At 70.6% G+C, this 114177-nt stretch carries 104 protein-coding genes and 5 pseudogenes (2 of these 109 cut by a window edge); 58 read left to right on the top strand and 51 right to left on the bottom strand.

Going from position 1 to position 114177, the window contains the following annotated elements:
- A protein-coding gene (locus AB0J12_RS05865; RefSeq protein ID WP_363263219.1) for an SDR family oxidoreductase crosses the window boundary here: on the bottom strand, window positions 1–644 show its 5' portion. 187 nt of this gene lie to the left of the window's left edge; the window shows 644 of its 831 coding nt (coding positions 1–644); it begins with the start codon at window positions 642–644; its stop codon lies off the left edge, out of view.
- A gap of 393 nt (window positions 645–1037) precedes the next feature.
- Here AB0J12_RS05865 and katG point away from each other — a divergent pair, with 393 nt between their 5' ends.
- Together katG and AB0J12_RS05875 are read left to right on the top strand one after the other, a co-directional pair.
- Window positions 1038–3230: a catalase/peroxidase HPI gene (gene katG / locus AB0J12_RS05870; RefSeq protein ID WP_363262955.1), complete on the top strand. Its 2193-nt coding sequence runs from the start codon at window positions 1038–1040 to the stop codon at window positions 3228–3230.
- A 156-nt stretch (window positions 3231–3386) separates the two neighbouring features.
- Window positions 3387–4094 carry a hypothetical protein gene (locus tag AB0J12_RS05875; protein ID WP_363262956.1) on the top strand — a complete coding sequence of 236 codons (708 nt, stop codon included), beginning with the start codon at window positions 3387–3389 and terminating at the stop codon, window positions 4092–4094.
- Between the two features lie 11 nt (window positions 4095–4105).
- Here the strand turns inward: AB0J12_RS05875 and AB0J12_RS05880 are convergent, their stop codons facing one another.
- The 3 genes from AB0J12_RS05880 to AB0J12_RS05890 form a co-directional block, all read right to left on the bottom strand.
- Window positions 4106–4621 (bottom strand): DinB family protein, encoded by a 516-nt coding sequence (locus AB0J12_RS05880; RefSeq protein WP_363262957.1) that lies wholly within the window; start codon window positions 4619–4621, stop codon window positions 4106–4108.
- Between the two features lie 108 nt (window positions 4622–4729).
- Window positions 4730–4903 (bottom strand): hypothetical protein, encoded by a 174-nt coding sequence (locus AB0J12_RS05885; protein WP_363262958.1) that lies wholly within the window; start codon window positions 4901–4903, stop codon window positions 4730–4732.
- Between the two features lie 171 nt (window positions 4904–5074).
- Window positions 5075–5815 (bottom strand): VOC family protein, encoded by a 741-nt coding sequence (locus AB0J12_RS05890; RefSeq protein WP_363262959.1) that lies wholly within the window; start codon window positions 5813–5815, stop codon window positions 5075–5077.
- Between the two features lie 105 nt (window positions 5816–5920).
- Here AB0J12_RS05890 and AB0J12_RS05895 point away from each other — a divergent pair, with 105 nt between their 5' ends.
- Entirely contained in the window at window positions 5921–6469 is a 549-nt protein-coding gene (locus AB0J12_RS05895) for a GNAT family N-acetyltransferase (protein ID WP_363262960.1), read from the top strand.
- A gap of 31 nt (window positions 6470–6500) precedes the next feature.
- Here the strand turns inward: AB0J12_RS05895 and AB0J12_RS05900 are convergent, their stop codons facing one another.
- On the bottom strand, window positions 6501–7214 hold the full coding sequence (locus tag AB0J12_RS05900) for a hypothetical protein (protein WP_363262961.1): 714 nt from the start codon (window positions 7212–7214) through the stop codon (window positions 6501–6503).
- 113 nt (window positions 7215–7327) lie between these two features.
- Window positions 7328–7906 carry a TetR family transcriptional regulator gene (locus AB0J12_RS05905; protein WP_363262962.1) on the bottom strand — a complete coding sequence of 193 codons (579 nt, stop codon included), beginning with the start codon at window positions 7904–7906 and terminating at the stop codon, window positions 7328–7330.
- A 76-nt stretch (window positions 7907–7982) separates the two neighbouring features.
- Between AB0J12_RS05905 and AB0J12_RS05910 the strand changes: the two genes are divergently transcribed.
- The 4 genes from AB0J12_RS05910 (at window position 7983) to AB0J12_RS05925 (ending at window position 10111) form a co-directional block, all read left to right on the top strand.
- Window positions 7983–8513: a GNAT family N-acetyltransferase gene (locus tag AB0J12_RS05910; RefSeq protein WP_363262963.1), complete on the top strand. Its 531-nt coding sequence runs from the start codon at window positions 7983–7985 to the stop codon at window positions 8511–8513.
- Window positions 8514–8601: 88 nt separating this feature from the next.
- Window positions 8602–9270 carry an HAD-IA family hydrolase gene (locus tag AB0J12_RS05915; RefSeq protein ID WP_363262964.1) on the top strand — a complete coding sequence of 223 codons (669 nt, stop codon included), beginning with the start codon at window positions 8602–8604 and terminating at the stop codon, window positions 9268–9270.
- Between the two features lie 307 nt (window positions 9271–9577).
- A complete protein-coding gene (locus AB0J12_RS05920; protein WP_361623846.1) occupies window positions 9578–9781 on the top strand; it encodes a cold-shock protein in 204 nt (67 codons plus the stop codon).
- A gap of 129 nt (window positions 9782–9910) precedes the next feature.
- Window positions 9911–10111, top strand: a complete 201-nt coding sequence (locus tag AB0J12_RS05925) for an SCO3870 family protein (RefSeq protein ID WP_363262965.1) — start codon at window positions 9911–9913, stop codon at window positions 10109–10111.
- A 124-nt stretch (window positions 10112–10235) separates the two neighbouring features.
- On the opposite strand, the gene AB0J12_RS05930 is transcribed toward AB0J12_RS05925, so the two are convergent.
- Window positions 10236–11615 carry a helix-turn-helix transcriptional regulator gene (locus tag AB0J12_RS05930; RefSeq protein ID WP_363262966.1) on the bottom strand — a complete coding sequence of 460 codons (1380 nt, stop codon included), beginning with the start codon at window positions 11613–11615 and terminating at the stop codon, window positions 10236–10238.
- 263 nt (window positions 11616–11878) lie between these two features.
- On the opposite strand from AB0J12_RS05930, the gene AB0J12_RS05935 reads away from it, so the two are divergent.
- Complete coding sequence (locus AB0J12_RS05935) at window positions 11879–12490, top strand: hypothetical protein (RefSeq protein WP_363262967.1); 612 nt, start codon at window positions 11879–11881, stop codon at window positions 12488–12490.
- A gap of 126 nt (window positions 12491–12616) precedes the next feature.
- Window positions 12617–13075 (top strand): hypothetical protein, encoded by a 459-nt coding sequence (locus AB0J12_RS05940; RefSeq protein ID WP_363262968.1) that lies wholly within the window; start codon window positions 12617–12619, stop codon window positions 13073–13075.
- Window positions 13076–13253: 178 nt separating this feature from the next.
- Here AB0J12_RS05940 and AB0J12_RS05945 read toward each other — a convergent pair whose 3' ends face one another.
- Both AB0J12_RS05945 and AB0J12_RS05950 read right to left on the bottom strand, forming a co-directional pair.
- Window positions 13254–14027, bottom strand: a complete 774-nt coding sequence (locus AB0J12_RS05945) for a hypothetical protein (RefSeq protein WP_363262969.1) — start codon at window positions 14025–14027, stop codon at window positions 13254–13256.
- A 125-nt stretch (window positions 14028–14152) separates the two neighbouring features.
- Complete coding sequence (locus tag AB0J12_RS05950; RefSeq protein WP_363262970.1) at window positions 14153–14581, bottom strand: hypothetical protein; 429 nt, start codon at window positions 14579–14581, stop codon at window positions 14153–14155.
- Window positions 14582–14782: 201 nt separating this feature from the next.
- Here AB0J12_RS05950 and AB0J12_RS05955 point away from each other — a divergent pair, with 201 nt between their 5' ends.
- Window positions 14783–15277 carry a hypothetical protein gene (locus AB0J12_RS05955; protein ID WP_363262971.1) on the top strand — a complete coding sequence of 165 codons (495 nt, stop codon included), beginning with the start codon at window positions 14783–14785 and terminating at the stop codon, window positions 15275–15277.
- A gap of 171 nt (window positions 15278–15448) precedes the next feature.
- On the opposite strand, the gene AB0J12_RS05960 is transcribed toward AB0J12_RS05955, so the two are convergent.
- From AB0J12_RS05960 to AB0J12_RS05995, 8 genes are all read right to left on the bottom strand, one after another.
- Window positions 15449–16057, bottom strand: a complete 609-nt coding sequence (locus AB0J12_RS05960) for a hypothetical protein (RefSeq protein ID WP_363262972.1) — start codon at window positions 16055–16057, stop codon at window positions 15449–15451.
- A gap of 156 nt (window positions 16058–16213) precedes the next feature.
- Entirely contained in the window at window positions 16214–16420 is a 207-nt protein-coding gene (locus tag AB0J12_RS05965; protein ID WP_363262973.1) for a DUF5133 domain-containing protein, read from the bottom strand.
- Window positions 16421–16889: 469 nt separating this feature from the next.
- Window positions 16890–17156, bottom strand: coding sequence for a LysR substrate-binding domain-containing protein (locus tag AB0J12_RS05970; RefSeq protein WP_363263220.1), 267 nt, complete (start codon window positions 17154–17156; stop codon window positions 16890–16892).
- A 33-nt stretch (window positions 17157–17189) separates the two neighbouring features.
- A complete protein-coding gene (locus AB0J12_RS05975; protein ID WP_363262974.1) occupies window positions 17190–18560 on the bottom strand; it encodes a diacylglycerol kinase family protein in 1371 nt (456 codons plus the stop codon).
- Between the two features lie 162 nt (window positions 18561–18722).
- Entirely contained in the window at window positions 18723–19175 is a 453-nt protein-coding gene (locus AB0J12_RS05980) for a hypothetical protein (RefSeq protein ID WP_363262975.1), read from the bottom strand.
- 28 nt (window positions 19176–19203) lie between these two features.
- Window positions 19204–19659, bottom strand: coding sequence for an SHOCT domain-containing protein (locus tag AB0J12_RS05985; protein WP_363262976.1), 456 nt, complete (start codon window positions 19657–19659; stop codon window positions 19204–19206).
- Window positions 19660–19781: 122 nt separating this feature from the next.
- Window positions 19782–21134 (bottom strand): hypothetical protein, encoded by a 1353-nt coding sequence (locus AB0J12_RS05990; protein WP_363262977.1) that lies wholly within the window; start codon window positions 21132–21134, stop codon window positions 19782–19784.
- 31 nt (window positions 21135–21165) lie between these two features.
- Complete coding sequence (locus AB0J12_RS05995) at window positions 21166–21858, bottom strand: DUF308 domain-containing protein (RefSeq protein ID WP_363262978.1); 693 nt, start codon at window positions 21856–21858, stop codon at window positions 21166–21168.
- 204 nt (window positions 21859–22062) lie between these two features.
- Between AB0J12_RS05995 and AB0J12_RS06000 the strand changes: the two genes are divergently transcribed.
- Window positions 22063–22689 (top strand): ion channel, encoded by a 627-nt coding sequence (locus tag AB0J12_RS06000; RefSeq protein WP_363262979.1) that lies wholly within the window; start codon window positions 22063–22065, stop codon window positions 22687–22689.
- Window positions 22686–24092: a DUF2252 domain-containing protein gene (locus AB0J12_RS06005; RefSeq protein ID WP_363262980.1), complete on the top strand. Its 1407-nt coding sequence runs from the start codon at window positions 22686–22688 to the stop codon at window positions 24090–24092. Before AB0J12_RS06000 ends, AB0J12_RS06005 begins: the two co-directional genes overlap by 4 nt.
- 39 nt (window positions 24093–24131) lie before the next feature.
- Here AB0J12_RS06005 and AB0J12_RS06010 read toward each other — a convergent pair whose 3' ends face one another.
- Window positions 24132–24329, bottom strand: a complete 198-nt coding sequence (locus tag AB0J12_RS06010; RefSeq protein ID WP_363262981.1) for a hypothetical protein — start codon at window positions 24327–24329, stop codon at window positions 24132–24134.
- Between the two features lie 269 nt (window positions 24330–24598).
- Between AB0J12_RS06010 and AB0J12_RS06015 the strand changes: the two genes are divergently transcribed.
- Complete coding sequence (locus tag AB0J12_RS06015) at window positions 24599–25561, top strand: hypothetical protein (protein WP_363262982.1); 963 nt, start codon at window positions 24599–24601, stop codon at window positions 25559–25561.
- A 35-nt stretch (window positions 25562–25596) separates the two neighbouring features.
- On the opposite strand, the gene AB0J12_RS06020 is transcribed toward AB0J12_RS06015, so the two are convergent.
- Together AB0J12_RS06020 and AB0J12_RS06025 are read right to left on the bottom strand one after the other, a co-directional pair.
- The gene (locus AB0J12_RS06020; protein WP_363262983.1) at window positions 25597–27024 is read right to left on the bottom strand and encodes an MFS transporter; all 1428 of its coding nucleotides are present in this window, start codon (window positions 27022–27024) and stop codon (window positions 25597–25599) included.
- On the bottom strand, window positions 27017–28930 hold the full coding sequence (locus tag AB0J12_RS06025) for a glycoside hydrolase family 15 protein (RefSeq protein ID WP_363262984.1): 1914 nt from the start codon (window positions 28928–28930) through the stop codon (window positions 27017–27019). The genes AB0J12_RS06020 and AB0J12_RS06025 overlap by 8 nt, the downstream gene beginning before the upstream one ends.
- A gap of 238 nt (window positions 28931–29168) precedes the next feature.
- Between AB0J12_RS06025 and AB0J12_RS06030 the strand changes: the two genes are divergently transcribed.
- The 5 genes from AB0J12_RS06030 to AB0J12_RS06050 all read left to right on the top strand — a co-directional run bounded on the left by AB0J12_RS06030 (window position 29169) and on the right by AB0J12_RS06050 (window position 35854).
- On the top strand, window positions 29169–31832 hold the full coding sequence (locus AB0J12_RS06030) for a LuxR C-terminal-related transcriptional regulator (RefSeq protein ID WP_363263221.1): 2664 nt from the start codon (window positions 29169–29171) through the stop codon (window positions 31830–31832).
- Between the two features lie 370 nt (window positions 31833–32202).
- Window positions 32203–32721 carry a hypothetical protein gene (locus AB0J12_RS06035; RefSeq protein ID WP_363262985.1) on the top strand — a complete coding sequence of 173 codons (519 nt, stop codon included), beginning with the start codon at window positions 32203–32205 and terminating at the stop codon, window positions 32719–32721.
- A 23-nt stretch (window positions 32722–32744) separates the two neighbouring features.
- The gene (locus AB0J12_RS06040) at window positions 32745–33584 is read left to right on the top strand and encodes a class II glutamine amidotransferase (protein ID WP_363262986.1); all 840 of its coding nucleotides are present in this window, start codon (window positions 32745–32747) and stop codon (window positions 33582–33584) included.
- A gap of 204 nt (window positions 33585–33788) precedes the next feature.
- A complete protein-coding gene (locus AB0J12_RS06045; protein WP_363262987.1) occupies window positions 33789–34421 on the top strand; it encodes a LysE family transporter in 633 nt (210 codons plus the stop codon).
- A gap of 791 nt (window positions 34422–35212) precedes the next feature.
- Window positions 35213–35854: a hypothetical protein gene (locus AB0J12_RS06050; RefSeq protein WP_363262988.1), complete on the top strand. Its 642-nt coding sequence runs from the start codon at window positions 35213–35215 to the stop codon at window positions 35852–35854.
- A gap of 189 nt (window positions 35855–36043) precedes the next feature.
- Here AB0J12_RS06050 and AB0J12_RS06055 read toward each other — a convergent pair whose 3' ends face one another.
- The 5 genes from AB0J12_RS06055 to AB0J12_RS06075 form a co-directional block, all read right to left on the bottom strand.
- A complete protein-coding gene (locus tag AB0J12_RS06055) occupies window positions 36044–36649 on the bottom strand; it encodes a dihydrofolate reductase family protein (RefSeq protein ID WP_363262989.1) in 606 nt (201 codons plus the stop codon).
- Between the two features lie 132 nt (window positions 36650–36781).
- Window positions 36782–37804, bottom strand: coding sequence for a LacI family DNA-binding transcriptional regulator (locus AB0J12_RS06060; protein ID WP_363262990.1), 1023 nt, complete (start codon window positions 37802–37804; stop codon window positions 36782–36784).
- 75 nt (window positions 37805–37879) lie between these two features.
- On the bottom strand, window positions 37880–38716 hold the full coding sequence (locus AB0J12_RS06065; RefSeq protein WP_363262992.1) for an ATP-binding cassette domain-containing protein: 837 nt from the start codon (window positions 38714–38716) through the stop codon (window positions 37880–37882).
- Window positions 38713–39726 carry an ABC transporter permease gene (locus AB0J12_RS06070; protein WP_363262993.1) on the bottom strand — a complete coding sequence of 338 codons (1014 nt, stop codon included), beginning with the start codon at window positions 39724–39726 and terminating at the stop codon, window positions 38713–38715. The genes AB0J12_RS06065 and AB0J12_RS06070 overlap by 4 nt, the downstream gene beginning before the upstream one ends.
- Window positions 39727–39903: 177 nt before the next feature.
- A complete protein-coding gene (locus tag AB0J12_RS06075) occupies window positions 39904–40920 on the bottom strand; it encodes a sugar ABC transporter substrate-binding protein (RefSeq protein WP_363262994.1) in 1017 nt (338 codons plus the stop codon).
- Between the two features lie 222 nt (window positions 40921–41142).
- Between AB0J12_RS06075 and AB0J12_RS06080 the strand changes: the two genes are divergently transcribed.
- From AB0J12_RS06080 to AB0J12_RS06095, 4 genes are all read left to right on the top strand, one after another.
- A complete protein-coding gene (locus AB0J12_RS06080) occupies window positions 41143–42105 on the top strand; it encodes a carbohydrate kinase (protein WP_363262995.1) in 963 nt (320 codons plus the stop codon).
- Window positions 42106–42327: 222 nt separating this feature from the next.
- Window positions 42328–44889, top strand: a complete 2562-nt coding sequence (locus AB0J12_RS06085; RefSeq protein ID WP_363262996.1) for a GH32 C-terminal domain-containing protein — start codon at window positions 42328–42330, stop codon at window positions 44887–44889.
- Window positions 44890–44926: 37 nt separating this feature from the next.
- Complete coding sequence (locus tag AB0J12_RS06090; RefSeq protein WP_363262997.1) at window positions 44927–45220, top strand: putative quinol monooxygenase; 294 nt, start codon at window positions 44927–44929, stop codon at window positions 45218–45220.
- Between the two features lie 844 nt (window positions 45221–46064).
- Entirely contained in the window at window positions 46065–46358 is a 294-nt protein-coding gene (locus tag AB0J12_RS06095; protein ID WP_363262998.1) for a hypothetical protein, read from the top strand.
- 311 nt (window positions 46359–46669) lie between these two features.
- Here the strand turns inward: AB0J12_RS06095 and AB0J12_RS06100 are convergent.
- Both AB0J12_RS06100 and AB0J12_RS06105 read right to left on the bottom strand, forming a co-directional pair.
- Window positions 46670–46840, bottom strand: a pseudogene (locus AB0J12_RS06100) (IS5/IS1182 family transposase); the annotation flags it as partial.
- Between the two features lie 90 nt (window positions 46841–46930).
- Window positions 46931–47956 (bottom strand): LacI family DNA-binding transcriptional regulator, encoded by a 1026-nt coding sequence (locus AB0J12_RS06105; RefSeq protein ID WP_363263222.1) that lies wholly within the window; start codon window positions 47954–47956, stop codon window positions 46931–46933.
- Between the two features lie 618 nt (window positions 47957–48574).
- On the opposite strand from AB0J12_RS06105, the gene AB0J12_RS06110 reads away from it, so the two are divergent.
- From AB0J12_RS06110 to AB0J12_RS06140, 7 genes are all read left to right on the top strand, one after another.
- Entirely contained in the window at window positions 48575–49501 is a 927-nt protein-coding gene (locus AB0J12_RS06110) for a sugar ABC transporter permease (protein WP_363262999.1), read from the top strand.
- 7 nt (window positions 49502–49508) lie between these two features.
- Entirely contained in the window at window positions 49509–50459 is a 951-nt protein-coding gene (locus tag AB0J12_RS06115; protein WP_363263000.1) for a carbohydrate ABC transporter permease, read from the top strand.
- 235 nt (window positions 50460–50694) lie between these two features.
- Window positions 50695–52041, top strand: coding sequence for a sugar ABC transporter substrate-binding protein (locus AB0J12_RS06120; protein WP_363263001.1), 1347 nt, complete (start codon window positions 50695–50697; stop codon window positions 52039–52041).
- Window positions 52042–52102: 61 nt separating this feature from the next.
- Window positions 52103–54145, top strand: a complete 2043-nt coding sequence (locus AB0J12_RS06125) for a beta-galactosidase (protein WP_363263002.1) — start codon at window positions 52103–52105, stop codon at window positions 54143–54145.
- 126 nt (window positions 54146–54271) lie between these two features.
- Entirely contained in the window at window positions 54272–56314 is a 2043-nt protein-coding gene (locus tag AB0J12_RS06130) for a glycoside hydrolase (RefSeq protein WP_363263003.1), read from the top strand.
- 109 nt (window positions 56315–56423) lie between these two features.
- Window positions 56424–57479: a cellulase family glycosylhydrolase gene (locus AB0J12_RS06135; protein WP_363263004.1), complete on the top strand. Its 1056-nt coding sequence runs from the start codon at window positions 56424–56426 to the stop codon at window positions 57477–57479.
- A gap of 100 nt (window positions 57480–57579) precedes the next feature.
- Window positions 57580–60750 carry a family 43 glycosylhydrolase gene (locus tag AB0J12_RS06140; RefSeq protein WP_363263005.1) on the top strand — a complete coding sequence of 1057 codons (3171 nt, stop codon included), beginning with the start codon at window positions 57580–57582 and terminating at the stop codon, window positions 60748–60750.
- 268 nt (window positions 60751–61018) lie between these two features.
- On the opposite strand, the gene AB0J12_RS06145 is transcribed toward AB0J12_RS06140, so the two are convergent.
- The gene (locus tag AB0J12_RS06145) at window positions 61019–61417 is read right to left on the bottom strand and encodes an STAS domain-containing protein (protein WP_363263007.1); all 399 of its coding nucleotides are present in this window, start codon (window positions 61415–61417) and stop codon (window positions 61019–61021) included.
- A 204-nt stretch (window positions 61418–61621) separates the two neighbouring features.
- Here AB0J12_RS06145 and AB0J12_RS06150 point away from each other — a divergent pair.
- Window positions 61622–62693: pseudogene (locus AB0J12_RS06150) on the top strand (zinc-dependent alcohol dehydrogenase family protein).
- 304 nt (window positions 62694–62997) lie between these two features.
- Here AB0J12_RS06150 and AB0J12_RS06155 read toward each other — a convergent pair.
- Window positions 62998–63666 carry a CBS domain-containing protein gene (locus AB0J12_RS06155; protein WP_363263008.1) on the bottom strand — a complete coding sequence of 223 codons (669 nt, stop codon included), beginning with the start codon at window positions 63664–63666 and terminating at the stop codon, window positions 62998–63000.
- A complete protein-coding gene (locus AB0J12_RS06160; protein WP_363263009.1) occupies window positions 63663–64127 on the bottom strand; it encodes a cyclic nucleotide-binding domain-containing protein in 465 nt (154 codons plus the stop codon). The genes AB0J12_RS06155 and AB0J12_RS06160 overlap by 4 nt, the downstream gene beginning before the upstream one ends.
- Before the next feature lie 472 nt (window positions 64128–64599).
- Here AB0J12_RS06160 and AB0J12_RS06165 point away from each other — a divergent pair, with 472 nt between their 5' ends.
- The 9 genes and pseudogenes from AB0J12_RS06165 to AB0J12_RS06205 all read left to right on the top strand — a co-directional run bounded on the left by AB0J12_RS06165 (window position 64600) and on the right by AB0J12_RS06205 (window position 75289).
- Window positions 64600–65505, top strand: coding sequence for a universal stress protein (locus tag AB0J12_RS06165; RefSeq protein WP_363263010.1), 906 nt, complete (start codon window positions 64600–64602; stop codon window positions 65503–65505).
- Window positions 65506–65530: 25 nt separating this feature from the next.
- A pseudogene (locus tag AB0J12_RS06170) lies at window positions 65531–66554 on the top strand (zinc-dependent alcohol dehydrogenase).
- A 5-nt stretch (window positions 66555–66559) separates the two neighbouring features.
- Window positions 66560–67429 carry a universal stress protein gene (locus AB0J12_RS06175; RefSeq protein ID WP_363263011.1) on the top strand — a complete coding sequence of 290 codons (870 nt, stop codon included), beginning with the start codon at window positions 66560–66562 and terminating at the stop codon, window positions 67427–67429.
- A gap of 319 nt (window positions 67430–67748) precedes the next feature.
- Window positions 67749–68255, top strand: coding sequence for a flavodoxin domain-containing protein (locus AB0J12_RS06180; RefSeq protein ID WP_363263012.1), 507 nt, complete (start codon window positions 67749–67751; stop codon window positions 68253–68255).
- 526 nt (window positions 68256–68781) lie between these two features.
- The gene (locus AB0J12_RS06185; protein WP_363263013.1) at window positions 68782–68994 is read left to right on the top strand and encodes a pyruvate formate lyase family protein; all 213 of its coding nucleotides are present in this window, start codon (window positions 68782–68784) and stop codon (window positions 68992–68994) included.
- A 161-nt stretch (window positions 68995–69155) separates the two neighbouring features.
- Complete coding sequence (locus AB0J12_RS06190) at window positions 69156–71522, top strand: glycosyl hydrolase family 65 protein (RefSeq protein ID WP_363263014.1); 2367 nt, start codon at window positions 69156–69158, stop codon at window positions 71520–71522.
- Window positions 71523–72029: 507 nt separating this feature from the next.
- Entirely contained in the window at window positions 72030–72470 is a 441-nt protein-coding gene (locus tag AB0J12_RS06195; RefSeq protein WP_363263223.1) for a pyridoxamine 5'-phosphate oxidase family protein, read from the top strand.
- Between the two features lie 87 nt (window positions 72471–72557).
- Entirely contained in the window at window positions 72558–73247 is a 690-nt protein-coding gene (locus tag AB0J12_RS06200) for a response regulator transcription factor (RefSeq protein ID WP_363263015.1), read from the top strand.
- A gap of 296 nt (window positions 73248–73543) precedes the next feature.
- Complete coding sequence (locus AB0J12_RS06205) at window positions 73544–75289, top strand: GAF domain-containing sensor histidine kinase (RefSeq protein WP_363263016.1); 1746 nt, start codon at window positions 73544–73546, stop codon at window positions 75287–75289.
- A 269-nt stretch (window positions 75290–75558) separates the two neighbouring features.
- Here the strand turns inward: AB0J12_RS06205 and AB0J12_RS06210 are convergent, their stop codons facing one another.
- The 5 genes from AB0J12_RS06210 to AB0J12_RS06230 form a co-directional block, all read right to left on the bottom strand.
- Window positions 75559–76461 (bottom strand): aldehyde dehydrogenase family protein, encoded by a 903-nt coding sequence (locus tag AB0J12_RS06210; protein ID WP_363263224.1) that lies wholly within the window; start codon window positions 76459–76461, stop codon window positions 75559–75561.
- A 450-nt stretch (window positions 76462–76911) separates the two neighbouring features.
- Window positions 76912–80784 carry a hypothetical protein gene (locus AB0J12_RS06215; RefSeq protein WP_363263017.1) on the bottom strand — a complete coding sequence of 1291 codons (3873 nt, stop codon included), beginning with the start codon at window positions 80782–80784 and terminating at the stop codon, window positions 76912–76914.
- Window positions 80781–81212, bottom strand: coding sequence for a hypothetical protein (locus AB0J12_RS06220; RefSeq protein WP_363263018.1), 432 nt, complete (start codon window positions 81210–81212; stop codon window positions 80781–80783). Before AB0J12_RS06220 ends, AB0J12_RS06215 begins: the two co-directional genes overlap by 4 nt.
- 9 nt (window positions 81213–81221) lie before the next feature.
- Complete coding sequence (locus AB0J12_RS06225) at window positions 81222–83444, bottom strand: PQQ-binding-like beta-propeller repeat protein (protein WP_363263019.1); 2223 nt, start codon at window positions 83442–83444, stop codon at window positions 81222–81224.
- 10 nt (window positions 83445–83454) lie between these two features.
- Entirely contained in the window at window positions 83455–84057 is a 603-nt protein-coding gene (locus tag AB0J12_RS06230) for a toll/interleukin-1 receptor domain-containing protein (protein WP_363263020.1), read from the bottom strand.
- A gap of 100 nt (window positions 84058–84157) precedes the next feature.
- Here AB0J12_RS06230 and AB0J12_RS06235 point away from each other — a divergent pair, with 100 nt between their 5' ends.
- On the top strand, window positions 84158–85378 hold the full coding sequence (locus AB0J12_RS06235; RefSeq protein WP_363263021.1) for a helix-turn-helix transcriptional regulator: 1221 nt from the start codon (window positions 84158–84160) through the stop codon (window positions 85376–85378).
- A gap of 351 nt (window positions 85379–85729) precedes the next feature.
- Window positions 85730–85892, top strand: a pseudogene (locus AB0J12_RS06240) (transcriptional regulator); the annotation flags it as partial.
- A 72-nt stretch (window positions 85893–85964) separates the two neighbouring features.
- On the opposite strand, the gene AB0J12_RS06245 reads toward AB0J12_RS06240, so the two are convergent.
- The gene (locus tag AB0J12_RS06245; RefSeq protein WP_363263022.1) at window positions 85965–86525 is read right to left on the bottom strand and encodes a TetR/AcrR family transcriptional regulator; all 561 of its coding nucleotides are present in this window, start codon (window positions 86523–86525) and stop codon (window positions 85965–85967) included.
- Window positions 86526–86646: 121 nt separating this feature from the next.
- Between AB0J12_RS06245 and AB0J12_RS06250 the strand changes: the two genes are divergently transcribed.
- The 11 genes from AB0J12_RS06250 (at window position 86647) to hypE (ending at window position 97644) form a co-directional block, all read left to right on the top strand.
- Entirely contained in the window at window positions 86647–87333 is a 687-nt protein-coding gene (locus AB0J12_RS06250; protein ID WP_363263024.1) for an SDR family oxidoreductase, read from the top strand.
- 165 nt (window positions 87334–87498) lie between these two features.
- The gene (locus AB0J12_RS06255) at window positions 87499–88503 is read left to right on the top strand and encodes an NADP-dependent oxidoreductase (protein WP_363263025.1); all 1005 of its coding nucleotides are present in this window, start codon (window positions 87499–87501) and stop codon (window positions 88501–88503) included.
- Window positions 88504–88595: 92 nt separating this feature from the next.
- Window positions 88596–89072, top strand: coding sequence for a hypothetical protein (locus AB0J12_RS06260; RefSeq protein ID WP_363263026.1), 477 nt, complete (start codon window positions 88596–88598; stop codon window positions 89070–89072).
- A 196-nt stretch (window positions 89073–89268) separates the two neighbouring features.
- A complete protein-coding gene (locus AB0J12_RS06265) occupies window positions 89269–89637 on the top strand; it encodes a hypothetical protein (protein ID WP_363263027.1) in 369 nt (122 codons plus the stop codon).
- Between the two features lie 66 nt (window positions 89638–89703).
- The gene (locus tag AB0J12_RS06270) at window positions 89704–91413 is read left to right on the top strand and encodes a hydrogenase maturation protein (RefSeq protein WP_363263028.1); all 1710 of its coding nucleotides are present in this window, start codon (window positions 89704–89706) and stop codon (window positions 91411–91413) included.
- Window positions 91410–91988, top strand: a complete 579-nt coding sequence (locus tag AB0J12_RS06275) for a hydrogenase maturation protease (protein ID WP_363263030.1) — start codon at window positions 91410–91412, stop codon at window positions 91986–91988. The genes AB0J12_RS06270 and AB0J12_RS06275 overlap by 4 nt, the downstream gene beginning before the upstream one ends.
- A 59-nt stretch (window positions 91989–92047) precedes the next feature.
- On the top strand, window positions 92048–92773 hold the full coding sequence (hypB, locus tag AB0J12_RS06280; RefSeq protein WP_363263031.1) for a hydrogenase nickel incorporation protein HypB: 726 nt from the start codon (window positions 92048–92050) through the stop codon (window positions 92771–92773).
- Window positions 92770–95124 carry a carbamoyltransferase HypF gene (hypF, locus tag AB0J12_RS06285; RefSeq protein WP_363263032.1) on the top strand — a complete coding sequence of 785 codons (2355 nt, stop codon included), beginning with the start codon at window positions 92770–92772 and terminating at the stop codon, window positions 95122–95124. The genes hypB and hypF overlap by 4 nt, the downstream gene beginning before the upstream one ends.
- 3 nt (window positions 95125–95127) lie before the next feature.
- Window positions 95128–95418, top strand: a complete 291-nt coding sequence (locus AB0J12_RS06290; protein ID WP_161291923.1) for a HypC/HybG/HupF family hydrogenase formation chaperone — start codon at window positions 95128–95130, stop codon at window positions 95416–95418.
- Window positions 95415–96560 carry a hydrogenase formation protein HypD gene (gene hypD, locus AB0J12_RS06295; protein WP_363263033.1) on the top strand — a complete coding sequence of 382 codons (1146 nt, stop codon included), beginning with the start codon at window positions 95415–95417 and terminating at the stop codon, window positions 96558–96560. Before AB0J12_RS06290 ends, hypD begins: the two co-directional genes overlap by 4 nt.
- Window positions 96553–97644 (top strand): hydrogenase expression/formation protein HypE, encoded by a 1092-nt coding sequence (gene hypE, locus AB0J12_RS06300; protein ID WP_363263034.1) that lies wholly within the window; start codon window positions 96553–96555, stop codon window positions 97642–97644. The genes hypD and hypE overlap by 8 nt, the downstream gene beginning before the upstream one ends.
- Window positions 97645–97703: 59 nt before the next feature.
- On the opposite strand, the gene hypA is transcribed toward hypE, so the two are convergent.
- The 8 genes from hypA to AB0J12_RS06340 all read right to left on the bottom strand — a co-directional run bounded on the left by hypA (window position 97704) and on the right by AB0J12_RS06340 (window position 104260).
- Window positions 97704–98045 (bottom strand): hydrogenase maturation nickel metallochaperone HypA, encoded by a 342-nt coding sequence (gene hypA, locus AB0J12_RS06305; protein ID WP_363263035.1) that lies wholly within the window; start codon window positions 98043–98045, stop codon window positions 97704–97706.
- 7 nt (window positions 98046–98052) lie between these two features.
- Window positions 98053–98271, bottom strand: a complete 219-nt coding sequence (locus tag AB0J12_RS06310; protein ID WP_363263036.1) for a hypothetical protein — start codon at window positions 98269–98271, stop codon at window positions 98053–98055.
- Between the two features lie 18 nt (window positions 98272–98289).
- A complete protein-coding gene (locus AB0J12_RS06315) occupies window positions 98290–98496 on the bottom strand; it encodes a hypothetical protein (protein ID WP_103781080.1) in 207 nt (68 codons plus the stop codon).
- Window positions 98497–98516: 20 nt separating this feature from the next.
- The gene (locus AB0J12_RS06320; RefSeq protein ID WP_363263037.1) at window positions 98517–99113 is read right to left on the bottom strand and encodes a DUF5947 family protein; all 597 of its coding nucleotides are present in this window, start codon (window positions 99111–99113) and stop codon (window positions 98517–98519) included.
- Window positions 99110–99670, bottom strand: a complete 561-nt coding sequence (locus tag AB0J12_RS06325; RefSeq protein WP_363263038.1) for a NifU family protein — start codon at window positions 99668–99670, stop codon at window positions 99110–99112. The genes AB0J12_RS06320 and AB0J12_RS06325 overlap by 4 nt, the downstream gene beginning before the upstream one ends.
- Window positions 99663–101456 (bottom strand): nickel-dependent hydrogenase large subunit, encoded by a 1794-nt coding sequence (locus AB0J12_RS06330; protein ID WP_363263039.1) that lies wholly within the window; start codon window positions 101454–101456, stop codon window positions 99663–99665. The genes AB0J12_RS06325 and AB0J12_RS06330 overlap by 8 nt, the downstream gene beginning before the upstream one ends.
- An 82-nt stretch (window positions 101457–101538) precedes the next feature.
- Window positions 101539–102627, bottom strand: a complete 1089-nt coding sequence (locus AB0J12_RS06335; protein ID WP_363263040.1) for a hydrogenase expression protein HypE — start codon at window positions 102625–102627, stop codon at window positions 101539–101541.
- Between the two features lie 124 nt (window positions 102628–102751).
- The gene (locus AB0J12_RS06340) at window positions 102752–104260 is read right to left on the bottom strand and encodes a hypothetical protein (protein WP_363263041.1); all 1509 of its coding nucleotides are present in this window, start codon (window positions 104258–104260) and stop codon (window positions 102752–102754) included.
- A gap of 843 nt (window positions 104261–105103) precedes the next feature.
- Here AB0J12_RS06340 and AB0J12_RS06345 point away from each other — a divergent pair.
- Window positions 105104–105970, top strand: a complete 867-nt coding sequence (locus AB0J12_RS06345; protein WP_363263042.1) for a hypothetical protein — start codon at window positions 105104–105106, stop codon at window positions 105968–105970.
- 57 nt (window positions 105971–106027) lie between these two features.
- Here AB0J12_RS06345 and AB0J12_RS06350 read toward each other — a convergent pair.
- From AB0J12_RS06350 to AB0J12_RS06365, 4 genes and pseudogenes are all read right to left on the bottom strand, one after another.
- Window positions 106028–106306 (bottom strand): annotated as a pseudogene (locus tag AB0J12_RS06350) (IS5/IS1182 family transposase); the annotation flags it as partial.
- Between the two features lie 141 nt (window positions 106307–106447).
- Window positions 106448–107479: an NAD(P)/FAD-dependent oxidoreductase gene (locus tag AB0J12_RS06355; protein ID WP_363263043.1), complete on the bottom strand. Its 1032-nt coding sequence runs from the start codon at window positions 107477–107479 to the stop codon at window positions 106448–106450.
- Complete coding sequence (locus tag AB0J12_RS06360) at window positions 107476–107991, bottom strand: isoprenylcysteine carboxylmethyltransferase family protein (protein ID WP_363263225.1); 516 nt, start codon at window positions 107989–107991, stop codon at window positions 107476–107478. The genes AB0J12_RS06355 and AB0J12_RS06360 overlap by 4 nt, the downstream gene beginning before the upstream one ends.
- Before the next feature lie 8 nt (window positions 107992–107999).
- Window positions 108000–109136, bottom strand: coding sequence for a 3-oxoacyl-[acyl-carrier-protein] synthase III C-terminal domain-containing protein (locus AB0J12_RS06365; RefSeq protein ID WP_363263045.1), 1137 nt, complete (start codon window positions 109134–109136; stop codon window positions 108000–108002).
- A 135-nt stretch (window positions 109137–109271) separates the two neighbouring features.
- Between AB0J12_RS06365 and AB0J12_RS06370 the strand changes: the two genes are divergently transcribed.
- Together AB0J12_RS06370 and AB0J12_RS06375 are read left to right on the top strand one after the other, a co-directional pair.
- Window positions 109272–110042, top strand: a complete 771-nt coding sequence (locus AB0J12_RS06370; RefSeq protein ID WP_363263046.1) for a UbiA family prenyltransferase — start codon at window positions 109272–109274, stop codon at window positions 110040–110042.
- Window positions 110043–110445: 403 nt separating this feature from the next.
- Window positions 110446–110754 carry a hypothetical protein gene (locus tag AB0J12_RS06375; RefSeq protein ID WP_363263047.1) on the top strand — a complete coding sequence of 103 codons (309 nt, stop codon included), beginning with the start codon at window positions 110446–110448 and terminating at the stop codon, window positions 110752–110754.
- A 67-nt stretch (window positions 110755–110821) separates the two neighbouring features.
- Here AB0J12_RS06375 and AB0J12_RS06380 read toward each other — a convergent pair whose 3' ends face one another.
- Complete coding sequence (locus tag AB0J12_RS06380; RefSeq protein ID WP_363263048.1) at window positions 110822–110998, bottom strand: hypothetical protein; 177 nt, start codon at window positions 110996–110998, stop codon at window positions 110822–110824.
- A gap of 245 nt (window positions 110999–111243) precedes the next feature.
- Here AB0J12_RS06380 and AB0J12_RS06385 point away from each other — a divergent pair, with 245 nt between their 5' ends.
- Both AB0J12_RS06385 and AB0J12_RS06390 read left to right on the top strand, forming a co-directional pair.
- Complete coding sequence (locus AB0J12_RS06385) at window positions 111244–112080, top strand: DUF2182 domain-containing protein (RefSeq protein WP_363263049.1); 837 nt, start codon at window positions 111244–111246, stop codon at window positions 112078–112080.
- Between the two features lie 111 nt (window positions 112081–112191).
- Window positions 112192–112848 (top strand): DUF1326 domain-containing protein, encoded by a 657-nt coding sequence (locus tag AB0J12_RS06390; RefSeq protein WP_363263050.1) that lies wholly within the window; start codon window positions 112192–112194, stop codon window positions 112846–112848.
- 164 nt (window positions 112849–113012) lie between these two features.
- On the opposite strand, the gene AB0J12_RS06395 is transcribed toward AB0J12_RS06390, so the two are convergent.
- Complete coding sequence (locus AB0J12_RS06395) at window positions 113013–113309, bottom strand: ATP-binding protein (protein WP_363263226.1); 297 nt, start codon at window positions 113307–113309, stop codon at window positions 113013–113015.
- A 148-nt stretch (window positions 113310–113457) separates the two neighbouring features.
- On the opposite strand from AB0J12_RS06395, the gene AB0J12_RS06400 reads away from it, so the two are divergent.
- Complete coding sequence (locus AB0J12_RS06400; protein ID WP_363263227.1) at window positions 113458–113739, top strand: STAS domain-containing protein; 282 nt, start codon at window positions 113458–113460, stop codon at window positions 113737–113739.
- 268 nt (window positions 113740–114007) lie between these two features.
- Here AB0J12_RS06400 and AB0J12_RS06405 read toward each other — a convergent pair whose 3' ends face one another.
- On the bottom strand, window positions 114008–114177 hold the 3' end of the coding sequence (locus AB0J12_RS06405; protein WP_363263229.1) for a GAF and ANTAR domain-containing protein. It continues 526 nt past the right edge of the window; 170 of the gene's 696 nt are visible here — the last part of the coding sequence; its start codon lies off the right edge, out of view; the stop codon is at window positions 114008–114010.

The raw sequence follows: 114177 nt of genomic DNA on the forward strand, positions 1-114177 counted from the left end.
ATCGGCAGGAACCCGGTCGCTTCCCGGTAGCCCTCTTCGACGCCGCCGGACAGACAGGCCTCCTCGGCGAACCGCGCCATGCGCCGGTCGGCCATCTCGGTGCGCACCCATCCCGGGCACACGACGTTGGCACGCACCCCGCGGCGCCCGTAGTCGACGGCGACCGAGCGGCACAGCTGGAGCAGCGCCGCCTTGGAGGTGGCGTAGGGAGCGTTGCTGGTGCCGTTGCGCAGCGCGGACACCGAGGCGACGGCGACCACTGCCCCGCTGGACTCCAGCAGCCGCGGAAGCGCCGCGCGCAGCAGCAGGAGCGGCCCGGTGACGTTGGTGCGCATCACCGCGTCCCAGTCGCGCAGGGTCAGGTCCCCGACGGCTCCGCCGCGTCCGATGCCGGCGTTCAGCACGACCCCGTCGAGCCGTCCGTAGGCAGTGACGGCCGCCCGTACGACTCCCTCGGCCGCCTCGGACTCGCCGACGTCGGACGGGTACGCCAGCGCACCCGTCTCCCGTGCGAGCCGCTGCAGGGGTTCGGGCCGGCGCCCGGAGACGACGACGTGATGGCCTTGCTCTCGCAGCAACCGGGCCGTGGCCTCACCGATGCCCGAGCCGCCGCCGGTCACCACGACCACCCGCTCGTCCGCCACCGCAGCCACACCCCTCACCCTGATCACGAAGCATCCGGTCCGACTCTAGATCCGGCACCTGCGACGCCGACGAGTTTTGGCCAGTGCCCCGCTGTGCTGAGTGCAAGCGCCGGATCGGTGCCACAGCCGCCTCCTCGACCCAGTGGAAGTCGGCGCGGAAGCGGAAAAGGCCGTCCGTTCTCTCCCGTCTTTCATAGGGGTGTGCTCTGCGTGTTCCATAGCGGTGCGGTCTGCGGTGCGCGACCATACGGACGCGGCACAACACAATCTTTCGGCCGGTGGGCGCCATGGCGCGCTGAGCGTGTGGGTCGACATGCTCGCAACCGGTAAAGGCGAATGACGTCAAGAACAGCGGCCAGCAGAAGGAACACCGAGACAGGAAGAAGGACGGGCATGTCCGGCAGCGAAAGCGAGAACCCAGCAATCCCTTCCCCGACGCCCACGCCGACTCGGCGGCCGAGGACGAACCGGGACTGGTGGCCGAATCAACTGGACCTTCAGGTTCTCCACCAGCACTCGCCCCGCTCCAATCCGATGGACGAGGACTTCGACTACGCGAAAGAGTTCGCGACCCTCGACGTCGACGCGCTGAAGCGTGACGTCTTCGCGGTGATGACGACCTCCCAGGACTGGTGGCCCGCCGACTACGGTCACTACGGGCCGCTCTTCATCCGGATGAGCTGGCATGCCGCCGGAACGTACCGCATCGCGGACGGCCGCGGCGGGGGCGGCAGCGGCGCGCAGCGCTTCGCCCCCCTCAACAGCTGGCCGGACAACGCGAGCCTGGACAAGGCGCGCCGTCTGCTCTGGCCCGTGAAACAGAAGTACGGCCGGAAAATCTCCTGGGCCGATCTTCTGGTCTTCGCCGGAAACTGTGCCATGGAATCCATGGGATTCAAGACGTTCGGGTTCGGTTTCGGGCGGCAGGACATCTGGGAACCCGAGGAGATCTTCTGGGGCCCCGAGGACACCTGGCTCGGAGACGAGCGCTACAGCGGCGACCGGGAACTCACCGGTCCTTTCGCCGCCGTGCAGATGGGCCTCATCTACGTCAATCCCGAGGGGCCCAACGGAAACCCCGATCCGATGGCTGCCGCCCGGGACATCCGGGAGACGTTCAGGCGCATGGCGATGAATGACGAGGAGACCGCCGCGCTCATCATCGGCGGCCACACCTTCGGCAAGTGCCATGGCGCGGTCGACCCCAGCTACATCGGCCCCGAGCCCGAGGCCGCACCCCTGGAGCAGCAGGGCATCGGCTGGCGGAACACGTACGGCAGCGGCAAGGGCCCCGACGCGCTCACCAGTGGTCTGGAGGGCGCCTGGACCAACGAGCCGACCAGGTGGGACACCGGATACCTGGACAACCTGTACGGGTACGAGTGGGAACTGACGAGCAGCCCCGCCGGCGCCCACCAGTGGACTCCGAAGGATCCCGCGGCCAGGGACACCGTGCCCGACGCCCATGATCCGTCGAAGCGGCACGCCCCCATGATGCTGACGACGGACATCGCGCTGAGGGTCGACCCGATCTACGGGCCGATCACGAAGAGGTTCCACGAGAACCCGGACGAGCTCGCGTTGGCGTTCGCCAAGGCGTGGTACAAACTGCTGCACCGCGACATGGGGCCCCTCTCGCGTTACCTCGGCCCGTGGATCCCCGAACCCCAGCTGTGGCAGGACCCCGTCCCCGATGTCGATCACGAGCTCGTCGGGGACGAGGACATCGCCGCCCTCAAGAGCAGGATCCTCGCCTCGGGCCTGTCCACCTCCCAGCTGGTCACCACGGCCTGGGCTTCGGCGGCCAGCTTCCGCGGCACCGACAAGCGCGGCGGGGCGAACGGTGCGCGGATCCGTCTCGCGCCGCAGAAGGACTGGGAGCTCAACGACCTCCCCGAGGTGACCGAGGTGCTGCGGACGCTGGAGCGGATCCAGCAGGACTTCAACGACTCCCAGACCGGCGCGACGAGGGTCTCCCTCGCCGACCTGATCGTCCTCGGTGGGTGCGCGGCAGTCGAGCAGGCCGCGAGGAACGCCGGGTACGACATCACGGTCCCGTTCACGCCGGGGCGTACGGACGCCTCGCAGGAGCAGACGGACGTGGAGTCGTTCGCCGTGCTGGAGCCCAAGGCGGACGGATTCCGCAACTACCTTCCGGCGGGGGAGAAGCTCTCGCCGGAGACCCTCCTGCTGGACCGCGCCAACATGCTGACCCTGACCGCTCCCGAGATGACGGTGCTGGTCGGCGGCATGCGGGCCCTGGACACCGGCTTCAAGGAGTCTGCCCACGGGGTCTTCACCCAGCGGCCGGGAGCCTTGACCAACGACTTCTTCGTCAACCTGCTCGACATGGGCACGGAGTGGAAGGCTTCCGCTACGGACGAGAACGTCTTCGAAGGCCGGGATCGCATCACGGGCGAGGTCAAGTGGACCGCCACCGCCGTCGACCTCGTCTTCGGCGCGCACGCCCAGCTCCGGGCCGTATCGGAGGTCTACGCGGCCCAGGACGGGGGAGAGAAGTTCGTGCGCGACTTCGTGGCCGCGTGGAACAAGGTGATGAACCTCGACCGGTTCGATCTCGTCTGAGCCCGGCGTCCCGGTCGGCCCTCATCGGCCGACCGGGACGCGGTGAGACGGCGGCAACCGTGCGTGGCCGGATGTCCGAGTGAGTGCTCTGCTCCACGCCGTAGGCTGTGGGGCATGCCTGTGGAGCGGCACGTACTCCTGGACAGGGACGGTCTGTTGCTGGCCGACATGTGCTGCGGCCGTCCTCCGCGCGGGTGGACCGAGCCGCGGCCGGCCACCGTGTTCGGACTGGTGCTGGTGCGCCGGGGCCTGGTGCGAGGCCGCGTCGACGGCCGGGAGCGGCTACTCGATCCATCGAGCGTGTATGTCGAACGACCGGGGTGCGAGCAGCAGTTCAGCCATCCGCGCGGCGGCGACGCCTACGCCGAGATCGTGGTGAGCGAGACGGCTCTCGCCGATCTGCTGGGCGGTGACCCGTCCGTGCCCGAGGGGTTGGTCTTCAGCACGCCTGATCTGTCCGTCGCACACCGGCAGTTGTTCGGACACGGCCGCGCCGAAGGAATGGACGGGTTCGAGATCGCCGAACGGATCACCGCTCTGGCCGCACAGTTGCTCGGCCGACTCGCCCCCGAGCGTGTGGAGTCCGGCCGTCCCGGCACGGCCGCGGCCCGCCGGCGACTGGTGGACCAGGCGCGCAGAGCGCTCAACGACGACCCGTTGCTGAGCCTCGCTGCAGCTGGTCGACCCGTCGGTCGCCTACCGCTACGAAGGGGACAAGCCGACGGCGCGCGCCACCCGCACCGGCCTGCTCGACCGGGCTCGCGGGGAGCGCGCCCTGCTGGCCACGGCACACCTCAACAACCCCTTCATGCCAGCGTGTTGACCAGCACCCACCCCTGCTGCGACGAGCAGCGCGGCCGCTGACCAGGACCGGTCTAGACGCCGGTCCGTCCGTCGACGAGCTCACGCACGATGTCGAGGTGGCCGTTGTGGCGGGACGTCTCTTCGATGAGATGGAGGATCACCCAGCGGAGGTCCACGTGGCGGCCGTCGCTGATGGCTCGCTCGGCCGTTGCGTCCAGGTCGTGGCCGGACAGCAGGTGACGGTAGCGGTCGCTCTGGTCCTGATATTCGGCGAGAAGCCGGGGCAACGGGATGTCGATCGCTGTCCGCATCTCCGGATCGGGGTCGTCGTCGCTCGCCTCCGTGAGCGGTCCCGCGAGTTCTTCCCCGAGGAACATCACCTGGATCCAGTAGTGCTCGACCCAGCGCAGATGGCTGATCAGCCCGCACATCGTCATCAGCGGCGAGTCCGGGAGGGGGGCCTTGCGAGCGTCTTCCGCGGACACCCCCTCGCACTTCGCTCGCGCCGTCTCACGGGCGTAGTCCAGGAAGGTGATCAGCTGCGTGCGTTCGTCCCAGGCGGGAGGCGTATCGGTTCGTTGCGTCATCGGGCGGAGTCTCCCGCAGCCCGCCGGGGACGTCGAGTGATTAACTAACCGTCGCGGACAGGACAAGGGCCCCGCCCGCACACGGACGGTGCCCTTGCGTGGACATCGTCAGTGCCCGAAGGCGCCCTTGGCCCTCTCCTTGGCGGAGCGGGCCTTGCCGCGGGCCTCAAGCGCAGCGCCCTTGGCTTCGGTGGTCCTGTCACCGGCCACGTGGGCCACCTTCCGCACGGCCTTCCCGACAACCTGCTCGGCCTTGGCCTTGGCTCTCTCTCCGGCACTCATGTCGGTCCCTTCCTGAGCTCTCCTCCATCCACCTGCCCTTGACGGACGGCCGGAAACCGGTGCACCGCGCGGATCGGCATCAGACCGAGGTCTCCGCAGGTCAGCAGGCGCATCAGGTGCATCCCGCCAGGCCGAGGGCGTGACCGCGAGCGAGCTGATGCCGGCTGCGCCTCAGGACGGGGCGAGGACGCAGAACTCGTGGCCCTCCGGGTCGGCCAGACACGTCCACGGGACGTCGCCCTGGCCGAGGTCGAGATCGGTGGCGCCGAGGGCCCGCAGCCGGGCCACCTCCGCGTCCTGGTCGTCACCGGGATGCGGCAGCAGGTCGAGATGGACGCGGTCCGGCACCGTCTTCCGGTCGGGCGTACGCAGGAACTCCAGATACGGGCCGACACCCTTCGCGGAACGCAGCACCGCGCGATCCTCGGTCACCTCGTGCAGGGTCCAGTCCAACGCCTCACCCCAGAACCGGGCCATGGCCCCCAGATCCGCGCAGTCGACCACCACCGCGGCGACCGGCCCGGTGTCCCGGTGGATCTCCCGAGGTTCCCGTACGCAGAACTCGTTGCCCTCGGGGTCGGCGAGGACCGTCCACGGCACGTTGCCCTGGCCCACGTGGGCGGCCGTCGCACCGAGAGCCTGGAGGCGTGCCACCAACTGCGCCTGATGCGCCGCAGAGGTGGTGGCGAGATCAAGGTGCACGCGGTTCTTCGTTGTTGTCTTCGGTTCCGGTACGGGAACGACGTCGACACCCAGGACGACCGGATCCGGCCAGACGAGGCCGCCGACGGGGCCGACATAGGTGGTCACGCCCGGGCTGTAAGCGCTCCAGCCGAGCGCCTCCGCCCAGAACCGGCCGACCGCCGAGGCGTCAAGTGCCTTGATGTTCACATGAACAGGTCGCAGCGCCATACCGGCGATCCTATGCACCCGCGCTGCGACGACATCCGCCTGTCGCCGATCAGAGACCTGATCCTTTCGGAGTACTCCCGCGTGGCGTGCGATAGGTTGCCCGCCATGACCGGACTCGGACCCGTCGCCTGGCCACCTGCCCCGATAAGGACCGAACGGCTCCTGCTCCGCGAGTCCAAGGCCCGGGACCGTGTGGCGTTCATCGAGCTCTTCGCCTCGCCGGAGGTGCACACCTACCTCGGCGGTCCCCGACCGCGGGACGAGCTCGAGCGCGCTGTGCCCGAGGTGCCCGGGCGGCGTCCCGGAGTCTTCGTGATCGATCTCGACGGAGCGATGATCGGCACGGTCTCACTCGACCGGCGCGACGCAGAGCGGCCCGGGCACGTCCGTCCCGAGGCCGGGGAGCCCGAGCTCGGCTACATGTTCCTGCCGGAGGCATGGGGATGCGGATACGCCGCCGAGGCCTGCGCGGCCGCACTCGACTGGTGCGCCGGCGCACTCCCCAGCGAGCCGGTGGTCCTCTGCACCCAGACCGCCAACGACCGTTCGATGCGCCTCGCGGCGAAGCTCGGCTTCACCGAGGTGGAACGGTTCGAGGAGTACGGCGCCGAGCAGTGGTTCGGCGTGCGGTCCTCGGCCACGCCGCCCGGCTGAGGCCAGCCGTCCGCAGGAACTGACCTGCGGATCAACCACCGTGCAGCCAGACCCGCAGCGGACCGATCGCCTCGAAGCCGTGGTGGAGAGCGGCATCGAGGTCGGCACCGTGCTCATAGCCCACCACCGGCAGGTCCGGGAACAGCCGGTGCACTACGTTCAGCACCCCCGGCCAGGCCCGGTCGGCGCCGCCCTCCAACGCGAAGACGTTGGAGATTCCCACCACTTGCTCGCTGCGGCTCGCCACCGCCCCGGCGGCCACCAGGCCGTCCGCGGAGTGTCCGACGAGCACGGACGTGGCCGGGTCATCGAGCAGTGCGGGCCGGAAGAGGTCCGCGTTGCCGCCGCCGTCGTCCCAGGCGAGGGCCCAGGCCCGCAATACGTCCCGGTCGCTGACCACGCCCCAGGTGAGATCCGGTGAGGTGGTCGGCGTGCTCGCGGGGCGGTGGATCCACTGCGCGTCGAACAGGACCTCGAAGCCGGCCCCCGTCAGGTCGAGGTCGGCGAAGCTGTCCTTGACGCAGGCGCCGGCAGCGGCGGTATCGATCCGGTCCACCAGCGCGGCGGCATCGGCCCGCGGCACCAGCGTGACCGCGTCGGGGTAGTACAGCGGTGGCCGGGCCGGGACGGCCCAGGCCTGCGCTCCGAACTCGCCCGTCAAGCCGTGGGACCGGCTCATCGACGCGCACCACTCGGCGTTGTTGCGGGCGGCGGCCTGGATCACGAACTGCTTCGTCGTCGTCACGAGCGCGCATCATGGTCCGTACAGGCCGGGTCCGTCGAACGGGTTTCATGGCTTTCTTCGCGCGGTCGTACGCCGCTCCAGCCACATAACGCTCGCCGGGATGACCCACATGGTCAGTCCCGCAGCAGGGCGAGCTGGTGCTCGACGGCCGCGGTAAGCCGCTGCTCGTCGTCCGTCGCGAGCAGGTCGAGCAGGGCGCCGCGCAACACGGCCAGTGCCAGGGTGCGGCGGACGGCACCGTCCTCGCCGTCGCGTTCGAACGGCGGCTGGCAGTCGGCCAGGACGCCGAGCCAATCCTGCACCGTGGCACGGGCGAACCCGGCCCAGGCCCCGTCGGGCTGGACGAGGGAGCGCGCGTACGCCTCGGCCCACAGCCGCAGCAGTGGCCGGTGCTCCTTCGCGGCGAGCCACGCCCAGACCCGCTCGACGGCCGGGACCAGCCCGGCCGGACGATCGGGCTGCCTGACCCGGGCCAGCAGCGCCAGCTCGTCGTCGCGGGCCCGCGCGAGCAGCGCCTGCACCAGGCCGTCCTTGCTGCCGAAGAGGAAGAGCAGGACTCGCGGACTGGAGCCGATGGCCTCGGCCAGCGGGCGCAGCGACAGATCGGTCAGGCCGTGGGCGAGGGCGTACCGGTACGCCGCCTCCAGCAGCTCGCGCTGCCGGGCGGACGGGGTTGGCGTTTCCTGGGGCACATGGCTACCCTAACGTAACTGAAACGACTGTTTCAGTTGCCGGTGAGGGTGATCGCGGAGGCCGGGAGAACAGCTCATGTCGCAGCAAGATCACAGGCAGGCCGTCGTGCGCCGCGCCGACCGTCCCGGCGACCTGGGATGGGTGGTGATGGCACACGGCGAGGTCTACGACCAGCAGTTCGGCTGGAACACCGACTTCGAGGCCCTGGTGGCCAAGATCGTCGCCGACTACGGCGTGAAGCACGATCCCGCCCGCGAGGCGGGCTGGATCGCCGAGGTCGACGGTCGGCGCGTGGGCTGCGTCTTCCTGGTCGCCGGGGATCAGCCGAAGGTCGCCAAGCTGCGGATCCTGCTCGTCACTCCGGAGGGAAGGGGTCTTGGTCTCGGGACGCGTCTGGTCGGGGAATGCCTGGCCTTCGCCCGTGATGCGGGCTACGAGCAGGTGACGCTGTGGACCAACGACGTACTGGCGGCGGCGCGCAAGATCTACCAGAACTTCGGTTTCATCCTCGCCGACGAGGAACGCCACCACAGCTTCGGCCACGATCTCATCGGCCAGAACTGGACCCTCGACCTGCACACCGACGCGGCGGACAGCGACAACTGACGATGTGGAGAGGCGACGGCGAGTGACCGACCGACGGTGACGCATACGGCGATCCCGAACGTACGTTGCTGCCTGGCATGATCGGCCGGTGATCAGCCAACCTGCGCGGCCGGGCCGTAAGAAATATGTCCTTTTCGATGTCGATGGCACGTTGATCGACGCGGTGAGCAACCAGCGCGAGGTCTGGGGAACATGGGCGAGCCGGTACGGGCTGGATGCGGACGAGGTCTACCAGGTGGCTCTGCGGACGCGACCGATGGAGACGTTCGCCCAGGTCGCCGCTGACCTGGACCCGCATGCGTGCCTGGCCGCGCTGCACGAGCTGGAGGACGAAGACGTCCGGTCCGGCGTCTATACGGCCTTCGATGGCGCGTCGGAGCTGCTGCGGGGCCTGCCCCCCGAGTCCTGGGCGCTGGTGACATCGAACTACGAGCACCGGGTGCGCGGCCGTTTCCTGCGGACGGGCTTGCCGGTACCCCACGTGATCGTGGACGCGGCCGCTGTCGAGGAGGGCAAGCCCTCTCGCGTCCCGTACCTGCTGGCCGCTGAGCAGCTCGGAGCCGAGCCGGAAGACTGTCTGGTCATCGAGGACGCCCCGTCCGGGGTGCGGTCCGGACTGGGTGCCGGGATGACGGTGTGGGGGGTGAACGCCGCCACCGCGGTGGAGGGCGTACATCGCCACTTCGTCAGTCTGCGCGAGGCAGTTCCGCACATTCGGGCCTTCACGGCGGACGCTCACACGAATGCCGCAGCCTGAGCGTGCCCGCGGGCACCGAGCCATCACTGGGGTGTGCCGACGTGTCGGTCCCTGGCACACGCCTTCTTCCCCGGGTTGATGCGTCGCGAGCCCACCGCCAGGAGCGGTGGCCGATACGCTCGAGTGGCGGCTGGAAGTCGTTGCTCCCTGGTGATGGGCAGTTCCACCGTGTAGTTTCACTACCAGCTGTCGTGGTTCGCAGTTCCTGCCCGCGCTTTGGCGTGGGCGTTTTGCTGTGCAATACCGGACCAGGACGACCACCTCCGGGCCGCACGGTGCGGCCCGACATCGACTGAGAGGTATGAGCATGGCCAGCGGAACCGTGAAGTGGTTCAACTCCGAAAAGGGCTTCGGCTTCATCGCGCAGGACGGCGGCGGGCCGGACGTCTTCGCGCACTACTCCAACATCAACTCTTCCGGGTTCCGTGAGCTCGTCGAAGGTCAGGCCGTGACCTTCGACATCACCCAGGGCCAGAAGGGCCCGCAGGCGGAGAACATCACCGCCGTCTGATCGCGCACCACGGATTCACCTGCCCCGGAGCATGCGCTCCGGGGCAGTCGCGTTCGCTTGCGGTGGTGACACCGCGTTGCATGTAATCTCGGTCGTGATCAATCGTCTCGCGGCTTGGAGGAACTACCAATGACCAAGGGTCCGTTCGTCGCCATGTCCGCCGCTACCGCGGCCCTGGGGACCGTGCTCGGTTCCCTTGCGCTCCAGCTGCGCGCAGACGGCTACGAGCAGTACGTCGAATCCGTATCCACCTTCAGTGTCCTCATGTACGTCACCGCAGCTCTTGTCCTGGTGACCTGGGTCCGAGACGGTCGGCCGAACTCGAACTGAGCTCTTCTTCCGGCCCGCTACGGTGATATGAGCAAGGCCGGGGTCGTCGGCCACCCTCCGCGGTGAGAGTGCGCCGCCCCGTGCGCCTCGTGCTCGACACCCACAGTCCGGGGGCCGAGCGCTCCTAGCTGTTGTAGGGGATCCAGGCACGTCCGCCTGTGTCAGTCGTGCCGTACCAGTAGCGGGGCATCTGCTTGATGCTGGTTGTGCGGAACGGGCGGCCGTGGTCATCGACGCGGATCGTGCCGGTGCGGCCCTGGCAGGACCAGTCGAGCTCCAGGTACCAGCGAGTGTCGTGGGCCAGCGTGGTCGCGTCGACCAGCAGTACTTCCGGGTCTTCCGCTGAGACGCGGTAGGGGAAGTGCACGGCCGGCAGGCTGTGTTCGCTGTCGGCACCGTCCTTCGGGCGGGCAATGGGGCGGTCGGCGTCGAGATTCACGGCGAGGCGGCGGGGCGTCAGGTCGCCACCGCAGCCTTGGTCCATCGCGTACGCACTCCCGGCGGCCGGGTTGCCGCGGCTGACGATGCGGACGCGCAACGCCTCCAGGACCACGGCCGTGGACGACCGGCCCTGCACCGAGACCTGCACCATGGTCTGCCGCCCATGCACCGCGCCCTGCGACGCCGCCCACGCCCTCGCGTCCTGCTGCACCGGCGGCGGGGGCACTTGGGCGGGCGGCTTGTCGATGACGTAGTCGTGGCCGCAGCCCATGTCCCAGATCTGGGAGTCGGCGCTCCAGGTGAGGGGCAGGCCGGTGGTCTGCTTCGCCGCCGCGGTGGGGTTGCCCCCGGCGGCGGACGGGTCGGGCGCCTTGGACCCAAGGCCGGGCGACGTATGCCCAGGGCGGGGCGACGCGGAACTGCGGGAAGGGCTGGGGGACGGGGCGGCGAGGGCCGACGGTTTCGCCGAGTGGTGCGGTGTGCCGGGGGCGGTCGTCGGTGGGCGTACGGGGTTGGGGGCGTCCGCCTGGGAGGAGCGGTCGTGCGACAGGGCGGACATGGTGCCCACCGTGGCGAGCAGCGCGCAGGCGACGGCGGCGGATGCCAGGACCTGTCGTCGCCGGTACCAACGGCGGGGAGCGGGGGAGGAGACGGGCGCGTCAGTGCCGGGATAGTCCTCGGGCTGCTGCGGGGAGTCACCCGTCTCGGCGAGTGCTTCGTCCGCGTCGGCGCCCGGCGTTGGTTCCGACGTTGGTCCCGGTCCCGGTCCCGGAGCCGGTTCCGTCTGCACGGAAACGGCCGTACTCCTCCGCTGCCGGGCCGCGACCGCTGACAACCACAACCGGTGCAGTTCGAGCCGCTCCTGTGCTGTCGCCTCGCAGAAGGCCGCGAGCCGCTCCAAGGGCGCGAAGTCCTGCGGCACGGCCTCGCCCGCGCAGTACCGGTGCAGCGTGGAGGTGTTCATGTTGACGCGGCGGGCCAGCGAGCCGTAGCTGCGGCCTGTGCGGTCCTTCAGCCGGCGCAGCAGGACCGTGAACTCCTCGACGTCGTCCCGAGCTGACACCGTTCCCCCGTCGTCCGCCCGCGATCCCGTATCCCAGGCACTCATATCCCTGCACGTCAACTGGGCTGGGATGGTTCCACCGTCGCCAAAGGGACGCCATCCGTTGCGCCGGCCTGCCGTGACAGCCGATGCTCTTGGTGTCGAACCGACCCGCAGCGGCAAGACCAACCAGCCGCCGGGAACCATCCGACCCGCATGCACTACACACATGCACAGCGCTGCACCGCACGAGATTCACAGCACTCATTCACGGGGGGACACCCATGCCCAAACGCATCCGAGCAGGCACGCTTCTCGCCCTGGCCGTCACGGGCCTGACGGTGGCGTCCGCCGGGTCGGCCGCCGCTGCCACGAAGACGCCCGGCTTCCTCGCGGCTGCGGACCTGCCGCCGCACCCCGCCTCGTCCTGGACGGCCGGCAAGGTCACCCCCGGCGTACCGCCGGAGACGGGCGGGGACACATGTCTGCGGGCGCTGCCGGGGCACGAGGCCGCGTGGCACCGTGACTTCCGCACCGATCTCGACACGAACGCCCGGCAGATCACCGCCGTCCTGCCCGACACCCGTACGGCCGCGCAGCTCGCCTCGTCGCTGAACGCGGACATCACATCCTGCGCAGCCCGCATCGAGCAGCAGAACCCGGACACCCAGGCCACGGGCAAGGACTACGGGAGGCTGCCCGTCGAGGACGGTGCCCACGTCTACGGCGTCCACACCGAGACCTCCTGGGGCGCGAGCGACGTCCGCCTGCTGTCGGTCGGCCGCGACGGCCGCACCGTCACTGTCGTGGAGTGGGCGCAGCTCGGCGGCTTCGAGGGCACTCCGGTGCAGGCCTTCAAGAAGACGACCACCAGGGCCGTGAACAAGCTCCGCTGACGAAGGGCGGCCCTCCCGCCACGGGGGTCGGGAGGGCCGCCCGCGCACCGACAGCCACAGCACAACCCGACCACTCGATCACCGACCTCTCGATCACCCGCTCACAGAAGAAAACGGGGAACAGCCATGAACAGCACGTCCCGCACGGCACTCACCGCCGGCGTCCTTGCCGTCGCTCTCGGCGTCGGCGCCACCGTCCAGGCCGCGGCCGGGACTCCGCGCAGCGTCAGCGGCAAGCCGTCCGACAACATCACCCGTATCGCCGACTTCTACGGCGCCTACATCGACGCGGTGACCGACGAGGACAGCGGCGGCCTGGGCCAGGCCTTGCGCAGCCACTACCTCACCGCCGGCTTCCAGAAGGAACTGGACGCCTGGGAGGCCAAGAACCACGCCAACGGCGTCCTGCGCGCCCAGAACGTGCCGCTCGCCTGGAAGGTCACCGACAACGGCACCGCCGACTACACGGAGGCGGTGATCACCCTCACCTGGAGCAAGTCCAGTACGACCAAGCTGGTCGTCGACATGACCCGCTCCAGCCACAAGATCTTCCACATCGGGGACAAGGGCATCGGCGGGAAGTGACGGCCAGGCAGCCCCGTTGAACGGGTCTGCCGCCGCCGGTCCGGAGGTGCCGTCCACCGACTCGCAATCGGCGCGACAAGGCCGGCACTTCCGGACCGGACGCCGAACCCTCAACGTCCTGCGCGCAGAATGCGGAGAACCGGACCCGACAGCTCTGGCCGCGCGTTACGGCCAGGCACTATGCGGCGTCTGGCCCGTCCTGTCGGACGGCCCCTCGCAGTAGATCTCGGTGAAGGAACCATGCCGTACCTCCGAGCACCGTCCCGCAGACCGTGGGAACGAGCGGCCACGGCAGGCCCGTCCATACGGTGGCCAGGCCGACGACGCCGCAACTGGCCCCCGTGACGATGAGGAGCACCTTGCCGTAGGGGCGCCAGGCGAAGAGTCCGGGGTGGCGGGGTCTGGCCAGGCGCATGACGCCGAACGCCAGCGATAGCCCCGCCACCAGAGCCGCGAACGTGCCGATGGCGGCCGTCATCTGGGGTTCGTCGCGGGGCGCGTCGGCTGATTCCTGCCGGTCGTCGCCCTGCGCGATCACGACGACGACGCCACGCCAGACGGTTCCGGTGAGCCGGTCCCCCGTCCGAAGGTCGCTCAGCACCGGTCCCCGGTCGCCGAACGGCACGACGACCTTCGACCAGGGGGGTGGGCCGAGCAGCGTCACGCGTATGTTTCTCCTGGTTGTGCTGGTGGCCTCCACGGTGAAGGTGACGTGCCGCAGGCAGTTCTCCGACGGTCGTATCACTGTGTGGTCGGGGCAGGTCCTGGCTGCCTTGTATTCCCGGTACAGTGCGCGGTCGGCGGGCAGCCAGCTGGTGAACACCGAGTAGCACGACAGTGCGGCGAGCAGTGACAGAAGGATCAGCGCCGTACCCGTCAGCCGGTTCCAGCCGGCTCCGGCAGGAGGCGGCGGTGCGTCCGGCTCTCGGACGGTACCGATCCTCGTCGTCATCGCTCGTCTCCCGCCGTGGTCCACCGAAGCGGCATCACTTTCCCTGGGGCGCGCTCCGGCAGGCAACGAGATCCCTCGGCAGTCACCCGTCCCCGGTCCTTGCCGCACCCGGGCAACGTGAGGTTTCAGGTCGGCTGCCGAGAAACGGCTGCAGAGGCCGGTGCCTGCTGCTGATGGAGCTTCTCCAAGACGCGGTCGCGGAGGAGCTCGTACTCCTCACGCAGCCTGCGCCACTCCGTCACGGGCGGGCGAGGAATCACGATGCCTCCCGTGACGATCTCCTCGGGCCGGAACTGCTCGCGGGTCAGGTCGATCTCGATGCCCATGCCCAGGCGGTTCCACCAGTGGTAGTCCACACGCTCTCCATCGACGTGGACCTCTCCCCGGATCAACTCACCCCCCAGCAGGTCATTGAGGACCATGGCGGTCACCCCGCACTGGTCCCGGGCCGGATTGTCCTTGCTCCAGCGCGTTCGGAACTCGGGGGTGCACGTCTCGGCGCTCCAGCTGCTGCGAACGGCTCGTTCGACGTCGGTGAGAAGCAGGGGTGTCATACCGGTGATCCTGCCAGCAGGCACTGACAACGCGGCCGGACGCCGCAGACACGGCAACGGGGAGCGGGGTGCCGCGGTGAGGAAGAGCCGGAACACCTGCAGTACTGTTCGGGGGATTCAGAAGGTGACGCGGAAGCAGTTCCGCCCCAGCGGCGCCTGCGCACCCTCCGAGATGGGCTGGATGCATGGGGAGACATCGTCATGACCCAGGTGCGCCGCAGGTCGGGCATTGCCGGGTGCGCCGCGGTGGCCACGGCGCTTGTCCTCGCGTCGTGCACGTCGAACGCCCACGAAGGCAAGGCCGCCAGCCGCACTCCCTCAACCGTACCGAGTCGCTCTGCGGCGGCGGCAAAGGCGAACGAGAAGCGGCTCACCGATCGGGCCCAGGCCGCCCTGACCGCTGTTCACAGCGGTCAGATGGTCGAAGCCGGCGCTGAGCGGGTCACGGACGGCATCCACACCGAGCCCCATCTGACGACGGACAAGACCTACCACCTCAGTCTTGTCTGCTACGGCAGCGGAAGCGCCCGGCTGACGTACAAGCCGGCGAGTGCGGGCACCGCGGCCACGGTGCCGTGTGACCAGTCGGTGGTCCAACAGCGGATCACTGCACAGAAGCCGCTGCGTATCGACGTCGAGGCCGCTCCAGGAGCAACAGGCGTGGTTGCCTGGCAGATCGACGCAATGAGGCGTTAGACCGTCACCTGTGGGCTGCGGTGCGCAGCCCGGGGCGGCACGTGCGGGGCCGGAAGGCGAAGCAGGACTTCGCGGTGGGGTCGAGCGGCCGACCTCCCTGGCCGGCCGCTGCGTCAATGCCACCGTTGCTGATACCCCCGGCCAGCGTGGCGCCGGGACGGCGATCGTGGGTCAGGACCCTTGGGTCAGCCCAGAAATGACCACGAACAAGATCCACAGCACGGGAACGAGGCCGACGTAGGCGAGGGGCCGCCGGTGGATGGGCACCCCTGGGTCGATCTGCTGCCCGTGCTGCCCAGGCGCCGGTGCCTGCAGCTTCTTCACCTTGCGGGAGACGACGAGGTTGTGGATCAGGGTGAAGGGCGTGAGCAGGACCAGCGAGAACGGGCTCCACCAGCCCTGCCAGAGCGTCTCGGTCGTCAGCGCCCGGTACACGGCGAGCCCGCATGTCGCGCACATCATGCCGTCCAGCTTCCGGAAGGTCATGAGGAGCACCAGTCCGCGGTGGGCCCGGAAGGTGACGTCGACGGCGGGGGCGCCTCCGCAGAACCTGCACTGGGGGATGGGGGGTTGGGAGTATCCCGCGGCCGCGAATCCGGGGGTCGGATGACCGGCGTAGGCCTGGTGGCCGGGCTGCGCAGGGTAAGGGTGTGTGGCGCCTCCCTGCTGCTGCGGCGGGACAGTGGCTCCCGCAGGATAACCGCCCTGCTGTGCGTAGGGGTTGGAGCCGGCCGTTGCGGGATCGGCGGCGTACGGGTTGCCCTGGGGCGGAGTGGTCATGACAAGAAGGGCTCTCTGTGGACGAGTCGGTTTCAGAGGATCATGCATATCGCGGGGCACCCGGATGCCGTCAACTCGGCGAAAGCGCCCAGCGAGAGGTGGGCTCCTCTCCCGGTCGTCACGGCGTTCGGCTGTCACAGCGCTCTGTCGTCGGCCTCATCTGGATCCAGCCTGTGCTTCGCTGAGCAGCCCGCGTGCGTGGGACACCGCCTGCTGGGGATCGCGCACGCCCGTATAGACGCAGACGGTGTACTGAACGTCCTCCAGCCGCCGTTGGGCGTCCGGCTCCGGGTGGAGTTGGGGAGTGAGCGCATCGAACTCGTCGAGCAGGTCACGAAGTACGGAAAGGTTGATCAGGGGCATGCCGGCTCCCATTCCCGCACCTCGCCGGTGCGTGATCTTGCCTTGGTGTCGTCTCGACTGCGCTGCTGAGGGCGATGGACAGTGGACAGCTCGTGCAGGGTCGGTCGGTGGCCGCCCCATGTCTCCGCAGTCATGGGCTTGCGCCGGACGGTGGGCGTAGCGCGTCCGTGGAAACAGGCCGATACAACTCCCCGGGCCTGTTTGCCGGTTCAGGAGGAAGACAGGGGCGGGAAGGCGGAGAGCAACTCCCGACAGCCACGCGGAGGTGCATCGGCCGGGTCTCGATCCAGCACCATCGCTGCGTGGTCGGGCTCACATTAGTTCAGGCGAGGGTGGTGCAAAAGAACCAGGGCGACCCTCTCCTCACTCTTTGCGGCGGATCTCGTACTCTCCGCCACGGTCCACCGGAGTGCGGTGTGGACATGCGACGTGCGGCAATGCAGCGGGCCGCCGAGGTCCGACGAGGCCGTCACTGATCGCCCGGAGGTCCGTCCGTGTGCCAGCTCCAGATGGTGAGGGTGGTGTGCATCAGCCGGGCGGCGGTCGGCAGGTTGTTGCCGGCACGCCAATACAGGGTCACCGTGCGGCGGCAGTCGGGGCTGTCGACGGGGAGCCAGGTGATGGAGGTGTCGGAGGCACGGTGGCGGGCGAAGGAGGGGACGAGACCGATGCCGAGTCCGGCTGTGATCAAGCCCGCGAGGGCGCTGTGTCGTACCTCCCGCCGTTTCCACCTCAGCGACGGCCGCCTTCCCGGCGCACCCCCCTGACATCACCTTGCCTGACACCACCTGACGCCCGACTGGTCCAGCGCCGCCCCCGGCACGGCCTCGTGCCGGTGTGCCGTTCCGGCGAGGCCCAGGACCCGTAGCCACTCGACGCCGTGCCGGCCGCGTGGGGGTGGCAGTCGACGGGGGACGCGTATGCGCAGGGCTCCGGGGACGATCCGGCACGTCACCGGAGCGGGCAGGACGACGTGTTCACCGTCGATGCCGGCCGCGATGGTCGCCGTGTCCGCATCGACGACCACCTCGGTGGAGGTCAGCCGGCTGAGCCCGCCGCTGCGCCCGCTCGTGACGGTCCGGGCCGCCTGCACGGTGTTGTCGACGTGCACGTACAGCGCTCCGAGCAGCCCCGCGTCCAGACTGCCCCTTCGGCTTCGGCGCGGGCTGATCGCGTACTGGTAGGGGTTGTTGCTGACCAGTACCGCCTGCAATCCCTCGGCGTGGAGGTCCCCGGCTCGCATCCGCAAGCGGAGGGAAGAGTCGCCCGTGAGCAGCTCGGGCAGGTCGCGCAGTGCGGTGTGCACATTCGCGTCCCGGTAGGCGGAGTCGCCCACCACGGCGGCGTAGGTGCCGAAGGACGCGTTGTTGACGAAGACCCGGTCGGCTGCGAACCCGAGGTCGACGTGGCGCTCGACGCCGTCGGTGAGGGCTTCCAGGGCGGCGGCCGGGTCGTCGCGGTCGAGACCGAGATCGAGGGCGAAGTGGTTGCGGGTGCCCGCTGGGATCACCACGAAGGGCAGGTCGTGTTCGTGGGCCACCTGGGCCACGAGCGCCTGGGTGCCGTCCCCGCCCGCCACGGCGAGCAGGTCGGCTCCCTGGGCGACGGCGCGCCGGGCCAGGTCGGCCGCGTCCTCCCGGCCGGTGTCCAGCAGCGTCACCCAGGCGCCCGCCGCCAGGGCTCGGTCGACCAGATGGTAGCGGCCGACCTTGCCCCCGCCGGAGCGCGGATTCATCAGCACCCAGGGACGCTTGGGTGCCTTGGCCGGTGTCGGGCCGTTCCCCGCTCGATTGGCTCGATTGGTAGGGGAAGGCGGGGCCAGGGCGCTGCGAGCGGCGGCGACGGCGAACAGCAGCAGGGCGGCGGAGAGAACGGCCGGGCCGAGCATGCCGTGCGTGGCGTACAGGCCCAAAACGGTGAGAGGTGCGGCCACCGCCACCGCCACGCCAAGGCCGCGCAGGACACCGGTGTGCGCCAGAGTCCACCACACACCGACCGACGCCAGCGCCAGTGCAGCCATGCCGAGCAGGATCCACAGCGCGCTGCGCAGCCCGGCGACGACGAGGGGGACCAGGATGCCGGCGAGCAGCGCCAGCAAGGCCGCGCGCGCCGTCCAGGCGCTGCGACGATTGGCGCTCACGGGTACGGCCGGACGACCGCCCGGCCCAGGGGGCCGGACGGTCCGCGGGTCCAGTGGCTGCACGGTGCATCTCCTCTGCTTCCCTCCGGGGGGCGGCGAGCGGTGCGAAGGACGCCCTCTGCTGTCACCCTCCGGGGGCGGTGAGCGCTACGACCGACGCCCTCACCTGTCGCCACGTGGCACGGTGTCGAAGGGCTCGCCGAAGTCCTCCTTCCGGGCGACGCACAGGGCCCAGATGATGAACCCGGACATGGTGATCATGATGACGGACCACACCGGGTAGTACGGCAGCGACAGGAAGTTGGCGATGACGACGAGCCCGGCGATGGCCACACCGAGGACCCTCGCCCACGTCGCCGCCTGGAACAGCCCGATGCTGACGATCACGGCGACCACGCCCAGGGCGAGATGGATCCAGCCCCAGCCGGTGAGGTCGAACTGGAAGACGTAGTTGCGGGTGGAGAGGAAGACGTCGTCCTCGGCGATCGCCATGATGCCGCGGAAGATGTCCAGGATCCCCACGAGGGTGAGCATGACGCCGGCGAAGGTCATCAGGCCTGCGGCCCACGCGAACTTCGTGGAGTGCCCCGCCCGGGGCGCATGGGTGGCGGTCATCTGTCTGCCTCGTTTTCCTGGTACGTGCTCAGTGGGTGGCGGACGTGGTCGCGGTGTCGGGACGAACGGGAGAGCCGGCCTCGCTCAGAACGAGGTCCTTGGCACGGCGGAACTCCTCGTCGGTGATGTCTCCGCGGGCGCGCATGTCGGACAGCTTGGCGAGCTCGTTCGCGCTCGTGGCGCGACCGGAGTCGCCGGCCGCCTTCTTGACGTAGGCGTCGAACTCCGCCTGCTGGGCACGGGCGTGGCTGATCTCGCGGTGGCCCATGCTCTTGCCGCGGGCGATGACGTAGACGAAGACACCGAGGAAGGGCAGCACGATGACGAAGATCATCCAGCCGGTCTTGCCCCAGCCGCTCAGCTCGTCGTCGCGGATGATGTCGCCGATGATCCGGAAGAGCAGGACGAACCACATGATCCACAGGAAGAACCACAGCATGGTCCAGAACATGCTCAGGAGTGGGTAGTCGTAGGCGAGTTCCATGGGGTACTCATCTCTCTTCTCGGTTCCGGGCGAGCGTCCTGCCGCCGTCCCCGGCTGATCTCAGCGTGCACACGCTGAGGCTCGCCGGGCCTCACCCGGGGCGGGTGAAGTCCCCGCCCCGCTCACGGGACTGTCCGGCCCGGTTCGGCCGTCCCTCCGGCCCGGCTCGTCGCCGCGGCCAGCACGGAGAGCACGGCGAGGACCACGACGACCAGGACGAGGACGAGGACCACGACCCCGACGGTGGGGTAGTTCCACAGCACGAGGGCCAGGGCCCCGAGCCCGATGACGGCACCGGTGGTCCACGAGCGGTGACCGTCCAGCCAGCGGCCGGTGGCGCCGGTGTTCATGCCGACGTCCCGCAGTGCGCGGCCCGCGGCGCCGGTACCGCGTCCCGCCAGCGAACGCACTGTGCGGGCCACCCGGCTCGGGCCGTACAGATACGCGGCAAGGGCGGTGATCACGGAGACGATCAGCAGGGTGCGGGTGCTGTTGCGCAGGAAGCGGATGAAGGTGTCGTAGACCACCGCGGCGGCGTCCGTGGGCAGCGTCGAGGTGGGCACGGAGTCGAGGTAGACCCGGCGCACGACGGCCAGCCCGACCAGCAGCACGATCATCATCAGACCGACACCGCAGGCCGTGATCAGCAGCATCATCCGGTGCGCCGGAGCCATCCACACGGCGAGGGCCGCGAGCACGACGGCGATGACCGGCAGCCATGCGCCCATGATGTCCAGCAGCCGCACGGCGTCCTGCGCCTTGGAGAGCTTGGCGGTCTCGAACAGCGTGATCTGCCGGTCGGGCGTGGGGATGGCGTCGGCCTTCTCGAAGCCCTGGTCGACGAGGCGCTGCTTGACCTGGTCGACGACAGTGCCGAGGTCCAGCTTGATGGTGTCGCCCTGGGCCCGTACGGCCCCGCTCTCGTCCCCGGTGAGCATGCCCACGACGCCCGCGTGGGCGCGCCGGTTGGCGCCCTCCCACGCCTGCTGGAAGACATCGCCGGTGACCACGCGGTTCACGATGCCGTGCACGGTGTTCGTCAGCGCACCGCGCAGGGGACCGGCCAGAGCGGCGGACTTGTCCACCACGGCGGGCGGTGCCCCGGCGTTCGCCAGGGCTTTGCTCAACGACGCCGTCACCGCCTCGACGTCCACGTTGGCCACGACACGGTTGGTCAGCCGGTCCGTGACGACCGCCTGGACGGCCGGTTCCTTCGCCAGCGGGGCGACGGTCTGGACGTACCGGCCGGTGTCGGTGACCGTGTCGTCCACCCAGGCCGCGACCACGGCCAGCGGGGCGAGCAGCAGGGCGACCAGAAGCACCAGGGACGCACCGGCGTAGCGTGTCTTGCGGTGGCGTACGGTCGCGGCCCGGCGCAGCCGCTTGTAGTCGGCGTGCTCCTCGGCGCTCAGCGCCACGTGGGTGTCGGGGTCGCGGCCCGAGTCGGAGGACGCGGGGGGTGTCTGCGAGGCCATGGCGGAACTCCTCGGATCTCGGACCTGAACCTCATGTCGGCGGCGACGGGCTGGATCCGGTCCGGTGCGGGTCCCTGCCCAGGGTGGCCCGCAGCGCCAGGGCGAGCCCGAGTTCGGCGACCCCGAGCAGCACCAGCCACAGGCCGAGCAGCCGGGTCAGGGCGACGGCGGACTCGGAAGGCAGCGCCAGCACCACCACGCCCGCCACGACGGCGAGGGCCGAGAAGCCGAGAACGAAGCCGCGGTGCGGCATGCCCTTGGCGGCGAGGGCCGTCCAGGCGGACAGCATGCCGGTCACGAGCCAGACAGCCCCGGTGATCAGGGAGAGCGCGGCGATCGTCTGCAGCGGGTGCCGCAGGCACAACACGCCGGCCAGGACGAACAGCACCGCGACCAGGAGGCCCGTGTGCCGGTCGCCGTGCTCCCGGGCGAAGGCGGCGACGAACCGGAAGCACCCTGTCACGACCAGATACAGGCCGATGAGCACCGCCAGCACATGAAGGGTCTCGTCCGGCCAGACGAGGACCAGGATGCCCGGCACCAGCGTCGTCACCGCCGAACCCAGCAGCCAGGTCCAGGAACCGCCCAGCTGCGCCAGCTGCCGTTCGGGACCGGCGTCCGTCGCGTCGGACGACTGGGCCCGGCCGCCGTCCCGGGCGAGGTCCGCCGACTCGGTCAGCGGCTCGGATCCGGTGCGCGGTGCCGTACCACGCGACACGGTCATGGCTCCTCCTCGCATGTCACGGCCCGGCATCGGACCGCCGGTGAAACGGTGCGCGTGCTGTCCGCGCACCGCCCTCGCCCGCCCAGCTTCCTGCGCGTCACCGCGGGCTGGGGTCACCCCTCGGGGGTGATCCGCGCCGGGGGCCGTGGCGGTGGGCTGGTTCCTGTAGAGGCAAGGCGTTCCGGAGGGACGACGTGAGACGCCATGACTGATCCAGCCGCCGCCCGCGAGCAGGTGTCCGAGCCGGGTGGGACTGCTTCCCCGCCGGTCAGGTCCACGCGTTCCGGCCGTCTGGTGACGGCTGCCGTGCTCGTGCGGGCCGGCCTCATAGCGGCCGCCCTCATAGCCGCGTACTACCTGCTGCCTCTGGACCACGGCGGAGGGGCCGGGACCACCGCGCTTCTGGTGTGCGGTCTGCTCGCCGTGGCCGGCGTCTTCGCGTGGGAGGTGCGGACCATCATGCACTCGCCCAACCCCCGCCTGAAGGCGGTCGAAGCGCTGGCTGCCACGGTGGCGCTGTATCTGGTCCTCTTCGCCGGCACCTACTACGTCCTGGAGCAGTCCGCCACGGGCTCCTTCAACGAACCGCTGACCAAGACCGACGCCCTGTACTTCACGCTGACGACGTTCACGACCGTCGGGTACGGAGACATCAACGCCCGTTCGCAGACCGCGCGCGTGGTGACGATGCTCCAGATGGCCGGCGGACTCATGCTGGTCTTCGTCGCCGCGCGGATCCTCGCCTACGCCGTGCAGACCGGACTGCGCCGCCGGAGCGGGCAGGCGGCGGGGCAGGACGAGGGCGGCAGGCAAACAGAGGGACGGCCATGACGACACCGACGACCAACACGGCCCTGTCGACCGCCGAACGGGCGGCGTACGGCAAGGACGCCCGCAAGCGCGCCCCGCGTTCCTGCCACGGATGGTTCGAGGCGGACGGGGGCCGCCCCGACCCGGTGGGGGTCCTGGAGGCCCAGTCGGCCACCCGCGTGCAGGAGTTGGTGCCCGTCCGCTACGGCCGCATGCTCGAGTCGTCGTTCCGTTTCTACCGGGGCGCTGCCGGTCTCATGGCCATGGACCTCGGGCAGCTGCCGAACACGGGCCTGACGGTGCAGTTGTGCGGAGACGCCCATCTGCTGAACTTCCGGCTGCTGGCCTCGCCCGAGCGTCATCTGGTCTTCGACATCAACGACTTCGACGAGACCCTGGCCGGCCCCTTCGAGTGGGACGTCAAACGGCTCGCGGCCTCCTTGGCGATCGCCGGTCGGCACAACGGGTTCTCCACCGCGGAACAGGACAGCGCCGTACGCGAGTGTGTGCGCGCTTACCGCATCCGCATGCGGGAGTTCGCCGCGATGCCCACCCTCGACGTCTGGTACGCGCAGGACGACGCCGACCGGATGCGTGCCCTGATGGCCTCGTCGATGAACAAGGAGGCCAGACGGCGCACCGCCGCGGCGACAGCGAAGGCCCGCACTCGCACCCATCTGCAGGCTTTCGCCAAGCTCACCCGGGTCACGGCCGAGGGGCGGCGGATCACGCCGGATCCCCCGCTGGTCACCCCGCTGCGGGACCTGCTGGACGACCCGTCCGACGACCGGCAGGAAAAGGAGCTGCGCGGTGTGGTGGAGGGATACGCGCGCACGCTGTCGTCGGAGCGCCGGTTCCTGCTGCGCCGCTACCGGCTGGTCGACATGGCCCGCAAGGTGGTGGGCGTCGGCAGTGTCGGCACACGATGCTGGATCCTGCTGCTGCTCGGCAAGGGGGACGACGATCCGCTGCTGCTGCAGGCCAAGGAGGCCAACGAGTCGGTCCTGGCCGCCCACACCGGTGCCGCCCGCTACGACAACCAGGGCCGCCGTGTGGTGACCGGACAGCGGCTGATCCAGACGACGAGCGACATCTTCCTCGGCTGGACTCACGCGGTGGGCCTGGACGGCGTCGGCCGGGACTTCTACGTCCGGCAGCTCCGGGACTGGAAGGGCATCGCACGGCCCGAGACCATGGACCCGGGCCTGCTTCGTCTGTTCGCCCACCTGTGCGGGGCGGGTCTGGCCCGGGCCCACGCCCGCTCCGGCGACCCCGTCGCGATCGCCGCCTACCTGGGCGGCGGCGACCGGTTCGACCGGGCCCTGGCCCTCTTCGCACAGGCGTACGCCGATCAGAACGAGCAGGACGCCGGCGCACTGGCCGCGGCCGTCGCCTCGGGCCGCATCCGCGCGACCGTCCTGTGAGTGCGCGCGGCGATGGTGTGACAGGCAGGGGTGCCCGCGTCAGTCGGGCAGCCGGCGCATCTCCAGCACCCTCAGGCCCAGCGACTGACAGCGGCCCAGGAGCCCGTACAGGTGGGCCTCGTCGACGACAGGGCCGTACAGCACGGTCTCATCGGAGATCACCACGTGGTTCAGCTCAGGGAAGACCTTGGCCAGTGTCTCCGAGAGATGTCCCTCGACGCGGATCTCGTAGCGCATGTGCCGCACTCCCGCCGACAGCCGATGGCTGTGTTCGTCCGGGTCTTCGTGTTCCAGCTTCCCGCCCCGCGGCGGCGCCGGGGATCACCCTGGGCAGGTGACCCGTGTCCGTCTCGGCGATTGCGGGCAGAGGCGGGCTTCGGCACCCCCGCGCAGGCGGCTTTCGGCCGCGGCACGGGTGAGCCACACGGGTTCGGCCCGCTGAACGATCCTTGTGGCGTCCACGATGGCGCGCAGACGGCGGTTACGCTCCTGCCGTTTCACGGTTCGTGCACGTCAGGGAGGGCAGGGCGACGGCTGGGATCAACCGCGAGCGTCTGCGCAGGACGCTGACGTTCTGGCTGCGTCCTGCCTTCGCCCTGCGCGTCCTCAACCGCTTCCAGCAAGTCGCGGGGTTCGACCGCTCGATGGCCCTGGCCTCCAGCGCCTTCACGGCGCTGGTCCCGCTCGCCCTCCTGGTCGGCGTCGTCCTGGGCAGCATCGTGCACGTCGACGCCGCGGAACGGATCATCCGGCGCTACGACCTCAGCGGCGCCGGAGCCGACGCGGTGAACTTCCTCTTCTCCCCGGCGCAGAACGAGAGCGCGAGCAACGGCGCCTTCGGTGTGCTGTTCCTGACGATCTCCGTTCTGAGCTTCGCGCGTGCCGCGCAGCGGCTCTTCGAGCAGACCTGGGAACTGAGGCCGCTCAGCGTGCGCAACTCGCGCAACGGCCTGTGGTGGATCCTCACGCTCGGGGCCTACGCCCTGGTCAGCGGGTGGATCTCCGCGGTGCTCGGCGAGTGGGCCGCCGGTCTGGTGGCCGGCGTGTGCCAGGCTGCGGTGACGGCGGTGTTCCTCACTTGGAGCGGCTGGATCCTGTCGGCCAAACGGATCGCCCGGCGCGCGCTGATCCCGTTCGGAGCCACCGGAGCCGTGCTCACGGCCGTCTACTCCTGGGGCGCGGCCTTCTACCTGCCGCGTTTGTTCAACACCTACGCGGACCGCTACGGCGTCGTCGGCAGTGTCTTCGCGATGCTGTCCGCTGTCTTCGCGGCCATGTTCGTCCTCGTCGCGTCGGCCTCGCTGGGCCGCGAGGTGGGCGACGAGCTCGCCCGGATCCGGGAGGGCCGGCAGCCTTCCGAGCACGAGGTCCGTCAGCAGTGGGAAAGCGTGGTGGAACAGACCCGTTCCCGCTGGCGCACGGCCCGCAAGGACGTCTCCGAGCGCCGGGGGAAACGCTCCAAGTCCTGACGAGCGAACCCACCGCGCCGGCGGCCGGCCCGGCATCAGCCCTTGTTCCCATACATGTCCGTTCCTCGTGGCGCGGGCACGGAACCGGCCCCTTCGGCGCGGGGGAGGCGCGCGGCCGCGGCCAGGCCGCCGAGTCCGGCGACGGCCAGGGTGATCATCGCCGCGGCATAGGCGCCTGTGGTCAGTCCGGAGACCAGGATGGTGCCGGCGACGGCGGTACCGAACGACGAACCGAGGTTCGACACGCTGCGGGACAGTCCGGAGATCTCTCCCTGCTGTTTCTCCAGGAACTGTGACTGCACGACGTTGACGGACGGCGTCAACATCAGGCCCAGCCCCAGTCCGATCAGCAGCAGCCCGGGGACGAAGGCCCAGGCGGTGGAGAAGGCGCCGGCCAGGGCGACCAGGAGGGCAACACCGGCGTCGCAGGCGATGAAGCCGGTCATGATCAGCGTGCGCGGCGGCTTCCGCCGGGCCAGCCGTTCGGCGGACAACGACGTGAACAGCAGCCCGAGCGTGGCCGCGGTGAACACGATCCCGGTCTGGATGGCGTCGTAGTGGCGCACGGTCTGGAGGTAGGCCGCCACCGTGAACGACGTACCCATGAGTATCAGCCACTGGATGTTCTGGGTGATCAGCCCGACGTTCGAGACGCGGTCGCGGAACAGCGAGACCGACAGCAGTGGCTCCCTTCCGGATGCTTCCCGTGCACGTGCAGAGAGGAAGAACCACACGAGGACGCCCGCGCCGAGGACCAGCAGGCCGATCGTGAGCCAGATGTTGTTGTCCGCGGCCAGGATTCCCATCACGACGAGGACGAGACCCGCCGCGGAAAGCACCGCGCCGAAGACGTCGAAGGAGCGGGTCGGATCCGGCGGCAGTGGATCGTCGAGGCGGCGGCTGAGCACGATGATCACCACGATGACCAGGGCCTGGAACACGAACGCCGCACGCCAGCCGATGCCCGTGGTGATCAGTCCGCCGATGAGTGGTCCGGCGGCGGCACCCACGCCGCCCAGCGCCATGACGATTCCGAAGGCACGGGCACGTGAGGTGTGGTCCGGGTTGAGGAGGGTGGTGAGGATGTAGACCGGCGGGATGAGCAGGGCCGTGCCGATGCCCTCGAGGATCGAGTTGCCGAGGATCAGGACACCCAGGCCGGGGGCCGCCGCGCTCAGCAGGGCGCCGATCGCGTAGATGACGAGACCGGTCAGGAAACAGCGTTTGCGGCCGTAGCGGTCCGTCAGTCTGCCGCCGGGGATCATCAGTGCCGCCATCACCACCAAGAAGACGGTGATGACCACCTGCACGCCTTGGACGGTGGTGTCCAGGTCCTCACTGATGTCGTTGATCATCACGTTCATGTTGGAGCCGGCGAAGCTGCAGATGAACTGGGCGAGGGCCAGCGCGGCCAGGGCTCGTCGGGGCCCTGCCGGTCGGTGGCGCGCGGCCGGATCAACCACGGCCGGAGCCCGCAGGAGTGGTCTCGGTGGGCACCTTCAGACCGCGAGTCGCCGGGTGCCCTTGGCCGTCGGCCCGCGGCCTGCTGCCCGCCTTGGCCAGTTCCTCGTCCAGTGCCATGGCCGCGGTGACCAGGGCGAGGTGGGTGAACGCCTGCGGGAAGTTGCCGAGTTGCTCGCCCGAGGGGCCTATCTCCTCGGCGAAGAGACCGACGTGGTTGGCGTAGGTGAGCATCTTGTCGAAGGCGTACCGGGCCTGGGCGAGCCGTCCGCTGCGGGCCAGGGCCTCGACGTAGAAGAAGCTGCACAGGTTGAAGGTGCCTTCCGACCCGCGAAGTCCGTCGGGGGAGGCCGCGGGGTCGTAGCGGTAGACCAGGCTGTCGCTGACCAGTTCCTCGTCCATGGCGTCGAGGGTGCTGAGCCAGTCGGGGTCGCGCGGCGAGATGAAGCCGACCTTCGGCATGAGCAGAAGGGAAGCGTCCAGCACCTCGGTGTCGTAGTGCTGTACGAACGCCTGCCGCTTCTGGTGCCAGCCGTGCTCGACGATCTGCCGGAACACCGTGTCACGCGCCCTGGTCCAGCCGAGTGTGTCGCCGGGGCGGGAGAAGGCGTAGGCCGCCTTGATGCCGCGGTCGAAGGCCACCCAGGTCATCAGCCGGCTGTAGGTGAAGTTCTGCCGGCCGCCGCGCGTCTCCCAGATGCCCTCGTCCGGCTGGTCCCAGTGGTCGGTGAGCCACTCCAGGACGTCGCTCAGCGCCTTCCAGCCGCGGATCGCCCCGATGTCTCCGCCGACGATCAAGGCGTCCGACGCCTCGCCGTAGATGTCCAGCTGGAGCTGGTCCGCCGCCGCGTTGCCTGCCCTCACCGGATGGGAGCCCCGGTACCCCTCCAGGTGGTCCAGGACTTCCTCCGTGAGGTACGGATCGCCGTCGACGCGGTACATGATCTGCAGGGGGTCGCCCTGGGGGGTTTCCCGGGCTTCGATACGGTCCCGCAGCCATCGGCGGAAGGCGTGTGCCTCCTCCTGGAATCCCAGGTCGATCAGAGCCCGGACCGAAAGGGAGCCGTCTCGCACCCACGTGTAGCGGTAGTCCCAGTTGCGCTCGCCGCCGATCTGCTCGGGCAGCCCCATCGTGGCGGCGGCGATGGGAGCTCCGGTCGGCGCGTAGGTGAGCAGCTTGAGGGTGATCGCCGAGCGGTTCACCATGTCCTGCCAGCGCCCGTGGTACGTGCATGAACGCAGCCAGGACAGCCAGAAGGAGCGGCAGCCCTCCAGGTCGTCGATGACGCCCTCCAGTGAGGGGCGTGGTGGGGCGGAATGGCCGCTTGCCGCGCTGGTCAGCACGATCGCGGCGGCCTGACCGGCCGCGAGCGTGAATCGGGCGGTGACGTCGTCGCCCTCGGCACGCAGCGACACACCGGTGGTGGACTGCACGCAGAGATCCGTGCCCGGGCCGCGGAACACCGCCGTGTGGTCATCGGCCAGTGCCAGCTCGTGGGGAGCGCGGCCGTAATCGAAGCGCGGACGGCAGGCGAGAGCGAAGGACAGACTGCCGCGGACCACGCGGGCGACCCGCACCAGCCGGTGCCGGTCCTGGGGTGCGGTGGAGTCGAGGGGAACCATGAAGTCCGCCACCTCGCCGACGCCCTCGGGCGCCATGAAACGGGTGACCAGGATGGCCGTGTCGGACAGGTACAGCTGCCGCACCGTCGAGCCGCTCCCGGAGGCGAGGTCCGCGGCGAGACGGCAGTGCCCACCGCGCTCGCTGTCCAGCAGTGAGGCGAAGACACTGGGGGAGTCGAAGCGAGGCGTGCACCACCAGTCGATGTGTCCGCTGGAGGAGACCAGAGCGGCTGTCTGCAGGTCGCCGATCATGCCGTGCTCTGCGATGGGCGGATAGTCGGTCACGACGGCCTCCGGCTCGCGGACATGCCCTTCGGCACGGTGCCGGGCCGGCCGGCACGCCTCCAGCCTTCGCGTCGGTCGCGGCGACGGCATCACCCGCTGCGGGTGAAGCCGGGCCACGGCGCCCGAGCCCGTAAGTGCCTTCCCTGGCCGGCGGGCGCCAGGCCAGGGGCGTTCGGCCCCCGTGTGGCGCGTTCGGGGCTGAGAGGGTGTGATGGTGGTGGGGGAGAAAGCCACCGCGATGCGGCGGGTGGTGAGAGCTGTGGCACCCGAAGACGAGATCCCGCGACATCCTGCTGGTCAAGACGTCGATCCGCTCGGCGATCCGTTTCTGCGGTCCCGGTTCGCCCTGCCGGCGCGACCTGTGACGTTCCTGCGTCGTGAACGGCTGGTCGTACGCCTGCGGCACGCCTCCTCCACACCGCTGGTGATGGTCAACGGAGCCGCCGGGGCGGGTAAGACCCTGCTCGTCGCCGACTGGGCCGCGGACCTCGAGCAGCCGGTCGCCTGGCTGACCGTGGACGAGACGGTCCGGCGGCCGGGCATGTTCTGGGCCCATCTGATCAGGGCCCTGCACAGCGCCGGCGTGCCGATGCCCGCGGACATCGGTTTCCCCACCGACGCACGGCAGGTGGACCGCACGCTGCTGAACCGGCTGACGGCACAGCTCAGCGGCAACAGCACCGGCGTGACCATGGTGATCGACGAGTACGACAAAACCGTGCCCGAGGTCTCGGAACAACTGGCGTTCGTGCTGCACCACGCCGGGCCGGGACTGCGGCTGGTGCTGGTCACCCGCACCGAACCGCTGCTGCCGCTGCACCGCTATCGTGCGTCCGGCGAACTGGCCGAGATCAGGGACGCCGAGCTGGCCTTCACCCCCGAGGAGGCCGCCGAGCTGCTGGACCTGCACGGACTGCGCGTGTCCCTGGCGGTGGCCGACGCCCTCGTGGACCGCACGCGCGGCTGGGCGGCCGGCCTGCGATTGTGCGCCCTGGCCGCCCGGCAGAGCGCGGATCCGGAGCGTTACCTGAAGGAGTTCGAAGCCGGTCACAGCACGGTTGCCGACTTCCTGCTGGTCGAGGTGCTCCAGCGGCAGCCGCCGCCGACGCAGGACCTGCTGCTGCGCGTCAGTGTTCTGGAGCGTTTCTGCGCCGACCTGGCCGACGAGCTGACCGGGCGCCGCGATGCCGCGCCCATCCTGGCCGGACTGCACCGCGTGAACGCCTTCGTAGACGACCTCGGGCACTCCTGGTACCGCCTGCATCCGCTGTTCCGGGAGATCCTGCGCGTCCATCTGCGGGAGCGATGCCCCGGCCTGGAGCCGGAACTGCACCGGCGCGCCGCGCACTGGCTGCGAGGATCGGGGACACTGCCGGAGATGGTCAGCCACGGCGCGGCCGCGGGCGACTGGGAGTTCACGGCCCGTGCCCTGATCGACGACCTGGCGATCGGGCAGCTGTTCACCGGTCTGTGCTCCGACGACCTGACCCGGTTGCTCGCCGACATGGACCCCGTTCCGGCGACCGCGGAGTCGGACCTTGTCCAGGCGGCCTGCGACCTCTCCCGCCACGACGTCGACCGCGGTCTGGCCCATCTGCACCACGCGAAGGAACACTTCGCCGCCGAGGCCCCAGGCCCCCCGGCGGCGAAGCTGAGCTGCGCGCTGCTGGAGGCCCTGGCGGCCCGGCTGTCCGGCTCCCCGTACCAGGCGGAACAGGCGGCGCAGGCGGCCGGCGAACTCCAGCGGGAGGTCCCCGTCCAGCTGCTCGAGCAGCACCCCGAAGTGCCCGCCCTGCTGCTGACCCACGTGGGTTCGACGCGGCTGTGGGCGGGGCGTCTGGAAGAGGCACGAGCCGCCCTGACCGTGGTCAGCGGCGACCGTGGCGGCGCGTCGACGGCGCTTCCCCGGCAGGAGTCACTGGTCCACCTGGCCCTGATCGACTATCTCAACGGATGGCCGGACAGGGCCCAGCACCACGTGTCCGCAGCCATCGCGGAGTCGGAACGCTTCTCCCTGCCCGAGCGGGCCGACTCCGGCCTCGGGGGGCTGGTCATGGCAGCGGTGGCTGTCGAGCGCGACGAACTGGACCAGGCCCAGACCCTGCTCGACCAGACGCCCGATTATGAGGCGCCGGACCCGGTGACGGCTGCGGGAAGGTCCCTCGTGACGGCCCGGCTGCTGCTGGCTCGGGGCAGGGAACGCGCCGCGATGGCGGCCAGCGCCGAGGACGTGCCGGCCGATGTGGCCTGTCCCTGGGCGGAGGGTTACGCCGCGCTCGCCGCGTCCGCGGCCCACCTGGCCGAAGGCCGGCCGGACGCCGCAGCGGAGGTGCTGCGTGATCTGGGCACCGACCAGCCGGCGTGCGCGGTGGGCGTGGCGCGGGCCCACCTGGCAGCCGGCGACCGGTCGAGCGCACTGAGCGTGCTCAACGCGATGCCCGGCGCGCAGCACATCGGCCCCGCGCTGCGCGTACGCGCCACACTGCTGCGGGCGCAGGCCGCCCACGCCGACGGCGACGACACCGCGACCCGCCGGCTGCTCACCGAAGCGCTGCTCACCGGCCGCCGCGACAGACTGCGCCGGCCGTTCCGGGAAGCCGGTGAATGGATGGCACCGTTCCTGGAGCAGATGCCGCTACGGGAGCTGGCCACCGGGTGGCTCACGTCGGGTGACGCGGTGGCCGGGGCCGAGCCCGCGCCCGTACTGGTCGAGCGACTGAGCGAGCGTGAGCGGGATGTGCTGGCGCTCCTCGCCCAGATGATGTCGACCGAAGAGATCGCCGCCGACCTCTTCGTGTCGGTGAACACGGTGAAGACCCACGTCAAGAGCCTTTACCGAAAGCTCGCGGTGAGCCGGCGGATCGACGCGGTGCGGCGGGCCCGCGGACTGGGGCTCCTCTGACCGCACGCCGACGACCGCTTCGGTGGCTGCTCCCGGCGCCGCCAGGACCAGGGGCGGCCCGGCGCGGTGACCGCTCGCGGCGCCACCAGAACCACGGGCGGCACGGCCGTCGGGCGGCATCTGCGCACGCGCGATCCCCCGCAAGGGGTGAGGCGGCTCGCCGGGGACTGGGGTGCGATGGGAACGGCGGCAGGACGGCCGGCCGCCGCCCCGGGTGCGAGCGTCGCGGCCCGGGCCGACCCGGCGAGGTGAACCGTGGGATGCCGGCGGACTCCGAGCGACCTTGGTACGGCCGGCTGGACGGCCGGGCCCAGCCGTCCCCGGACCGAAGTCCTGGGACGGCTGAGCCGACGTCCGGAAGGCAGTCATCATGCTGAGACCCGACCCCACCGTTGCCCGTGAGCGGCGCAGGGAGCGCCGCGCCAACGCCGACTACACCGGCGGTGTGTACGGCTCCCTGCTGGCCGCCACCGTGGTGATCGGTGCCGGCACGCTGGGCTCCTTCCCCCGTCTGGAACTGGTCGCGCTGCTTCTTCTGAGCGCGGTGGCCTTCTGGATCGCGCATGTGCACGCCCAGCTGTTCGGCGCCCGCCTGGCGGAGCACCCCCTCGACCGCCACACCGTCCTGCACGTGTGCCGGGACGAATGGCCGATCGTCAAGGCGGCCGTCCCGCCGGCGGTGGCCGTGGCGGTCAGCCCCCTGCTGGGACTCGATGTGCAGGGCGCACTGTGGCTGGCCCTCGCCGTGGCCGTCGTGGGACAGATGGGGTGGTCGGTGGCCGCGGCTCGGCGGGCCGGCGCCCCGACACGTCTGGTCGTGCTCACGGCCGTGGTCAATCTGGTCCTCGGTCTGCTGATCATCTCCTTCAAGCTTTTTGTGAAGCATTGAGGAGCGAAGGGATCTGATCCAAAATGTGCCGATGGATCGCCTACTCGGGCACTCCTGTCCTTCTCAGCAGAGTTCTGTTCGAGCCGGAGCACTCGCTGATCGACCAGAGCCTGCACTCCCGGATGGGGGTGGAGACGACCAACGGGGACGGCTTCGGCATCGGCTGGTACGCCGAGGACACGGCCCTCACTCCGGCTGTCGTGCGGGACGTGGGACCCGCGTGGAACAACCGCAACCTGCAGGAGGTCGCCCACCACGTTCGATCGGGTCTCTTCTTCGCCCACATCAGGGCGGCGACCGGGACCGCCGTGCAGCAGTCCAACTGCCACCCCTTCCGGCACGGCCGCTGGATGTGGATGCACAACGGGATGATCAACGGGTACCGGCTCATGAGGCGTGACCTCGCCGTGGCCGTCGATCCCGTGCTGTACCCCGACATCGAGGGCTCCACCGACTCCGAACTCATGTTCTTCCTGGCGCTCACCTTCGGCCTGACGGAGGACCCACCCGGTGCGGTGACGCGCATGGTGAACCTGATCGAGGACACGGGACACGCCCGCGGCGTCCGGCATCCGCTCCAGATGACCATCGCGGTGGCAGACGGCGAGCGTGCGTGGGCCTTCCGCTACTCCAGCGAAGGCCGCTCGAGGTCGTTGTACTTCAGCACCGAGGTGGCCGCGCTGCGCGCGCTCCACCCGGATGCCGCCTTCCTCCGGGACATCTCCGACGAGACCCGTCTCGTCGTGTCCGAACCACTCGGCGAACTCGCCGGCGCCTGGAACGAAGTACCGGAGAACAGTTACGGCGTCCTCCAGCCGGGAGGCGACGCGCTTCACGCCTTCCGGCCCGCTCGTGCGGGGTGACTCGGCGGTCAGACGCTGGTGAGGGCCACCCCGACACGTCGGGGCCGAGAGACGCTAATTGAGTTGCCCGGCTGGTCGGGAGCCACCGAGGATTCTCACCATGACCACCACGACCGTTCCCGTGCTGCAGATGCCCTCCTCCGCTTTCGCGGGGCGGGACCAGCGGCAGCCGGGCTGCCCGCGGAGGTCGACCGTGCACCGCGCATGAGCGTGGCTCTGCTCGCCGGGCTCCTGGCCGGCTACGGCATCGCCATGCCGGTGGGAGCGGTCGCGACGTATCTCGTGGCCGTCACTGCCCGAACCTCTTTGAAAGTGGGCGCCGGTGCCGCCTTGGGTGTGGCGACCGCTGACGGCCTGTATGCGCTGATCTCCGTGATCGGCGGCTCAGCGCTCGCATCCGCGATCAAGCCGATCATGCTGCCACTGCACTGGGCCTCGGCCGTGGTTCTCGTCGCGCTGGCCTGCCGGAGTGCCATGACGGCCATCGTCCAGTACCGCAACCGGCAGGTCACCACCGGTGCTGACCGGGAAATGACGAGTCCGGTGCGGGCGTATGTGGCGCTCTTGGGCATCACGATGATGAACCCGATCACGGTGACCTACTTCGCGGCGTTGGTGATGACCAGCCAAGGTTCCACAGTGTCCGGTCCGATGGAGAAGGAACTGTTCGTCCTGGCGGCCTTCGTGGCGTCCGCCAGTTGGCAGTTGCTCCTCGCCGCTGGCGGAGCGCTGCTGGGCCGCGCGCTGACAGGTCCTCAGGGGCGCCTGTGCACAGCCATGATCGCCAGCGTGGTGATCGTGGGGCTCGCTGCCCATCTGTCGCTCCCCGGGATGTAGGAGAGGTGGCTGTGCAGCCGAAGCAGCCCCGTCGGTCATGGTCGGCAATCCCCACATCACCAGCAGGGCTGTGCGACAACAAGCCGGGCCACTTCGTACGCTACGTCGCGCTCAAGTGACTGAAGCTCCGGGGGACATCGCCAATCCCCGGAGCCGTCCCTGTCATCGGATTGGGGGATGCCATGCCCGCTTCAGTATGGAAGTCGGCCAGAGTCACGGCTCTTTTGGTCCTACCTCGGTGCCTGAAAGCACCACCGCGGCCTGGACCGAAGCGCTGCGGGCCGCAAGCCTGGTCGCTGCGCGATGGCGCCGCCCCTGTACATGACCGCTCTGGCGGACCACTTGGACGCTTCCGGCCGGCTGCGGGGCGCCGGCCCGCACTCATACAAGGCTCGGACGTGCACGCATAGCCGATGGGGCTACCGCGAGTTCTCGGGGCCCTATGCTGAACGCGCTCCGCTTCACCTGCCCACCTCGGGGGAGAGACACCCGTGAGCAACTGGAACCCAGGCGGCCAGCCGCCATCAGGCTCGCCCTATCCACCCGGTGGCCACAACGCCTCGCCGCCCGGTTCGCCCTATCCGCCTGGTCCCTATCCGCCGCCCCCGGCCAACGGCGGTCCTGCGCCGTACTTTCCGCAGCCTCATCCGCCCCACCCGGGCTTTCCCGTCCCCACGACCCGCCCCGGCCCGTTCCAACGGCTGCGTCGGCGGATCGGACCCATTCACACCGCGCGCAGGGTCTTCAAACCGTCCCGTCCGGGCATCGTCGAGGATCCCGCCGTCGCCCGCATGCAGAAGATCCGCACAGCGGTCGGTCTGGGCGCCGTGGTGTGGGTGTCCCTGTCGTACAGACTGGCCCGGTCGGTGGGAGACGTGGCCAATGACCGTTTCGACCAGTCCTGGATCAGCGTGCTGGTGCTGTCGGTCACCTTGCCGGTCGTCGTGGGCGTCCTGCTCGCCCTCGCCGCCCCCGCCGCCCGAGGCGAACTGCTGCGCCGGGCCGCCAGGTGCTTCGGCGCGATGGTCGCGATCGTGGCGGCCGTCGGGGTGTTCCCGGCCTCCGTCCTCAGCGGATTCGTGAAGGGACGCTTCGCAACCAACCCGTCGATGACCGTGGTCACCTACGCCGGGATACTGCTCACCCTGGTGTGGGTCACGCCTTTCATCTTCTGGGGCATCGGACTTGCGCTGGTCCATGTCTTCCGCACCGCTGACATCCACGAGACCGTCCCGCCACTGCTGGCGATGACCGTGGTGTGGGAGATGACGCTCATCGACCTGTTCACGGGCGCCTACGCGGGTGTGCCAGGGCCGTTGCGCGCCGTCCTGGTGCTGGGCGCCCCCGTCTCGGTGACCGCCGTCGCCTGGTGGGAACTGCACCGGCTCCGCGTCCACTACGGCCTCTCGATCCGCGACGTCCTCACGCGATAGGCCGCCCGGCGCGACCGGGCAGGGAACGCCTGCCGACGAGGGCCCACGTGGTGCACCTCGCCCAGCTCGGGATGACGCCGCGCGCCCCGTCACCACAAGGGAGGACCGGCCGGACGCGTGCTGACGCCGTGAGCACCTCGCCCGCCGGCAGTCCCGTGCGCTGATCCGACAAGGACCAGAAGGGCGGACCTAGTAGCTGTCGTAGCTCGGCTTACCGTTCGGTCGATAGATGCCGATGATCGTGCCGCCCTTCGTCGTCGAGACACTGACCGGATCCAGCGCAGTGGGGACCGCTCCGTCGGCGAACAGCCGCTTGCCTGTGCCGATGATCACCGGGTGGATGGTCAGCCGGTACTCGTCGACGAGGCCGTGCCGCATGAGGGTCTGGGCGAGGTCGCCGCTGCCGACGACGTTGACGTTGCCGCCCTCGGACGCCTTCAGCTTGCCTACGGCATCGACGACGTCGCCCTCCAGCAGCGTGGAGTTCTGCCATTCCACGGACGTCAGGGTCCGGGACGCCACGTACTTGTGCATGCTGTTCATCCGGTCGGTGAACGGGTTGCCGGGATCGGCGGTCGGCCAGTACGATGCGAAGATCTCGTACGTCTTGCGGCCGAGCAACATCGCGTCGGAGTGCTCGTACCAACCCGCGATGGCCGCGCCGACCTCGTCATCGGCCACCGGCTTCTGCCAGCCGCCGTGCTCGAAGCCGCTCTCAGCGTCCTCGTCCGGACCGCCCGGCGCCTGCATGACGCCGTCCAGCGTCAGGAACGTGCAAACGATGATCTTGCGCATGGTGCGCTCCCTTCGTTGGACGGGTAGACCGCACCATCGCCGGAAACTCATCGGCCGAGGATGATGCCAAGGACCGCGACACAGCCGGAGTACTCGGATCCCCAAGCCGAGGAGGACTGATCCGCCCCAGCCTTACAGCTCCGGAGCCGGCTGTTCCCCCGACCCGCGGACGATCAGGCGGGTGGGAATGGTGATGCTGCGGGCGCGGGAGCGGTCGCCGTCCAGACGGGCCAGGGCGGTGGCCGCCGCCGTTCGGCCGATCTCTTCGGGGTTTTGGGCGACGACGGTCAGGGCCGGTTCGAGTGCCTCGGCGAGTTCCACGTCGTCGAAGGCGATGACGGCGACGTCCTTCCGTCTGCGGCGGGCGAGTTCGGTGATGATGCCCAGGGCGACGATGTTGTTGCCGGCGAACAGGGCGGTGGGCGGATCCGCCAGGCTCAGGAGCTGGGAGGTCGCGGTGGAGGCCCCGTGCTGGTCGTGGGCGTCGGTGACCAGTGAGCGGTCGTAGGGGATGTCCGCTTCCTGCAGGGCCGCACGGTATCCGGCCAGGCGCTCGCGGCGGGTGTAGAGCTTGGCGGGGAGGTCGCCGACGAAGCCGATGCGCCGGTGGCCGTGGGCGATCAAGTGGGCGACGCCGTCCTGGGCGCCCGCACGGTTGGAGCTGACGACGCTGTCCGTGGACAGGCCCACGCCCGGACGGTCGAGGAAGACGACGGGCAGGCCCGCGGTGCGGTGGGTCTTGAGGTGGGAGTGGTCGGCGCCGACGGACGGCACGACCATGAGGATGCTGACGCGGCGGGCGAGGAACTTGTCCGTCAGGGCGCGTTCGCGGTCGGGATCGTCGGCGGACGAGCCCATGAGGAGGGTCAGTCCGCGGTCGCGGACGGTGTCCTCGATGCTGCGGGCCACGGCGCCGAAGAAGGGGTTGCCGAGGTCGGGGACGACCAGCCCGATGGTGGTGTCGGGTCCGCCGACGCGGATGTTGCGTGCCATGAGGTTCGGCTGGAAGCCGAGCTTGGCAACGGCGGCGAGCACCTGTTCCCTGGTCTGGGCCGAGGCGGGCCCGTCCTCGTTGAGGACGCGGGATACGGTCTTGGCGCTGACGCCCACTTCTCGGGCGACGTCGGCCAGGGTGGGGCGGCGGTTCGCTGCCATGGAGGAACGGTCTCCTCTGCTCGTCGGTTCCGGCCGCGGCCTCGGCCGGATTCCGTCGAGTGTCGAGTGATGCGGTCAGGTGGCCTGGACTCCCGCGGCCTTCGCCGCCTTGGAATCCGTTACGACAGTATCTCCGGCCGCGTCCACGGTGAGTGCGCCGGTCATGATGGCGACGACCTCCGCCATGGAGTAGTCGGACGGCTTGATCACGGCAGCGCGCTTGCCCAGCCGGTGGACGTGGATCCGGTCGGCGATCTCGAAGACGTGGGGCATGTTGTGGCTGATCAGGACGACCGGCATGCCCTTGTCCCGGACGCGGCGGATGAGGTCCAGGACCTGGCCCGACTCCTTGACGCCGAGCGCGGCGGTGGGTTCGTCCATGACGACGACGCTGCGGGCCCAGGCGACGGAACGGGCGACCGCGACGGCCTGCCGCTGTCCCCCGGAGAGGGTCTCGACCGGCTGCGTCAGCGAGCGCAGGCCGATCTTCAGGTCGGCCATGTGCTCGGCGGCTTCCTGGCGCATGCGCTTCTTGTCGAGCATGCGGAAGGCGCTGCCGAGGATGCCGGGGCGGCGAAGTTCACGCCCGAGGAACATGTTGGAGGCGATGTCCATGGAGGCGGCGACGGCGAGGTCCTGGTAGACCGTCTCGATGCCGTGGGCGCGTGCGCTCTGCGGCCCGGAGAACTGGATCGGCCTGCCGTTGAGGAGGATCTCGCCCGCGTCGGGGACCACCGCACCGGTAAGTGCCTTGATCAGGCTGGTCTTTCCGGCGCCGTTGTCGCCGATCACGGCGAGGACCTCGCCGGGCAGCAGGTCGAAGTCGGCGCCGTCGATGGCGGTGACGTGGCCGTAGCGCTTGACCAGACCGCGGGCCTGCAGGACGGGGGTGGGAGAGGAGGTGGCGGTCATCGGGCCTTCTTCCGGGAGATCTGGTCGACGGTCACCGCGAGGATCACCAGGACTCCGGTGATCAGCGTCTGGTAGATGGAGGCGACACCCATCAGCTGCAGGCCGTTGCGGAAGACACCGACGATGAGGACGCCGATGAAGGTGCCCAGGACCGAGCCGCGTCCGCCGAAGAGGCTGGTGCCGCCGAGGACCACGGCCGTGATGCTGTCGAGGTTGTCGGTCTGGCCGGCCTGGGGGTCGCCCACTCCGGTGCGGGAGATGAGCAGCAGTGCGGCGATGCCGTAGAGCAGGCCGGCCACGGTGTAGACGCCGATGGTCAGTCGAGAGGTGCGGATGCCGTTCAGCCGCGCGGCTTCCTGGCTGTTGCCCAGCGCGTAGACGTGCCGGCCCCAACCGGTGCTGCTCAGCGCGTAGGCGAGGAGGAGGAACAGGGCGATGGTGACCAGGGAGCCGTACGTGATGTCGGTGTGACCGAGCGGGAAGGTCTGCCCGAGTGCCGTCAGCGGGCCGGGCAGGTCGGTGACCGTCTGCTCCGCGGAGTAGATGTGGGTCAGCGCGAACGCCACGTTGAGCATGCCGAGGGTCACGATGAACGGCGGCAGCGGGATCTTCTGCACCAGCAGGCCGTTGAGCAGCCCGAAGCCGCCGCAGACCGCGATGCCCACAGTGATGGCGAGGAGCGGGGGCAGCGAGCCCTCGGCGGCCATCTTGGCGATCATGATGCTGCCGAACGCCATCACGGCACCACAGGACAGGTCGATGCCCGCGGTGAGGATGATCAGCGTCTGACCGATGGCGAGGGTGCCGACGACCATGACCTGCTGAACGATCAGCGAGAAGTTCCCGCCGGTGAGGAACTGGTCGGTCGAGAAGGAGAAGAAGGCGCAGGCCAGAAGGAGGGCGACCAGCGGGCCGGTGGTCGGTGCCGTGAGCAGCCTGCGGGCCGTGGTCGGCGCCTTGAGGTCGGCGTACACCGAGGACGTGCTCGGGGGCGTGGACGTGGCGGTCATGCGAAGTCCTTGTCGGAAGACAGAAGTCTTTGTCGGAAGACAGAAGTCCTTGTCCGGCCTTGCGGAGAACAGGGAGGACAAGGCGGCGAGGAGGGGGCGGCCGTCCCCGGTCGGGGAGGTGGGGCCGGCCGCCCCGCTGAGTGGAGAGGCGGCGGATGCACGGTCCTCGGGGGCGGCTCAGCCCCAGCAGTTCTCCAGGCCGTAGGCGGTGTCCTTGGCGGTGACCCCGGCCTGCGTCTTGTCGGTGATCAGCGTGACGCCGGTGTCGGTGTAGCCCGACGCCTTCTTGCCGCCCTTGGCGTACGTCACGACGGCCTTGACGCCCTCGGCGGCCATCTTCAGCGGGTACTGCTGTGAGGTCGCGGTGATCTTGCCGTCCTTGACGGCCTGGGTGCCGGTGCAGCCGCCGTCGACGGAGACGATCAGGACGTCCTTCTCGCGGCCCTTGGCCTTCAGCGCGGTGTACGCGCCGAGGGCGGCCGGCTCGTTGATGGTGTAGACGACGTTGACGCCGGGTTCCTTCTGGAGGCAGTTCTCCATGGCGGTCTGGCCCTTGGCCTGGTCGCCGCCGGTGTCCTGGGCGCACGCGACGTCCTTGTCGGTGGCGCCGAACCCCTTGAGGAAGCCGTTGTGCCGCTGGATGCCGACGGAGACGCCCGGTGCGAGGTCGAGGGTGGCTATCTTGGCGGTCTTGCCCTTCATGGCGGCCTTGGCGTACTCGCCGATCAGCTGGCCCGCCTTGAGGTTGTCGGTGGCGAAGAGGGCGTCGACGGCGCTCTCCGGCTCGGTCGGGGTGTCCAGGGCGATGACCAGGACCCCCTTGGCCTTCGCCTTCGCGATCGCGGGCACGATCGCCTTGGAGTCGCTGGGGGTGATCAGGATGCCTTTCACCCCGGCGGCGACCATGTTCTCGACGGCGGTGACCTGACCGGCGTTGTCCCCGTCGAACTTGCCCGCGGCGGTCATGAGTTGGGCGCCGTTCTCCTTGGCGGCCTTCTCTGCGCCTTCCTTCATCTTCACGAAGAACGGGTTGGTGTCGGTCTTGGTGATCAGACCGACTTTGACGCTGCCCGAACCGGAGCCGGCGGTGTCCGTTCCGGAGCCGGATCCACAGGCCGTCAGGGTGAGTGCTGCCAGGCCGGTGCACGCGGCGGCTCTGAGGATGGCTGAGGGCAGCCGAGGGGTGCGAGACATGAACGACTCCTGCGGGGATTGCGGGCGGTGCGGCGGCATCGGAGCACGCCGTCTCCGGGTGTCAACGTTGACTTATGTCATCGTTGACACTGCTTGCCGAGGATGATGGACTCCGTCTCCCGGCAACGTCAATGCCTTGCACCCGACACAAGTCCGTAACGGTCGCGGCGGATGCCCGGTCCGTGCCCGCTTCGCCCGTGCATTCGCAGAGAAGAGCAGCCCATGAGCCCGCGCCAGATCACCGTCCTGGGGGAGTGCGTCGCGGACGCGTTCACCGGACCCGCAAGCGCCTCGTACGAACTCGCCCTGCGAGTGCTGCCCGGCGGCGGACCTGCGAACACGGCCGTCGCCCTGGCCCGCCTCAGCACCCCGGCACGCTTCCTCGCGCGGCTGTCCGGCGATGTGTTCGGCCGCCTCTTCCGGGCCCACCTGGAGGCGTCCGGGGTGGACCTGTCGAGCGCGGTCGCGGCCGCGGAACCCAGCACGCTGGCGGTGGCGGAGCTGGACGCCGAGGGGCGGGCCGCCTTCTCCTTCCACGCACAGGCCACGGCCGACTGGCAGTGGACGGCCGAGGAACTGGCAGGGGTGGACCTGTCCGAGACCGCCTGCGTGCACACCGGATCCCTGGCCTTGGTCCGGGAGCCCGGAGCGGCGGTGGTGGAGGATTTCCTGGCCACGGCGGCCCCTCGGGCGACCATCAGCATCGACCCCAACGTCCGGCCGCTGCTGGTGGATCCCGAGGTCTACCGCGCCCGGCTGACACGCTGGTGCGACCTCGCCGATGTGCTGCGGCTGAGCGAGGACGACCTGGAGCTCCTGCTGCCGGGCACGCCGCCCGAGCGGGCGTGCGACATCTGGCACGCGGCCGGGGCGCGGCTCGTCGTGATCACGCGCGGTGCCGACGGCGCCCTGGCCTCACTCGACGGCGAACGGCTGCAAGTTCCCGCCGTGGCGACACGGGTCGTCGACACGGTCGGGGCGGGGGACTCCTTCACGGCCGGGCTGCTGCACCACCTCGGGGCCCGCGGCCTCCTCGGCGGCCGGCTGAAGGAAATCCGCCTCGACGATGTCGCCGAAGCCTGCCGATTCGCCACCCGGGTCGCGGCCCTGACCTGCTCCGTTGCCGGTCCCAACCCGCCGTGGCAGAGCGAGACGGCGCAGCTCGCGACAGCCGGGCGTGTGTGAACGGGCAGCCAGGCCGCGCGGGACAGTCAGGCTCGCACCGTTGACGCGATGGCCGGATTGCCTTCATCATCGGGCCACTCGATGTCATCGATGACACAAGTCAACGATGACACCGCCTTGCAAGGTGCCGGCGGACGACGGTGCCGGCGAGGCGTCACTTTTGGTCCGTCCCTGCCGGGCAGCAGGCTCCGCAGCGTGGACGGCCGCAGCACAGGAGACACCATGAGCTCTGGACGTGTATCCCCTCATGCCCGCACTCGGCTGATCGCGGCGGTCGCAACCGTCTGCGCGCTGTCCGCCGCCTCACTGGCCCCTCAGGCCGTCGCTGCCGACACCCCGCCCTACTCCGAGACCTATCGCCCCCAGTTCCACTTCACCCCGGAGAAGAACTGGATGAACGACCCCAACGGTCTCGTGTACTACAAGGGTGAGTATCACCTCTTCTACCAGCACAACCCGAACGGCAACTCCTGGGGTGACATGTCCTGGGGGCACGCGGTGAGCACGGACCTCGTGCACTGGAAGGAGCTGCCGCTCGCCCTGTCGCACGATGACACGGAGATGGTGTTCTCCGGGAGTGCGGTCGTCGACTGGAACAACACCACCGGGTTCGGCACGAAGAAGAACCCGCCCATGGTGGCGATCTACACCAGCGCCTACAAGAACGGCGGCAAGCAGGCCCAGTCGCTCGCCTACAGCACCGACCGCGGCCGCACCTGGACCAAGTACCAGGGCAATCCCGTCATCGACATCGGCTCCACGGAGTTCCGCGACCCCAAGGTCCAGTGGTACGCGCCGACCAAGAGCTGGCTGATGACGGTGTCGCTGTCCACCGAGCACAAGGTGCGGTTCTACTCCTCCAAGAACCTCAAGGACTGGAACCAGCTCAGCGAGTTCGGACCGGCCGGCGCGACCGGCGGCGTATGGGAGTGCCCCGACCTGTTCCCCCTCGCGGTCGACGGGGACGAGAACAACATCAAGTGGGTGCTGGTCGTCAACATCAACCCCGGTGGAATCGCGGGCGGTTCGGCCGCCCAGTACTTCATCGGCGACTTCGACGGAACGAAGTTCACCGCCGAGGACAAGGGCACCTACACCCCGCCCGCCGGCCAGGTCGTGCAGGACTTCGAGAGCGGCGACTTCGGCGCGTGGACGACCACCGGCACCGCGTTCGGCCAGGCGCCGGCAGCCGGGGCGCTGGACGGTCAGGGTACGGTCGACGGCTACGACGGCAAGAGCCTCGCCAACAGCTTCCACGCGGGCGACGCCGCCACCGGCACCCTCACCTCACCCGCATTCACCGTCGCCGGCCCCTATCTGAACTTCGAAGTCGGCGGCGGACGGCACCCGCACGAGCCCGGAACCGTCATGGAGCAAGGACCACCGCCCGCAGGCACGGTCCTCGCCGACTTCGAAGGCGGCACCTACGGCGACTGGACGAAGACCGGAGACGCCTTCGGCACCGCACCGGCCACCGGCACCCTCCCCAACCAGCAAGAGGTCTCCGGCTTCCTGGGCCACGGCCTGGTCGACACCTACCTGAACGGTGACGCCACCACCGGCACCCTCACCTCGCCCGAATTCACCATCGACAAGAACCACATCAACTTCCTCATCGGCGGCGGCAACCACCCCGCCGGCTCCGCCAACCCCACCGCCCTCGAACTCCTCGTCGACGGTCAAGTGGTGCGCAGCGCCACCGGAAAGGACGCCGAGGCACTCAACTGGGCTTCCTGGGACGTCGGCGACCTCGCCGGCAAGAAGGCGCAGATCAGGATCGTCGACGACAACACCGGCGGCTGGGGCCACCTCAACGTCGACCACATCATGCTCTCCGGCACCAAGGCCCAGCCCGTCTCCCAGGAGACGTCGGTCAACCTGATCGTCGACGGCGAGGTCGTCGGCAGCGCCACCGGCTCCAACAGCGAGACCCTTGACTGGGCCTCCTTCGACCTGCGCCCCTACCTCGGCAAGAAGGCGCAGATCCAGGTCGTCGACATGAACACCGCCGGCTGGGGCCACATCATGGCCGACCAGTTCACCGAAGCCGACAAGCCCGCCAAGTCGGTCGTGCAGCGCGCCGACTGGGCCGACTACGGCAAGGACTACTACGCGGCGGTGTCCTGGGAGGACGCCCCGGGCGGCAAGCGCTACATGGTCGGCTGGATGAACAACTGGGACTACGGCGGCGCCATCCCCACCTCCCCCTGGCGTGGCGCGCAGAGCGTCCCCCGGGAGATGGCCCTGCGCACCGTCAACGGCCGAATCCGGCTGACCAGCACGCCGGTGCGCAGCCTGGAGTCCCTCCGGGAGAGGCGCCCGGCGACGGCGGCCGACGTCACCGTCAACGGCACCTCGAAGCCCCTGATCGGTCCCGCGGCCAAGGGGAAAGCGCTCGACATCGAGGCGACCTTCTCGCTCGAGGACGCCGAACGGTTCGGCCTGAAGGTGCGCACCGGCGCCCGAGGCGAGGAGACCGTCATCGGCTACGACACCACGACCCAGGAGCTGTACGTCGACCGCACCCGCTCCGGTGCCGTGGACTTCAACAGCGCCTTCCCCGGCGTCCAGCGAGCACCGCTGCAGGCCAGGAACGGCAAGGTGGAACTGCGGGTCCTCGTCGACTGGTCGTCCGTCGAGGTCTTCGGCGGCAGGGGCGAAGCAGTGATCACCGACCAGATCTTCCCCGACCCCGACAGCCAGGGAGTGCAGGTCTTCGCCGAGAACGGCTCGGTGAAGCTGGACCGGGCCCGCGTCTGGCACCTCGATTCCTACCGCGACTGATCCTCACATCACACCCGACCAAGGAGGACACCACCCCGTGAACAAGACCCTGCTCGCCGAGTTCACCGCACGCGACGGCGCGGAGGACGAGGTCGCCCGCCTGATCCTGGAGTACGCCCGGAAGGTGCGCGAGGAAGACGGCAACCTCGCCTTCGACGTCTACACCAAGGCGTCGAGTCCGCGCTCCTACTGGATCTTCGAGGTGTACCGGGACGAGGACGCCTTCCAGGCGCACCTGACGGCGCCGTACGGTGCGCCGTTCAACACCGAACTCGCGCCGCTGATCGAGGAGGACGCCTCGGTGCTGACCTTCCTGGACCCGGTGGCCTGACCGCGGCCCGGCCCGCCTCGCGGGCCGGGCTGGTGCCGGCCTTGTTCATGCCGCCGGTCGTGCCGCGGGGCATGCCGAGGGAGTTGTAGCTGCAGGCGTAGTCCGCATTGCCGTGGGTGGCTGCCCGGCCGTCGGGGCAGATCACCTTGCGGTTGTCGTCAGGCTCAGGGGCCGGAGAGGCATCCCTCCTTGAGGTCCGGTGCCGGGATCAGGCCGGGAGGTTCCTCCGGTCGCCGTGGTCGCCACGCACTGGGCGGGCTGCGCCCGGCTGCGGGTGCGCTGTCGTCGCTCGCGATGTCTCCCGTGCGGGTGTGCCGACAGCGGTTGACACGCGCCTTGGTGGTACCGGTGCCTGACCACCACAGCCCTACCGGCTTGTTCGCGCCGCCGCTGGGCAGCCTGCGATTGCCGGTGAAGGCGCTGCCGCGCCACTCGTGCAAGCCGTGCAGGCGCCCGATTCGCTCCCTGGTCGTCGAGGAGAGCGAAGACGAACGGCTGGCCGCCGCTTCCGCCGCGGTACGTGCCGGGCGAGGACCGGGACGACGAACAGGTCGTCGGCCAGCGGCGCCGGCCTGCCGAGCATGGATTGACGCCATGCGGAGTGGCGGTTCTGGCGCCCGACCAATCCGCCCCTTGCGCCCCCCTCGTGCTCCTGGACGAACCGATGCCCCCTTGCCCGATCCGCGCCGCTTCGCCACAGTTCGTAGTCAGGCGATCTCGCAATGCAGGCACACGAGGAGGATTAATGCTCTACAGCCGCAGTGCAGCCCGGCGCGCATCGTCCACATGGCGCAGGCTGACAACGGTCGGCGCCGGCCTGACTGCCGTCGGCACGCTGCTGTTGGTGACCGCACCACCGGCAGGCGCCGAGGTGAAGTCCACCTGCGGCAGCTACATCTGCGTCGCTACCGCATATCAGGGCCGCGACTACGTCCAGGACATCACCGTCACCACCAGGGACGGCCTGCCGGGGACACTGCGCGCCTTCGTCGGCGACTACCGAGGGAGCAAGGCGAACGTCTCGCGCTGGCGGTTCGTCGTCAACCGGGAGATCAGGGCCTACCCGAGGCTCGCCGTCTGCGGCGGCCTCGACCGCAGCGGCCGGTTCATCGAGAACCACTGCGTGATGATCCCCTGATCTCTGCCAGGCGCACCCCGAATGGCGCCGCGCTACTGCAAGGGCGGTAGCTGTATGCGCACGGCGGCGGCATCACCGTGTCGCCGGCCACATGTAACTGCGCAAGAGGCCGACGTTGCATGTGGCGAGCTATGAGTCGGCCCCCGTGAGCAGAGAGAGCGAGCACGAAGCCGTCGTAGCCCGGCTGTGGCAGGAGCACCTGGACGCGAAGTTCCCCGCCGGATTGCGCGGTGCGGAACTGATGGGTATCGACATGGTGATGGCCATTCTCCTTCGCGCGCTTCCCGCCCCGCCCCGCCCGGCCTGGCAGGGAGCCGGCGGTGGCCGATCAAAGTCGCGGGGATGCCGGTCAAGGTCAGGAAGCGCTCAGCCTTGCGCTCGTGGCGGCGGTGCAGACGGCGGGCTCCGCGCAGCCAGTTGACCGTGCGCTCGACGATCCAGCGGTCCGGGCCGAGGCGGAGGGAAGACTCGATGCCCGTGCGGGTAAAGGGGGGGTTGGCGGCGCGCCCCATGCCGGATGATCCGAGGGTGTGCAGCGGGCGCAGCCACCGCAGGTGCCCCCTTATGAACACCTACTTCCCGGTCCTGGGCATGCCCTCGGACCCGGTCTCCCGCAACGGCGGCGGCGCCGTGCTGTCGCGCACCACCAGCCGGGTCGGCACCAGCGTGGTGCCGCGGTCCGTGCCCTCGCCGCGCACCTTGCGCAAAGCGGCCTCGACGCAGAGCCGTCCCACCTCCGCGAAGTCCTGGTGGACGGTCGTCAGCGGGGGCAGGAAGTGGGCGGCCTCGGGGATGTCGTCGAAACCGACGACGCTGACGTCCTCGGGGACACGCCGGCCGTGTTCGTGCAGGGCGCGCTGCAGGCCGAGCGCCATCTGGTCGTTGGCCACGAAGACCGCCGTGCAGTCCTCCCGCCGAGCGAGTTCCCGTCCCGCACGGTAGCCGGACTCCGTCGACCAGTCGCCCTGGACCGGCGGCGGCGGGACGCGTCCGGACTCGGTGAGGACCGCGTGCCAGGCGCCGGTGCGGCGCTGGGCGGCGAAGGAGTCCTCGGGGCCCGCGAGGTGCCAGACGGTTTGGTGTCCGAGGTCGAGGAGGTGCTGCACCGCCGCGCGGGTGCCGCCGGCCTGGTCGGTGTCGACCACGGTGTAGCGGTCACCGGCGTCGGAGTCGACGACCACCACCTGCACGTGCGGGGGCAGGGTGATCGTCGCCGCGTCCAGGAGGTGGACCTCCATGATGACGATCACGGCGTCGACGGCGAGTTCCTCCAGCCGGGAGAACGCCCCGCGCACCTCGTCCTGGGTGGGCACGGCGACCGGCAGCAGCGTGACCGCGTACCCTTCTTGCGCCGCGGAGGTGGCGATCGCCTCGAGCGTGCGCACATTGCCGGTGGTGGCGAGCGTGAACGTGATGACGCCGATGGTGCGGAACTCGCCCCGCTTGAGCGCGCGGGCCGCGCTGTTGGGGCGATATCCGAGTTCCTTCATCGCGTCGAGCACCGCGCGGCGGGTCTCCTCGTTGACACCGGCATAGCCGTTGGACACCCGGGAGACCGTCTGGGAGGAGACGCCGGCGAGACGGGCGACATCCGCCATGGAGGCGGTGCGGGGGCCGCGCCGCGCGCGCCTGCGGCCGCCGGCCGCAGCGGTGCCGTCCGTGCCCCCGGTCGCAGCGGTGCCCCCGGCCGCAGCCGTGCTCTCCGCGTCGCCTGAGGCTGGGGCGGCCTCGGAGCCGTCCGTGTGCGCCGAACGTGTCGTAGCCATGTCCACGGGCCGTCAGCCGCCTTCCCGTCGTGGTTCGAGTGACGGTTTACCGTGGCAGACCACTCGACCGCCACTGACGCCGCAGTCTCGCAGGCATCAGGGGTGTTTACGTAAACATAACATTCGATCAGCCCCTCGGGACAAGCTTGGCGCGAGGCTCCACGCTCGTACGACCCTCCCCGGCCTGGGAGTTGGCGGCGTCGGCGGCCGCCGGATTCCGCGGCGGGAGAGCGGGCCCCCGCCTCTCGCTCGCGACGGGACTATTGACCGGCATCACCCGGCACGGTAGACATGCCGCCGTCGGATGTTTACGTAAACATAATAGTGCGGGGTCACGCCGCGACGCCACGTTTACGTACTCCACGTGCACCACGCGGGCCCCGTGCCCGGACCCGTGCCCGGGCCGATTCACCGCCGTTTGTTCCACATCCCGAAAGTGCGAGGAACGACATGACAACGCTGCAACCGGCGGCGGCTGCCGCGCCGCAGCCGGCACCACCCCCGGCCGGACGGGACCGTCGCTCCTGGGCGGGCTGGGGCTTCATCGCCCCGTTCGTGGTCGTCTTCGCCCTCGTCTTCCTCGCGCCGATCGCCTACTCGCTCTACCTCAGCCTCTTCCGTGACCAGCTCATCGGCGGCACCACGTTCGTCGGTTTCGACAACTACACCGCGGCGCTGCAGGACAAGAACTTCTGGGCCGCGCTCGGCCGGGTCTCCCTCTTCCTGTGCGTCCAGGTGCCGGTCATGCTCGGCATCGCCCTGCTCGTGGCGCTCGCCCTCGACAGCGGGCGCCTCTACGGCAAGAACTTCTTCCGTATCTCGATCTTCCTGCCCTACGCGGTACCGGCCGTGGTCGCCACGCTCATGTGGGGCTTCATGTACGGCACCCGCTTCGGCCTCGTCGGCGACATCAACGAGGCCTTCGGCCTGACGCTGCCCGATCCACTCTCCCCGGACCTGGTCCTCGCCTCCATCGGCAACATCGTGACCTGGGAGTTCGTCGGCTACAACATGCTGATCTTCTACTCGGCGCTGCGTGTCATCCCGCACTCCCTCTACGAAGCGGCCGAGATCGACGGAGCCGGGCAGATCCGTGTCATCACCGCCATCAAGCTGCCCGCGATCCGCGGAGCCCTCGTCATCGCGACGATCTTCTCCATCATCGGCAGCTTCCAGCTCTTCAACGAGCCGAGTGTGCTGCAGAAACTCGCCCCCAACGCGATCACCACGGACTACACCCCGAACTTCTACACGTACTCGCTGTCGTTCTCGGGCCAGCAGCAGAACTACTCCGCGACGGTCGCCATCGTCATGGGCCTGATCACCATGGTCATCGCCTATGCCGTGCAGCTGCGCGGCATGCGCAAGGGAGCGTGAGGCAGCGATGACTGTCACGACCACCGCCGCCTCGTCCGGCTCCGCGACCCAGTGGCCGCGCCCGGCCGGAGCCGTGCCCCGCCTTCGCTCGACCCGGCACCGTCCTACCGCCGGCCGGCCCCGGCGCAGCGTCCTGCTGACCGTGCTCACCGCCCTGGTGCTGCTGTACACCCTGGTCCCGCTGCTCTGGCTGGTCATCAGCGCGACCAAGACCCAGGAGGGGCTGTCCCGTTCGTCCGGCCTGTGGTTCGACGGCGACTTCGCCCTGTGGGACAACATCACGGAGACGTTCACCTACAACGACGGCGTCTTCACCCGCTGGCTGCTCAACACCGTGCTCTACGTCGTGGTGGGCGCGGGGGGTGCCACCTTCCTCGCGGTGCTCGGCGGTTACGCGCTGGCCAAGTTCGCCTTCCCCGGGCGCCGCGCCGTCTTCGCCGTCGTCATCGGGGCCGTCGCCGTGCCGGGGACCGCGCTGGCGGTGCCGACCTTCCTGATGTTCAGCAACATGGGACTCACCAACACCCCGTGGGCGGTGATCATCCCCTCGCTGATCTCTCCGTTCGGCCTGTACCTGATGTGGGTGTTCGCCGGTGAGGCCATCCCGACGGAGCTGCTGGAGGCGGCCCGCATGGACGGCGCGAGCGAGATCCGCATCTTCTTCCAGGTGGCGCTGCCGCTGCTGGCGCCGGGCATCGTCACGGTCTCGCTGTTCACCATGGTCGCCACCTGGAACAACTACTTCCTTCCGCTGATCATGATCAAGGATCCGGACTGGTACCCGCTGACCCTCGGCCTCAACAGCTGGAACGCGCAGGCCGCGACCGCCGGCGGCCAGCCCGTGTTCAACCTGGTCATCACCGGCTCACTCATCACGATCGTCCCGCTGATCGCCGCGTTCCTGATGCTGCAGAAGTACTGGCGGTCGGGGCTCGCCGCGGGAAGCGTCAAGGAATGAGTCGCCCCCGCCCCGGCGGACCGCCCCGCCGCTCCCGGCAGCGAGCCGCCACGCGGTGCGCGTCCCGCTCCCGGCAGCGAGCCGCCACGCGGTGCGCGTCCCGCTCCCGGCAGCGAGCCGGCGCGCGGTGCACGTCCCGCTCCTTATGGCAGCGAGCCGGCGCACGCCCTTCGCCTCTGCCTCCGTCTTTCAACCCTCACCCGTCGGTGTTTCGGCAAGAAGTGGAAGTACGTCCATGCACAAGCACTCCCGCCGCCTGCTGCGCGGCATCGGCCTCCTCTGCGCCCTCGCCCTCGGCGCCACCGCGTGCGGTGGCTCCGGCGACGGCGGTTCGGACGCGAAGAAGTCCGTCTCCGAGGCCGATGTCCAGGCCGCGCTGAAGAAGGGCGGCACCCTCACGGTCTGGGCGTGGGAGCCCACCCTCAAGCAGGTGGCCGGCGACTTCGAGAAGGACCACCCCGGCGTCAAGGTCAACCTGGTCAACGCGGGCACCGGCAACGACCAGTACAAGGCGTTGCAGAACGCCATGTCCGCCAAGAAGGGCGTCCCCGACGTCGCCCAGGTCGAGTACTACGCCATGGGCCAGTACGCGCTGACCAAGCAGCTCACCGACCTCAAGGGCTTCGGCGCCGACAAGCTCGCCACCTCCTTCTCCCCGGGACCCTGGAACGGGGTGAAGGCCGGCGGCGAGGGCATCTACGGCCTGCCGATGGACTCCGGCCCGATGGCGCTGTTCTACAACAAGAAGGTCTTCGACAAGTACAAGATCAAGGTGCCCACGACCTGGGACGAGTACCTGGCGGCGGCGCGCACCCTGCACACGGCGGACCCGAAGGCGTACATCACGAACGACACCGGTGACGCCGGCTTCACCACCAGCATGCTGTGGCAGGCCGGTTCGCGTCCCTACAAGGTCGACGGCACCAAGGTGAAGATCGACTTCGCGGACGCGGGTGCCAAGAAGTACACCGGCACCTGGCAGAAGCTCCTCGACGACAAGCTCCTCGCGCCCGTCACCAGCTGGTCCGACGAGTGGTACAAGGGCCTCGGCGACGGCTCCATCGCGACCCTGACCATCGGTGCCTGGATGCCCGCCAACCTCGCCTCCGGTGTCAAGAACGCCGCCGGTGACTGGCGCGTCGCCCCGTTGCCGCAGTGGACGGCCGGCGCCCACGCCTCTGCGGAGAACGGCGGCAGTGCCCTCACCCTGCCCGAGCTCGGCAAGAACGAGGCGCTGGCCTACGCGTTCGTCGAGTACGCCAACGCCGGCAAGGGCGTCGACACCCGCGTGAAGGGCGGAGCCTTCCCGGCGACCGTCGCGCAGCTCAACTCCCCGGATTTCCAGAACACTGCCTTCCCGTACTTCGGCGGGCAGCAGGCCAACAAGATCTTCGCCGAGTCCGCCGCGAACGTCGCCGACGACTGGTCGTACCTGCCGTACCAGGTGTACGCCAACTCGATCTTCAACGACACCGTCGGCAAGGCCTACGTGTCGAACACCAAGCTGGCCGACGGTCTGAAGGCCTGGCAGGACGCCTCCGTCAAGTACGGCAGCGAGCAGGGCTTCACCGTCGAGAAGTGACCGCCGGCGCGGCGTGCCCGGCTCTCCGGGCCGAACGCGGCCCCCTTCCGGAAGGACCACCATGATCTCCACCCTCCTGTCCCGGACGCGCGGGACGGACGGTGACCGCACCCCACGCCTCCTCTACGGCGCCGACTACAACCCTGAACAATGGCCCCGCTCCGTCTGGCGGGACGACGTACGCCTCATGCGCGAGGCCGGCGTCAACCTCGTGTCCGTGGGGATCTTCTCCTGGGCCCGCCTCCAACCCGGCGCGGACACCTGGGACTTCGGCTGGCTCGACGAGGTCATGGACCTCCTGCACGAGGGCGGGATCGGGGTCGACCTGGCCACGGCCACCGCCTCCCCGCCGCCCTGGCTCACCACCGCACACCCCGAAGTCCTGCCGGTGACGGCCACCGGCGAGACCCTGTGGCCGGGAGCGCGCCAGCACTGGCGCCCCACCTCACCCGTCTTCCGCCGGCACGCCCTGCACCTGGTGCGCCGGCTGGCGACCCGGTACGCCGGCCATCCGGCGCTGGTCGCCTGGCACGTCAACAACGAGCTGGGATGCCACAACGTCTACGACTACTCCGACGACGCCGCCCGCGCCTTCCGTGACTGGCTGCGTGCCCGCTACGGCACCCTGGACGCGCTCAACCACGCCTGGGGCACCGCGTTCTGGTCGCAGCGCTACACCGACTGGGAGCAGATCCTCCCGCCGCGCCTGGCCGCCTCGCACCCCAACCCCACCCAGCAGCTGGACTTCAAGCGCTTCTCCTCCGACGCGCTCAAGGACCATCTGCGCGCCGAGCGGGAGGTCCTGCGGGAGATCACCCCCGACGTCCCCGTCACCACCAACTTCATGGTGATGGGCGGCACGAAGGGCATGAACTACCCGGACTGGGCCGCGGAGATCGACTTCGTCTCCAACGACCACTACGTCCACCCGGGGCCCCAGGACCGCGACGAGCTGTCCTTCTCCGCCAACCTCACCAGCGGCATCAGCGGCGGCCGGCCCTGGTTCCTGATGGAGCACTCCACCAGCGCGGTCAACTGGCAGCCCGTCAACCTGGCCAAGAAGCCCGGCGACCTGGCCCGCGACTCGCTGCTGCACGTCGCGCACGGGGCCGATGCGGTGTGCTTCTTCCAGTGGCGCCAGTCCGCGGCCGGCGCGGAGAAGTACCACTCCGCGATGGTGCCGCACGCCGGCGAGGACAGCGACCTGTTCCGCGCCGTTTGCGAACTCGGCGCCACCTTGAAGGCGCTCGCGCCGATCGCCGGCAGCGAGCGCGAGCCCGCCCCCGTCGGCATCCTCTACGACTGGGAGTCGTGGTGGGCGAGCGAGCAGGACTCTCACCCCACCTCCCTGCTCGACTACCGGCAGGAGGCGCTCGACTGGTACTCCGCCCTCCTCGCTCTCGGCATCCGCGCCGACCTCGTCACCCCGCGGGGCGACCTGCACCGGCACCAAGCGCTGATCGCTCCGGTGCTGCACGTGGTCCCGGCCGATCTCGCCAAGGCGCTCACCCGCTACACCGAACAGGGCGGCCACCTCGTCACCACCTACTTCTCGGGCATCGTCGACGAGAACGACCACGTGTGGCTCGGCGGCTACCCCGGCGCCCTGCGCGACCTGCTCGGCATCCGCATCGACGAGTTCGGTCCCCTCCTCGCCGGGGACGACGTCGCCCTCGACGGTCCGGCGACCGGCACGCTGTGGACCGACCGGATCACCGTCACCGCCCCCGACACCGAGGTCCTGGCCCACTACCGCTCCGGCGCGTACGCGGGACGCCCCGCCGTCACACGGCGCCCGACGGGCAGCGGCTCGGCCACCTACGTCTCCACCCGGCTCGGCGCCGACGGCCTCACCTCCCTCCTGCCGCGCCTGCTGGAACCGGCCGGCGTGCACAGCGACCTGCCTCCCGCGGCACGCGGACACGTCGAGACGACCGTGCGCCGCGGCACCGACGCCCGCTTCCGCTTCCTCGTCAACCGCACCGACGCCACGGTCACCGTGCCCGGTCTCGGCGGTGAAGTGCTGCTCGGCACCCTGTCCGACGACGCCACCCTCACGCTCGCGCCCCGGGCCGTCGCCGTACTGCGCCAGCCGCTCGCCTGAACCCTCTCTCGCTCAGTCCCTCGAGGACGGCAGCACAGGCCTTCCTCAAGGGCCGTTCCCTCCTGCCCCGATACGGGGCGGGATGGCCCACGTCAGCGCGACCCTCCTTCAGTTGGGAGCACACCGATGGCACGCCGCACCCGCAGCAGACGGCTGCTCACCGCCGCCGGCCTCACCGCCCTCGCCACCGGGGCCGCCCTGGTCTCGGTCCCGAGCCCCGCACAGGCCGCGGACATCCCCTCCGTCACGCTCCGGCCCGACCCCTCCTACCAGCAGCAGCCGTTCGAGGGCTGGGGCACCAGCCTGGCCTGGTTCGCCAACGTCACCGGCGGCTACCCGCCGGAGATACGGGACAGGCTCGCCGCCCTCCTCTTCGACGACGACGGCCTCGGCCTGAACATCGCCCGCTACAACATCGGCGGCGGCAACGCCCCCGACGTCAAGGACTACCTGCGGGCCGGAGGCGCCGTCCAGGGCTGGTGGAAGGCCCCCGACGGCACCACCCGCGCGGACACGAACTGGTGGAACGCCGACGACCCGGCCGACTGGAACGACGACGCCGACGCCACGCAGCGCTGGTGGGTCGACCGTATCAAGAACGACATCACCCACTGGGAGACCTTCAGCAACTCCCCGCCCTGGTTCATGACGGTCTCCGGCTACGTCTCCGGCGGTTTCGACGCCACCGCCGACCAGCTCAGGACCGAGTCGGTCGACGACTACGCCGCCTACCTGGCCGGCGCCACCGAGCGGCTGGAGAAGGCGCACGGCATCAAGGTCAAGACCGTCGACCCGTTCAACGAGCCCAACACCCCCTACTGGAGCACCCGCCTCGGCGCGGACGGCCGCCCCGTCGGCGGCCGTCAGGAGGGCGCCCACGTGAGCCCCGCGATGCAGCGCAAGGTGCTGCAGGCGCTGGCACCGGCCCTGCGCGCGGCGAAGACCCACGCCCGGATCTCCGCGATGGACGAGACCAACCCCTCGACGTTCGCGCAGAACTGGAGCGCCTACACCGCCCAGGACCGCGACCTCGTCGGCCAGATGAACGTCCACACCTACGGCACCGGGCAGCGCACCACCGTCCGCGACCTCGCCAAGGCGGCGGACAAGAAGCTCTGGATGAGCGAGGTCGAGGGCGACTGGGGCGACGGGCAGAGCTTCACGGACATGCGTCCCGGACTCGGCCTCGCCCAGCACATCGTCGACGACCTGCGCGAACTGGAGCCGCGCGCCTGGGTGTTCTGGCAGCCCGTCGAGGACTACGACAACATGAAGCCCGGCGGCGAGTCGGCCAAGGGCGGCAACTGGGGCGAGATCCAGCTCCCGTTCAGCTGCACTTCCGCGGACACCCTCGGCACCTGCCCGATCCGCACCAACACCAAGTTCGACACGGCACGCAACTTCACCCACTTCATCAAGCCCGGTGACCGTCTGATCAAGGTCGACGACACCTCCAGCGCGGCCGCCGTGACCAAGGACGGCAGGGGCGCCTCGCTGGTGCACGTCAACAGCACCACCAGCGCACGCAGGGTCACCCTCGACCTGACGAAGTTCCGCAGCATCGGCCGCGGTGCCACCGTCACGCCGGTCGTCACCAGCGCCGACGGCAAGCTCGCCGTACGGGACGCGGTCAGGGTCGAGGACGGCCGGGCCACTTTCACCGTGCCCGCCCAGTCCGTCACGTCCTTCGTCGTCAAGGGCGTCTCCGGGGTCGCGCAGGACGCACCGCTGCTGCGCGAGGGCCACACCTACACCGTCACCGGCGTGCAGAGCGGCAAGGCGGTCACCGTCGCGGGCAACGGCACCAGCCTCGTCATCGGCACGCCCAGCGGCTCCACCGCCCAGCAGTGGCGGCTGAGCCAGGTACGCCCCGGCAGCGCGAGCGATGCCCGGTACGTGCTCACCAGCGCCGTGGACGGCAAACGCCTCGCGGTCCGTGACAACGTCCCGGTCGCCGAACCGGACACCGGCCGGCGCGACGCGGCGACCGAATGGATCGCCTCGACCACCGGCGATGGCTCCTGGACGCTGGTCAACGCCGCCGGCGGGCGGCTGCTGGAAGTCGGGGGACAGGCGACCGGCGCGGGCGCCGCGGTCACCACCCGGCCGCCCAACTCCGGCTCCAATCAGCGATGGAGGGTCACGGACCTGACAGCCTCCGGCAGCTAGACCGTGTGCCACGACAGGCCCGGCCGTCCGTGCCGCCGCGCGGCGGCTGGGCCGCCCCTCCCCGCAATGTGCGGGGCGGGTGCCTCGACACCGACCGAAAGGGATTGACATGCGCCTGCCCAAGACCCGTCGCCGTGCCGCCGGCCGATGGGCGCCCCTGGTGACGGCCGCCGCTCTGGCCGCCACCGTCGGCGCGACCGCGACCGGCGCCCCCGCCGCCGCGGCCCCGCAGCAGAACACCGCCGAGTTCCGGGGCGTCAACTGGGCGGACCCCCGTGACAACTTCGCCGACGATCCCGTCGTCCTCTCCGGCCTGTCGACGTCGGACGACTACGCCCGCACCTACGCCAAGGCCACCCGCGTGATCACGGCCTTCCGCGCCAACCTGGGTGCCAACACCGTACGGCTGCCGATCAACCCGTACACCGTCAACGGCCCGTACTGGAACGCGTACCGAGGCGTCATCGACGCCGCCACCCGGCAGGGCTTCAAGGTCATCGTCTCCTACTGGGAGGGAACCGGCGCCCGCAAGGACGGCCTGATCGACGACACCCGGGCCTACCGGACGATGTGGGACACCGTCGTCCACGCCTACGCCGACGACGCCCGCGTCTACTTCGAGCCGATGAACGAGCCCCACGGCTACACCGACACCGCATGGGCCGACATCGCCGCGAACTGGCTGGCGACCTACCCCGACGTCCCCCGCGAACGCGTCTTCGTCAGCGGAGCGGGCTACAACGACCACGTCACCACCGTGTGCGCCGACCCGCGTCTGCGCGGAACCCACCTGTCACTGCACCACTACGGGTTCTGGAAGAGTTACGCCACCTACGACCAGTGGGTCGCCGACCTCAAGGAACGCATCGGCGACTGCGCCGGCCGCACCGTCGCCGACGAGTTCGGCGCCCCCATGACGACCGGCCTGGACTACAACAAGGCCGACCCTTCCGACAACTTCGTCAACTACGTGCAGGCCGTCACCGACACCTTCCGCGAGCTCGGCATGGGCGCCGTCTACTGGCCGGGCCTGCGCAGCGACGACACGTACACGCTGCAAAGGCTCGTCGGAGACCCCGAACGGCCCTGGCTCGCCACGACCAACCCGTCCGGAGCCGACCGGCTCGCCTGGGCCTGGGGCCGCGGCAAGCCAGTCACGCGCTGAGTCGCCGGCCTCACCCGCCACCGCAGGGAGCACCAGCCGCGTCCCGCCGCCGCCCCCGTGGCGGGACGCGTGCCACGACCCTCACCGGAAGGAACCGCCCATGCCCCATCCATACCCCCGCCTCACCTGGACCGCGCGAGTGGTCCCTGGGGTGCTGATGTGCCTGCTCGCCCTTGCGCTCACAGCCGCACCGGCCAAGGCCGGGCCCCCCGGCGGCCCGCCGGCGGTCGCGCAGAACGACGAGACCGCCGGCGACCGCGCGAAGGTCACGGAGGCCGCCGCCGCCCTCACCGTCAGGGACGCCGACGACGTCCGCGGCAACCTCACCCTGCCCACCACCGGGCGCCACGGCACCCGCGTCGCCTGGAAGTCGACCGACCCGAGGACCGTCACCCCCACGGGCGAAGTCCACCGCCCCGCCTACGGTGAGCCGGCCCGCGCGGTGCGGCTGACCGCGACCGTGCGCCTCGGGGAGGCCCAGGCCGAGCGGCGCTTCGACCTGACCGTGCGCCCCCTGCCCAAGAAGGAGCCGTACCAGGGCTATCTCTTCGAGTACTTCACCGGCGAGGGCCGCTCCGACGGCGAGCAGATCCACTCCGCGGTCAGCCGCGGCAACGACCCCCTGCACTGGGATGAGCTCAACGGCGGCAAGCCCGTGCTCACCTCCACCCTCGGCGACAAGGGCGTGCGCGACCCGTTCGTCATCCGTTCCCCCGAGGGCGACAGGTTCTACCTCATCGCCACCGACCTGAGGATCTACGGCAACGGCAACTGGGACGCCGCCCAGCGCACCGGAAGCAAGTACCTGGAGGTGTGGGAGTCCACCGACCTGATCCACTGGTCCGACCAGCGCCACGTCAAGGTCTCGGACGACACCGCCGGCAACACCTGGGCGCCCGAGGCGTACTGGGACGACAGCCTCGGTTCCTACGTCGTCTTCTGGGCGTCCAAGCTGTACGACCCGGCCGACACCGCCCACACCGGCAGCAGCTACAACCGCATGATGTACGCCACCACACGCGACTTCCGCACGTTCTCCGCGCCCCGCGTGTGGAAGGACCCCGGCTACTCGGTGATCGACTCCACCGTCATCAAGGACGGCGACACGTACTACCGGCTGACCAAGGACGAGCGGAACAACACCTCCTCCACCCCGTGCAGCAAGTTCGTCATCGAGGAGAAATCGACCCGGCTGCTGAACACCGACTGGGATTTCGTCTCGGAGTGCATCGGCAAGGGCGACGCCACCCACCCCGGCATCAATCAGGGCGAGGGACCCACCGTCTTCAAGTCGAACACCGAGAACAAGTGGTACCTGTTCATCGACGAGTTCGGCGGCCGCGGCTACGTCCCCTTCGAGACCACCGACCTGGCCTCCGGGAAGTGGACGATGTCCACCGGGTACCAGCTGCCCGCCAGCCCCCGCCACGGCACGGTCCTGCCCGTCACCCAGGCCGAGATGGACCGGCTGCGCGGCGTGCCGCAGCCCCTCGCCGCGGACGAGCACGGACTCGTCGCGTCGTACCGCCTCGGCGGCAGCGGCACGCGCGTGCCGGACGACACCGGCCACGGCTACGACGCCGTCGTACACGGTGACGTCAGCCGCACCGCGGACGCCGCCGACTTCGGCGGCACCAACGGCTATGTCACTCTGCCGGACAACCTGATGAACGGCCTGGACGCCCTCACGGTCTCCACCGAGGTGAAGATCGACCCCGACCAGGCCACGCCCTACTGGCTGTGGGGGCTGGGCAACTCCGCCGACGGAAGCGGGAACGGCTACCTCTTCACCACCGGCGACGGCTACCGGACCTCCCTGACGACCGGCAACTGGAGCACGGAACAGACCGCGGGCACCCGGAACCTGCCGCGCGGCAGCTGGCACACGCTCACCTACACCCTCGGCGGCACAACGGCACGCCTCTACCTCGACGGCACCGAGGTGGCGCGCAACGACGCCGTCACCCTCCGCCCCGGCGACATCGGCGGCGGCCGGACCACCGCCAACCAGCTCGGGCGCTCGCTGTACGCGAGCGACAAGTACTTCAAGGGGTCGATGCGCGGCTTCTCCCTCTGGAACCGGGCTCTGAACGCCGACGAGGTGCGCGAACTGCCCGGCAACCGCACGGAGATCACCTCGGTCGACCTGGCCGCACTGAAGGTCCCCGCCGTGATCGACTCGGCCGCCTCCACGGTGCTGCTGCCGGTCAAGCCCGGGACCGACGTACGCCGTCTCGCGCCGCGGTTCGGCGTGGCGGGCACCAGCAGGGTGGAGCCGGCCAACGGCAGCGTCCACGACTTCACGTCCGCCGTGACCTACCGGGTCCGCGCGGCCGACCACACCGTGCGCACCTGGACCGTACGCGCCGAGGTGATGGGCAGCCCGTCCCTGCCCGGCTACAACGCCGACCCGAACATCGTGCGCTTCGGTGACACCTACTACATCTACGCGACCAGCGACGGCTACCCGGGCTGGAGCGGCTCCACGTTCAAAACCTGGTCCAGCAAGGACCTCGTCCACTGGACCGAGCACCCGGTGATCCTCGACCTGGGGCCCGACGTCGCGTGGGCGGACAGCAGGGCCTGGGCCCCCGCCGCGACCGAGAAGAACGGCAAGTACTACCTCTACTTCTGCGCCGACGCCAAGATCGGCGTGGCGGTCTCGGACAAGCCGACAGGCCCCTTCACCGACTCCGGCAAGCCCCTCGTCGCCGCGAACCCCGACGGCGGCCAGGCCATCGACCCCGCCGTCTTCACCGACGACGACGGGCAGTCCTACCTCTACTGGGGCAACGGCAACGCCTACGTGGTACCCCTCAACCCCGACATGACCTCTTACGAGCCGGCGAAGATCAAGCGCTTGACGGGGCTGGACGGCTTCCGCGAGGGCCTGTTCATGCACAAGCGCGACGGCGTCTACTACCTGAGCTGGTCCATCGACGACACCCGCAGCGACGACTACCGCGTCGGGTACGCCACCGGCACCAGCCCGCTCATGGACGGTCTGCGCAACCGCGGCGTGATCCTCTCCAAGGACCCCACGCGCGGCATCCTGGGCACCGGTCACCACTCGGTGATCCAGATCCCCGGCACGGACGACTGGTACATCGCCTACCACCGCTTCGCGATCCCGGGCGGCGACGGCACCCACCGGGAGGTCACCATCGACCGGCTGCGCTACACCCCGGACGGCCTCATCCAGAAGGTCGTCCCCACCTTGACCGGCATCGAACCGATCACACCCGGGACGACCACGGCCCCGGTCCGGTAGACCCTGCGCGACGGGCGGGCCGGCTTCACCGGGTAGGGGAAGCCGGCCCACCCGTCGCGCAGTACGGCAAAGGGCACCCGGACGGCGTCGTGGGGCTGGCCGAGAGCCCAACGGGCCGCGGTACCGACGGGGTAGGGGACCAGCCTACGGTTGCGGCGATTCGCCGATCATCGAGTACACGACAAGTGGTGGCTGCTGACCCTAGAGGTCAAGGACACCGCACCCCTGGCGGACGAGCCACCCTTCCATGACGTCGTCGTGCCGCCGCTCACGTTGAGCACCCGTGTTGCACCGTCACAGCCGGCGACAGGCCAAGGCGCAGTGTCACCGGCGGACCGGCATGGACTTCGAAGACGTCCGCGAGGCGTGCGTACCGCAAGATCCGCAGGAACTCCGGATCGTCGGAGATCAGCCGCAGCCTGCCCCAGCGGGCGAGAACACGGTTCCTCGCCCGGCACAGCACGCCCAGCCCGGAGCAGTCGATGAAGGACACCCCGCGCAGGTCGAGCACGACGTCGGGCCGGCAGCTCCCTGTCAGCTTGTCCAGACGCGCGGCCAGGGAGGGGGCCGTGAGCATGTCGAGCTCGCCACGGAGTTCCACCAGCGTCGTGCCACTGACGATGCCGAGACCAAGCTCTGGTGCGCCCGTGGGGTGGGTTTCGTCCATGAGCAGAGACAACCGCGTAGCACTGGTCCCCCGAAAGGGCCGGTCGGCCCTACTGCTGGGCCATCAGGGCATGGCGGGGCGCCTGCCCGGCGCTGAGGTCCGTCGGCCTGGGACCAGGGGCCGACCGGCCCAAGCGGCACGCCCACGTCCCGTGGAGGCTGGAGGCACGGGGCAACTCCCGCATCGCGGAGGAGAAGGATCGTCATGAAGGGTTACGTCTTCCACGGCCCCGGCCAGTCCTCCTGGCAGGACGTGCCGGACCCGGTCGTGAAGGAGCCGACCGATGCGGTCGTACGGGTGGGCTGTGTGACCATCTGCGGCACCGACCTGCACATTCTCAAGGGCGATGTGCCCGAGGTGTCTCCCGGTACCGTGCTCGGGCACGAGGCCGTCGGGACGGTCGTCGAGGCCGGCTCCGACGTGCGCACCGTACGGCCGGGCGACCGGGTCCTCGTCTCCTGCATCACCGCCTGCGGCCGGTGCCTCTACTGCCGCAGAGCGATGTACGGCCAGTGCCGGGGCGGCGGAGGCTGGGTCCTGGGCCATCTGATCGACGGGACCCAGGCCGAATACGTCCGCGTGCCCTTCGCCGACCTCTCCGTGCACCCGCTGCCCGAGACGCTCGCCGACCGGGACGCGGTACTGCTCGCGGACATCTTCCCGACCGCCTACGAGGTGGGCGTTCTCAACGGGCGTGTGCGGCCCGGCGACACCGTCGCCGTCGTCGGTGCCGGTCCCATCGGTCTCGCCGCGATCGCCACCGCGCGGCTCTACTCACCCGAGCGCATCATTGCCGTGGATCCGGCCGACGCGCGGCGGGAGGCGGCCCGGGCGTCTGGGCGCCGACGCGGTCGCGGACCCGGCGGAGACCCCCGAAGAGCTCACCGCAGACCTGACGGACGGACTCGGCGCCGATGTCGTCGTCGAGGCCGTCGGCATACCGGAGACCTTCGAGCTGTGCACCCGCATGGTCCGACCGGGTGGATGCGTGGCCAACGTGGGCGTGCACGGCAGGCCCGCCACGCTGCACCTCGAAGACCTGTGGATCAAGAACGTGACCATCACCACCGGCCTGGTCGACACCCACTCCACGCCCACCCTGCTGCGCATGGCGGCGGCGGGCCGGCTGCCCACATCGGAGCTGGTCACCCACACCTTCTCCCTGGAGCGCATGGAGGAGGCGTACGACGTCTTCGGCCGGGCGGCGGAGACGGGCGCGCTCAAGGTGGTACTGGGCGGGCAACCGCCCGCGGAACTGGCTGTCCGCGCGGCCTGAGGAAAGGAAGTGCATCCAGTCGACGGCGAGTCGACTCAGGCCGAGCACACGGGTGTCGGGCGAGCCCACGACGAACAGGACGGGCACGCGCACACCGGCAAGCGCAGCCGGAGAGGCGAGGTCGGGACGCCCGCCACGTGACACGATCGCGAACAGGACCGGTGCCACCGCCTGCAGCGCGGCCGCCGCTCCCGTGTCGGCGGCGAGATAGGCATACGGAAGTCCGGTCCAGTGACGTCGGCCGGCTGCCCTGCTCACCGGGGCCAGGCCGTCGGTCGATCCAGGCTTTGAGCGGGGCGGCCTGTCAGGTCCGGCGGGACGCGGTGGGCTCCTCCAACTCGAACCGCACGTCCACGACTCCTTCCACGGCCCTCACCGGGCGCGCGGCGACCGGCACCAGGGTTCGGTCGCGCACCCGTCCGGCGAGCAGTACGACGCCGTCGCACACCGTCACGCGGACCGCGGACGCCGGAGAGGGCAGGAGAGAGGCGATGACCTCACGCCGTACCTGCTCGGCGATGTCTTCGTCGGTCCGCAGGAACACTTTCAGCAGATCGGCTCGGCTGACGATCCCGACGAGCCGGCCGGAGCCGTCCACGACGGGCAGCCGCTTCACGCGGGCTCGCGCCATGATGCGGGCGGTCCGGGCGAGCGTGGCGTTCTCGGACACGGTCAGGGCGGGCGAGGTCATCAGCTCCTCGGCGGTCACGGATCCGGCCTTGGCGAGGTCGGACAACCGGCGCAGCTGGGTGTGGCGGTCCGGGTCACTGTCGCGGAACTCCTCCTTCGGCAGCAGATCCGCCTCCGAGACGATCCCGAGGACCCGTGCGGAGCCGTCCAGTACGGGTAGCGCGCTGACCCTGCGCTCCTGCAGGGTGCGCACGACGTCCTTGAACGCGGTGCCGGTGCCGACGGTAACCACGGCGCGGGTCATCACGTCCCCGACCACGTGCGGGGCGTCTGTCGGGGTCATCGCATGCCTCCGCTGCCGTAGGGCGCGTACAGGTCGAGGAGCCGGGTGCGGGCCGTGCGCAGCCGGTGCGCGACGACCTCGCCCACCCACTGTGCGATGCTCCGGCCGAACTCCGGGTCTTCGGCGCACATCGCGTGGACGAGCGTCGCGTCGAACTCATAGGCCCGCACCGGCGTCGCGGCCTGCGCACCGAGGTGCCAGACGTGCGGGGCGAACAGCCAGGACCAGCCGACGAGTTCGTTGTGGCCGAGGGAGTCGATGACGGCCGCCCGGCGGCCCGGCACCCGCATGTCGAGGTCGATCGTGCCGGTCCGGATGATCCAGAAGCGGTCGGCGCGACCACCCTCCTGGAAGAGGCGGGTGCCCATCGTGAACGCCACCTCGTGGGCGGTCTCCATGAGCGTCTGCCGGTGCTCGGCGGGCAGCGCCCGCGGCAACATCGTGGTGAGGGGAGCGTTCATGGCGCGCCTCCGGGAAGCGGATGGACCGATCAACTCCAGGTTGGGCCGTCGGCGCCGGCTGGGCCAGGGGCCACCCGGCCCTTTGGCCGGGCCACCCGGCTTCGGCGGCTGCCTGCCCGACTGGACGGGCCCGAAGGCGGCGCTGCGTCCCGGTTCGTCGAACGCACCGCACGCCCAGCCGTGAAGGGCGTCCCGGACGCCGCCGTACGACACGGCCGCCTCCGGGACCCACATCCGCCCGGCCGAGTCTCGCCTCGAGACCCCTGCCTCGCCCCGCGCTGGGCCTGCGCCTGCTCAGGTCAGTGGGCGACCGCGTCAGGGGCGGCGGGACGCCACCGATCCGTCGGCTCCCGGTCCCTGGGGGCCGTAACGGTAGGGCCGGTCGGCCCACACGGGGGACCTGCGGCCCCTGCCGAAGCCGGGGACGGGCGAGGAGCCTGGAAGCACAACCCCCGATCAGGAGGCACCCATCATGGTCCGCAGTGTCGTTGCAGGACTCGACGGCTCGCACGAGAGCCGCGCCGCGGCCGAATGGGCGGCGCGTGAGGCGAAGCTGCGCGGTCTGCCGATGAAGATCGTGCACGTCTGGGAGCCGATGCCCGAGCCCCTGGCGCAGGCACACCTGCTGGGCAAGGAGACGGAGGCCCACTGGCGGGAGCGTGTTCCCCGGGAGACGGCCGACGGCATCAAGCTGCGCCATCCCGGCGTCGAGATCACCATGGAGCAGATCTCCGGCCGGGCCGGCGAGGTCCTGCCCGAGGTGGCCGAGGACGCCGAACTGCTGGTGCTCGGCTCGCGCGGCATGAGCGGCGCCGGCGGCTTCCTCGTCGGATCGGTCGGCCATGCGGTGATCGCGCACACCGAGGTCCCCGTCGTCCTCGTGCGGGCCGGTGAACAGGCCGCCGACGAGCACGAGCCGGACCCGGTCGGGATCCCGTCCGCCGCTACCCGCTTCCAGCCGGTCGTCGTCGGCATCGACATCAGCGGCTCGGCGGACGCCGTGCTCGCCTTCGCCTTCGAGGAGGCCGACCGCCGGGGCGGCGGCCTCGAGGTCGTCCACGGCTGGAGCTTCCCGCCGTACTACGTGTACGGCCTCGTCGCCGACCCGGAGTGGCACGACGAGATCTCGCGCCAGCAGGCCGCCCGGCTCACGGAGGCGCTGAGCGTGTGGCGCCGCAAGTATCCCTCCGTGGACGTGGTCGCACAGTCACGCCTGGGCAGCGCAGCGGACCACCTGGTCGACGCCGCCCGTGGGGCCTCTCTCGTCGTCGTGGGCCGCCGCATCCGGCGCCGGCCCTTCGGCGCCCACATCGGCCCGGTCACGCACGCCGTCCTGCACCACGCCACCGCCCCCGTCGCCGTCGTCGCACACGACTGAGCCACCACCTCTCAGGAGACAGATCGTGAAGGCAGCCGTCGTCCGAACGCTTGGCCGGCCCTTGGTCGTCGAGGAGCGCCCCGACCCGGAACCCGGCCCCGGCCAGGTCCGGGTACGCCTGGAGGCATCGGGGCTGTGCCACACCGACATCCACGCCGCCCACGGTGACTGGCCCGTCAAGCCGAACCCGCCGTTCATTCCCGGCCACGAGGGCGTCGGCCTGGTCGAGAAGCTGGGCGACGGTGTCACTCACCTTACGATCGGGCAGCGGGTCGCCGTCCCATGGCTCGGCTGTGCCTGCGGGCGCTGCGAGCACTGCCTGTCCGGCTGGGAGACGCTGTGTGAGCAGCAGATCAACACGGGATACGGCTGCGACGGCGGGTATGCCGAGACGATGCCGGCATGGGCGGACTTCGCGCAGCCGGTGCCTGACGGAGTCAGCGCCTTCGACGCCGCTCCGCTGACGTGCGCCGGCGTCACCGCCTATAAGGCGCTGAAAAGGTCGCCGACGTCCGCCCCGCGCAGCTGGTGGCGATTTCCGGCGTCGGCGGGTCGGTCACCTCGCCGTGCAGCACGCGAAGATCGCTGGCGCCACGGTCGCCGCGATCGACGTCACCGACGACAAGTTTCAGCTCGCCACCGAACTCGGCGCGAACATCGTCATCGACGCCCGCAGCGAGGAGGTGGGCGCGGTGCTGAAGCGGCACGGTGGCGCCCACGCCGCGATCGCTCCGGCCGCGAACGACGCCTCGTTCACCGCCGCCAACGCCGGCCTGCGGCGCGGTGGCAAACTGGTGATGGTGGCGCTGCCCGCACATGGCACCGTTCCGGTCCCGATCTTCGACACCGTCCTGAACGGCACGTCGGTGATCGGTTCGACCGTCGGCACACGTCAGGACCTCGCGGAGGTGTTCCAACTGCACGCCCCGGGCCGCACCGGGGTCATCTACGAGACCCGCCCGCTGACCGCCGTCAACGACTGCATCGACGAGGTGCTGCGGGGCCAGGTCAAGGCCCGGATCGTCTTCGATCCGGGTGCCGGAGGGTGAGGGTCATGGAACTCCCTGTCGTCGTCGGAGTGGACGGATCCGAGGCGAGTCTGCGCGCCGCCGAGTGGGCGGCGGACGAGGCCGTGCTGCACGCCTTGCCGCTGCGGGTGGTGTACGCCTCTCTTTGGGAGCGCTACGAGGGAGCGGGCATCGCCGATGATGTCGGCAAGCCTCCGGAGGAGGCACTGGCCGAGGATGTCGTGGACGCCGCCGCACGGCGCGCCCGGCAGCGGCAGCCCGACCTGAAGGTGACCACTGACGTGTTGCCGGAGGAGGCGGAGTACGCCCTCGTGCGCGAGGGCCGCAACGCGGCGCTGGTTGTCGTCGGCGCACGCGGCCGGGGCGGCTTGACCGGATTCCTGCTCGGGTCGGTCAGCCTGAGCGTCGCCGGTCACGCCGACTGCCCGGTGGTGGTGCTGCGCGGCAGTCATGACAACCAGGCCCGTACGGCGGTCCGCGGGCGGGTCGTGGTGGGCGTGGGGGAGGGCCGCGAGGCGGTGGCCGTGGTCAGGTTCGCCGCTGAGGAAGCCCGGCTGAGGGGAGTGCCGCTCGAGGCCGTGCGGGCCTGGCGGTGCCCCGCCCACGAGACCACCGATCTCCCCTTGCCGGCCGGTGAGCCCGCCAGGATGCACGAACAACGTGCGGTGGACGTCCTGGAGGCGGCGCTGGCCGCTGTCCCCCCGGAGGTCCGAGTGCACTGCCGCACGGCCGAGGGCCATGCCCGGCGTGTTCTGGAGGCCGCGTCCGGGAACGCCGACCTGCTCGTGGTCGGCTCCCGGCGCCGCCATGGCGAGGGCGGGCTGCAGTTGGGCCGGGTCGCGCACGCCGTGCTGCACCAATCCGCCTGCGCCGTGGCCGTCGTCCGGCACGCTTGAGACGGTTCGCAGGCGCGCCGCGTGCTCGGCGACGCACGTTCGCGACGCGCGCGGCGGCCGCTCGTATCCGGTGGTTGGGGACAGGGCAGCGAGTCGAGGAGGTGGGCGATCATGTTCCGCCGGGCCCGCCGATCATCACCGCTCTCGGCGACGTACCTGTGGCCCCGGTTGGTCATGCCGTCCGCCTTCCCGCGCCTCTCCACGATCCACGTAGGGCCGACCGGCCCCCTGCCACCGCCGTACAGCCCATGGGCCCGCGTCCCGGCATGCCGGACGCTCGAAGTGCAGGAATCCGGACCAGGAAAGGAGGCGGATCGCCATGGCCGCGAATGTGCTCGTCACCTATGGGACGACGAACGGATCCACCGCACGGATCGCCGATACGGTCGCCGACGTTCTGCGCAAGGAAGGACTCACGGTCGAGACCGCTCCGGCGGGGACGGTCCGGGACGTGACACCGTATGACGCCGTGGTCGCCGGCGGTGCCCTGTATGCCGGACGCTGGCACAAGGACGCCCGCCGGTTCGTGCGCCGCAACCGGCGCGCCCTGTCCGAACGCCCCGTGTGGCTGTTCAGCAGCGGCCCGCTGGACCCGTCCGCGTCCGAGCGGGACATCCCGCCCGTGCCCGGCGTACGGCGGATCATGGACCGGCTCGACGCCCGGGAACACGTCACCTTCGGCGGCTGCCTGGAGGAGGGCGCCAAAGGACGCGTCGCCGGGATGATCCTGCGCGGCGGAAAGGGCGGTGACTTCCGGGACTTCGCCCACATCGAGGAGTGGGCGGCCCGGGTCGCCGCGGAGATGAGAGGGGTCCGTGTTGGCTGACGCCGCCGCGCGCACAAGGGGGTTCCGGCAGCGGTAGAGCGGCTGCCGGGCCCCCTTCTTGGGCTCACCGGTGGATGAGCTCCGTACGGACGTCCGCGGCCCCCGCGACCGCACGCCTTGCCCGGTGCCCTCCAGCCGTCGCCGCCCGGTCAGCGCCCGGCGGGTCCCGGGCGTCCCGGGGACGGGGCCGGTCGGCCCCGGTCGCCGGGGCGGACCGGAACGGCATCCCTGCCCTGACCGGCACTGCCCGTCGTACAGGTACCCGAGAAGGATCGGTGGTGGAGCCAGTCAGGGAGAGGACCTGTGATGACCACGACGACCGTGCCCACCGGCAGCCGAACGGACGAGGCCTGGCGGAAGTTCGCCGGGACGACGTGGCGCGAGCGCATCGGCCTCCCGGCGAGCTTCCGCCAGGCCGCACCTGCATACATCGACCGCGACCGCGAACTGATCGTCGGCCTGCAGACGGACGCCCCGCTCAAGCGGGAGATCATGCCGAAAGGCGGTCTGCGCATGATGGAACGGCGTGCGTGCCTACGGCTACGAACCCGACCCCTTCGTGACGAAGGTCTTCGGCAGCTACCGCAAGACCCACAACGACGGCGTCTTCGACGGGTACACCGCCGCCATGCGCGCTGCCCGCCGGGTCGGCGTGATCACCGGGTGCCCGACGTCTACGGCCGCGGCCGGATCATCGGCGGCTACCGCCGCGTCGCCCTGTACGGCACCGACCGGCTGAGCGCCGCCAAGCGCGCCGAACGTTCCCTGCTCGACGGCCGGCCGTCCACTGGCCGTGGTCCCCCAGCGGGTGTGAGCGGGGTCCGAGGGGGAAACGCGGCGCTGAAGGAGGGCCTGGACAGCCGTCCGGCCTCACGGAACCGCTCGACGAGGAGACGCCCCGTGACCGACCGGACCTGGCCATACGAGGGATACCTTCCCGGGGAGGAGCGGTTGCGTGAGTCCCTGTGCTCACTGGGCAACGGCTACTTCGCCACCCGCGGGGCGCTGCCCGAGTGCACAGCGGACGCCGTGCACTACCCGGGCACGTACGCGGCCGGCTGCTACAACCGGCTCACCTCCGAGATCGCAGGGCGCCGAGTCGAGAACGAGGATCTGGTCAACCTGCCCAACTGGCTTCCCCTGCGCTGCCGCCTCGTGGGCGGAGAATGGCTCAGCCCCGACACGACCGCCGTCCTCGATCACCGTCAGACCCTCCATCTCGATTGCGGGCTCCTGGAGCGGCACACCCGTTACTCGCTCGGCGAGGGGCGGACGCTCTCGGTGAGGCAGCAGCGGCTCGTGCACATGGCCGACCCGCACCTCGCCGTCCTGCGCACCGAGCTGACCGCCGAGGACTTCACCGGGGACCTCGAGGTCGAGGCCGCGCTCGACGGGAATGTCACCAACGCCGGCGTGGCGCGCTACCGCGATCTTGACGGCCGTCACCTGACCCACGTCCACACCGGCAGCGGCTCGCCCGGAACGATGTGGCTGCGCTGCAGGACCCGCACGTCGGACATCCGGGTAGCCCTCGCCGCCCGGCTCACGGCCCACGCACCGGTCACGGTCCTGAGTGAAGCCACGCGAGCTGTGCAGCGCCTCACGGTCTCTCTGCGTTCCGGCCGCACCGCCACCATCGACAAGACGGTCGCCCTGCACACCTCACACGACCCGGCGATCAGTGACCCCCTGCAGGCCGCCCTCGCTCGGATTGCCGCGGCGCCCGGCTTCGAAAGCCTGCTCTTGTCGCATCGGACGGCCTGGGAACAGCTGTGGCGCCGCGCCGAGCTCGACGTACCCGGAGAGGCAGGCAACATCCTGCAACTGCACCTGTTCCATGTGCTGCAGACCCTCTCCCCGCACACGGCCGACCTGGACGTGGGTGTTCCCGCCCGAGGGCTGAACGGGGAGGCCTACCGCGGCCATGTCTTCTGGGACGAACTCTTCGTGTTGCCCTACCTGAACCTGCACTTCCCCGAAGTGTCCCGCGCGCTGCTGTACTACCGCTACCGGCGGTTGGAAGGGGCCCGTGCCGCGGCCCGGGCCATCGGCCGACGAGGCGCCCTGTATCCGTGGCAGAGCGGCAGCGACGGACGCGAGGAGACGCAGCAGCTGCACCTCAACCCGCGCTCCGGGCGGTGGCTGCCGGACCACTCCCACCTTCAGCACCACGTCGGCTCGGCCGTCGCCTACAACGTGTGGCAGTACTGCGAGGCCAGCGGTGACGCTGAATTCCTGCACACCAGTGGTGCCGAGATGCTGCTGCAGATCTCCCGCTTCTGGGCCGGCTCGGCCGTCTGGGACACGTACCTGCAACGGCATCGCATCCAGGGCGTGGTCGGCCCCGACGAGTACCACGACGCCTATCCGGGGGCGGAGCGACCCGGGCTCGACGACAACGCCTACACCAACGTCACGGCGGCCTGGGTCCTGACCCGCACCCTCGACGTGCTGCGCGCCCTCCCCGAACCGCGCCGCCGCGAACTGGCCGAACGCACCGGCTTGGACGACGACGAACTGGATCAGTGGGACCGGATCTCACGCACGCTGCGCGTGCCGTTCCACGACGGGGTGATCAGCCAGTTCGACGGGTACGGCGAGCTGGCCGAACTCGACTGGGACGACTACCGCAAACGGTACGGCGACATCCGGCGCCTGGACCGGATTCTGGAGGCCGAGGGAGACACCGTCAACCGCTACAAGGCATCCAAGCAGGCCGACGTACTGATGCTCGGCTACCTGTTCTCCCCGGCGGAACTCCACTGCCTCTTCCAGAGGTTGGGATACCAGCTGGACGAGAGAACGTGGCAGCACACCGTCGACTACTACCTGGACCGCACCAGCCACGGCTCCACCCTCAGCGGCCTGGTCCACGGCTGGGTCCTCGCCCGGTGCCGGCGTGCCGAGGCCTGGTCGTTCTGCCAGGAAGCCCTGCGCGGTGACATCGCCGACGTGCAGGGCGGCACCACGGGAGAAGGCATCCACCTGGGCGCCATGGCCGGCACTCTCGACCTCGTCCAGCGCGGACTGACCGGCCTCGAGACCCGGGCCGGGGCGCTGTGGCTGGACCCCGTGCCGCTGCCGGAGCTGTCGTCGTACGGCTTCTCCATCCGCTACCGGGGTCACTGGGGCATCCGGCTGCGACTTCACCACCAGCGACTGCACATCAGTGTCCCGCCGTCCGACCTGCTGCCGGTCGACATCGAGCTGCCCGACAGGGCGGTCAGTGTGGAGCCTGGGGAGGACTGTGAGCTGGTGCTTGGATAAGGATTCGCATCCTGCCGAGCCAAGCAGCTCGCTGAAACACCGCTCGACGACGTTGCGGCGAACCCGCGAACGCGCCCAGCGGCACCTCGCGGTGCGGGCGCCACGTGGTCGCATGGGCCCCTGTCTCCGCTACGAGACCTTCGGCCCGGACCTGTGGCAGGCCCATGCTGACCAGGTGGACGCTTAGGAGCTGGATGCGGACGCGTTGGCCGAGGGCGACGCCAGGCGCGTGCGACGCCGATGGAGCCGCGAGCACGGCATGGACCTGCCCGAGGTCGCCGACTGGACGCAGGACGGCTGAGCGGTCCCTTGCCCGCCCCAGGTGTCTCGGTGACGGACAGGCCGCCGGAGCACTTGGGGCGCAGTGGTGATCAGAGCGCGGAGCCGGGGGCCGGCCGGCGGCAGGGCCGGTCTCCGATGGAGCGGGGACCCGTGGCCCTCGTTCGGTACCGGCGCTCGGCCGACCATGGACATCTACCGCAGTACAAGGCGAAAGACGGACCGGCCATGTATCCCAACGACGGTTTTCGCGAACTGAACCGCGACGAGTGCCTCCGCCTGCTGACGAAGGTGCCAGTCGGTCGCATCGTTCACACCGGGAACGCCCTGCCCGCAGTGCTTCCGGTGAACTTCTGCCTGGACGGCGACGGCGCGGTGCTCGTGCGTACCTCGGCGGCCTCGGAGCTGGCCCGTGCAGTGGGCGGATCGGTGGTCGCCTTCGAGGTGGACGAGATCGATCCGACGAGTTTCGCAGGGTGGAGTGTCGTCGTCACCGGACGGGCGACCGTCGTCGACGATCCCGCAGGGCGGGAGCGTCTGGTCCGGACCGGTCCGCGGCCCTGGGCCCCGTCGGTCGACGGGGCGTTCATCCGGATCGATACCGAGTTGGTCACCGGACGTGAGCTGGTGGGAGGGCGGACCCTCCACGGAGTGGACCTTGCGCCGTGAGAAAGCAGGGCCGATCGGCCCTGGTCTTCGGTCCCCGGGAGGGTAAGGATCGTCAAGGAGGCCCAGCCACGTGACAAGGAGCAACCGATGGCGGAGCGAGAGCAGGCGGGCCCCGACAACCCGATCCGGGTCTTCCTCCTCGACGATCATGAGGTCGTACGCCGGGGAGTGCACGACCTGCTGAACGACGAGCCGGACATCACGGTGGTGGGCGAGGCGGCCACCGTCGAGCAGGCTCTGGTGCGCGTCCCCGCCCTGCGCCCCGACGTAGCGGTCCTCGACGTCCGGCTGCCGGACGGCGACGGCGTGACCGTGTGCCGGGAGCTGCGGTCGAACATGTCGGACCTGGCGTGTCTGATGCTGACGTCGTTCGACGACGAGGAGGCGCTGCTCGACTCGATCATGGCCGGTGCGTCCGGGTACGTTCTCAAGCAGATCCGGGGGTCGGACCTGGTCTCGGCCGTGCGTACGGTGGCCCGTGGCCAGTCACTGCTGGATCCGAGCGCGACCACGAAGCTCATGGCCAGGTTGCGGGGCGGGCAGCAGCAGGCCGAGCCGGATGCCCTGCCCGGACTGACCGAGCGAGAGCGGGAGATCCTGGCCCTCATCGGAGAGGGGCTCACCAACCGGCAGATCGGCCAGAGGCTGTATCTGGCGGAAAAGACGGTGAAGAACCACATCTCCCGTCTGCTCGCCAAGCTCGGTGTCGAACGCCGGATCCAGGCAGCCGTGATCGCCACCCAGGCCCAGGACCGCCGGCGCGCCGACGGGCGCTGAACGCACCACCGGCCGCCGAGGGGCAGGATGCTCGTCCGTCATGCCCCTGCCAGGCGACGCCCGGTGACCATGTCCGACTCGATCCGTACGAACATTCCGCGAGTTCGACGCGGTCGCCCGCTCCGGCTGGAGTGCCGTCGTGACCGGCCGGGCCGGCCGCGTGAATCGAGTCGGCCGTCCTCTGCGTCGGCACAACGCGTCCCTCGCCGCCAGCCCGTATCTTCCCCTTGTCCGGCCCGTTACCGTGAAAGCTGGGCGGGGCGTTTTACGCAGGGCAAGGGGGGCGGGAGGCACAGGTGGGAAGCTCCGAGGGTGCCGGCGAGGGACGAGTCGTGCGGCTGCCGCAGTTGCGGCTGGACGAGCTGCTGGAGGAATTGCAGGCGCGCCTCGACGCGGCCCGCGACACCCAGGACAAGGTGCGCAGCCTGCTGGAGGCGGTGCTCTCGGTCGGCCGTGAACTCGAGCTGGAACAGGCGCTGCGCAGCATCGTGGAGGCCGCGGCTGTTCTGGTCGACGCCGAGTACGCGGCGCTGGGCGTGATCGGCTCGGGCGGCGAGCGGCTCTCGGCGTTCATCACCCACGGGGTCAGTGACGAGGAGATCGCCCGCATCGGCCCCTTTCCCGAGGGCCACGGCATCCTCGGGGAACTGATCCGCCATCCCGAGCCCCTGCGGCTGGGAAAGCTCTCCGAGCATGCGGCGTCGTACGGCTTCCCGCCGAACCACCCGCCGATGAACAGTTTCCTGGGCGTGCCCATCCGCGTGCGTGACCAGGTGTTCGGCAACCTGTACCTGACCGAGAAGCGGGGCGGGCTGCAGTTCGACGAGGACGACGAGTCGGTGCTGTCGACGCTGGCCGTGGCAGCGGGCGTGGCGATCGACAACGCCCGTCTGTATGAGGAGTCGAAGCTGCGCGAGCGCTGGCTGGTGGCGAGCGCTGAGATCAGTACCGGTCTGATGTCCGGGGCGGGCCAACACGAGGTGCTGGGGCTGATCGCAGAGCGGGCGCGGGAGATCACCGGCGCGGCGCTCGCCGCCATGGCGACCCCTGTGAAGGACACCGGCACCCTCGCTGTCGAGCTGGCCATCGGCCAGGAGGCCGACGCACACCGTGGGCTCGTGCTGCCGGTGGAGGGCAGCCTCACCGGACAGGCGTTCGTGCTCGGTGCACCAGTGAGCAGCCCGGACGTCTCGCGTGACGACCGGGTGACGGCGGGTCCGCCGCGGTTCGCCGGCCTGGGCCCGGCCATCGCCGTGCCGATCGGCCGTGAAGACCGCGTCCGCGGTGTGGTGCTGCTCGCCCGGGAGAGGGGAGCGAGTGACTTCTCCGAGAGGGAGACGGAGCTGCTGAAGGGTTTCGCCGCGCAGGCCGCCGTCGCGATGGAGCTCGCGGAGCGCCGCCGGGACGCCGAGCAGATCACCCTGCTGGAAGACCGGGACCGGATCGCCCGGGACCTGCACGACCTGGCCATCCAGCGGCTCTTCGCGACGGGTATGACGTTGCAGAGCGCCGGCCGCTTCATCCAGCACGCGGAGGCCTCGGAGCGGGTGCGGCGGGCCGTCGACGACCTCGATCAGACCATCAAGATCATCCGCTCCACCATCTTCGGCCTGCGGACCCACGACGACGACTCGACACCCGGGCTGCGGGCCCGTGCGGTCCGGGTGGCCGGCGATGCGACACCGGTGCTGGGCTTCGCGCCCAGCGTCCGGATGGAGGGCCTGCTCGACACCCACGTGCCGCCGGAGACCGCCGATCATGTCGTGGCCGTCCTTTCCGAGTCCCTGACCAACATCGCGCGGCACGCTGCAGCCGACCGCGCCGAAGTGGTGCTGGAGACCGACGGCGACGAGGTACGGCTGACGGTCACCGACAACGGCGTCGGTATCCCGCCCGAAGGCCGCCGCAGCGGTCTGCGCAATATGGCGGAACGGGCGCGGAATCTGGGCGGCGACATGGAAATCAGCCGCCCGGAAGGCGGGGGAGCCAGGCTGGTCTGGCACGTGCCGCTGAAGGAGTCGGCGGACCCCTCCGATAACTAGGCCCTGTCGTTCGGGTCAGGCCGGCTGTGAGGTGCGGCAGACGTACGTGCCAGGCCCCGCGACACCAGGGTGATCCAAACGACAGCACGAGCTGCCGAAGCCGAAGAGAAAGAAGACGACGGCCGCGATCACCCATCTCGTCCATCGCCGGGGCGAGCCGGTGACGGCACCCGCCGTGTCTCACGAGAGGCGTCGACGGCGACACATCCGTTCCAGTGCCTCACGGCGCCGATGGGTGGGTCACTCCGCCGACGCGCATCCCGTGCGTCTCAGCGGCTCTGACCCGGATTCCGGCCGGAGCCGTCCACCTGTTGGGGGAAACCCCAGGGGTTGGCGCGTCGGAGCGGGGCGGGAAGGAGTGCTTCCGGCATGTTCTGGTGGGCCACGGGGCGCATCCAGCGAGCGACGGCGGTGCCGCCGACACTTGTGTGCAGGGGCGAGGTGGTGGCGGGCCACGGTCCGCCGTGGTGCTGCATGGCGGCGGTCACCGCGACGCCGGTGGGCCAGCCGTTCCAGATCAGGCGTCCGACCTGCAGTGCGGCCGACAGACGGTGGAACAGAGCCTCGTCGTCGTGTTCCTGTCCGTGGATGGTCGCCGTGAGACCGCCCGGCACGGTGCCTATGGTCTCCAGCAGGTCGTCGCCCGTGGTGTAGGTGATGATCAGGGAGGCGGGGCCGAAGCACTCCCGGAGCAGTCCGGGACATGCTCGTATGTCCGCGGACGTGGTGGCGAGGAGAGCGGGAGCGGAGAACCTGGGATCGTCCGGCGCCTGGGTGAGGTGCAGCGGACGCACCGCGGGGTGGGCGGCGAGTTCTTCGAGGATGGCGTGGTAGGCGGTGCTGATCCAGGGGCCGAGCAGGGGGGCCGGGCGGACGGCCGCGATCTGTTGCTGCAGGTGGTCGTCCAGACCGTGGCCGGCCGGCAGGAAGAGCAGGCCGGGTTTGGTGCAGAACTGTCCCTGGCCCAGCGTGACCGAGGCGACGTACTCGCGGATGACGTCCGCCCCGGGTGCCGCGCAGGCCGCCGGTGCGACCACCACCGGGTTGAGCGAGCCGAGTTCGCCGTAGAAGGGGATCGGGTCGGGGCGGCTGTTGGCCAGGTCGAACAGGGCCCGTCCGCCGGAGGTGGAGCCGGTGAAACCGACCGCGCGGATGGCGGGATCGGTGACCAGGCTCGACGATGTCGGCGAACATCTCCAACTCCGATGGCGTACGCCGGATTTCGCCTCGCAGGCGTTCCACTCCGAGCCGGGTCTCGTCCTCGGCGACGGCCGCGAGCTGTGCGGCGTTCTCGCCCAGCGCGTGCGAGAGGCCGCGCAGGAGGGATGCGCGCACGGGGAGAGGGAGGGCGGCGAGGGCCGGGGCGGCCGCTTGGGCCTGCGCCGCCGCCGGCCCCGTGAAGGACCTGGTCATCGCGGTCGGCCGGAAGCCGCCAGACGGCGCCGGCCACCTTGGTGCGCACCGCGAAGCTGCGCCGGCGTTTCGAGCACGACCACCGCGAGACGGAACGGACCCTGGGCCTGGCCCGCTTCGAAGGCCGCGCCTGGCGCCGTCTGGAACCGGCGCCCGCCCCACCTGCCGCCTCAACACGCCAGAGCCGATATCAACCCGCGCAGGCCTTGCTAGGTGGTCCCACAGGGTGGGTCGTACGGCAGTTGGAGAACGTATCGGCTCCATTGGTGTCGGCTCAGGGCGCCGGCGCTCCCTGCGCAGATACGGCTGATGGCGGACTCGACGTTCAGGTCCCAGAGCGTGGCCACGCCGTCGTCGGTGGTGGCGGCCAAGGTGTGACCGTCCGGGCTGAACGCCAGCACGGCGACGGATCCGGTCTCCACGGTCAGCGGCCGGCCGATGAGGGTGGGGTGGTCGGGATCGGTGACGTTCCACAGGTTGATGGTGCCGTTGTCGGTGTGGCCGGCCGCTGCGAGGGTGTGCCCGTCCGGGCTGAAGGTCACCGACCACAGGCTGCCTCCGGGTACGGTCAGGGGACTGCCCCTGCGCGTGAGGTGGTTGGGGTCGGTGGCATTCCACAGGGTGACGGTGCCGCGGCTGTTGCCGGTGGCGAGCGTGCGGCCGTCCGGGCTGAACGCCACCCAGGTGCCGGTGGCGGTGGGCTGGTGGATCGGCTCGCCGATGCGGACCCCGGGGTCCGTCGTACTCCACAGCCCGACCTTGCCGTTGCTGCCGTTGCCGCCGGCCGCCAGCATCGTGCCGTCGCGGCTGAACGCCAGGGACAGGACGGACCCCGTGTCGGAATTGGAGATGCCGGGCTGGGCGACGGGGTGTGCGGGGTCGCTGACGTCCCACAGGGCGATGCTGCCACGCCAGCGGTCGTCGCCGGACGCGGCCAGGGTGTGGCCGTCGGGGCTGAACACCAGGGAGGAGATGGGCCCGCCCGCACCGGTGAGGGTCTCACGGAGGCGAACGGGATGGCTGGGGTCGGCGGTGTTCCACAACGTGATGGTGCCGCCCCTGTCGCCTGCGGCCAGGGTGCGACCGTCCGGGCTGAACGTCACGGCGTTGACCGGGTCGTCGGGGCCGGTGAGCGGATCACCGCGCGGAGCGGGGTGGTTGGGGTCGGCGGTGTTCCACAGCGAGACGGTGTTGTTCTGGTTTCCGGCGGCCAGGGTGCGCCCGTCGGGGCTGAACGCAACGGATGCCACATCGCCGCCGGCGCCGATGATCCGGGTCGGCGGCAGATTCCACAGATCGACGTTGCCGTCGGCGTTCCCCGCGGCGAGGGTGCGGCTGTCCGGGCTGAACACCACGTCGGTCACGGCGTCACCGGGGCCGGTCAGCGGCCGCCCCAGAGAGCCGATGGCCCCGGGGTGGGTGACGTTCCACAGATGGATGGTGTGGTCGGCGCTGCCGGCCGCCAGGGTGTGACCGTCCGGGCTGAACGCCACCGACATGACGGCCTGGGCGGGACCCGTCAGCGGCTTGCCCAGGGGGGCGGGGTGGCCGCGGTCCGCGCCCTTCCACAGGTGGACCGTGCTGTCTTCGCATCCGGCGGCCAGGGTGCGGCTGTCGGGGCTGAACGCCAGGGAGATGACGTGCTGCCCGGCCTTCAGGGAACGGCCGCGGGTGGGGTGGGCCGGGTCGGTGGTGTTCCACAGGCTGACGGTGCCGGCGTCGTCGTCGCATGCGGCGGCCAGGGTGTGGCCGGTGGGGCTGAACGCGATGCGATGGGAGAAGACGTCGGTGCAGTCGAGGTTCAGGGGCGCTCCCGCGGGGTTGACGTCGTCGGGGCGGGTGACGTTCCACAGGCTGACGAGTCCGGCGTGCCATGCGGCGGCCAGGGTACGGCCGTCGGGGCTGAACGCCAGCGATTCGATGGCGGTCGCGGCGTCCAAGCCCTGAATGGCGGGACTCTTCGGCCGGCCGAGCAGGACCGGGTGGCTGGGGCTGGTCAGGCTCCACAGGTCGACGAATCCGCCGGAACCGGCGTCGCCGTTGTGGCTGGTGTGGCCGCCGACGGCCAGCACCCTGCCGTCCGGGCTGAACGCGAGCGACAGGATCGAATTGACGGAACGGTCCACGGGCACGGGTCGGCCCAGCGCCACCGGACGGCCGGGATCGGAGACGTCCCACAGCCGGACCAGGTTCTGGTAGACGTTCCCCGCCGCCAGCATGTGCCCGTCGGGGCTGTAGGCCACGGTGTACACCGCGCCGCGCGGGCCGGGAAGCCGGGTGTCCAGCGGCGTGTTCTCGGTCGTGATGAGCCGGGACGCCGCCTCCTGGGTCGGGTCCATGCGGTAGGCGGTCAGCGCGAGTTGAGCGGACAGCGAGGGATCGGTCGGCGCCAGTTGCACGGACGCGGAGGTGACGGCGGCGTTGATGGCCTGGTCGCGGGCTCGCAGGGCCTGGGACTCCTGCCGGAAGGCGAACACCGCGGCCGTTGAGGCGACCACGGCCAGGGTGGTGATGGTGGCGACCGCGGCGCGCCGCAGTCGTTGCCCGCGCCGCTGGTGGTGGCGGGCGGCTGCCAGAAATGCCCTGGCGGCGCCGCTGAGTTCCGGCCCGTGCGTTTCGGCCCAGGCGAGTGCGGTCTCCAGGCGGTTGCCGCGGTACAGCGCGGCTGCGTCCCGGCCGGCCTGTTCCCAGAGCGCGGCCGCCTCTTCCAGATCCTGTCGTACCAGGTTCCCGTTGCGGTCGTGCTCGATCCAGTCCCGCAGCCGGGGCCAGGCGCGGATGAGCACCTCATGTGTCATCACCACCGTGTCCTGGTCCCGGGTCAGCAGCCGGCCACGGGTGAAGTCGTCCAGGACTCTGACGGCGGCTTCCCGCTCCGGCGCGTGACGCAGCAGCTCGTCGTAACGGACGCGCCGGCGGCTGTCGTCGGCGTCGCGTCCCACGATGACGAGCCGCAGGAACACCCACCGTGCGGCCTCGTGACAGGGCGGCGGCAGGGTGTCGTAGAGCCTGTTCGCCGTGGTGGCGATGGCGCCCTGGATGCCACCGGTGACGCGGTATCCGTCCACGGTGAGCGTGTGGCCGTGGCGCTGCTGCCAGGTGGCCCGCAGCGCGTGTGCGAGCAGCGGCAGCCGGCCCGTGGTGCTCGCGCCGACCGGCCCCCCGACCGCGCCCAGGTCCGCCAGCAGCACCTCGACCAGGCCGTCGTCGACGTCGAGGCCCACGTTGCCGGCCGGGCGGCGGATGGCGTCCTTGAGTTCGTCCTCCGTCATCGGCTCCAGCAGGACAGGTCCGGCCTGGAGCGCCGCCCGGAGCTGCGGATGGGCCGTGCACGCGGCGTAGAAGTCCGCGCGCACTCCCAGCACCACGACCGCACCGCCCGTGGACCGGGCCAGACGGTCGAGCACGTCGATGAACCACTGCCGTTCGGTCTCGTCGCCGCAGGCCGTGAAGATCTCCTCGAACTGGTCGACCACGACGACCAGGCCCGCGGAGGCGGACTCCCCGGTGGGCGGCGGATCGCCGGCTCCGGTGATCTCACGCAGCTCGGCGAGGCACCGTGCGGGATCGGCCCGCCAGCCCGGCGCCGTACGCCGGGCGGTCTCGGTGTCGAGCCCGGCGGCGGCCGCCAGTGCCAGGGCCGGGGATGCCGTCGGGGTCAGCAGCAGCCGCGGCCAAGTGCTCGAGCCCGCCACCGGAAGCCGTCCGTCGTCCAGGGCCGGCAGTACACCGGCCGCGAGCAGGGACGACTTCCCGGCCCCCGACGGGCCGATCAGCACCAGCGGGCCGCCCTCACGCATCCGGGCGTCCATCCGCTCGCACACGAGGTGAACCATCCGCTCACGGCCGTAGAACCACTGCTTGTGCTGCGCGCTGAAAGGCGCCAAGCCCGGGTACGGACAGAGCATTTGGTCGGCGCCCGGGCCGGGCACGGTTCTGCGCCCCTCATCGCCGACGCGGACGTGCATGTCCCGGCCGGCCTGGAAGACGCTGCCCCCGCCGGTCGCGCTCGCCTCCAGCCGCTTCGGCTGCCACAGTGGCGGCCCGTCCGGGGGCAGGGCACCGGTGCTGCGTTCCGTCACGCTTGTCCGCCCCTGGTCACGGTCATGTCCCGGCCGGCCAGGAACGCGTCGCCGCCGGAGACGTGTGCCTCCAGCGTCATCGAACCCGAGATCTGCTGTTCCGGGGTTCCGGCAGCGCGCAGTTCCTCGCCGACCAGCGCGCGCAGCTCGTCGACGGCGCCCGGCCGCGTGGCCATCAGCCGGATGATGCGGGCCTGCCACTCGGCGACCAGCAGCCCCTGGAGCTCCTGGCCGTCGCCCGTCTGCTGCGCCTGAAGCAACTCGCCGCGCAGATCGGCCAGTTCCTCCTCGACGCGCTCCGGGTGCGCGGACCGCCACAGCGACATGACGGAGGACTTGACCGCAGCCCAGCCGTCCGTCGCCAGCAGATCGATCAGGCGCGCCGCGGCCGCCGATGCCAGGCCGGCGAGTTCCACACTCGTCTCCATGTCTTCTCCTCACCCCCCGTGGGCCGCGATCGCGGTCATTGTCAGGTGGGAGGCGATGAACACGTGGTCGCCGCCCACCGTCCACAGGAACCCCACGTCCGGCTGCCCGGGATCGCTGTATCTCCACCGGGCCCTGCCGGTGGCCGCGTCGATGGCCCACAATGTCTTGGCAGCGTCGGTGACGAAGACGGTGTCCGCCGAACACTGCGCGCTCTTGCCCGAAACTCTGAGGGAGGCGTTGAACATATTGGAACCGCCCATGTCGTTGGCCCCGTCGAGCGTCGCGACCCACTGGGGAGTGCCGTCGGCGGAGGCCAGGGCGACCAGGTCGGCCCCGACCGGTACGTAGACGGTCGCTCCGTCCAGGGCGGCGAACGGGGCACCGATCTGGACCTGGTCCCCGCTCTTCGCATCGAAGCGCTGGTGCCACTTCTCTGTGCCCGTGGCGGCGTCGACGGCGAACAGTGTGTCGCCGTTGCCGCCGGCGAACAGGAACAGGCCGGCGGCGTAGCACGTCAGCGGCCAGCCGGTGGTGAAGTAGTACGAGGCGTGCGGGACGGACACGTTCCAGCCGCGGGCACCTCTCTTGCCGGCGTCGATCATCTGGACGCGGCCGGGTTTCCTGCCCGGAACGGCCGACGTGGCCAGCAGGTGAGAACCGGAGGGCGGCACGAGCACGTTGTTGATGTCCGTGCCCTTGACCCGCCACAGTCCCTTGCCGGTCGCGGCGTTGAACGCCCGGATGTAGCCGTTGCTCGGAGACTCGGCCGAGAACGACCCGGACGTCTGAAGCAACTGCCCGCATACGTACACCGTGTTCCCCGCGACTGCCACATAGTTGCTCAGGTACATCGCCGCATGCGTGCCGCCGCCGGGATCGACGTCGGCCATCTTGGTCGCCCACTTCATCTTCCCGCTGGCGGCGTCGAACGCCACCAGCAGGCCTGACTGACTCGGTGTGTCACAGAGCAGGTAGAACACTCCGTCCGCGTACGCCGTCGGGTACTTGAGGCTGGTCGTGCCGAATTGGTTGGTCGTGTTCAGCTGGGGGAACACGGATTTTCCGGTCGCGGCGTCCAGGAAGGACGTGGCAGTGTCCGTGACCACCATGACCACCTTGTCGGACGCTTCCAGGCAGGTGGGGGCGTGCTTTCCGGCGCCCGACCATGCCTTGGCCGCGTCGGGTCCGGCCAGAACGATCGATTCCGGTCCGTCCGTCGAGGACGGCGACGCAGAGGAGGCCGGCGTGGAGCGCACGCCTGACGGAGAGGCCGGCCGCGCAGTGGCTTCGGGCCCGCCGGCCCAGCCGTCGGGTGCCGGCGAGGAGTCGCCGGAGAAGGCGAGTGCCGCCGCGGATCCGCCGAGTACGGCCGCGCCTCCGGCCAGACCGATGATCAGCTTCCGGCGGCTGACACCCGTGCCGGCAGCGATCGCCGTCGGCGGAGGAAACGGGCCCCGGCCGCCGCCGGCGGACGCCGATCCCACCGCCGCGGTCGCGGCGGCCATGTCGGCGGTCACCGCCGGCGGCAGCCAACTGCCTGCCAGAGCCGGCAGGTCCTGACGCCTCAGGTAGTCGACGAGTTGCTCCGCGGTGGGACGGTCCGACGGTTCCGGGTACAGGCAGCCGCCGATCACCTCGCGCAGCGACGCGGGGAGCGCGCCCCTGTCCGGCTCGCCTCCGGAGGCTGCGAACAGCACGGTCGACCCGAGGTCGAACATGTCGTCTGTCGGTGAGGGTGCCGGACTGGCGGTGGCTCCCGTGATCCCCAGGGCGGTGATGCGGGGTCCGTCCATGGTCAGCAGCACCGAGTCCGGGCTCACCTCGCCGTGGACGGTCCCGGCCGCGTGGAGTGCGGCCAGCGCCCGGGCGAGGCCGTCGGCGAGCACCCGCAGGGCCGGTTCGGACAGCGGGCCGTGCCGGTCGACCGCCTGCCGGAGAGGCAGTCCGGCGGTGAACTGGGTCGCCAGCCAAGGAACCGGCGCGTCGGCGTCGGCATCCATCACCGGTACGAGGAAGGCACCGGACAGCGTCCGTGCCGCGTCGACGGCGGCTCGGAACCGGTCCCGGAACCCCGGGGCCGCGGCGAGTTCGGGCCGCACGACCGTGACCGTGACGAGTAGCCCCTCGTCCGTGCGGGCCGCGAAGACTTCGCCCCCGCCGACCGCGCTCTGCCGTGCGAGCGGCGCATACGGCCCGACCCGATGCGCACCGTCTGCTCCGGGATGATCCATCGTCCGCCCCTCACGCCAACCTGATCGTCTGATCACGGGCCGCCTGGTAGGCGCTGCCACCGCCGGACACATGGGCCGTCATGGTCATGGACGGCTCCGGATCGGCGGCCGGCGCCGTGCCGTGCCCGGGTTCGACAGCGGGGTCGGTATCGGACAGGAGAGCGGACACCGCGTCGCTCAAGTGCTCCAGCCCGTCCGGCAGATGGGTCTCCGGAACGCGGAGGAACTGCAGGCGCGCCAGCTCCGCGATCTCGGCCGGCAGCGCCGAGGCGTCGGGCAGCATCGTCGCGTCACCCAGAAGGACCGGAACGACGCGGTTTCCCGCCCGCAGAGCCGTCGCGATCTCCAGGCGGACCCAGTCGTGGGCCCGGTCCAGGAGCCGCACACCGTCCTCGCCCCGCGCGTCGAGCCACCCTGGCCCGATCAGTACGCACATGAGCTCGCACTCGGCGGCCTGCCGCCGCAGGATCTCGGCGAAATCGGCCCCGGGCGGTATCGACTGGCCCGACTTGAAGATCTCGTTGGCACCTAAGCGGTCGGACAGCGCGCGGTAGACGCGGTCTCGCATCCACCGGGAGTCCGGTTTGCGAAAGCTGAGGAAGATGCGCGGCACAATTGCCCCCTCTCCGGGAAGCCTTGACGTCAGGATTCGTGCTCACTCTAGGGGCGGAGCATTCGCTCGATGGCTATTCGCCGGGGATTGAATAGCGGCCGTGAGGCTCCGTACGCTGGCCGGTATGGACCCGGTGGACAGCGCGGCAGGGACGGTCGCGGCAGGGAGATCGACCGGCACGCGTCTGCCGCCGGGCGACTTCGGCGTCGTCCTGGCCACACTCCGGGCACGTCGGGGGTGGAGTGTGCGCGAGTTCGCCCGGCGTGCGAACGTGTCCGAAGGACAGATCTGCAATCTGGAGAGCGGGTTGCGCAACCCGACGCCCGCTGTGGCGGCGGCATGCGACGCGGCCCTCGGAACCGGCGGGGAACTCGTCGAGCTGGCCGGGGCCGGCCGCCGCGGCGCCCGGGCCGAGGGCGTCGTGGAGGCCGGCCCCGTGGTCGCCGGATACGAGCGGGTCCTGTGGGAGCTGAAGGACATCGGCAGATCCACCGGACCGAGGTTCGTCACCGCTTCGATGAAGTCGATCACGCGGATCCTGACGGACGCCGGTCCGCACGCCGTTGGCGAGCAACGTGCCGAGATCTGGCTGCTGGCCTCGAAGTTCGCCGAATACACGGGGTGGATGGCACAAGAGGCGGGAAATCCCGCGGAGGCGTTGCGCTGGACGAATCTCGCCGTCCGCTGGGGCGCACACGGCGGGGACGAGACGGTGGCCGCGTATGCCCTGGTCCGCAAGGCGTTCATCGCCCAGCACCGCGGTGACACCCATGCGGCGATCGGATTCGCCGACCAGGCGGCCGGGCACCCGGCGGCCAACCCGGTGATCCGCGCGCACGCCGCGCGACGCGCGGCTCAGGGGCATGCGCGCCGTGGCGATGCGGGGGCCTGCCGAGAGGCACTCGAGCGGTTCAGCAGCCACGCCGCCGAGGTCGTCGGCGACCGGACCCCTCACTGGGGGCCGCGCATCGAGAACGGCAACCCTCGGCTCATCGAGGCATCCTGCATGCTCAGCCTCCGTCACTTCGAGCTGGCCGCCGACCTTTTCGCCGCCGAGCGCCGGCGCCGGCCGTCGGCGGTCCCGGGGGACAGCAACTCCCAGGCCCGCTTCGCGGTTCGGCAGGCGACGGCCCTGGCCGGTGTCGGCTGCCTCGACGACGCCTGTCAGATCGTCGAGGCCACGCTGCCCGTGATCCAGCGCATCGACTCGGCCACCGTCCGCGCGGAGCTGGGCCGTTTCGTGGAAGAGGCCCGGACCCGGAGAGCCGGCCCGGGCCAGGTCGCCCTCATCGACGCGTCGGCCGACCTCGCGATCGGCTGACAGTCGCGACCGGTTGGCAGTACGGACAGGTCCCGTAGGGCCTGGTCACGTTGATATCGGCTCTGGCATGTCGCGGTGGCAGATGGGGCAGGCGCCGGTCCAGACCGCGAGGAGTAACTGCGGTTAGCGGGTGACCTGGTAGAGGCTCAGGCTGGCGCCGTCTCTTCGGGGACCGGGTGATGCGCTGGTACCTCTACGCGACGGTGGAGGCGCACGCCGGCCACCAGGCTGAGAACAGCAACCTCCACATGGCGGCAGAGGTCCTCCGTCACGCGCACCGCGCACAACGTCGATACGCGGCAGGTCGTGGCTGCCTTCGAGGAACGCTGCCGGGTGCGGCGGAGCTCTGTGCTCACCCGTACTGACAACGCCCGTCGGCGGGCCCGCGAGGCCGGCCTGACCGTCACCGACCGCGCCATGCGTGCCTGGCTCGCGGGCACCCGCGCACCCTCGAGGAAGAAACTGCAGCTCATCGAGCAGGCCTACCGTAGCCCGCTACCTGCTGGCCCGCCTCAGGGAGAGCCTGCTGTGCCGTCGGCGGCAGGGCAGGAATGCCCAGACGGGCTGCCCGGCTGCGTGGCGCTGATCAGCCGGCTGCCGCCAATGCCGCACGCGCGGTGGTGAGGATCTCATCGGAGAGCGGGGAACCGCTGGTGGCCCGGGCCAGAACGAGTGCGCCGAACATGATGCACAACCGGGTGATCCCGTCCTGGTCCTCCGCGGTGAGCCACTCGGCAAAGTCACCCACGCCCTCGGTGTAAATCCGGCGGGCCTCATGATCTCCGCCCCCGCGCGCCATGTCAGTGGCGAGCGCGGCAACGGGACACCCGTCCGCCGGGCTGTCGCGGTGCTCGGGGGAGAGGTAGGTGTCGATCAGTGCCTGCTGGGCGGCGGCGCGCTGTCCGCCATGCTGCTCGAGTCCGTCCTTGTGGTGCCGGGTGAGTTCGCCGAATGCATGGGCGGTGGCTTCGTCGATGAGCGCCTCCTTGGAGGCGAACTGCTTGTAGAAGCCGCCGTGGGTCAGACCGGCCGCCTTCATGAGGTCGGCCACGCTGACGTGGGTCCCCCGCTCCCGGAGCAGGCGAGACGCGGTTTCCACGACCCGTCGGCGGTTCTCCTCTGCCTGCGCCTGCGATACGCGGCCCATCGGCCACCTCCCGATTGGATGTCGACTGGCATCTATCTTAGGCCAGTGTTTAGATTGTGTCTGTAATCTAATTTGGATCCGGCTGGGTCACTCGACGTCGGCCGTGACGCTGGGAGTGGGCATGGAACTGAAGGACGCGGTCGTGGTGGTCACCGGAGCCAACCGGGGGCTTGGTCGGCATCTGGCCGCCCAGCTCGTGGAGCGCGGGGCGAGCGTGTACGCGGCGGCCCGGCGCCCCGAGACGGTGGACCTGCCGGGGGTCACCCCGCTGCGGCTCGACGTGACGGACGAGGAGTCGATCTGGGCCGCGGCCCGGATCGCGTCCGACGCGACGCTGCTGGTGAACAACGCCGGCATCTCCACCGGCACCCCGCTGATCACGGGCAGCTCGGACGCGGTGCGGCTGGAGATGGAGGTGAACTTCTTCGGTCCGCTCGCCGTGACGCGGGCCTTCGCTCCCGTGATCGAGGCCAACGGCGGCGGATGTGTACTCAACGTCTTGTCGGTCCTGTCCTGGCTGCACCCGGCCGGCCTCGGAGCGTATGCGGCGGCCAAGGCCGCGGCGTGGGCGCTGACCAGCGCGGCCCGGGAAGAACTGGCGCCCCGCGGAATCGCCGTCTCGGCCCTGCACGTCGGATACATGGACACCGACATGGCCGCGAGCGTCCCCGCCGACCAGAGGGCCGACCCCGCCAAGGTCGCCGCCCAGGCCCTGGCCGGCATCGAGGCGGGTCTGCCCGAGATCCTCGCCGACGAGATCACCCGGTATGTGAAGCAGAGCCTGGCCGCACCGCCGAACGCGGCATGAGCGCACATCGCCCCGCCGGCGGCCTTGATGCCCGGCGGCGACCGTCCATCGCATCGGCGAGGGGCCCAGTAAACACCGGGCCAAACCCTACAAAGTGTGTCGTACTCGCAGAAGGCCGACGCGCATCAGTCACGTCCCCCTTGCGGACGGGAAATGGAGACGACGATGAAGGCTTTCATGATCGAGCGGTACGGCGACAAGGACGGTGGCCGCATCACCGAGACCCAGGACCCGCAGATGGGCGCCGACGACGTGCTGGTCCGGGTCCGCGCGGCGAGCGTCAACCCGCTGGACTTCAAGATCCGCGACGGCGGCTTCAGGGCGATTCTGCCGTACCGTCTCCCTCTCGTCCTGGGCAACGACCTCGCCGGGGTGGTGGCCGAAGTGGGACCGGACGTCACCCGGTTCGCCGTGGGCGACGAGGTCTACGCCCGGCCCGACAAGGCCCGCATCGGCACCTTCGCCGAACTCATCGCCGTCCACCAGAACGACCTGGCGCCCAAGCCGGCCGGACTCACCATGGTGGAGGCCGCCTCCCTGCCCCTGGTCGCCCTGACGTCGTGGCAGGCGCTGGTCGAGAGGGCACAGGTCCAGCCCGGCCAGAAGGTCCTGATCCACGCGGGCTCCGGCGGCGTCGGGACCGTAGCGCTCCAGCTGGCCAGGCAGCTGGGCGCACATGTGGCGACCACCGCGAGCGCGGCCAACGCCGGCCCGGTCAGGGAGCTCGGCGCGGATGTCGTCGTCGACTACCGGACACAGGACTTCGAGGAAGTCCTGGACGGCTACGACGTCGTCCTGGACACCCTCGGCGGCGAAACCCTGGAGAAGTCCCTGCGGGTCCTCAAGCCCGGCGGGAAGGTCATCAGCATCGCCGGACCCCCCGACGCGAACTTCGCCCGCGAACTCGGTGCGAACCCCGTCCTGCGGCAGGCGATGAACGCGCTGAGCTGGAAGACCCGGCGCCACGCCAAGCGCCAGGGCGTCACCTACTCCTTTCTGTTCATGAAGGCCGACGGCGACCAGTTGCGCGAACTCACCCGGCTCATCGACGCCGGAGAGATCCGCCCCGTCGTCGACCGCGTCTTCCCCTTCGACCAGACACGCGAGGCGATGGACTACGCCGAGAAGGGCCGCGCCAAGGCCGGCAAGGTCGTGGTCGCGATGGAGTGAGGGCCAGACCCCTGACCCGAAACCACAACCGGTAAGTCCCGGGCAACGAGAGGATCCTGTCTCCCGTCGGCCCATCTCCGCCGGGATCGATCATGAGCGCGCCGCGCAGTTCCCCCACGCCCGCCCCCGCCTCCTCGTACAAAGACGTGCCGACTGGTTCGGTGTCGGTGCACAGCGTCGACTTCGTCTACCGACAGCTGGGCCCGGACAGAGACGGTGCACCGCTGATCTTGCTCCACCACCTCGCCGCGGTCCTGGACAACTGGGACCCCCGTGCCATCGACGGACTCGCCGCCCGGCGCCGGGTGATCACCGTCGACAACCGCGGAGTCGGTGCCTCGGGCGGCTCCACGCCCGACACCATCGAGGCGGTGGGGCCCGCGATGCGGGCGGGACTGGTGCACGCGGCGTGGACCTCGATCTCGTCGCTCTCCTTGCCCGGGCGCTCGCCGACACGGACCACGGCACGGAGACGCCGGCCGAGTTCCGCCCGCTGCCCGCCCCCGGCGACGGCGACCGCCGCCGCGCAGCGGCCCTGCTCCGCCACCCCGACCTGCCGGCCCTCGTGACCGAGCTGCACAGCCGCCGGCTCCGCGACCGCCTCACCCCCGGCCGGCCCCTCGCGGCCTGGGCCCCCGGCGCCGGGGCCCGGGGCCGGTCCTCCCCCCTCCGGCCGCGCGCCGCAGCCCCCGACCCTCCAGGCCGCGCGCCGAGCCCGCACCCTCAGGCCGTGCGCTGGGGCCCGCCGTGGGGAAAGGCTCGGTCATGACCTTCAAGAACCCCGTGCACCGCGGCGGCTCCCGCCGCGGCCGGTTCGAACAGTTCGCCGAGTACGCCTCGAACTTCACCAGCTCCCCGGCGTTCTTCCTCTTCTGCCTGCTGCTCATCGGCTTCTTCGTCGCCGCCCACGCTGCCCACCTGCCACTCGAACTGCTGCTGCTGGCGGGCGAGGCCATGACGGCGGTCACACTCCTGCTGCTGGCCCTGCTGAAGAACGCCGAGGTGCGCGCCGAGCACGCCGTCCAGCGCAAGCTCGACGCGATCGCCGCGGCCCTGCTGGAGGCGCACCGGGAGGAGCGGGGCCAGGCGTTCGAGGACCTGCGCCATGCGATCCGGATGGAGGAAGAGACCTGACCGAGGCCGGCGAAACGCCGACGCGGTTCTTCACTGCACCCCGAAGAGGAACGAGCATGCCGTGTCATGGACATCTTGCTCGTCGCGAGCGCGTTCAACAGTCTCTCCCAGCGCCTGTACGCCGAACTGTCGGACCACGGGCACCAAGTGGACGTCGTCCTGGCCGCGCACGGCCCCGACCCGGTCCGGGCAGCCGTGCGCGAGCTGCGCCCGGACCTGATCGTCGCGCCGATGCTCAAGACCGCGCTGCCCGAGGACGTGTGGCGGGAACACACCTGTCTGATCGTCCACCCCGGCCCGCCGGGCGACCGCGGCCCCTCCTCGCTGGACTGGGCTGTCTCCGGCCGGGCGGAGCGGTGGGGTGTGACCGTGCTCCAGGCCGAGGCAGTCATGGACGCGGGCGCGATCTGGGCGGCCGAGCCGTTCCCCGTTCCGCCCGTCGGCAAGAGCGACCTGTACCGCAACGAGGCGTCCGATGCCGCCGTCACCGCCGTCCTGACGGCCGTACGGCGCTACGCCGAAGGCGCCCACAAGCCGCTGGCGCAGACCGACGAGTCGGTCACCGTCGTCCGGCGCGACGTCATGCGGCAGGAACGGCGGCGGATCGACTGGGAAAGGGACGACACCGAGACGGTCCTGCGCACGCTGCGCGGCGCCGACTCCCAGCCCGGCGTCCTGGACGAACTCCTCGGTCACGAGGTGTTCCTGCACGGCGGCCACCCCGAAGACCGGTTGCGCGGCCGCCCCGGCGCCCTGCTGGCCCAGCGCGCGGGCGCCGTCTGCCGCGCCACCCGCGACGGCGCCGTCTGGATCCCGGAACTGCGCCCCCGCAAGAACTCCGGCGACCCTGCACCCTTCCGCCGGCCGGCCGCCTGCGTACTCGCCTCCTGGCAAGCCGGTCCCGGGCTTCCCGAGGACCCCGCCCCGCTGGAACTGCCGCCCGAGCGGCGCACCTGGACCGACATCCGCTACCGGCAGCAGGGTGACGTCGGCTTCCTCGCCTTCTCCTTCCCGGGCGGCGCGATGAGCACCGGGCAGTGCCGCCGACTGCTCGCCGCCTACAAGGAGGCGCTCAGCCGGCCCACCCGCGTCCTCGTCCTCGGCGGGCCGCGGGACTTCTTCTCCAACGGCATCCACCTCAACGTCATCGAGGCGGCCCCCGACCCGGCCCAGGAGTCCTGGACCAACCTCAACGCAATGGACGACCTGGTCGAGGCCGTGCTGCGCACCACCGACCGGCTGGTGGTGGCCGCGCTCGCCGGCAACGCCGCGGCCGGCGGCGCCATGCTCGCCCTCGCCGCCGACCAGGTGTGGTGCCGCACCGGCGTCGTCCTCAATCCGCACTACCGCCGGATGGGCCTGTACGGCTCTGAGTTCTGGACCTACACCCTGCCGCGCCGCGTCGGCACGGAGCGGGCCGGCCGGCTGACGGCCGAGGCGCTGCCGGTCAGCTCGGCGACCGCCCGGCGGATCGGGCTCGTGGACCGGCTGGTGCCCGCCACACCCCAGGACTTCGCGGCCGAGGTCGGTCGGCTGGCCACCGACCTCGCCGCCACCGCCGGCCTGGACCGCCTCCTCGCCGAGAAGGCTGCGGCCCGCACGGCCGACGAACGGCAGCGGCCCCTCGCCCGCTACCGGGAGGACGAACTGGCCCGCATGCACGCCCTCTTCTTCGACCCCGAGGCCCCCTACCACGCCCTGCGCTCCGCCTTCGTCCGCAAGACGCCGGGCGGCTCGCACCGGCCCCTCGCCCCGGCCGGCGGAGACCTCCGGTGACGCCGCGGCTGCTGGTGGCCGGCGTCGGGAACATCTTCCTCGCCGACGACGCCTTCGGCCCCGAGGTGATCCGCGCCCTCGAAGACGGCCCCCTGCCGCCCGGGGTACGGGTCCGCGACTACGGCATCCGCGGCATGGACCTCGCCTACGACCTGCTGTCCGGCTACGCGACCGCCGTCCTGGTCGACGCGGCCCCGCGCGGCCACCGCCCCGGCACCCTCTCCCTGATCGAGGCCGAGCCCCCCGACGGCACCGTCCCTCCCGAGGCCCACGGCATGGACCCGGCGAAGGTGCTGGCCCTGGCCACCCACCTGGGCGACGAGCCACTACCCCGGGTCCTCGTCCTGGCCTGCGAACCCGCCGTCCTGCCGAGCGACGACGACCTCCTGCCGGGACTCAGTGCGACGGTGCGCGAAGCAGTCGGCCGGGCCGTGGACGCTCTGCACGCGCTCCTGCCCGCCCTGCTCGACGACCCCGCCGCACCGCTGCCCCCGTTGGGCCGCCCGATGGAATCCGGGACCCCGCGCACGGCAGCGCTGCCCGGCACCGCGCCCGGCGGCACCGAAGATCGATGAGACCCCGGGCCGCAGGGAAGGCGGCCCGGGCTCCGTCACCTATCCGAGGAGCAGCGCCCATGTGCGGGTCCGACGTCAGACAGGCCGTCCTGGCAAAGAACGACGACTTGGCCGCGACCCTGCGCGGCGAGCTCGCCCGGCAGGGCGTGACCGTGGTCAACCTGCTGTCCAGTCCCGGCAGTGGCAAGACCGAACTGCTCGGCCGGGTGCTGGCCCGCGCGGTGGAGCAGGGCGTCCCGGTGGCCGCCCTCACCGCCGACCTGGCCACCGAGAACGACGCCACCCGGCTGGCCCGCTCCGGCGCCCCCGTCCAGCAACTGCTCACCGACGGCCTGTGCCACCTGGAGGCCCGCCAGGTCCGCGCCAGGCTCGACGGCTGGCTGCCGCCGGAGACCTCCGTCCTCTTCGTGGAGAACGTCGGCAACCTGGTCTGTCCGGCCTCCTACGACCTCGGGGAGACCCTGCGGATCGTGCTGATGGCCGTCACCGAGGGCGAGGACAAGCCGCTGAAGTACCCCACCGCGTTCGGCTCCGCCCATCTGGTCGTCATCACCAAGACCGACCTCGCCGGACCGGCCGGCTTCGACGAGAGCCTCTTCCACGAGAACGTGCGCCGGGTCAACCCGGGCGTGGAGATCGTACGTTCCTGCGCCCGCACCGGCGCCGGCGTCGGCACCCTGCTGGAGCGTTCCCTCGCCGCCCGCGACGGCGCCCCGGCGCACCGGCCGCCCCTCGCCCCGCACCCGCACGGCCACCACCACGCCCCGGCCGCACCCGTAGCATGACCGCCCCCGCAACCGGACTGGTACGCCGTCGGCTCACCGTGCGCGGCACCGTCCAAGGCGTCGGCTTCCGCCCCCACGTGCACCGCCTCGCCGCCGCGATCGGCCTGAGCGGATTCGTCGGCAACACCGGCGACGGCGTGCTCATCGAGATCGAGGGCCCGGCGGACGAGGTGGACCGCTTCTGCGCGCTGCTGGCCGCTCAGCCGCCGCCCCTGGCCACCGTCACCGCGGTCGACGGCGTCCACCTGCCCGCCACCGGCGAGACCGGCCCGTTCACCATCCGCTCCACCGAGCGGGCCCCCGGACGCACCCAGCTCCCGCCCGACACCGCGACCTGCGCCGACTGCCTGCGCGAACTGGCCGACCCCGGCGACCGCCGCCACCGTCACCCCTTCGCCACCTGCACCCACTGCGGTCCCCGCTTCACCATCGCCACCGGCATGCCCTACGACCGGGCGGCCACCACCATGGCCGGCTTCCCGATGTGCCCCGCCTGCGCCCACGAGTACGGCGACCCGGCCGACCGGCGCTTCCACGCCCAGCCCGTCGCCTGCCCCGACTGCGGCCCGCGCCTCGCACTCATCCCGGCCGAGGGCATCGGGATCCGCCCGGCCCGGGACGCGGAGGCGCTCGCGACGGCACGGATGCTGCTCGCCGCCGGGCGGATCGTCGCCGTCAAGGGCGTCGGCGGCTACCACCTGGCCTGCGACGCCACCGACCCCCGGGCGGTCAGCGCCCTGCGCGACCGCAAGGAGCGGGGCGGCAAGGCATTCGCGGTGATGTGCGCCGACCTGGCCACAGCCGAGCGGATCGCCCTCCTCTCCGACGCGGAACGCGCCGCCCTCACCGCCGCCCGCCGCCCCATCGTCCTGCTGCGCCGCCGCACACCCCCGGACGGCCTCCGCCTCGCCGATCAGGTCTGTCCGGGCAGCCCGCACATCGGCCTGCTGCTGCCCTACACGCCGGTACACACCCTGCTGTTCGGACTTCCCGGTGATCCCCCCGGCCCCCGGACGCTGGTCATGACCAGCGGCAACCGCTCCGGGGAGCCCATCGTCACCGACGACGCCGAGGCACTGACCCGGCTGGCCGGAATCGCCGACGCCTGGCTCGGCCACGACCGGCCCATCGCCGCCTTCTGCGACGACTCCCTGCTCCGGGTCCGCTCCGACGGCACCGAACAGGTGCTGCGCCGCTCCCGCGGATACGTCCCCCGCCCACTGCGCCTGCCGCGCCCGGTGCGCCCCACGCTCGCCGTCGGCGGAGATCTCAAGAACGTGCCCTGCCTGGGCGAGGGCGAGCACGCCTGGCTCGGCCCGCACATCGGCGACATGGGCGAGCTGGCCACCCTGGAGGCCGCCGAGCGGGCCGAACGGCACCTGGCTGGCCTCACCGGCGTCACCCCGAGCCGGGTGGCGGCCGACCGGCACCCCGGCTACCACTCGGTACGGCGCGCCCGCGCCCGGGCCGCCGGACTGGGGCTGCCCGCACCGGTGCTCGTCCAGCACCACCACGCCCACATCGCCTCAGCGATGGCCGAGCACGGCCTCGACGGCACCACACCCGTGATCGGCGTCGCTTTCGACGGCACCGGTCACGGCGACGACGGCACGGTGTGGGGCGGTGAGGTTCTGCTCGCCGACTACAGCCGGTACCGGCGCTTCGCCCACCTGGTCTCTGCCCCGCTGCCGGGCGGGGACGCCGGCGTGGCCAACCCGTGCCGGCTGGCCCTGGCCCGGCTGTGGGCGGCGGGGCTGCCCTGGACGCCGCGGCTGCCGAGCGTCACCGCCTGCTCGGACACCGAACGCGCGGTCCTGCGCCGGCAGCTGGAACGCCAGGTGGCCTGTGTGCCCACCTCCAGCATGGGCCGGCTCTTCGACGCGGTGTCCTCACTCGTGGGCGTGTGCCACCGGGCGGGCTACGAGGCGCAGGCCGCAGTGGAACTGGAGGCGGCCGCGCTGGAGGCCGGCGGCTCGGACACCGTGGCGTACCCCTTCGGCCTCGGCGGCCGGGACAGCCTCGGCTGCGACCCAGCGCCGATGCTGACGGCCCTCCTGCACGACCAGGCCCGCGGCACCCCCGTCCCGGTACTCGCGTCCCGCTTCCACCGCGGAGTCGCGCGGGCCGTCACGGAGATCTGCCACCGCGCCCGCACCGCGACCGGCCTGGCCACCGTCGCCCTCACCGGAGGCGTCTTCGCCAACGCCCTGCTGGAGCAGGAGTGCGCCGTCCGGCTCACCCGGGACGGCTTCACGGTCCTGCGGCACGGCGAGGTCCCCCCGAACGACGGGGGACTGGCACTCGGCCAGCTGATGGTCGCCGGAACAGCCCACCACCACGAGACGGAGTGACCCATGTGTCTGGCAGTGCCCGGAAAGGTCGTGTCCATCGACCAGCGCGCCGACCCCCTCACCGGGCTGATCGACTTCGGCGGAGTGCAGAAACAGGCGTGCCTGGAGTACCTGCCCGACGTCCAGGTGGGGGAGTACGTCATCGTCCACGTCGGATTCGCGCTGCAGCGCCTCGACGAGGAGTCGGCCAGGGCGTCCCTGGAGCTGTTCGAGCAATTGGGGCTGCTCGAGGAGGAGTTCGGCGACGCCTGGGAACAGGCCGCCCGGCAGGAGAACGGAAGTGACGTCCGATGAAGTACATCGACGAGTTCAACGACCCAGCGCTGGCCCGCCGGCTGCTGGACGAGATCCGGGCCACCGCCACCCGGCCCTGGGCGCTGATGGAGGTCTGCGGCGGCCAGACGCACTCCATCATCCGCCACGGCATCGACCAGCTCCTGCCGGAACAGGTGGAGTTGATCCACGGCCCCGGCTGCCCGGTGTGCGTGACGCCGCTGGAGGTCATCGACAAGGCCCTGGAGATCGCCGCCCGCCCCGACGTGATCTTCTGCTCCTTCGGTGACATGCTGCGCGTGCCGGGCACCGACCGCGACCTGTTCCGGGTCAAGGGTGAGGGCGGCGACGTCCGAGTGGTGTACTCACCGCTTGACGCGCTCGACCTCGCCCGCAGGAACCCCGGCCGCCAGGTCGTGTTCTTCGCGATCGGCTTCGAGACGACCGCGCCCGCCAACGCCATGGCCGTGCACCAGGCCCGCCGCCTCGGCCTGGACAACTTCAGCCTGCTGGTGTCCCACGTCCGCGTCCCCCCGGCGATCGAGGCCATCATGACGGCCCCCCGCTGCCGGGTGCAGGGCTTCCTCGCCGCCGGTCACGTGTGCAGCGTGATGGGCACCGCCGAGTACCCGGACCTGGCAGCGAAGCATCGCGTGCCGATCGTGGTGACGGGTTTCGAGCCGCTCGACATCCTGGAGGGCATCCGCCGCGCCGTCCACCAGCTCGAACGCGGCGAGCACCGGGTCGAGAACGCCTACCCCAGGGCCGTACGCGACCGGGGCAACCCGGCGGCCCTGCGCATGCTGGAGGAGGTGTTCGAGGTCGCCGACCGCAACTGGCGCGGCATCGGACCCATCCCGGCCAGCGGCTGGCGGCTGACCGACGCCTTCCGCGCCTACGACGCCGAACACCGCTTCGACGTCACCGACATCCGCACCGAGGAGCCCGCCGTGTGCCGGGCCGGCGAGGTCCTGCAGGGGCTGATCAAGCCGACCGAGTGCGAGGCGTTCGGCACGGCCTGCACCCCGCGCACCCCGCTCGGCGCCACCATGGTGTCCAACGAGGGCGCCTGCGCCGCCTACTACCTCTACCGGCGCATGACCGACGGCCCGGCCCGGCAGGGATCCCGTGTACCCCGCGAGGAGATGAACTCCGTTGGCTGATCTCGCCACTGAAGCGGTGGAGGCGACCGGACCAGTCGTCGACCCCGCGAACTGGACCTGCCCCGCCCCCCTGCGCGACCAGCCGGTCGTCGTCATGGGCCACGGCGGCGGCGGCGCCCTGTCCGCCGAACTGATCGAGCAGGTCTTCGCACCCGCCTACGGCAACCCCACCCTCGCCGCCCTCACCGACTCCGCCGTCCTCGGCCTGGGCGGCACCCGGCTGGCCTTCTCCACCGACTCCTACGTCGTACGGCCGCTGTTCTTCCCCGGCGGCAGCGTCGGCGACCTGGCCGTCAACGGCACCGTCAACGACCTGGCGATGAGCGGCGCCCGGCCCGCGTACCTCTCCACCGCCTTCATCCTCGAAGAGGGCGTGGAACTGGCCGTCGTGGAACGCGTCGCGTGGGCCGTCGGCGCGGCGGCCGAGGCGGCGGGCGTCACCGTCGCCACCGGCGACACCAAGGTCGTGGAGTCCGGGCACGGCGACGGCGTCTACATCACCACCGCAGGCGTCGGTCTCGTGCCCGACGGCGTCGACATCCGCCCGCAGCGGGCCCGGCCGGGCGACGCCGTCATCGTCAGCGGGCCCATCGGACTGCACGGAGTGGCGGTCATGAGCGTGCGCGAGGGCCTGGAGTTCGGGGTGGAGATCGCCTCCGACACCGCACCCCTGGCGGACCTCGTGGCCACCATGCTGGCGGTCACCAAGGACATCCACGTCCTGCGCGACCCCACCCGCGGCGGTCTCGGCGCGTCCCTCAACGAGATCGCCCGCGCCTCCGGTACCGGTGTCCGGCTGCGTGAGCGGGCCCTCCCGGTCCCCGACGAGGTCGCGAACGCCTGTGGCTTCCTCGGCCTGGACCCGTTGTACGTCGCCAACGAGGGCCGGCTCGTCGCCTTCGTACCCGCCGGGCACGCCGACGCCGTGCTGGCGGCGATGCACGCCCACCCGCAGGGCGCCGGAGCCGCCCTGATCGGCGAGTGCGTGGCCGACCACCCGGGCATGGTGGTCGTCGCCACCGGACTCGGCGGCACCCGGGTGCTCGACCTCCCGCTGGGCGAGCAGCTGCCGCGCATCTGCTGACCCGGCCCCGGACGGACATCGGCCCCGCCGTGGAGGCGGGGCCGATGGCGTCGTACGGCTCAGGTCTCGACGCCGGTGATCTCCAGCTCGCGTCCCCTGCGCAGCTCCCGGGACGGCCGGTCGCATCGCGGGCACCAGAAGAACGGGGGCATGCCGACCGCGAACTCCTCGGCACACTCCCCGCACCAGGCGTGCGCGGGCACCTGCTCCACCACGAGCCGGGCCGCCGCGAGGGCCGTACCGTCGCGGGCCACCTCGAAGGCGAAGTGCAGCGCGTCCGGCACCACACCCGCGAGCTCTCCGACGCGGACGGTCACCGACGCGACACCGTCGGCGCCGTCCGCGCGCGCGATCTCCCCGGCCTGCTCCACGATAGCGGTCGCGATCGACAACTCGTGCACGCCGGCCTCAGGGGTACCGGTGGCGGGCGCGCAGCCCCCCGGTCATCCGGTAGATCCGCAACTCACGGACAATTCCCGGGAGTTCCTTGACAATCAGGACCGCGACCACGCTGCCCGCCAGCGCGCCCTGCGCCGCGAGCAGCTGCCGTCCCGACAGACCCCGCCGCGCGGTCCTTCTTCTTCGCCCGGCTGTGTTCATCGCGTTCATGGCCTTCATCGCCTTCATGGCATCACTTCCGCTCTCTCATCCCGGTGAGATGTTCGGCATGTCCTTCACCAGGGCGTCATGCCGTTTCCAGTGGATACCGGTGGAGCGGCGCGCGTCGGAGGTGCCGTCCTGGTGATGTCCGGTCTGGTGCTTGTACGGACCCCTGTTGCCCTGGTGCAGTCCGCGCACGTGGGAGGGGGTATCGGGCCTGGCCTGGGGCCGGCCCACCCGGATGCTTCCCATGTCCGATCTCCTTTCGGTCCTCACGACCGCTCGGTCAGCTCCCTGAAGAACTGTTCTACGGCCGGCCAGACCCGGCCGCCACCGGAGAGGCCCTGCCACTCGCGGCGGACCAGGGCGGTCATCCGGAAGCAGTCGTCGACCGGCACGATCCAGTGTTCGTCGAGTCCGCGTACGGTGTTCACCAGCAGCGCCTCCACATCCGGTGCCATGGCGGCCAGCTGTGGTACCGCGGCGGCCAGCCGCCGCCAGGCCGCCGCGTCCACCTCCCAGCGCATGGCCCCGGCCGGACTCGGTCCCTGCGCGGTGACCGTGCCGTCGGCACGCGGCACGAAGAACACCAGCCCCACCGGTACACCCAGCACCCCGGTGTCGACCGGGGGCAGGCGCAGCCGGCGCCGGGGCACGAGCCGGTAGCGGCCCTCGCCCGCCCCGTCGTCGGCGAACAGCACCGAGCAGGGCCGGCACACGCACCGCACCTCGGCGGCACCGGTGTCGTACAGGTGGGGGTGCTCCTCGCTCACGTGGGCGGCGCACAGCTCGCAGCGCTCGGTCGCAGCCGGCTCCGCATGGCCGGCGGTGGAGCGGATCACCCGGGCGAGCGCCCCGTCCACGCTCACCGCGCCTCCTCGGGCAGGGCCCGGCGCCTGATCGTGTTCAGCGGTACGAACGCCGGAGCCGCCCTGCGCTCCTCGGTGACCGCCTCGACCGATTCCAGTTCCGGGGCCACGGCGAGGACGGCGGCCCGCACGGCGTCGACGACGCCCGCCGATCCGCCTCCGCCTCCGCATCCCGAACCGCAGCCGCCGCCGCTGTCCAGCCGGACCCGGGCCACCTGCCCCTCGACGCCGGCCCACACCAGGTCGCCGCCGCGTTCACGCACCGCCGGCCGCAGCTTCTGGACCGCGCGTTCGGCCCGGCGCTCCGGCGGCTCGGGGTGGATGTCGTGCAGCACCAGCAGGTGACCGAGCAGCTCGTCCTCCGCCAGGATCTCCCGCAGCTCCTGCGCCGCGTGGTCCAGCACCCGGGCGAGCGCCTCGCCGTAGACCTCGGTCAGCAGCCGCACCGCCTCCATGGCCGGTCCGGGAGCGGACTCCAGTCCGGCGAGCACCTCGTCGAGGCGGGCGAGCCGCGCCTCCACCGCCGGGTCCGCCAGCCGTACGGTGGTGTCAGCCATGGTCGGCTCCGTACGTCGGCGAGTGCACGGTGGTCAGGGTCTTGCCCTTGCCCATGTACATGTGGACGCCGCACGGCAGACAGGGGTCGAAGCTGCGGACCGTGCGCATGATGTCGACGCCCTTGAAGTCGTCGGGCCCGTTCTCCTCGAAGATCGGCTGGCCCTGGACGGCGTCCTCGTACGGGCCCGGGGTGCCGTAGATGTCGCGGGGGCTGGCGTTCCACGGGGTGGGCGGGTACGGGTGGTAGTTGGCGATCTTCTTGTCCCGGATCACCAGGTGGTGCGAGAGGACGCCGCGTACCGCCTCGTGGAAGCCGCAGCCGATCGACTCGTCCGGCACCTCGAAGTTCTCGTACACCTTCGTGTCGCCGCTCCTGAGCATGCCCATGGCCTCCTCCAGGAACTGCAGGGCCATGGCGGCGGCGTAGGCGATGAAGTACGGCCGGGCGCGGTCCCGCTCCAGGGTGTTGCTCCACTTCGGGATGCGCCACTCCAGAGTGGTCTCCGGCAGCTTCTCCCCCTTGGGCAGGGTGATGCGGATACCGCCGCCGGTCGCCTTGACGTACGGCGTGTCGACCAGGCCGCTCAGGGCGGTCGACCAGAGCCGGGCGAGGGGGCCGCCACCGGTGTCCAGGGCGAGGTGGTCACCGGTCTCCGGGTGGTACCAGCGGGGGCTCATCACCCAGCTGTAGTTGCCCTCGAAGTCCCGCTTCTGCGGCACGGGCACGGTGGTCTGGTTCCACGGGTGGCGCATGTCGATCGGGTTGCCGAGCGGGTCGTGGGTGACGAAGGGGTCCTCGTTGACCCAGTCCTCGTAGAAGGAGCTGCCCAGCATGATGCGCAGGCCGAGGTTGATGTCGATGAGGTTGTTGGTGACCAGCTTGCCGTCCACGATGATGCCCGGGGTGACGTACATCGCCTTGCCCCACTCGTTCATCGTCGCGTACCGGTAGTCGACGACGTCCGGGTTCTGGAAGGCGCCCCAGCAGCCCAGCAGGATGCGGCGTCTGCCGACTTCCTCGTAGCCCGGCAGGGCCTCGTAGAAGAAGTCGAAGACGTCGTCGTTCATCGCCACCGCCTTCTTGATGAAGTCGATGACCCGCATCAGACGGCTGAGGTAGTCGGTGAAGACGCTCGGCTGCGGCATCGTGCCGACCCCGCCCGGGTACAGCGTGGAGGGGTGCACGTGCCGCCCCTCCATCAGGCAGAACATCTCCCGGGTGATCCGGCTGACCTTCAGCGCCTCCTTGTAGACCTCGCCCTCGAAGGGGTTGAAGGCCTTCATGACGTCGGCGATGGTCCGATAGCCGTGGATGTCGCCGCGGGGCGCGTCGGTGCGCTCGGCGCGCGCCAGGACACCGGGGTTGGTGGCCTTGACCATCGCTTCGCAGAAGTCCACGAAGACCAGGTTGTCCTGGAAGATGGTGTGGTCGAAGATGTACTCCGCCGCCTCGCCCAGGTTGGTGATGTGCTCGGCCAGCTTCGGCGGCTTGACGCCGTAGGCCATCTGCTGGGCGTAGTTGGAGCAGGTGGTGTGGTTGTCGCCGCAGATGCCGCAGATCCGCGAGGTGATGAAGCCGGCGTCTCGCGGGTCCTTGCCCTTCATGAACACCGAGTAGCCGCGGAAGAGCGACGAGGTGCTGTGGCACTCCACGACTTCCTGGTTGGCGAAGTCGATCTTCGTGTAGATTCCCAGGTTGCCGATGATCCGGGTGATCGGATCCCAGGACATGTCCACGAGCTGGGCGGGTTTGCGTCCTGCGGACCGGGACTCGGTGGTGGTCATCTGCGGTACTGCCCCTCGCTGTTCGGGTTCGGGTTCGTCTGGTGGGTGGCGGGCTGCGGGACGGGCCCGGGCGCCGCGGGTGTCACGCGCGCCAGTGCGGGTCGTAACCGCTGGTCAGCTTGCCCTTGTTGTGGCGCCACTTGGGTTCGTGGTTCACCATGTCGTTGGTCAGGCCGCGCAGCCGGCGGATGACCGCCCCGTACGGCCTGATCACCATCGTCGACAGCGTGCCGCCCGGGGGCTCGTCCATGAACGGCATGAAGGCGTCGGGGAAGCCCGGCATCGTGCAGCCGATGCAGATGCCGCCGACGTTCGGGCAGCCGCCGATGCCGGCCATCCAGCCGCGCTTGGGCACGTTGCAGTTGACGACCGGACCCCAGCAGCCGACCTTCACCTGGCACTTGGGGGAGTTGTAGTCCCTCGCGAAGTCAGCCTGCTCGTAGTAGGCGCCCCGGTCGCAGCCCTCGTGCACGGTCTTGCCGAACAGCCACTGCGGACGCAGCATGTGGTCCAGCGGCGGCGGGGGAGCGGCACCGGCCGCGTGCTGGAGCACCCAGACCAGGGTCTCCATGAAGTTCTCCGGCTGGATCGGACAGCCGGGCACGTTGACCACCGGCAGTCCCGAGCGAGCCTTGAACTCCCATCCCAGGTAGTCCGCGAGGCCCATGCATCCCGTCGGGTTGCCCGCCATGGCGTGGATACCGCCGAACGTCGCGCAGGTACCGGCCGCGACCACCGCCCATGCTCTGGGCGCCAGCTGGTCGATCCACTCGTTGAGTGTCTGCGGCTCGCCCGTCTCCGGGTTGTTGCCGAACGACGTCCAGTAGCCGTCGCCCTCGATGATGTTCTGGTTCGGGATCGAGCCCTCGATGACGAGGATGAACGGCTCCAGCTCACCGCGCGCCGCCGCCCGGTAGGGGGCGAGGAAGTCCTCACCGCCCAGGCTCGGCGAGAGCACCTTGTTGACGAGGTTCACCTTCGGCAGCCCCGGGATGAGCCCGAGCACCACGTCCTCGATGGACGGCTGGCCCGCGGCGGTCAGCGACACCGTGTCGCCGTCGCAGCTCATGCCCTCCGAGATCCAGAGGATGGTGATCTCGTCGAACCCCTCTCGGGCCTCGGCCCTGGCGGGCTCGCCGCCGACTTCGGTGGTACCGCTCTGTGTGGTCATCTCTGGGCCTCCGTTGCAGGCGGGTCTCGAAAAAACCGTTCAGGCCGCGGCCGACGGGGCCGCGAGGGTCGGTGCGGGGGGTTCGCCGGGGGCGGCGGCCGGCCGGTGGTGGTCTGCCGGCCCCTCAGGCGCGGGCATCGGACCGTCCCCTCTCGGGGCGGTCGGCCCGGTGCGCCGGCCGCGGGGACCGCGGCCCGGCCGGGCCGCCCTGGTCCGGTGCGTCCGCGACGGCGAGCGGTTCGACCTCGTCGGGGCGGAAGTAGTGGAAACGGCCGTACCAGCCGTGCAGTTCGGCGGCGGGGTCGTCGTCCACGGTGACGGCCAGGTGGACGCTGCCGTCCACGTCGTGGAAGAGCGCGGAGACCCGCGCGGACCGCCCGGCCAGGAACATGTCCTGGGCGTCGGCGCCCCGGACGCGCGGGCGCAGCCGCACCCGGCTGCCGCCGCCCACGGGCACCCCGTCCACCAGCACGGTGTCCGTCGTGGGGAAGAGGCCGTCGTCACCGCCCTCCTGCCACCAGGCCGGCCGGGCCGAAGCGGGTGCCTGAGCCGATGCCTGAGCCGGGGCCAGGGAGCGGATGGTGCCGTGCAGCCGGGCGAAGACCTCCTGAGGCATGGTGTCCACACGGTCGACGATCCGGGCGGCGCGCGGATCGGTGGCCCGCGCCTCGGCCTTCTCCTCGTCGGTCAGCAGCATCGTGCGCAGGGTGAGGATCTCGTCGATCTCCGCCGCGTCGTGCAGATCGCCGGGACTCTCCGGCGCCACCTGAGGATGGTCCGGCAGGATGATCGGCGCGGAGAGCAGGGACGCGCCGGTGGCCCCGTCCTCGCCGCCGGACCGCTGCGGCGCCCCGCCGAGCACCGGGAACGTGAAGGCGTTGCGGCAGCCGCGCACCTGTTCGACGAGGCCGGCCGGCGGATCGATCAGCGACACGAACTCGACGCCGTCGCCGACGAGAAGGGTGTGCGTGGCGAGCAGTGCCTGCCCCAGCACCGCACCGCGCGGGGCCGCCGGATCCGGCGCCTGGTCGGCGTTCTCGGTGCGCACACGCAACCGGTACAGCTCCGGGGCCAGGGGCTCGGCCACGACGGTCGCCCTGGCCCGTACCTCCCGGCGCCGCCGCGCCGTCCGCCCCGCTCCGGCGGGCAACGTCTCGTACTCCACACCGGCCGGCGCCCCCACCGCGACGGTCCGGCCGCCGTGCAGAAGCTCCTCCAGGGTGAGCACCAGCTCGGTCTCGCGGGGCACCGCTTCCTCGAAGGACAGGTGTGTGACGCCGTCCGCCGTCCGCAACGACTCGACCGGGCGGTGCCCACCGTCCCCGTCGGCCGCCTCCACCTGTTTGTGCTGGAGCTGCAGGTACCGCACCCGCACCCGTACGGCGGCGTCCTCGCGCCGCGCCCGGACCAGGCACTCGGTCTGCTGGTACCAGGAATCGGCGGAGCCGGAGAGTCCAGGCGTGACCGGGCCGTCCCGCTCCACCCAGTTCCGGGGCAGCAGTACGCCGAATTGCCAGCGGACCCGGTTCTTCGCCGAGGACCGGCGGTACGGGTAGAGCAGGTACCCCTCGTACAGCACGGCGTCCGCCACGGCACTCAGCGGCGCACAGCCCTCGCCGACTCCGTTCACCACGCTCGCTCCTCGCCACTCGTGGTCCGCGCTTCCCTCCCCACGGTCACACCCGCCAGGCCTGCCCGCCCCTCCGGCGCACCGTCATTGGGCCGGACAGGGGAAGCGTCGAAGTGTCAGCGGGAGGTGAGGCCGAAATCCGGCCTCGACAGCGGGCTGCGGTGACCGGGCCGTGGATCGTGCGGCGGTGCGGGAGGAGGAGTTGACCCGGACCGGCTTGCGCACGCTGCTCTCTCCGCACCGAACGAATGTCGCGGACCGCGGGCCCTGGAACGACTGCTGGAGATCGAGATCGAGGCCACCGAGGCCCGCCAAGGAGCCGGTCACCGCGTCAGGCGCAGGCGTCAAGGCGCTCGCCCTGGACCTGTCCCGGTTCCGTACGTGACCCTGGGCCCTGGGCTGCGCGTGCCGCCGGCTGACGGCCTTGTCGAGCGAGTGCGCACCGCGTATTTCGACCGGCCGAACAACCGCTGGCGGATGGCGCTGACCACGGAGCAGGTAGAAACGGTGGCCTACGCCATCTATCTGCGCGCTCTGAGCGGTTCGGTGGCGCGGAGGCCAACCGATTCGCGCGTGAGTACGGAGTCACGTACCGGGTCGTTGCGGCAACAGGTGGCCCGGGTGCCGTCCGTACGTCGTGGCCTGCCGCGTCGCGCTGACGGTGGGTGTGACGCGCAAGGACGTTGGCGAGCCGGAGCACGCAGCTCGACACGCGGCCTGACCTGCCGAACAATCCGCGTTCAGGATGCGTTCAACTCTCTGTGACACGGTCGAGGACTCGGCTGCCGCTGGCTGCCGACTCATCTGGCAGGGCGCTCGCATTCGACCGGACAGGAGACGTTTGAGTTGGAGAATTCGGAGGTCCTCACCGACCTCGACGTGGCGGGCACGTCGAGCACGGCCGAGTCGGTGATGAAGAAGCTGCCCGAGGTCACGCTGGCGTTCTGGGTCATGAAGATCGCCGCGACGACCCTGGGCGAGACGGCGGGCGACCTCTTCGCGCAGACGCTGAAGCTGGGCTACTTCCTCACCACGATCGCACTGTTCCTGATCTTCGTGGTGACGCTGGTGGTTCAGCTGCGATCCAGCCGCTACAACCCGTTCTTCTACTGGACCGTGATCTTGTCGACGAGCATGGCAGGGACCACGATGTCCGACTTCATGAACCGCGACGCCAGCTCCAAGTACCTCTCGGGCGGCGTCGCGAAGCTTGGCTGGGGCCCGCAGGGCCTCGGCCTCGGATATCCCGCCGGAGCGGCCATTCTCATCTCGATCCTCCTGGCGATCTTCCTCGCCTGGAAGCTGAGCGGGATGACGTTCCAGATCCGCGACATCGTCACCTTCAAGGGCGAGGCCCTCTTCTGGTCGGCGATCCTCGTGTCCAACACTCTCGGCACCTCCATGGGCGACTTCCTCTCCGACAGCTCCGGCCTCGGCTACGCCGGCGGCGCACTGCTCGTGACGGGGGTGCTCGCCGTGCTCGTCGCGCTGATGAAGGTGCCTGCGGTGCCGAACGTGCTGTTGTTCTGGATCGCCTTCGTCCTCACCCGTCCGCTGGGTGCCACCGCCGGCGACTTCCTCACCAAGCCGGTTGCCAAGGGCGGCCTGGATCTCGGCACCGCGGGATCGTCCGCCGTCCTGCTCGCCGCCCTCTTCGGCTTGATGGCCTACGCCCACGTGCAGGAGCGCCGCACCACCGGGCGGCCGGCTTGAGAGGTCCTGACAAAGACGTTGGACGTGAGGGTGGGTGATGAGGCAGGTGGCGACACCGAGGAATGCTTCATGGATGTCGTCGCGTCGCTCCCAGCGGATTCGCAGGCGACGGAAACCGTGCAGCCGCGAGATCGTCCGCCCCACTACCCAGTGGAAGGTACCCAGGCCCGTGCCGTGTGGCCGGCCGCGTTCGGCGATCACGGGACGGATGCCCCGCTGCCAGAGCAGCCGCCGGTACTTGCCGTGGTCGTAGCCGCCGTCCGCGAACAGCATGTCGGGCCGCTGCCTGGGCCGGCCGACGACACCAGCCACGGCTGGGACCTTGTCTCGCAGCGGCCGCCCGGCGTGGACGAGCCGGGAGCGAGGATCGAGGATGTAGAGCAGCGGTTCAGGGGCGCTGGGCTCGATGGCCTCACGTACCGGGGGAGCGCTGGCCGGCCCGGGTCATGAGACTGTCGTCCGGCCTCTTGCGTCTGGTCATGCCAGTGCGTTCACCGCTGCTGCGAAGAGGCGGGGCACGCGTACGGCGGTGGGCACGATGCGTGAAGCCAGTGCCGGTTGCTGGCGGGCCCGCACCAGGAGGTCGGTCAGGAGCCGGTGGCGGCGGGTCGCGCGGCACCAGTCGGTCTCGTAACGGTTGGGTGTGCCGCGGCGCACGTTGGCGACCAGGGCTTCGGCACCGGTGAGGGCGAGAGAGACCCCCTCACCGGTCAGCGCGTCGGTGTATCCAGCGGCGTCGCCGACGAGCAGTACCCGTCCGTGAGTGCGGGTGCGTGCCCGCTGGCGCAGCGGTCCCGCGCCGCGGACAGCGGTGACGGCCCTCTCGGCGGGGAGGCGGGCCGCCAGTTCGGGGAAGCTCTCGAGTTGGGTGCTGAAGGGCGCTCGCCGGGTCGTCAGCAGGGCGACGCCGACGAGTGCGGGGCCGAGCGGAGTTACGTACGCCTCTGCGTAGGGTCCCCAGTGCACTTCGACGTAGGTGGACCAGGGAGGCACCGCGTAGTGGCGGCGCAGGCCGTATCTGGGTGCGGCACTGGACTTCACCTCCAGGCCGAGCGAACGGCGCAACGGTGAGTGGAGGCCGTCCGCGGCGACCAGCCACCGTGCGCGCAGGCCCGTACCGGGTACGGTCACGCTCGTCGCGTCCTGCCGTACTTCCCTCACTCGCAGGGGCAGTACGGGTACACCTGCGTCCACGACGGCTTGGTGCAGGGCACTGTGCAGGTTGGTGCGGCGCGCGCCGCGGCCGGGGCCATGCCGAAACGCGGCCTGCACCTGGCGGTGGCCCTGGATGTAGCGGATGCCGGTGATCGGGTGGCCGGGGATCTCCAGGCCGAGCGCGCTGAGGGCTCGGACGGCGCCGGGCATCAGGCCCTCGCCGCACGCCTTGTCGACCGGTGTCCGACGTGGCTCCGCCACAAGAGTGTCGAGACCGGCGCGCACGGCGAGCAGTGCGGTCGCGAGACCGGCTGGACCGCCTCCGACGATCAGCAGGTCGTGGCCGCCCCTCATGCGGGCGCCGCCGAGGCCAGGGCGGTGTTCTCACAGCGGATACGGACTGCGAGCAGCAGTGCATTGGCCGCGGTGAACGCGGCGGCGGTCAGCCACGCGCAGTGGACCAGTGGCAGGGCGGCGATCTCCACGACGACAGCCAGGTAGTTGGGGTGACGTAGGAACCGGTAGGGCCCGGCTCCGACCAGGCGTGCTCCGGGGACGACGATGACCCGTGTGTTCCAGTACGGCCCCAGAGTGCTGATGCACCACCAGCGCAGCGCCTGCGCCATGATGACAAGCGCCAGCATGGGCCACCCGAGAGCGGGCAGGAACGGCCGGTGGGCGAGCGCACATTCGGCAAGGCAGCAGGCGAGCAGCCCCGTGTGCAGCACGACCATCACCGGGTAATGACCGCGGCCGTGCTCCACACCGGCGCGAGAGAGGGTCCAGATGGCGTTGCGTCGAGCGACGACGAGTTCGGCGATGCGCTCGGCCGTAACGGCCAGGACGAGAAACGTGTACCAGGGCATGAGAGCACTCACCAGCGCAGCAGGACGACTTCGGAACAAAATCCCGGCCCCATCGCCAGGAGCAGCCCCCACGTGCCGGGCTCTGGTCGGTTCAATTCCCAGGTCTTTTGGAGGATGTGAAGTACGGAGGCGGAGGACATGTTCCCCACCGTTGCGAGCGAGTGCCAAGCGGTGTTCAGGGCGTCGCCGGGCAGGCCGAGGGTGTCGGCCATGGTGGAGAGCACCTTGGGGCCTCCCGGGTGGCATACCCAGCTTCCGATGTCGTCCGTGGTGAGGCCGTGGTCGGCCAGGAAGGCACGCAGGTGCCAGCCGAAGTGGTCCCGCACGATGTCGGGAACACCGGCGTCGATCACGACGCGGAACCCGGTGGGGCCGATGTCCCACCCCAGGAGCTGTTCGGTGTCCGGATACAGGTGGCTGCGTGTGGCGACCACGAAGGGTCCGGCCCCGTCCGGCCCGGCGGTTCCACTGCCGCGCGCCACGAGCGCTGCTGCGCCATCACCGAACAGGGCGCCGGCGACGAGGTTGGCGCGTGAGTCGTCGTGCCGCTGAAGGGTCAGTGAGCACAGCTCAATGCTGAGGAGTACAGCGGTGTGGGCGGGGTGCCCTCGCAGGTAGTCGTGCAGCCGGGCGAGTCCTGCCGCGCCCGCCACGCACCCCAGGCCGAACACCGGGAGTCGCTTGACGTCGGGCCGCAGTCCCAGGCGACCGGCCAGCCGGGCGTCGAGCGAGGGAGCGGCGATGCCGGTGATGGAGGTGCACACCAGCAGATCCACGTCGGCCGGTTCGAGTCCAGCCTCCTGCAGTGCGCCGACGAGGGCTTCCTCGCCCAGTTCAAGTCCGGCGGCCATCCATGCGTCGTTGCTCTGCCCGAAGTCGCCGAGGTCGGTGTACCGCTCGATCGGCAGGGCGAGATGGCGTGTGTGCACACCGGCGGATGCGTGGAGGCGGCGCAGCAAGGCGCGGTCGGCCCCGGCGGGCAGGCACAGGTCACCGATCGCCTCAGTGAGGTCGTCCTGGGCGTACCGATACGGCGGGAGCGCGGTGCGGATCGCTGCGACCGAGGTCGCCGGGCCGGGCGGAGGTGTTCGGGACGGGGCAGTGGGCAGGGGAAGGGCGTCGTCGACAATTGCAGTGACACGCATGCCGGTAATGCCTCCTGTTGCCGGGTTCTCCCGTAACTTCCCTGTGTGTCTCTACACGCACCCCAGGCTCTTCCGCCCACGACACGCCGGGTCCTGGCGTTGTTGCGCTCCTGCCACCTGGAGCCGGCGGTCGCGGTGACGGTGCTCGTGACCGCGCTCGCCGTGGCAGCGGACCGCGGGGCGGCGGGCTCTGCAGCGGTGGCCGCGGCTGTGCTGGCCGGCCAGCTCTCGGTCGGATGGTGCAACGACGCGGTCGACGCCCAGCGCGACACGGTCTGCAAACGCCGCGACAAACCGGTAGCCACCGGTGAACTCCCGCCTGGGGCGGCGGCTGTCGCGGCCGGGACTGCTCTGGGGCTGTGCGTACCGCTGTCGCTGCTGAGCGGCGCCGCCGCCGCCGTGGCGCATCTGGGCATGGTGGCTTTTGGCTGGGCCTACAACCTGGTGCTCAAGCACACGGTGCTCTCGCCGCTGCCCTACGCCGTGGCCTTCGGATCGCTGCCGGCGTTCGTCACCCTGGGTATGCCGTCGCCGTCCTGGCCCGCCTGGTGGGCGGTGACGGCCGGGGCGCTGCTGGGTGTGGGGGCGCACTTGGTCAACGCACTTCCGGACATCGAGGACGATCTCGGGACCGGTGTCCGCGGGCTCCCACAGCGGCTGGGCCGCGCAACCTGCCGGTGGCTGGCCCCGTTCGTGATGCTGACAGCCGTGGGTGTGCTTGTCGCGGGCCCACCTGGAGCGGTGGGCGGGTTGAGCGGGGGACTGGCGGCGATGGCCGGGGCCGTCGCGGTCGCGGGCACGGCTTTGCCGTCGGACATCCGGAGCCGATGGCCGTTTCGGGCGGCGATCATTGTGGCGGGCATCGCCGTGGCGCAACTGTTGCTGCGGGGCTCGGACGTGGTCTGAACCCTCGGCAGCCAGAACCCGCCGGGCGCGCCTGTGATGGCGAGGATCGTAGTTGCAGTTGGCGGGTGGGGTTTGAGCGCGGTGCAGGGCGAAGCTCTGCATGCAGGTGCTCCGACAGCAGGAGAGGAGAACCCACGGCCGCTTGCCGGCGTCGTCAGCTCCTGGGCATCCCCGGCGTCCATGACCCGCCGGTACAGTTGCTCGGCGCCATCGAAGTCCCCGGCCCGCTCACGCAGCGGCGCCGAGCCTCAGCAGAGCGTCGGTGCCTCCGGCGTCGGCAGCCCGCCGGGCGAGCCGCTCGGTCCCCGGCCTGCTCCCGCAGCTCCGTGAGCCACATCAGGACCTGGGCCCCTCCGGCGTCGGCGGCCGCCGGGCGAGCCGCTCCGCAGAGTCGAAGTACCCAGTGCACTCGCACCGTCGCGGCACCCTGAGCGGAGCCCTTCCCCGCGGGCTGACCCGCAGCGGCCTGCGACAAGACCGCATCCTCAACGAAGCGGCCGAAAGCGCCGACCCCCTGAAGCTGATGCGCCTGTTCGGCACCACCGAGCAGACCGCCATGCGCTACGTCACCGCCGCGCGCCACGAACGCGCCGCCAAGCTGCCCAGGCAGAGGCCGATACCACCCTCGGCCCGCGAAATGGGAGGTAGGGCACCTGACGTCACACCTGGTGCCAAGGAGCATCAGGACGAGTACACCGTGCTCCGGCCGTGAGCCGGACGGCGAAGGCCGCGTGATTGTCGTCGGGTACGCGGCCGAGGTAGTCGTGCCCGGTCCTGTGTCACCAGGCGGGCAGGTCGAGAGGGGCCGCCGGGTCGGTGGCGACGACGTGGACGACGGTGCCCGCCTGGGCGCCGTCGACCCCCATGCGCGGGTGCAGCAGGAGGGTTACGCAGAGCAGGCCGCTGCCGTCGACGGTGATGTCCGGTGCTGGGGACTCGGGCTTCATGGTGCTCATCGACGGTAGGCGCTCGCGGCGACAGCGGGCAGCAGGACGAGGGAGCTCTTCGACGTCTCGCCGTCGACGACACCGACTCGTGGCCCCGATCTTGTAGGGCGACCTGGTCGTCGGACGACGACGGGAGCGGCCGATCTGCCCGTGCTCGCCATGCGCCCCCGGGGGCTGTCGTCGCAGGAAGCGGCGCAGTCGCGGTGCGTCGGGGGGCGTGCTGTCCTGAGAATGCAGGCAACGAGAGGTCGGCCATGCGTCATCTCCGGACTTCCGTCTTCGCCTCCACCCGGTCGCCCGCGCCGACCGGAGCAGGCGGAGGACTGCTCCCGGCGCGGGAGCTCGCGGTCGCGTGGTCGCTGATCCTCCTGGTCGTTGTGCCGGCGTGGGTGCTGACCGTCGGACAGGCGCGGGACATGGGGGTCGAGCCGGGCACGATGGGGATGGCGCTGCCGCTGTTCTTGTTGCTCTGGGTGACGATGATGGCGTCCATGATGCTGCCGTCCATGGCGCCGGTGGCCCTCACCTGGGTGCGGGGGATCGGGCGGCGGTCGTCCGGGTGGGGCCGGGCGGTGCGCACGCTCGAGTTCGTGGGTGGATATCTGCTGGTGTGGACGGCCTTCGGGCTGCTCGCCTACGCGGCTCTAGCCTTCACCGGGGACCTCGTGGACGCTCATCCCGTGGCGGGACGCTGGATCGGCGCAGTGGCCTTCCTGCTGGCGGGCCTCTATCAGCTCGGGCCCCTCAAGAACGTCTGTCTCCGGCACTGCCGCGACCCCATGAGCCAGCTGGTGCGCTACGCCGGGTTCCGGCAGCCGGCCCGCGATCTGCGGGTGGGCATCCACCACGGCGGCTACTGCGTCGGCTGCTGCGCGGGACTGATGGTGGTCCTCGTGCCGCTCGGGCTGATGAACGTGGCCGCGATGGCCGGGCTAGCGGTAGTGATCTTCGTGGAGAAGCTGTGGTCACGCGGGCCGCTGCTCGCCCGGGTAGTGGGTGTCGTCTTCCTCGCCCTCGCCGTCCTGGCGCCCTTCCAGGACTGGCTGCTGCCGGGGCTGCGGGAATCGGCGCCGCCGATGGACGGCATGTGAGCAGCTGCGGCAAACTGGAAGGGAGGCCGCCTCGCGATCCGCGGGCGGCTCGGGACGCGCGGTCTCGCCACTCCAAGTGAGCTCACTCGAGCTCGACGGGAGGCAAGCGCGATGACGGAACAGGCCACCCCCGGTACCAGCTGGCATCTGGCCGGCGACTGGTTCGACGTGTGCAACTGCGCCATACCCTGCCCCTGCACGTTCGCGCAGCCCCCGACCTACGGTGACTGCGAAGGCGTACTGGTCTGGCACATCCGTGACGGCAACTACGGCGACGTACGGCTCGACGATCTCAACGTCCTCATGCTCGGCTCCTTCGTGGGCAACGTCTGGGCCGGCGAGCACACCGACGCGTACGCCGCGGTCTTCCTCGACGAACGCTCCGACGACCGACAGCGCGCCGCGCTCGGGACCATATTCGGAGGTGAGGCGGGCGGCTGGCCGGCACGGTTCGGGGAGATGCTCCGGCCCGAGATGCGCGGCATGGACTTCGCGCCAATCCGTGTGGAGATCGACGAGGACCTCGCCACCTGGCGAGCCGAGATTCCCGGCCGGGTCTCGGCGACCGCCGAGGCACTCACCGGCCCGACGACACCGACGGGCGCACGCGTCCAGGTCCACAACGCCCCGGGCGCCGAGGTCGGACCCGGCCAGGTCGCCACCTGGGGCCGGGCCACCGCCGACCGCGCCGACGCGTTCGGCTTCTCCTGGGACCGCTCGGGAAAGTCGAGCAAGTACTTCCCCTTCGACTGGACGGGACCCGACTGAGCGCGGAAGAGAGCGCCGGTAGCAATAGCGTGAAACAGCGGTCCCGGAATTACACCCGAGACGACGGTCAAGCAAGTACGCCGGGACCACCGATCTGACCCTGGCGCATCCTCCCCTTGCACAGCCAAAACGGTGGCGCACCGTCAGCCCGCATGAGATGCCCGCTATCGATGGTCATGCCGTACCTCATACAGCCGACGCCGGTCAGACGAAGTGGTGGCACACCCCACCTGTCTGGCGCCGGCCCCATCAGCCCACCGTGCCGGCTCGGGCACGGTGGGAGTCGAATCTGCGAGAGAACCAGATAAAAGGGCGCGGCCGAGGCCCGAGCCGGGGCTGGTACGGCTGGTCTCGGCGCGGGTGACGCGGTCGAAGGCTTTGAGCAGGAATTCGTCTGGGAAGCCGGGGTCGTGGTCTTCCACGGATAGGCGGAGCCTGTCGTCGGCGGCTTGGGCCTGGATGCCGGGTTGGGGACATCCTTACCGGACTTCTTGTCGGTGATGGTCGCCAGGCCGATAGCGCAGCCGGAACGCTGACGGGGTGAACAGCTTCCCTGGAAGACAGCCTGGCGAGAGGCTGCGCGTATCCGGCACAGCGGTGGCCGGCCGCATGGTCGTAACAGTGGCGGGTGAGGTAGATCACCGGACCGCAAGTGGGCTGGGTGAGGAGCTGGAGACCGCTGCCGCCGGCGGCGCCCGGCAGGTCGAGGTGGACTTCAGCCTGGTCGGTTGTTGCGACTGTGCCGGTCTGAACGTCCTGCTGGCAGCCCGCATCCACTGCCAGGATCGAGGGGTGGGTCTCCCCGTGTCCGGACTGGTGATGCCCGCCATTGCGCGACTGTTCCAGTTGACAGGCGCAGGCTCCCTGCTGCTGATGCCGCAAGCCGCGTGACCAAACACGGAGGAGAAGGCGTGCCGATTGCGGCCGCGCCGTCATCGCGGGCGTGACAGGGGCGCGCCTGGTGCGCTCATAATAGGTAGGCCGTGACTACGGCCCCGCAATGCCCGCCTCCCCCCGTGCGGGTGATTGCCCACGGGGCGAGCAGGCGCATTCCCCCGTCGCCGGCCCGCCCCGTCCTCACCTGCCACCTGTGAGGGGCTCCGGCCTACCGCGCACGATGCCTCGCGGTAGCGGCACGACGGCACACGTCGTGTGGTGCTCAGGCAGAGCCGGTGTGCTCGCCCCGGACCCGCTGGGCGACGTCGCGGAGCTTGATGTTGTGCTCCTGGGAGATGCGGCGCAGCACGTTGAAGGCGTCGTCCTCGCTCAGCTGGTGGCGTTCCATGAGGATGCCCATGGCCTCGCCGATGGCGTGGCGGGACTCCATGG

Source organism: Streptomyces sp. NPDC049915 (genome assembly GCF_040656475.1).
GTDB lineage: Bacteria > Actinomycetota > Actinomycetes > Streptomycetales > Streptomycetaceae > Streptomyces.

Bases quoted from the DNA above. Each gene is read 5' to 3' on its own strand.
- AB0J12_RS06360 (WP_363263225.1), bottom strand. From the start codon at position 107,991: ATGCCCTGGTACACGTTTCTCGTCCTGGCCGTTACGGCCGAGCGCATC.
- AB0J12_RS06070 (WP_363262993.1), bottom strand. From the start codon at position 39,726: ATGACCGCCACGTCCACGCCCCCGAGCACGTCCTCGGTGTACGCCGAC.
- AB0J12_RS06085 (WP_363262996.1), top strand. From the start codon at position 42,328: ATGAGCTCTGGACGTGTATCCCCTCATGCCCGCACTCGGCTGATCGCG.
- AB0J12_RS05950 (WP_363262970.1), bottom strand. From the start codon at position 14,581: ATGACACCCCTGCTTCTCACCGACGTCGAACGAGCCGTTCGCAGCAGC.
- AB0J12_RS06075 (WP_363262994.1), bottom strand. From the start codon at position 40,920: ATGTCTCGCACCCCTCGGCTGCCCTCAGCCATCCTCAGAGCCGCCGCG.
- AB0J12_RS05910 (WP_363262963.1), top strand. From the start codon at position 7,983: ATGTCGCAGCAAGATCACAGGCAGGCCGTCGTGCGCCGCGCCGACCGT.
- AB0J12_RS05980 (WP_363262975.1), bottom strand. From the start codon at position 19,175: ATGACCGCCACCCATGCGCCCCGGGCGGGGCACTCCACGAAGTTCGCG.
- AB0J12_RS05995 (WP_363262978.1), bottom strand. From the start codon at position 21,858: ATGACCGTGTCGCGTGGTACGGCACCGCGCACCGGATCCGAGCCGCTG.
- AB0J12_RS06135 (WP_363263004.1), top strand. From the start codon at position 56,424: ATGCGCCTGCCCAAGACCCGTCGCCGTGCCGCCGGCCGATGGGCGCCC.
- AB0J12_RS06030 (WP_363263221.1), top strand. From the start codon at position 29,169: ATGCGGCGGGTGGTGAGAGCTGTGGCACCCGAAGACGAGATCCCGCGA.
- AB0J12_RS06250 (WP_363263024.1), top strand. From the start codon at position 86,647: ATGGAACTGAAGGACGCGGTCGTGGTGGTCACCGGAGCCAACCGGGGG.
- AB0J12_RS06225 (WP_363263019.1), bottom strand. From the start codon at position 83,444: ATGGATCATCCCGGAGCAGACGGTGCGCATCGGGTCGGGCCGTATGCG.
- AB0J12_RS06040 (WP_363262986.1), top strand. From the start codon at position 32,745: ATGTGCCGATGGATCGCCTACTCGGGCACTCCTGTCCTTCTCAGCAGA.
- AB0J12_RS05945 (WP_363262969.1), bottom strand. From the start codon at position 14,027: ATGACGACGAGGATCGGTACCGTCCGAGAGCCGGACGCACCGCCGCCT.
- AB0J12_RS06120 (WP_363263001.1), top strand. From the start codon at position 50,695: ATGCACAAGCACTCCCGCCGCCTGCTGCGCGGCATCGGCCTCCTCTGC.
- AB0J12_RS06110 (WP_363262999.1), top strand. From the start codon at position 48,575: ATGACAACGCTGCAACCGGCGGCGGCTGCCGCGCCGCAGCCGGCACCA.
- AB0J12_RS06355 (WP_363263043.1), bottom strand. From the start codon at position 107,479: ATGAGGGGCGGCCACGACCTGCTGATCGTCGGAGGCGGTCCAGCCGGT.
- AB0J12_RS06010 (WP_363262981.1), bottom strand. From the start codon at position 24,329: ATGCGCTACGAGATCCGCGTCGAGGGACATCTCTCGGAGACACTGGCC.
- hypB (WP_363263031.1), top strand. From the start codon at position 92,048: ATGTGCGGGTCCGACGTCAGACAGGCCGTCCTGGCAAAGAACGACGAC.
- AB0J12_RS06105 (WP_363263222.1), bottom strand. From the start codon at position 47,956: ATGGCGGATGTCGCCCGTCTCGCCGGCGTCTCCTCCCAGACGGTCTCC.
- AB0J12_RS06335 (WP_363263040.1), bottom strand. From the start codon at position 102,627: ATGACCACACAGAGCGGTACCACCGAAGTCGGCGGCGAGCCCGCCAGG.
- AB0J12_RS06165 (WP_363263010.1), top strand. From the start codon at position 64,600: ATGGTCCGCAGTGTCGTTGCAGGACTCGACGGCTCGCACGAGAGCCGC.
- AB0J12_RS06055 (WP_363262989.1), bottom strand. From the start codon at position 36,649: ATGCGCAAGATCATCGTTTGCACGTTCCTGACGCTGGACGGCGTCATG.
- AB0J12_RS06045 (WP_363262987.1), top strand. From the start codon at position 33,789: ATGAGCGTGGCTCTGCTCGCCGGGCTCCTGGCCGGCTACGGCATCGCC.
- AB0J12_RS06200 (WP_363263015.1), top strand. From the start codon at position 72,558: ATGGCGGAGCGAGAGCAGGCGGGCCCCGACAACCCGATCCGGGTCTTC.
- AB0J12_RS06310 (WP_363263036.1), bottom strand. From the start codon at position 98,271: ATGAAGGCGATGAAGGCCATGAACGCGATGAACACAGCCGGGCGAAGA.
- AB0J12_RS06245 (WP_363263022.1), bottom strand. From the start codon at position 86,525: ATGGGCCGCGTATCGCAGGCGCAGGCAGAGGAGAACCGCCGACGGGTC.
- hypD (WP_363263033.1), top strand. From the start codon at position 95,415: ATGAAGTACATCGACGAGTTCAACGACCCAGCGCTGGCCCGCCGGCTG.
- AB0J12_RS05885 (WP_363262958.1), bottom strand. From the start codon at position 4,903: ATGAGTGCCGGAGAGAGAGCCAAGGCCAAGGCCGAGCAGGTTGTCGGG.
- AB0J12_RS06330 (WP_363263039.1), bottom strand. From the start codon at position 101,456: ATGACCACCACCGAGTCCCGGTCCGCAGGACGCAAACCCGCCCAGCTC.
- AB0J12_RS06400 (WP_363263227.1), top strand. From the start codon at position 113,458: ATGGTCGTAACAGTGGCGGGTGAGGTAGATCACCGGACCGCAAGTGGG.
- AB0J12_RS06145 (WP_363263007.1), bottom strand. From the start codon at position 61,417: ATGGACGAAACCCACCCCACGGGCGCACCAGAGCTTGGTCTCGGCATC.
- AB0J12_RS06155 (WP_363263008.1), bottom strand. From the start codon at position 63,666: ATGACCCCGACAGACGCCCCGCACGTGGTCGGGGACGTGATGACCCGC.
- AB0J12_RS06125 (WP_363263002.1), top strand. From the start codon at position 52,103: ATGATCTCCACCCTCCTGTCCCGGACGCGCGGGACGGACGGTGACCGC.
- AB0J12_RS06260 (WP_363263026.1), top strand. From the start codon at position 88,596: ATGAGCGCGCCGCGCAGTTCCCCCACGCCCGCCCCCGCCTCCTCGTAC.
- AB0J12_RS06160 (WP_363263009.1), bottom strand. From the start codon at position 64,127: ATGAACGCTCCCCTCACCACGATGTTGCCGCGGGCGCTGCCCGCCGAG.
- AB0J12_RS06265 (WP_363263027.1), top strand. From the start codon at position 89,269: ATGACCTTCAAGAACCCCGTGCACCGCGGCGGCTCCCGCCGCGGCCGG.
- AB0J12_RS06380 (WP_363263048.1), bottom strand. From the start codon at position 110,998: ATGAGCACCATGAAGCCCGAGTCCCCAGCACCGGACATCACCGTCGAC.
- AB0J12_RS06080 (WP_363262995.1), top strand. From the start codon at position 41,143: ATGAGCCCGCGCCAGATCACCGTCCTGGGGGAGTGCGTCGCGGACGCG.
- AB0J12_RS06385 (WP_363263049.1), top strand. From the start codon at position 111,244: ATGCGTCATCTCCGGACTTCCGTCTTCGCCTCCACCCGGTCGCCCGCG.
- AB0J12_RS06195 (WP_363263223.1), top strand. From the start codon at position 72,030: ATGTATCCCAACGACGGTTTTCGCGAACTGAACCGCGACGAGTGCCTC.
- AB0J12_RS05990 (WP_363262977.1), bottom strand. From the start codon at position 21,134: ATGGCCTCGCAGACACCCCCCGCGTCCTCCGACTCGGGCCGCGACCCC.
- AB0J12_RS06175 (WP_363263011.1), top strand. From the start codon at position 66,560: ATGGAACTCCCTGTCGTCGTCGGAGTGGACGGATCCGAGGCGAGTCTG.
- AB0J12_RS05940 (WP_363262968.1), top strand. From the start codon at position 12,617: ATGAACAGCACGTCCCGCACGGCACTCACCGCCGGCGTCCTTGCCGTC.
- AB0J12_RS06270 (WP_363263028.1), top strand. From the start codon at position 89,704: ATGGACATCTTGCTCGTCGCGAGCGCGTTCAACAGTCTCTCCCAGCGC.
- AB0J12_RS06325 (WP_363263038.1), bottom strand. From the start codon at position 99,670: ATGGCTGACACCACCGTACGGCTGGCGGACCCGGCGGTGGAGGCGCGG.
- AB0J12_RS06390 (WP_363263050.1), top strand. From the start codon at position 112,192: ATGACGGAACAGGCCACCCCCGGTACCAGCTGGCATCTGGCCGGCGAC.
- AB0J12_RS06180 (WP_363263012.1), top strand. From the start codon at position 67,749: ATGGCCGCGAATGTGCTCGTCACCTATGGGACGACGAACGGATCCACC.
- katG (WP_363262955.1), top strand. From the start codon at position 1,038: ATGTCCGGCAGCGAAAGCGAGAACCCAGCAATCCCTTCCCCGACGCCC.
- AB0J12_RS06255 (WP_363263025.1), top strand. From the start codon at position 87,499: ATGAAGGCTTTCATGATCGAGCGGTACGGCGACAAGGACGGTGGCCGC.
- AB0J12_RS05985 (WP_363262976.1), bottom strand. From the start codon at position 19,659: ATGGAACTCGCCTACGACTACCCACTCCTGAGCATGTTCTGGACCATG.
- AB0J12_RS05955 (WP_363262971.1), top strand. From the start codon at position 14,783: ATGACCCAGGTGCGCCGCAGGTCGGGCATTGCCGGGTGCGCCGCGGTG.
- AB0J12_RS05895 (WP_363262960.1), top strand. From the start codon at position 5,921: ATGACCGGACTCGGACCCGTCGCCTGGCCACCTGCCCCGATAAGGACC.
- AB0J12_RS06140 (WP_363263005.1), top strand. From the start codon at position 57,580: ATGCCCCATCCATACCCCCGCCTCACCTGGACCGCGCGAGTGGTCCCT.
- AB0J12_RS06115 (WP_363263000.1), top strand. From the start codon at position 49,509: ATGACTGTCACGACCACCGCCGCCTCGTCCGGCTCCGCGACCCAGTGG.
- AB0J12_RS06000 (WP_363262979.1), top strand. From the start codon at position 22,063: ATGACTGATCCAGCCGCCGCCCGCGAGCAGGTGTCCGAGCCGGGTGGG.
- AB0J12_RS06065 (WP_363262992.1), bottom strand. From the start codon at position 38,716: ATGACCGCCACCTCCTCTCCCACCCCCGTCCTGCAGGCCCGCGGTCTG.
- AB0J12_RS05960 (WP_363262972.1), bottom strand. From the start codon at position 16,057: ATGACCACTCCGCCCCAGGGCAACCCGTACGCCGCCGATCCCGCAACG.
- AB0J12_RS06005 (WP_363262980.1), top strand. From the start codon at position 22,686: ATGACGACACCGACGACCAACACGGCCCTGTCGACCGCCGAACGGGCG.
- AB0J12_RS05890 (WP_363262959.1), bottom strand. From the start codon at position 5,815: ATGGCGCTGCGACCTGTTCATGTGAACATCAAGGCACTTGACGCCTCG.
- AB0J12_RS06035 (WP_363262985.1), top strand. From the start codon at position 32,203: ATGCTGAGACCCGACCCCACCGTTGCCCGTGAGCGGCGCAGGGAGCGC.
- AB0J12_RS06315 (WP_103781080.1), bottom strand. From the start codon at position 98,496: ATGGGAAGCATCCGGGTGGGCCGGCCCCAGGCCAGGCCCGATACCCCC.
- AB0J12_RS05965 (WP_363262973.1), bottom strand. From the start codon at position 16,420: ATGCCCCTGATCAACCTTTCCGTACTTCGTGACCTGCTCGACGAGTTC.
- AB0J12_RS06290 (WP_161291923.1), top strand. From the start codon at position 95,128: ATGTGTCTGGCAGTGCCCGGAAAGGTCGTGTCCATCGACCAGCGCGCC.
- AB0J12_RS06220 (WP_363263018.1), bottom strand. From the start codon at position 81,212: ATGGAGACGAGTGTGGAACTCGCCGGCCTGGCATCGGCGGCCGCGGCG.
- AB0J12_RS05935 (WP_363262967.1), top strand. From the start codon at position 11,879: ATGCCCAAACGCATCCGAGCAGGCACGCTTCTCGCCCTGGCCGTCACG.
- AB0J12_RS05925 (WP_363262965.1), top strand. From the start codon at position 9,911: ATGACCAAGGGTCCGTTCGTCGCCATGTCCGCCGCTACCGCGGCCCTG.
- AB0J12_RS06365 (WP_363263045.1), bottom strand. From the start codon at position 109,136: ATGCGTGTCACTGCAATTGTCGACGACGCCCTTCCCCTGCCCACTGCC.
- AB0J12_RS05920 (WP_361623846.1), top strand. From the start codon at position 9,578: ATGGCCAGCGGAACCGTGAAGTGGTTCAACTCCGAAAAGGGCTTCGGC.
- hypF (WP_363263032.1), top strand. From the start codon at position 92,770: ATGACCGCCCCCGCAACCGGACTGGTACGCCGTCGGCTCACCGTGCGC.
- AB0J12_RS06050 (WP_363262988.1), top strand. From the start codon at position 35,213: ATGCAGAAGATCCGCACAGCGGTCGGTCTGGGCGCCGTGGTGTGGGTG.
- AB0J12_RS06060 (WP_363262990.1), bottom strand. From the start codon at position 37,804: ATGGCAGCGAACCGCCGCCCCACCCTGGCCGACGTCGCCCGAGAAGTG.
- AB0J12_RS06130 (WP_363263003.1), top strand. From the start codon at position 54,272: ATGGCACGCCGCACCCGCAGCAGACGGCTGCTCACCGCCGCCGGCCTC.
- AB0J12_RS05880 (WP_363262957.1), bottom strand. From the start codon at position 4,621: ATGACGCAACGAACCGATACGCCTCCCGCCTGGGACGAACGCACGCAG.